The 115343-nt window shown below is 46.1% G+C and carries 100 protein-coding genes, 1 pseudogene and 1 riboswitch (1 of these 102 only partly in view); of the genes and pseudogenes, 17 read left to right on the top strand and 84 right to left on the bottom strand.

What is annotated here, in order from left to right:
• From CXK86_RS22895 to CXK86_RS22880, 4 genes are all read right to left on the bottom strand, one after another.
• Positions 1 to 613, bottom strand: the 5' portion of a protein-coding gene (locus tag CXK86_RS22895) for a PP2C family protein-serine/threonine phosphatase (protein ID WP_036606980.1). It extends 557 nt beyond the left edge of the window; the window shows 613 of its 1170 coding nt (coding positions 1–613); the start codon lies at positions 611 to 613; its stop codon lies off the left edge, out of view.
• Positions 614 to 954: 341 nt separating this feature from the next.
• The gene (locus CXK86_RS22890; RefSeq protein WP_076253593.1) at positions 955 to 1299 is read right to left on the bottom strand and encodes a YflT domain-containing protein; all 345 of its coding nucleotides are present in this window, start codon (positions 1297 to 1299) and stop codon (positions 955 to 957) included.
• Between the two features lie 94 nt (positions 1300 to 1393).
• Complete coding sequence (locus CXK86_RS22885) at positions 1394 to 1927, bottom strand: hypothetical protein (RefSeq protein WP_036606978.1); 534 nt, start codon at positions 1925 to 1927, stop codon at positions 1394 to 1396.
• Positions 1928 to 1995: 68 nt separating this feature from the next.
• Positions 1996 to 2505: a DUF948 domain-containing protein gene (locus tag CXK86_RS22880; protein WP_036606976.1), complete on the bottom strand. Its 510-nt coding sequence runs from the start codon at positions 2503 to 2505 to the stop codon at positions 1996 to 1998.
• A 220-nt stretch (positions 2506 to 2725) separates the two neighbouring features.
• Here CXK86_RS22880 and CXK86_RS22875 point away from each other — a divergent pair, with 220 nt between their 5' ends.
• Complete coding sequence (locus CXK86_RS22875) at positions 2726 to 2890, top strand: DUF1328 domain-containing protein (RefSeq protein WP_017692264.1); 165 nt, start codon at positions 2726 to 2728, stop codon at positions 2888 to 2890.
• Positions 2891 to 3263: 373 nt separating this feature from the next.
• Positions 3264 to 3731, top strand: a complete 468-nt coding sequence (locus CXK86_RS22870) for a hypothetical protein (RefSeq protein WP_083684929.1) — start codon at positions 3264 to 3266, stop codon at positions 3729 to 3731.
• A 91-nt stretch (positions 3732 to 3822) separates the two neighbouring features.
• Here CXK86_RS22870 and CXK86_RS22865 read toward each other — a convergent pair whose 3' ends face one another.
• A complete protein-coding gene (locus tag CXK86_RS22865) occupies positions 3823 to 4710 on the bottom strand; it encodes a cation diffusion facilitator family transporter (protein ID WP_036606974.1) in 888 nt (295 codons plus the stop codon).
• 290 nt (positions 4711 to 5000) lie between these two features.
• Between CXK86_RS22865 and CXK86_RS22860 the strand changes: the two genes are divergently transcribed.
• Positions 5001 to 5189, top strand: a complete 189-nt coding sequence (locus tag CXK86_RS22860; protein ID WP_017692261.1) for a hypothetical protein — start codon at positions 5001 to 5003, stop codon at positions 5187 to 5189.
• Positions 5190 to 5302: 113 nt separating this feature from the next.
• Here the strand turns inward: CXK86_RS22860 and CXK86_RS22855 are convergent, their stop codons facing one another.
• The 6 genes from CXK86_RS22855 to CXK86_RS22835 form a co-directional block, all read right to left on the bottom strand.
• A complete protein-coding gene (locus tag CXK86_RS22855) occupies positions 5303 to 6928 on the bottom strand; it encodes an ABC-F family ATP-binding cassette domain-containing protein (protein WP_076253592.1) in 1626 nt (541 codons plus the stop codon).
• A gap of 215 nt (positions 6929 to 7143) precedes the next feature.
• Positions 7144 to 8190: an MBL fold metallo-hydrolase gene (locus CXK86_RS22850; RefSeq protein ID WP_076253591.1), complete on the bottom strand. Its 1047-nt coding sequence runs from the start codon at positions 8188 to 8190 to the stop codon at positions 7144 to 7146.
• 71 nt (positions 8191 to 8261) lie between these two features.
• Complete coding sequence (cydS, locus tag CXK86_RS32270; RefSeq protein ID WP_155985027.1) at positions 8262 to 8417, bottom strand: cytochrome bd oxidase small subunit CydS family protein; 156 nt, start codon at positions 8415 to 8417, stop codon at positions 8262 to 8264.
• 8 nt (positions 8418 to 8425) lie between these two features.
• Positions 8426 to 9460 (bottom strand): cytochrome d ubiquinol oxidase subunit II, encoded by a 1035-nt coding sequence (locus CXK86_RS22845; RefSeq protein WP_036606967.1) that lies wholly within the window; start codon positions 9458 to 9460, stop codon positions 8426 to 8428.
• On the bottom strand, positions 9457 to 10803 hold the full coding sequence (locus tag CXK86_RS22840; protein WP_036606964.1) for a cytochrome ubiquinol oxidase subunit I: 1347 nt from the start codon (positions 10801 to 10803) through the stop codon (positions 9457 to 9459). Before CXK86_RS22840 ends, CXK86_RS22845 begins: the two co-directional genes overlap by 4 nt.
• A gap of 385 nt (positions 10804 to 11188) precedes the next feature.
• Positions 11189 to 14035 (bottom strand): ATP-binding protein, encoded by a 2847-nt coding sequence (locus CXK86_RS22835; protein ID WP_076253590.1) that lies wholly within the window; start codon positions 14033 to 14035, stop codon positions 11189 to 11191.
• A 344-nt stretch (positions 14036 to 14379) separates the two neighbouring features.
• On the opposite strand from CXK86_RS22835, the gene CXK86_RS22830 reads away from it, so the two are divergent.
• A complete protein-coding gene (locus CXK86_RS22830) occupies positions 14380 to 15078 on the top strand; it encodes a response regulator transcription factor (RefSeq protein WP_017692253.1) in 699 nt (232 codons plus the stop codon).
• 49 nt (positions 15079 to 15127) lie between these two features.
• Here the strand turns inward: CXK86_RS22830 and CXK86_RS22825 are convergent, their stop codons facing one another.
• Positions 15128 to 15547: a hypothetical protein gene (locus tag CXK86_RS22825; RefSeq protein WP_036606962.1), complete on the bottom strand. Its 420-nt coding sequence runs from the start codon at positions 15545 to 15547 to the stop codon at positions 15128 to 15130.
• 241 nt (positions 15548 to 15788) lie between these two features.
• On the opposite strand from CXK86_RS22825, the gene CXK86_RS22820 reads away from it, so the two are divergent.
• The 3 genes from CXK86_RS22820 (at position 15789) to CXK86_RS22810 (ending at position 19925) form a co-directional block, all read left to right on the top strand.
• The gene (locus CXK86_RS22820) at positions 15789 to 16931 is read left to right on the top strand and encodes a virulence factor (RefSeq protein WP_036606960.1); all 1143 of its coding nucleotides are present in this window, start codon (positions 15789 to 15791) and stop codon (positions 16929 to 16931) included.
• A gap of 145 nt (positions 16932 to 17076) precedes the next feature.
• A riboswitch (Lysine riboswitch) is annotated at positions 17077 to 17292 on the top strand.
• A gap of 119 nt (positions 17293 to 17411) precedes the next feature.
• Positions 17412 to 18893 (top strand): amino acid permease, encoded by a 1482-nt coding sequence (locus tag CXK86_RS22815; protein ID WP_036668017.1) that lies wholly within the window; start codon positions 17412 to 17414, stop codon positions 18891 to 18893.
• A gap of 390 nt (positions 18894 to 19283) precedes the next feature.
• On the top strand, positions 19284 to 19925 hold the full coding sequence (locus tag CXK86_RS22810; protein ID WP_076253589.1) for a class D sortase: 642 nt from the start codon (positions 19284 to 19286) through the stop codon (positions 19923 to 19925).
• Between the two features lie 125 nt (positions 19926 to 20050).
• On the opposite strand, the gene CXK86_RS22805 is transcribed toward CXK86_RS22810, so the two are convergent.
• The 12 genes and pseudogenes from CXK86_RS22805 to xylA form a co-directional block, all read right to left on the bottom strand.
• Positions 20051 to 24562 (bottom strand): collagen binding domain-containing protein, encoded by a 4512-nt coding sequence (locus CXK86_RS22805; RefSeq protein WP_180361850.1) that lies wholly within the window; start codon positions 24560 to 24562, stop codon positions 20051 to 20053.
• Between the two features lie 163 nt (positions 24563 to 24725).
• Positions 24726 to 25853, bottom strand: a complete 1128-nt coding sequence (locus CXK86_RS22800) for a transglutaminase domain-containing protein (RefSeq protein ID WP_076253587.1) — start codon at positions 25851 to 25853, stop codon at positions 24726 to 24728.
• Positions 25854 to 26054: 201 nt separating this feature from the next.
• The gene (locus tag CXK86_RS22795) at positions 26055 to 28448 is read right to left on the bottom strand and encodes an S-layer homology domain-containing protein (protein ID WP_076253586.1); all 2394 of its coding nucleotides are present in this window, start codon (positions 28446 to 28448) and stop codon (positions 26055 to 26057) included.
• 227 nt (positions 28449 to 28675) lie between these two features.
• Positions 28676 to 29602, bottom strand: coding sequence for an alpha/beta hydrolase (locus CXK86_RS22790; RefSeq protein WP_243391503.1), 927 nt, complete (start codon positions 29600 to 29602; stop codon positions 28676 to 28678).
• Between the two features lie 169 nt (positions 29603 to 29771).
• Positions 29772 to 30398, bottom strand: a complete 627-nt coding sequence (locus CXK86_RS22785) for a bifunctional 4-hydroxy-2-oxoglutarate aldolase/2-dehydro-3-deoxy-phosphogluconate aldolase (protein ID WP_076253584.1) — start codon at positions 30396 to 30398, stop codon at positions 29772 to 29774.
• Between the two features lie 151 nt (positions 30399 to 30549).
• Complete coding sequence (locus CXK86_RS22780) at positions 30550 to 31701, bottom strand: MFS transporter (RefSeq protein ID WP_036606945.1); 1152 nt, start codon at positions 31699 to 31701, stop codon at positions 30550 to 30552.
• A 117-nt stretch (positions 31702 to 31818) separates the two neighbouring features.
• Complete coding sequence (locus CXK86_RS22775) at positions 31819 to 32217, bottom strand: RrF2 family transcriptional regulator (protein ID WP_076253583.1); 399 nt, start codon at positions 32215 to 32217, stop codon at positions 31819 to 31821.
• 183 nt (positions 32218 to 32400) lie between these two features.
• On the bottom strand, positions 32401 to 33471 hold the full coding sequence (locus CXK86_RS33065; RefSeq protein ID WP_036607090.1) for a glycosyltransferase: 1071 nt from the start codon (positions 33469 to 33471) through the stop codon (positions 32401 to 32403).
• A 420-nt stretch (positions 33472 to 33891) separates the two neighbouring features.
• Positions 33892 to 34566 (bottom strand): annotated as a pseudogene (locus CXK86_RS33060) (glycosyltransferase); the annotation flags it as partial.
• On the bottom strand, positions 34554 to 35270 hold the full coding sequence (locus CXK86_RS22765) for a glycosyltransferase family 2 protein (protein ID WP_256720160.1): 717 nt from the start codon (positions 35268 to 35270) through the stop codon (positions 34554 to 34556). The pseudogene CXK86_RS33060 and the gene CXK86_RS22765, both read right to left, overlap by 13 nt.
• A 221-nt stretch (positions 35271 to 35491) precedes the next feature.
• On the bottom strand, positions 35492 to 36985 hold the full coding sequence (xylB, locus tag CXK86_RS22760; protein WP_076253582.1) for a xylulokinase: 1494 nt from the start codon (positions 36983 to 36985) through the stop codon (positions 35492 to 35494).
• A 569-nt stretch (positions 36986 to 37554) separates the two neighbouring features.
• A complete protein-coding gene (gene xylA, locus CXK86_RS22755) occupies positions 37555 to 38871 on the bottom strand; it encodes a xylose isomerase (RefSeq protein WP_036606941.1) in 1317 nt (438 codons plus the stop codon).
• Positions 38872 to 39069: 198 nt separating this feature from the next.
• On the opposite strand from xylA, the gene CXK86_RS22750 reads away from it, so the two are divergent.
• A complete protein-coding gene (locus CXK86_RS22750) occupies positions 39070 to 40236 on the top strand; it encodes an ROK family transcriptional regulator (RefSeq protein ID WP_076253581.1) in 1167 nt (388 codons plus the stop codon).
• 147 nt (positions 40237 to 40383) lie between these two features.
• Positions 40384 to 40581 (top strand): hypothetical protein, encoded by a 198-nt coding sequence (locus CXK86_RS22745; protein ID WP_017692236.1) that lies wholly within the window; start codon positions 40384 to 40386, stop codon positions 40579 to 40581.
• Positions 40582 to 40720: 139 nt separating this feature from the next.
• On the opposite strand, the gene CXK86_RS22740 is transcribed toward CXK86_RS22745, so the two are convergent.
• Both CXK86_RS22740 and trxB read right to left on the bottom strand, forming a co-directional pair.
• Positions 40721 to 40951, bottom strand: coding sequence for a glutaredoxin family protein (locus tag CXK86_RS22740; RefSeq protein ID WP_036668031.1), 231 nt, complete (start codon positions 40949 to 40951; stop codon positions 40721 to 40723).
• 61 nt (positions 40952 to 41012) lie between these two features.
• Positions 41013 to 41954 (bottom strand): thioredoxin-disulfide reductase, encoded by a 942-nt coding sequence (gene trxB, locus CXK86_RS22735; protein ID WP_047841589.1) that lies wholly within the window; start codon positions 41952 to 41954, stop codon positions 41013 to 41015.
• Positions 41955 to 42209: 255 nt separating this feature from the next.
• Here trxB and CXK86_RS22730 point away from each other — a divergent pair, with 255 nt between their 5' ends.
• Positions 42210 to 42941, top strand: coding sequence for a ZIP family metal transporter (locus CXK86_RS22730; RefSeq protein ID WP_036606933.1), 732 nt, complete (start codon positions 42210 to 42212; stop codon positions 42939 to 42941).
• A gap of 122 nt (positions 42942 to 43063) precedes the next feature.
• Here CXK86_RS22730 and CXK86_RS22725 read toward each other — a convergent pair whose 3' ends face one another.
• The 7 genes from CXK86_RS22725 to kduI all read right to left on the bottom strand — a co-directional run bounded on the left by CXK86_RS22725 (position 43064) and on the right by kduI (position 51520).
• On the bottom strand, positions 43064 to 43873 hold the full coding sequence (locus CXK86_RS22725; protein ID WP_076253580.1) for an alpha/beta fold hydrolase: 810 nt from the start codon (positions 43871 to 43873) through the stop codon (positions 43064 to 43066).
• A 132-nt stretch (positions 43874 to 44005) separates the two neighbouring features.
• Positions 44006 to 46018 (bottom strand): heavy metal translocating P-type ATPase, encoded by a 2013-nt coding sequence (locus tag CXK86_RS22720; RefSeq protein ID WP_076253579.1) that lies wholly within the window; start codon positions 46016 to 46018, stop codon positions 44006 to 44008.
• A 423-nt stretch (positions 46019 to 46441) separates the two neighbouring features.
• Positions 46442 to 47749, bottom strand: coding sequence for a homocysteine synthase (locus tag CXK86_RS22715; protein WP_036606925.1), 1308 nt, complete (start codon positions 47747 to 47749; stop codon positions 46442 to 46444).
• A gap of 238 nt (positions 47750 to 47987) precedes the next feature.
• Positions 47988 to 48833 (bottom strand): sugar phosphate isomerase/epimerase family protein, encoded by an 846-nt coding sequence (locus CXK86_RS22710; protein WP_076253578.1) that lies wholly within the window; start codon positions 48831 to 48833, stop codon positions 47988 to 47990.
• A 37-nt stretch (positions 48834 to 48870) separates the two neighbouring features.
• Entirely contained in the window at positions 48871 to 49623 is a 753-nt protein-coding gene (gene kduD / locus CXK86_RS22705; RefSeq protein WP_076253577.1) for a 2-dehydro-3-deoxy-D-gluconate 5-dehydrogenase KduD, read from the bottom strand.
• A 77-nt stretch (positions 49624 to 49700) separates the two neighbouring features.
• Complete coding sequence (locus CXK86_RS22700; protein WP_076253615.1) at positions 49701 to 50459, bottom strand: DeoR/GlpR family DNA-binding transcription regulator; 759 nt, start codon at positions 50457 to 50459, stop codon at positions 49701 to 49703.
• 221 nt (positions 50460 to 50680) lie between these two features.
• Positions 50681 to 51520: a 5-dehydro-4-deoxy-D-glucuronate isomerase gene (kduI, locus tag CXK86_RS22695; RefSeq protein ID WP_036606918.1), complete on the bottom strand. Its 840-nt coding sequence runs from the start codon at positions 51518 to 51520 to the stop codon at positions 50681 to 50683.
• Between the two features lie 196 nt (positions 51521 to 51716).
• Between kduI and CXK86_RS22690 the strand changes: the two genes are divergently transcribed.
• Entirely contained in the window at positions 51717 to 52610 is an 894-nt protein-coding gene (locus CXK86_RS22690; RefSeq protein WP_076253576.1) for a MaoC family dehydratase, read from the top strand.
• Here the strand turns inward: CXK86_RS22690 and CXK86_RS22685 are convergent.
• The 34 genes from CXK86_RS22685 to CXK86_RS22520 form a co-directional block, all read right to left on the bottom strand.
• On the bottom strand, positions 52607 to 53776 hold the full coding sequence (locus CXK86_RS22685) for an acyl-CoA dehydrogenase family protein (protein ID WP_076253575.1): 1170 nt from the start codon (positions 53774 to 53776) through the stop codon (positions 52607 to 52609). The two genes, CXK86_RS22690 and CXK86_RS22685, sit on opposite strands and share 4 nt — an antisense overlap.
• A gap of 54 nt (positions 53777 to 53830) precedes the next feature.
• Positions 53831 to 54967 carry a glycosyltransferase family 2 protein gene (locus CXK86_RS22680; RefSeq protein WP_076253574.1) on the bottom strand — a complete coding sequence of 379 codons (1137 nt, stop codon included), beginning with the start codon at positions 54965 to 54967 and terminating at the stop codon, positions 53831 to 53833.
• Positions 54957 to 56177: a sugar efflux transporter gene (locus CXK86_RS22675; RefSeq protein WP_245838376.1), complete on the bottom strand. Its 1221-nt coding sequence runs from the start codon at positions 56175 to 56177 to the stop codon at positions 54957 to 54959. Before CXK86_RS22675 ends, CXK86_RS22680 begins: the two co-directional genes overlap by 11 nt.
• A 30-nt stretch (positions 56178 to 56207) precedes the next feature.
• Positions 56208 to 57416, bottom strand: coding sequence for a glycosyltransferase (locus tag CXK86_RS22670; protein ID WP_076253572.1), 1209 nt, complete (start codon positions 57414 to 57416; stop codon positions 56208 to 56210).
• A gap of 40 nt (positions 57417 to 57456) precedes the next feature.
• Positions 57457 to 58314, bottom strand: coding sequence for an SDR family NAD(P)-dependent oxidoreductase (locus CXK86_RS22665; RefSeq protein WP_051449543.1), 858 nt, complete (start codon positions 58312 to 58314; stop codon positions 57457 to 57459).
• A gap of 13 nt (positions 58315 to 58327) precedes the next feature.
• Positions 58328 to 59497: a thiolase family protein gene (locus CXK86_RS22660; protein ID WP_076253614.1), complete on the bottom strand. Its 1170-nt coding sequence runs from the start codon at positions 59495 to 59497 to the stop codon at positions 58328 to 58330.
• Positions 59498 to 59502: 5 nt separating this feature from the next.
• Complete coding sequence (locus CXK86_RS22655) at positions 59503 to 61005, bottom strand: AMP-binding protein (protein WP_076253571.1); 1503 nt, start codon at positions 61003 to 61005, stop codon at positions 59503 to 59505.
• The gene (locus tag CXK86_RS22650) at positions 61005 to 62669 is read right to left on the bottom strand and encodes an adenine deaminase C-terminal domain-containing protein (RefSeq protein WP_179087937.1); all 1665 of its coding nucleotides are present in this window, start codon (positions 62667 to 62669) and stop codon (positions 61005 to 61007) included. The genes CXK86_RS22655 and CXK86_RS22650 overlap by 1 nt, the downstream gene beginning before the upstream one ends.
• 83 nt (positions 62670 to 62752) lie before the next feature.
• Positions 62753 to 63556 (bottom strand): energy-coupling factor transporter transmembrane component T family protein, encoded by an 804-nt coding sequence (locus CXK86_RS22645; protein WP_076253569.1) that lies wholly within the window; start codon positions 63554 to 63556, stop codon positions 62753 to 62755.
• 2 nt (positions 63557 to 63558) lie between these two features.
• A complete protein-coding gene (locus tag CXK86_RS22640; RefSeq protein WP_076253568.1) occupies positions 63559 to 64422 on the bottom strand; it encodes an energy-coupling factor transporter ATPase in 864 nt (287 codons plus the stop codon).
• Positions 64407 to 65216 (bottom strand): energy-coupling factor transporter ATPase, encoded by an 810-nt coding sequence (locus CXK86_RS22635; protein ID WP_076253567.1) that lies wholly within the window; start codon positions 65214 to 65216, stop codon positions 64407 to 64409. Before CXK86_RS22635 ends, CXK86_RS22640 begins: the two co-directional genes overlap by 16 nt.
• 77 nt (positions 65217 to 65293) lie before the next feature.
• Complete coding sequence (locus CXK86_RS22630) at positions 65294 to 65866, bottom strand: biotin transporter BioY (RefSeq protein ID WP_036668056.1); 573 nt, start codon at positions 65864 to 65866, stop codon at positions 65294 to 65296.
• 73 nt (positions 65867 to 65939) lie between these two features.
• Positions 65940 to 66923, bottom strand: a complete 984-nt coding sequence (locus CXK86_RS22625) for a zinc-dependent alcohol dehydrogenase family protein (RefSeq protein ID WP_076253566.1) — start codon at positions 66921 to 66923, stop codon at positions 65940 to 65942.
• A gap of 224 nt (positions 66924 to 67147) precedes the next feature.
• Positions 67148 to 67477 carry a cytochrome o ubiquinol oxidase subunit IV gene (gene cyoD / locus CXK86_RS22620; RefSeq protein WP_036606914.1) on the bottom strand — a complete coding sequence of 110 codons (330 nt, stop codon included), beginning with the start codon at positions 67475 to 67477 and terminating at the stop codon, positions 67148 to 67150.
• On the bottom strand, positions 67478 to 68098 hold the full coding sequence (cyoC, locus tag CXK86_RS22615; RefSeq protein ID WP_036606911.1) for a cytochrome o ubiquinol oxidase subunit III: 621 nt from the start codon (positions 68096 to 68098) through the stop codon (positions 67478 to 67480). It lies immediately after the preceding gene.
• The gene (locus tag CXK86_RS22610; protein WP_036606909.1) at positions 68099 to 70069 is read right to left on the bottom strand and encodes a cbb3-type cytochrome c oxidase subunit I; all 1971 of its coding nucleotides are present in this window, start codon (positions 70067 to 70069) and stop codon (positions 68099 to 68101) included.
• Between the two features lie 21 nt (positions 70070 to 70090).
• On the bottom strand, positions 70091 to 71065 hold the full coding sequence (gene cyoA / locus CXK86_RS22605; protein WP_076253565.1) for a ubiquinol oxidase subunit II: 975 nt from the start codon (positions 71063 to 71065) through the stop codon (positions 70091 to 70093).
• 318 nt (positions 71066 to 71383) lie between these two features.
• On the bottom strand, positions 71384 to 71647 hold the full coding sequence (locus CXK86_RS22600) for a hypothetical protein (protein ID WP_036606904.1): 264 nt from the start codon (positions 71645 to 71647) through the stop codon (positions 71384 to 71386).
• 360 nt (positions 71648 to 72007) lie between these two features.
• Positions 72008 to 73369 (bottom strand): GH1 family beta-glucosidase, encoded by a 1362-nt coding sequence (locus CXK86_RS22595; protein ID WP_036668061.1) that lies wholly within the window; start codon positions 73367 to 73369, stop codon positions 72008 to 72010.
• Positions 73370 to 73384: 15 nt separating this feature from the next.
• On the bottom strand, positions 73385 to 75766 hold the full coding sequence (locus CXK86_RS22590; protein ID WP_076253564.1) for a glycoside hydrolase family 95 protein: 2382 nt from the start codon (positions 75764 to 75766) through the stop codon (positions 73385 to 73387).
• 190 nt (positions 75767 to 75956) lie between these two features.
• Positions 75957 to 77654 carry an ABC transporter substrate-binding protein gene (locus CXK86_RS22585; RefSeq protein WP_370511447.1) on the bottom strand — a complete coding sequence of 566 codons (1698 nt, stop codon included), beginning with the start codon at positions 77652 to 77654 and terminating at the stop codon, positions 75957 to 75959.
• 321 nt (positions 77655 to 77975) lie between these two features.
• Positions 77976 to 79679 (bottom strand): ABC transporter substrate-binding protein, encoded by a 1704-nt coding sequence (locus tag CXK86_RS22580; RefSeq protein WP_036606898.1) that lies wholly within the window; start codon positions 79677 to 79679, stop codon positions 77976 to 77978.
• Between the two features lie 377 nt (positions 79680 to 80056).
• Positions 80057 to 81745: an ABC transporter substrate-binding protein gene (locus CXK86_RS22575; protein ID WP_076253563.1), complete on the bottom strand. Its 1689-nt coding sequence runs from the start codon at positions 81743 to 81745 to the stop codon at positions 80057 to 80059.
• A gap of 187 nt (positions 81746 to 81932) precedes the next feature.
• The gene (locus CXK86_RS22570) at positions 81933 to 82835 is read right to left on the bottom strand and encodes a carbohydrate ABC transporter permease (RefSeq protein ID WP_036606894.1); all 903 of its coding nucleotides are present in this window, start codon (positions 82833 to 82835) and stop codon (positions 81933 to 81935) included.
• Between the two features lie 15 nt (positions 82836 to 82850).
• Complete coding sequence (locus CXK86_RS22565) at positions 82851 to 83834, bottom strand: ABC transporter permease (RefSeq protein WP_036606891.1); 984 nt, start codon at positions 83832 to 83834, stop codon at positions 82851 to 82853.
• Positions 83835 to 84112: 278 nt separating this feature from the next.
• On the bottom strand, positions 84113 to 87022 hold the full coding sequence (locus tag CXK86_RS22560) for a glycoside hydrolase family 2 protein (RefSeq protein WP_076253562.1): 2910 nt from the start codon (positions 87020 to 87022) through the stop codon (positions 84113 to 84115).
• A gap of 174 nt (positions 87023 to 87196) precedes the next feature.
• Positions 87197 to 88795 carry a response regulator transcription factor gene (locus CXK86_RS22555; RefSeq protein ID WP_076253561.1) on the bottom strand — a complete coding sequence of 533 codons (1599 nt, stop codon included), beginning with the start codon at positions 88793 to 88795 and terminating at the stop codon, positions 87197 to 87199.
• Entirely contained in the window at positions 88788 to 90578 is a 1791-nt protein-coding gene (locus tag CXK86_RS22550) for a sensor histidine kinase (RefSeq protein ID WP_076253560.1), read from the bottom strand. Before CXK86_RS22550 ends, CXK86_RS22555 begins: the two co-directional genes overlap by 8 nt.
• Before the next feature lie 327 nt (positions 90579 to 90905).
• On the bottom strand, positions 90906 to 91328 hold the full coding sequence (locus CXK86_RS22545; RefSeq protein ID WP_036606882.1) for an OsmC family protein: 423 nt from the start codon (positions 91326 to 91328) through the stop codon (positions 90906 to 90908).
• Between the two features lie 33 nt (positions 91329 to 91361).
• Positions 91362 to 91550: a hypothetical protein gene (locus CXK86_RS22540; RefSeq protein ID WP_076253559.1), complete on the bottom strand. Its 189-nt coding sequence runs from the start codon at positions 91548 to 91550 to the stop codon at positions 91362 to 91364.
• A 54-nt stretch (positions 91551 to 91604) separates the two neighbouring features.
• Entirely contained in the window at positions 91605 to 92351 is a 747-nt protein-coding gene (locus tag CXK86_RS22535; RefSeq protein WP_047841601.1) for an amino acid ABC transporter ATP-binding protein, read from the bottom strand.
• 16 nt (positions 92352 to 92367) lie between these two features.
• Positions 92368 to 93012: an amino acid ABC transporter permease gene (locus tag CXK86_RS22530; RefSeq protein ID WP_017692207.1), complete on the bottom strand. Its 645-nt coding sequence runs from the start codon at positions 93010 to 93012 to the stop codon at positions 92368 to 92370.
• 32 nt (positions 93013 to 93044) lie between these two features.
• A complete protein-coding gene (locus tag CXK86_RS22525; protein ID WP_076253558.1) occupies positions 93045 to 93896 on the bottom strand; it encodes a substrate-binding periplasmic protein in 852 nt (283 codons plus the stop codon).
• A 114-nt stretch (positions 93897 to 94010) separates the two neighbouring features.
• Positions 94011 to 94643 carry a TetR/AcrR family transcriptional regulator gene (locus CXK86_RS22520; protein WP_076253557.1) on the bottom strand — a complete coding sequence of 211 codons (633 nt, stop codon included), beginning with the start codon at positions 94641 to 94643 and terminating at the stop codon, positions 94011 to 94013.
• 214 nt (positions 94644 to 94857) lie between these two features.
• Between CXK86_RS22520 and bacA the strand changes: the two genes are divergently transcribed.
• Positions 94858 to 95667, top strand: a complete 810-nt coding sequence (gene bacA / locus CXK86_RS22515) for an undecaprenyl-diphosphate phosphatase (protein ID WP_076253613.1) — start codon at positions 94858 to 94860, stop codon at positions 95665 to 95667.
• Between the two features lie 281 nt (positions 95668 to 95948).
• On the opposite strand, the gene CXK86_RS22510 is transcribed toward bacA, so the two are convergent.
• The 6 genes from CXK86_RS22510 to CXK86_RS22490 form a co-directional block, all read right to left on the bottom strand.
• A complete protein-coding gene (locus tag CXK86_RS22510) occupies positions 95949 to 96131 on the bottom strand; it encodes a hypothetical protein (protein ID WP_036606873.1) in 183 nt (60 codons plus the stop codon).
• Positions 96132 to 96355: 224 nt separating this feature from the next.
• Positions 96356 to 96682 carry a thioredoxin family protein gene (locus CXK86_RS22505; RefSeq protein ID WP_017692202.1) on the bottom strand — a complete coding sequence of 109 codons (327 nt, stop codon included), beginning with the start codon at positions 96680 to 96682 and terminating at the stop codon, positions 96356 to 96358.
• 85 nt (positions 96683 to 96767) lie between these two features.
• Positions 96768 to 97676, bottom strand: a complete 909-nt coding sequence (locus tag CXK86_RS22500) for an aldo/keto reductase (protein WP_076253556.1) — start codon at positions 97674 to 97676, stop codon at positions 96768 to 96770.
• 180 nt (positions 97677 to 97856) lie between these two features.
• On the bottom strand, positions 97857 to 98027 hold the full coding sequence (locus tag CXK86_RS32265) for a hypothetical protein (RefSeq protein ID WP_017692200.1): 171 nt from the start codon (positions 98025 to 98027) through the stop codon (positions 97857 to 97859).
• A gap of 216 nt (positions 98028 to 98243) precedes the next feature.
• Positions 98244 to 98987 (bottom strand): 2,3-diphosphoglycerate-dependent phosphoglycerate mutase, encoded by a 744-nt coding sequence (gpmA, locus tag CXK86_RS22495; RefSeq protein WP_076253555.1) that lies wholly within the window; start codon positions 98985 to 98987, stop codon positions 98244 to 98246.
• Between the two features lie 73 nt (positions 98988 to 99060).
• The gene (locus CXK86_RS22490; RefSeq protein WP_074096493.1) at positions 99061 to 99633 is read right to left on the bottom strand and encodes a DUF420 domain-containing protein; all 573 of its coding nucleotides are present in this window, start codon (positions 99631 to 99633) and stop codon (positions 99061 to 99063) included.
• Positions 99634 to 100008: 375 nt separating this feature from the next.
• Here CXK86_RS22490 and CXK86_RS22485 point away from each other — a divergent pair, with 375 nt between their 5' ends.
• On the top strand, positions 100009 to 101199 hold the full coding sequence (locus tag CXK86_RS22485; protein ID WP_076253554.1) for a cation:proton antiporter: 1191 nt from the start codon (positions 100009 to 100011) through the stop codon (positions 101197 to 101199).
• Between the two features lie 225 nt (positions 101200 to 101424).
• On the opposite strand, the gene CXK86_RS22480 is transcribed toward CXK86_RS22485, so the two are convergent.
• The 10 genes from CXK86_RS22480 to CXK86_RS22430 all read right to left on the bottom strand — a co-directional run bounded on the left by CXK86_RS22480 (position 101425) and on the right by CXK86_RS22430 (position 110475).
• Entirely contained in the window at positions 101425 to 101910 is a 486-nt protein-coding gene (locus CXK86_RS22480) for a DedA family protein (RefSeq protein ID WP_036606861.1), read from the bottom strand.
• 13 nt (positions 101911 to 101923) lie between these two features.
• Positions 101924 to 102469: a CDP-diacylglycerol--serine O-phosphatidyltransferase gene (gene pssA, locus CXK86_RS22475; RefSeq protein ID WP_036606859.1), complete on the bottom strand. Its 546-nt coding sequence runs from the start codon at positions 102467 to 102469 to the stop codon at positions 101924 to 101926.
• A gap of 21 nt (positions 102470 to 102490) precedes the next feature.
• The gene (locus CXK86_RS22470) at positions 102491 to 104239 is read right to left on the bottom strand and encodes a sensor histidine kinase (RefSeq protein ID WP_076253553.1); all 1749 of its coding nucleotides are present in this window, start codon (positions 104237 to 104239) and stop codon (positions 102491 to 102493) included.
• Positions 104236 to 104916, bottom strand: a complete 681-nt coding sequence (locus CXK86_RS22465; protein ID WP_036606855.1) for a response regulator transcription factor — start codon at positions 104914 to 104916, stop codon at positions 104236 to 104238. Before CXK86_RS22465 ends, CXK86_RS22470 begins: the two co-directional genes overlap by 4 nt.
• 249 nt (positions 104917 to 105165) lie before the next feature.
• A complete protein-coding gene (thiD, locus tag CXK86_RS22455) occupies positions 105166 to 105978 on the bottom strand; it encodes a bifunctional hydroxymethylpyrimidine kinase/phosphomethylpyrimidine kinase (protein ID WP_017692191.1) in 813 nt (270 codons plus the stop codon).
• 105 nt (positions 105979 to 106083) lie between these two features.
• The gene (locus CXK86_RS22450) at positions 106084 to 106782 is read right to left on the bottom strand and encodes an ABC transporter permease (protein ID WP_076319681.1); all 699 of its coding nucleotides are present in this window, start codon (positions 106780 to 106782) and stop codon (positions 106084 to 106086) included.
• The gene (locus CXK86_RS22445) at positions 106775 to 107698 is read right to left on the bottom strand and encodes an ABC transporter ATP-binding protein (RefSeq protein WP_101314584.1); all 924 of its coding nucleotides are present in this window, start codon (positions 107696 to 107698) and stop codon (positions 106775 to 106777) included. The genes CXK86_RS22450 and CXK86_RS22445 overlap by 8 nt, the downstream gene beginning before the upstream one ends.
• Positions 107699 to 107825: 127 nt before the next feature.
• Positions 107826 to 108758 (bottom strand): sensor histidine kinase, encoded by a 933-nt coding sequence (locus tag CXK86_RS22440; RefSeq protein ID WP_101314583.1) that lies wholly within the window; start codon positions 108756 to 108758, stop codon positions 107826 to 107828.
• Positions 108755 to 109471 (bottom strand): response regulator transcription factor, encoded by a 717-nt coding sequence (locus CXK86_RS22435; RefSeq protein ID WP_282320191.1) that lies wholly within the window; start codon positions 109469 to 109471, stop codon positions 108755 to 108757. Before CXK86_RS22435 ends, CXK86_RS22440 begins: the two co-directional genes overlap by 4 nt.
• A 152-nt stretch (positions 109472 to 109623) precedes the next feature.
• Entirely contained in the window at positions 109624 to 110475 is an 852-nt protein-coding gene (locus CXK86_RS22430) for a DegV family protein (protein ID WP_036606840.1), read from the bottom strand.
• 305 nt (positions 110476 to 110780) lie between these two features.
• On the opposite strand from CXK86_RS22430, the gene CXK86_RS22425 reads away from it, so the two are divergent.
• From CXK86_RS22425 to CXK86_RS22410, 4 genes are all read left to right on the top strand, one after another.
• Positions 110781 to 111557 (top strand): ABC transporter permease, encoded by a 777-nt coding sequence (locus CXK86_RS22425; protein WP_036606839.1) that lies wholly within the window; start codon positions 110781 to 110783, stop codon positions 111555 to 111557.
• Positions 111554 to 112354 carry an ABC transporter permease gene (locus tag CXK86_RS22420; protein WP_076253547.1) on the top strand — a complete coding sequence of 267 codons (801 nt, stop codon included), beginning with the start codon at positions 111554 to 111556 and terminating at the stop codon, positions 112352 to 112354. The genes CXK86_RS22425 and CXK86_RS22420 overlap by 4 nt, the downstream gene beginning before the upstream one ends.
• 22 nt (positions 112355 to 112376) lie before the next feature.
• Complete coding sequence (locus tag CXK86_RS22415) at positions 112377 to 113345, top strand: ABC transporter ATP-binding protein (protein WP_076253612.1); 969 nt, start codon at positions 112377 to 112379, stop codon at positions 113343 to 113345.
• A gap of 96 nt (positions 113346 to 113441) precedes the next feature.
• Positions 113442 to 114119, top strand: coding sequence for a succinylglutamate desuccinylase/aspartoacylase family protein (locus CXK86_RS22410; RefSeq protein WP_076253546.1), 678 nt, complete (start codon positions 113442 to 113444; stop codon positions 114117 to 114119).
• Between the two features lie 85 nt (positions 114120 to 114204).
• Here CXK86_RS22410 and CXK86_RS22405 read toward each other — a convergent pair whose 3' ends face one another.
• Positions 114205 to 115260, bottom strand: a complete 1056-nt coding sequence (locus CXK86_RS22405) for a serine hydrolase domain-containing protein (RefSeq protein WP_076253545.1) — start codon at positions 115258 to 115260, stop codon at positions 114205 to 114207.
• Positions 115261 to 115343 lie beyond the last annotated feature (83 nt).

Here is a 115343-nt window from a genome sequence, read left to right as displayed (position 1 = left end):
TCATGTCGAGCAGCAGTACTCCATAACGGCCTTCCCCAAGGGGGTACCAAGAATACAGATCACCCGCAAGCTCAAAGGATGGTTTATAGATGGCATGCACTTGGAACAACGGGTCCCTAATTGCCGGACTTAATACAGCATTTTGGACCATCGCTGCCAACTTGAGCTCATCCTGAATACGTTGATCACGCTCTTTATGCCAATCCTTCTCCTGTTTCAAACGAAGTGCGAGTCGAATTCTGGCCATCAGTTCGACTTTATTAATCGGTTTGGTCACATAGTCAGATGCACCTGCATCCAATGCTTCGGCAAGTTTCTTGGAGTCTCCGATGGCAGTCACCATAATAATCGGTATATCCTTCAGATTCTCAAATTTCTGCACAATACTGCAGGCTTCGATACCGTCCATCTCGGGCATCATCATATCTAGCAAAATCAGGTCAATATCCGACGGTCTTGGACGAAGTTCGTTGCTTTCCTCCCCAATTCCCAACACTTCAAACATTTCCATGGCGGAACTCGCCGTTACAATGTCACGATAGTTTTCTTTTTTCAGAATTTCTCGAATGATAATGACATTCGTCGGATTGTCGTCAACAATAAGTATTCTCATTGATATCTCCTTATCTGTGGCGTCCGGGTTTGTCGATTCTTATTAGGTTAAAACAAACGTTGATTATACAAATTTTGCATACAAAACGGCAGTAGACATAATAATTCCTAGTATAACTATAATCGTAAAAACAAAAAACTTCTATCAGTAAATGGCACCATCGTAGGGTAATATCCCCGCGACTCACCCTGTTTTTGCAGCGTCCTGATCCCGCTTCCAAACTTGCAAAAACATAGATAAGGAATGGGAAAAGCCCCATTCCTTATCTATGTTTTTGATTAAGCATTTTACATAAATGATTCAGAAGCTTGTCCATGTTCAGCAAACTTCAACTTATCGGGTTAATCTTTCTTTTTAGCAATAACGAGTACTTTACCTTTGTCGAGTTCACTCTCGTAGAAGTCCGCTTCGGTTTCGGTAAAGCCCATCGAAACAATTTTGGCCCGGAGTTCATCACCACGTGAGCGGAACAGATTCGCCAAGGAATCAAATACGCCCTCTTCCTTTATGCCAATTTCTTTGGCATCTGCTGTATCGGCAATTCGATCTGTACGATCCTTCTCATGGGCGAGAACAAAGATTTGATCAGCAAGGTATCCGGTAATCTGCAATTCTTTCACCGCTTCTACCGCCTGGACTCCGTTTTCTACCACTTTTGCATAAGCTTGCTCATTGGTTGAATTCATCGTTTCCACTCTCCTCTGATTTAATCTTCTGTATCGAGCTACTTAGTATATAACCATACTATATGGGTTTGAAACGATTTGGTAATAACCAATCCTAGGAAACTGTGTCATCAAAAAGATCAATGCCTTCAATCTGATGAGATCCTGACTTCATATATACCTTCAGAGCCTGGTCTCCACGGAGAAACACTTCTCCGTCCTCTGCCACATAATAAGGTTTCCCGAGAGCATGATGGATCGCTTCAATATTCATCTCAATTCTCTTTCCGTTTAACATGATGTGATTCTCAGATGCATCGATATGCACATATTGAATGACATCCGTATCTTCACACAAGCCAACCTTCACATCATGAAAGTGATATTCAGGACATCCCAGATAAGGATCTTCCTGCTTATGCCCCGGCTGGCCCTTATTGGCCAACAAATCATCCATGGTGTCATCCAGAGAAATGCCATTCAGAGTCCGAAAATGCTGGAAAGTCTCGGATCGATCAACAGCCAGAGTTACCTCTGACGCCTTCTCTTCCATTGCCGTCCATTGCATATCGTGAGCAGCGGGTACCGCTGCCGGTTGAACGGAAAAGGGAGAAATTACGCTAAACATCACAAGCAGTAGTTTCATCATGATTCTCACCCTTTCATCAGGTTCATCACCGCTCTGAAGGCTTCTTCATGGGTTACAAAGCGGTCATGTTACTTGCGCATCCGTTGCCATACGTTCGCTGCAACATCAACATACTTCATCCAGTTTTTCCCGCCCTTAGCTTCACCATTATATGTAGCTTCATAGGATTGCAGGGTACGATCCGTTGATGTAGCAGGCGGTGCAGTTACATGAACCGCTTCAGCATGCTTGGTCTGTTCAGCGTTGTTACGTTTGGTCTGAAATTTCGCCATCAGCGTTGTGGAAACTTGTTTGGCTGCTGCCGTCACTTCATTCAACACTTCTCCCAGATTCTCAACAGATTCCATAACAGGATCAATTTTTTTCATTTTGTGTTGTACATCCACCGTAATATCATTGGCATGTCTTACCGTCTGCTTCACTTCATAACTAAGTTCGTCAATGGTTTTCTGTACCTCCTGCAATGTCTGTGAGACATTGTCCAAAGAACCCTGAGCGGATTTCAAGGTACGAATTAAAAAGAATACCAGTACTGCAAATGCCACTGCAATCAGGGCCACGCTAATTTGATAGATCATAGAAGAACCTCTCTTTCCATATGTGCATCAGTTTGTTATTGCTATAGTTACCCGGCGATTTCCCGGACGAAACAATATTATATATCCCTTCATATATGCCTTCGCTTGGAAAAAAAACCAATGTTTCAAGCGGTTAGCACTCGGTTAAAGTTAGACTACACAAGGCGGTGAGGTGAACACAACTCACTCCACAATCAATTATACGAAAGGATGAATACTTATGTTGAAATGGTCTGTATTATTTCTAATTATTGCACTGGTAGCAGGTATTTTTGGATTCTTCGGTATTGTTGAAGCAGCTGCTTCAATCGCGAAAGTACTCTTCTTCATCTTTGTTGTACTGTTCGTAATCTCCCTGATTACGGGACGTAGCCGAATGCGATAACCTCAGGCTCTGATCTGACTGAGTGTTTACTAAACGATTACATACAAAAGCCGATCGTGCTCCCAAGCCGATTGGCTTTTGTGCGTTCAGGCATAGGTCAACTTTTCTATATTATGTATTGCACTCCCTTCTGCTTTATTCCAATCCGCTCTCGTATGAATCCCAAAAAAAACAGGACCTTTTTGAGATAGCCAACCCGGTTTTATCCCACTGAAGTATGATATTTACAGGCTTTCTATATACCCACATATGAGCCAGTTGACACTGGAGAATGCAAGAAAATATTGTTATAATTTGTGATTCATAAGGGTGCTTGCTTGGTTACTTGTAATCAGGACAACATTTTACATACCTACCGAGGAGGAAAAACAAAATGAAAAAAATCGTAAGTTTTGCCGCTGCTTTAACGTTGATGGGTTCGATGGCTGCCGCTGCGGGTGCGGAGGAAGCGGTTACTGGAACGGTAAATCCGGAAACAGGAACTGAGGCTACAACAACGACAACGACCACAACAACTCCAGCTGTTGAAGTCAACAAACCTGCTGTAGAAACAGTAGAGGGTACTGCTGAGACGGTAACTGGGGCAACCTACGGCACAGATGACAAAATGTTTGAAGAGCCACTCGTAAAACCAGGTGATGAAGTACTGGCACCAACGATGTTGCTGAACCTTCTGGAGCGCACTTGGTTCTATGATGCACCTAACGGTAAACCAATCGGTGCATTAGGTTCCCAAGTCATCGATACAACAGGTGAAGTGGTTGATGGATTCGATGGCGGCGAGTGGGTACAAGTATACACTTGGAAAGGCAAAGCGTGGATCCACGTTGCCATTCAATAACATCGTATAATCGTTCTAATGATAAGTAAAGAGGACAGCACGCACAATTGCGGCTGTCCTCTTTTCATTTTCCAAGATGTTCACTCCCTGTTCAAGGGTTCCTTGTGACTTCTTCCGTCTTTGGTTCCACATGTACATGTACATGCATGATGTTATGCGATCGCTTCAACCGCTCTTCAACACGGTCACAGATCTGATGGCCTTCAATCAAGCTTAGGCCTCCGTCCACTTCAATGACTACATCCACAAGTACATGACTGCCGTGCACACGTGCCTTCACGTCCTTGATCATCTCAACACCGGGAACGCGTGCTACGGAGGATCTGAGATCCGTCAGTTCCTTCTGGTCAAATCCGTCGGTAAGACGATGTGTAGAATCCCGAAAAATCTCCCAAGCCGTTTTGCAGATCAACAGACCTACAGCAATGGCAGCTACTTTATCCAGCCATGGAAGTCCAAACTGCGCACCTATAATTCCAATTGCAGCGCCTATGCTGACCCAGGCATCGGAACGATTATCTTTCGCCGCAGCCATCAGAGCCTGACTATTAATTTGTTTTGCCAGACGGTGATTGTAACGGTACACGCCTAACATCACCACAGCACAGACTACAGCCACCGCTGCCGCCCACAGGTTTGGAGCAACAAAGGCTCCTTCATACCAGGAGCGAACGGCTTCAACCAATACTTGCAGCCCAACCATAGCCATAATAAATGAAGCTACCAAAGCAGCAACCGTCTCCGCTCTAAAATGACCATAGGCATGATCCGAATCAGGTGGTTTCTGGGAGATCCGAAGCCCAATCAATACAGCAATGGATGCTACAATATCTGTAAGGTTATTAAAACCATCGGCCAGCAAGGCGCTGGAAGCAAATAAATATCCACAGATCAGCTTAAAAGCGGACAAGACGAGATAGGCTACGATACTAACCCAAGCCCCTCGCTCCCCTTTTCGAATTTCTTCATAAGCGTTCAAACCGGGCGACACCCCTTTAACGTTTCGTATTACGGTTTTTCCATGTTACCAAATGCGGAGCGTGTGGGTCTACAGAAACAGTGTTGCCAGGTTGCATTGCTGTAGGCAAGCCGAAACAAAGTTGCCAGACGGCAGGGCTGTAGTTATTGAGAAAAAATGTTGGCCTGGGTAAAACCAAAGGTTTTGAGCATTTTATCAGGTTGCCCTTGTGGGGCTTTTATAAAACGTATAAAATAGGTACATCCCGTCCAATCTGGACGGCTCACTGTAAGACCGGGAGGGAAATAACGATGAGCGAAAATAACGAACCGAAAAAGGTCAGTTTGCAGGATGCTATACGCCAAAAACTGGCGCAAAAGAAAGAACAAGCAAATTCTGGTAACCAATCCAGCGCCTACTTTGAAGGCGGACCTAAAGCGATGAAGAGTCAAAACAACAAAAAGCCTAACAACCAACGTCGCCGTACTGGTGGATCTTAGGTCTTAAACCCGCCGAGAAACCATTGAATTACAAAAAGAACCGCAAGCCCTCTTCACAGAGGCTTGCGGTTCTTTGGTGTTCCTATAATCATGTGCCGCAGATGATGCTTAGATTAAGCTTCTACCGGATACATTTTATTGCGCAGTTCTTTAATTTCATCACTTTCCAGATATTCGTCATAGCTCATTTGGCGATCGATGATGCCTGTTGGCGTAATTTCGATAATCCGGTTAGCAATCGTTTGGATGAACTGATGGTCATGGGATGTAAACAGCATTGTGCCGTCAAAGTCAATCATACCGTTATTCAGTGCTGTGATGGATTCAAGATCCAAGTGGTTCGTTGGCTCATCCAGAATCAGTGCGTTTGCACCTGTCTGCATCATTTTCGCCAGCATACAACGAACCTTCTCCCCCCCGGAGAGTACGCTAGCCTTCTTCTGGGACTCCTCACCGGAGAACAGCATACGGCCCAAGAATCCACGCAGATACGTTTCATCCTGATCTTTCGAATACTGACGGAGCCAATCCACGAGAGTGATGTCTACACCGTCAAAATACTGAGAGTTGTCTTTCGGGAAATAAGCCTGAGTCGTAGTTATACCCCAAGTATATTCGCCGCTATCTGCTTCGGTTTCACCCATGAGAATATCAAATAACAGTGATTTGGCATTTCCGTTCGGGCCAACAAATGCAATTTTGTCACCTTTGTTCACCACAAAGCTCACATCATTCAACATTTTCACACCATCGATGGATTTGTCAATACGATCTACCGTCAGCAATTGTTTACCTGCTTCACGTTCAGGCTTGAAGTTGATAAACGGGTATTTACGGTTGGATGGACGAAGGTCATCCAATGTGATTTTGTCGAGTGTTTTCTTCCGGGAAGTCGCCTGTTTGGACTTCGAAGCGTTCGCAGAGAAACGTTGAATAAAGGCTTGCAGCTCTTTAATCTTCTCTTCTTTTTTCTTGTTGGCATCCCGCTGCAGAGCAAGTGCCAATTGGCTGGACTCATACCAGAAGTCATAGTTACCTACGTACATCTGGATTTTACCGAAGTCAATATCTGCGATATGCGTACATACCTTGTTCAGGAAGTGACGGTCATGGGATACCACAATAACGGTACCTTCATAATCCATCAGGAAGTTCTCCAGCCATTGAATGGATTCGAGATCCAAGTGGTTGGTAGGCTCATCGAGCAACAGGTTGTTTGGACGGCCAAACAACGCTTGTGCCAGCAATACACGGACTTTTTCGTTTCCGCTCAGCTCTATCATTTTTTTGTCATGCATGTCACGAACAATGCCAAGACCGATCAGGAGCGCCGCTGCATCTGGTTCAGCATCCCAGCCGTTTTGCTCAGCGAATTCCCCTTCAAGCTCACCTGCACGCAAACCGTCTTCTTCTGTGAAGTCTGCCTTCGCATACAAAGCATCCTTCTCTTTCATGATGGAATACAGACGACTATGACCCATAATTACCGTTTCGAGAACCGGATACTCATCATATTCAAAGTGGTTTTGCTTCAAAACGGCCATACGTTCGCCCGGGGTGATGTGCACCTCTCCCGAGTTGGCTTCAATCTCACCAGACAAAATTTTCAAGAATGTTGATTTGCCGGCTCCGTTGGCGCCGATCAGGCCGTAACAGTTCCCTGGCGTGAATTTGATATTTACATCTTCAAAAAGTGCACGTTTTCCGTAGCGGAGCGTGATGCCGCTTGTACTGATCATTAAGCATACCATCCTTTATTGGTTAATCTGCATACTGCATGAATAGCAAGTTGCGTAAATCATGGATTCAATATCCCGATGCCTATTCTGGCACCATATTATAACACAAAAAAGCGGCAAATTCGAAAATTGGCCGCTTTTTACTTATTAAAGATTCGGTAAATGTACTGTTCATGCAGGCATATCCCTACATTAACATATTTGGCTCACTTTTGTTAGCCCTGTTTACCTTCCTCGTGGTGAATGCGGAGTGTTTCGCCATGACCAAGCACCCGAATCCGCTCTTTACCAATGCCTAAACGTTCACGTTCAACTTCCAGCCGATCCAGCGCTTCCTTGGGCGTATCATCCGCCAGCTTGAATGTGCCGTAATGCATTGGCACCATGAGCTGTGAGCCGGATTCAACGAACCCCTGCAGCGCTTCTTCGGGTGTCACATGCTGAGAAGTCATGAACCATTCCGGATCGTAGGCACCGATGGGCATCAGGGTAACCCCAATGTCAAAGCGTTCTCCAATCGTTTTGAAACCCTGGAAGTAACCTGTATCACCCACAAAATACAACACAGGCGGACCGCCTGATGGTTTGGATGTTTCGTTCTTCCCTGATTCCTTGGATGATTCATCCTGATTGCCCGTTGTTGCAGCACTTTCCGCTGCTGAAGTCGTTGCCGAATGATTCGATTCCAATACATAACCGCCCCAATGGGACGTATTGGTGTCAAACAACGTTCGGCGCGTCCAGTGCTGTGCAGGAACAAAAGTTATTTTGACTCCGCCAAGTGTCATATGATCCCACCATTTCATCTCCTGGCATCGATGAAATCCTTTGCGAATCATCTTGCGCTTCAGACCATCGGGTACGATGAGCAACGTCTTGGCTGTAATCAGCTTACGCAAGGAAGCCAGATGCAGATGATCATAGTGGGAATGGGATATCAGAATCACATCCAACGGTGGAATATCCTGAATCGGAATGCCGGGGGCACCGAGCCTTCGTTGAAATCCCATTTTTTCGGCCCACACCGGGTCAGTCACGATGTTCAATCCATAATATTGAATGAAAAACGTGGAGTGTCCAATCCAGGTAATACTTGTGTCATCCCGGTTGGCATGCAGATAATCCAGTTCAGGCGGGTGTTTGGGCACGGTGTAGGAGTAGTCCTTCACTTTGCTCCGCCGTTGCTCCCTCCATTGTTTGAATTCCTTCAGCGTTTTGTCCGTACTTACATTATCGATATTGTTATAACGGATTTTCGGCATGAAAGGGCCCTCCTCCCTTCCTCATTTCTTAACAAGAGATTACCCCAAACGGGAATGGACGTACCAACCAATCAATCCTTTGGGTTCTTATATACGGCCAGATATACAAACAGAAAGACAATAGCAGCCGCAATGATCAGTGGAGGGGCGTACATAATGGTGAATGTCTCAAAAAAGCTTAATCCGGTTATACCGGGTATCCCCGTGACTCCCTCAGTAGTGACCATGAACAGACTCATCCTTTCTTTTTACCAGAATTACCGCGCACATAATTGGCATCAAACAGGAACAGCTTCATAATCAGCACAAGCGAAGGAATGAGCACGAGTAACCCCAGACTAAACGCTGTAATGAGCGCAATCCCCATCGTGCGATTCGTAAAGCCGTCGTAAATATTGATGTAAGGATACAGAATGTACGGAAGGTGGGATCGCCCGTAACCATACCAGGCAAAGGCAAACTGAAGCATGACAGCAACAAAACACCAACCTAGATATTTACTTCTCCACACCAGCGACACAGCAATGACAAAACAAATAAACGAAGCGATGAACATCCATGAAATATTTACCATCTGCTCAAAGTGTTCGGGATTCTGTTTGTTAATCTGCAGAAAAGCCAGAAAGCTTGCAAAAATGGTAGGCAAACTCCAGAGCAGCGCGTACTCTCTAAGCACCTCATATGCTGGCTCATCCCCCGCCCGTTTTGCATAATAAGATAGAAACATCGCCGAGATGTACAGCACACTAACCAGTGCAAGCAAAACAACCGACCATGTATAGGGATTCGTCAAAAATTCACGCCAGCGAAAAAACACCTGATCGCCCACCTCTTCAATGATCCCGCCTTCGGATATTGCCAAAATGGTAGAGAACACGGCCGGAATCAGCAATCCCGTCGCCCCGTACAATGCCATATAGATCCGGCTGTTCTGCCCATGATTGCCATAGGTATTGTAGGCGTAATACACGCCCCGGATCGCAAGCAGTACAATGGCCAGGGAACCCGGAACCAGCAAAGCCGTCCCGTAATAAAAGGCGCTGTCCGGATAAAACCCGACCAGTCCGACCACAAAAAAGATCAAAAACACATTCGTCACTTCCCACACGGGAGACAGGTAGCGCTGAATGATGTTATGAATTTTGTTCTCATGCCCGGTCAAAATGCTATAAAAGCTGAAGAACCCGGCGCCAAAATCAATCGACGCAACGATCAAGTAACCGAACAAAAACGTCCACAATATTGCGATGCCTGCAATTTCGAAACTCAATGCACGATCCCTCCTTCAAGCCCCAGAGACTCTAGTTCCTTCTCTGCTTCCTTGTTGCGGAACAGCTTGCTGAGTACCCGAATGCACGAGAAACACAGGATCAGATACAGCAAGATGAACAACACTAACATCCATCCTACCGAAGTTGACGTCGTGGCCGCTTCCGCCACCTTCATATATCCGCGTAAGATCCAAGGCTGCCTGCCCACTTCAGCGAACATCCACCCCAACTCGATCGCAATCATGGCCAGAGGCCCCAGCAAGACGATGCCAAGCAACAGCCATTTGGGGTATGGCTTACGCCCTGGCAACCAGCGCCGCAATACATATAACACAGGAATCATCAGGATGATTACTCCCGTTGTGACCTTCAGGTCGAACATATAATGAATGGACAGTGGTGGCCTCAGATCCGCCGGAAATTCTTCGAGACCTTTCACTTCCGTATCGGGACGATTCCCCGCCAAAATGCTAAGTGCATAGGGAATCTCAATCGCGTATTTCACTTCATTGTTCTCATCCAAAATCCCCCCATAAACGAGCGGTGCCTCTTTCATCGTCTTGAAATGCCATTCTGCGGCAGCCAACTTCTCCGGCTGATATTTCGCAAGAAATTTACCGGAGGAATCGCCGATCATGACGGTACTAATGGCAAATACGAGCGCAGATACCGTCGTGAGTTTCAGTGCTTTTTTGTAATACACATGATCCCGTCCCCGAAGCAAACTGAAGGCGGCTATCCCCGCCAGGATACCTGCACTCAAGGTGTAGGATGAGGCGAGTACATGGGACACTTTGGTTGGCGTTGCCGGATTCAACATGGCAGCAATCGGATGAATGTCTTTCATGATGCCATTAATCAGGGTAAATCCCTGAGGCTGGTTCATGAAGGAGTTCACCGTTGTAATAAAAATCGCAGATGCAGATGAGCCGAGAGCTACCGGAATCAACAGCAGCATATGCGTATATTTCTTTTTGAAACGATCCCACGTATAGAGGTAAATTCCAAGAAAGATCGCCTCTATAAAAAAGGCAAACGTCTCCATGAACAGCGGCAGGGCGATTGCCTGCCCCGCTACCCGCATAAACATCGGCCACAGCAGACTGAGCTGTAATCCGATCGAGGTGCCTGTAACAACGCCCACGGCAACGGTGATGACAAAACCTCGTGCCCACCGGCGTGCCAGCAAGGTGTAATGCATATCATTGGTTCGGAGTCCTCGCCACTCGGCCAAGGCAATCATAAGTGGAACACCTACACCAATAGAGGCAAAAATAATGTGTACAAACAGGGTAAGGCCGGTTAGTATCCGGCTGAGCAAAACAGGGTCCAGGGATGACATGGTTACACTCCTCTTTCACATAATCGTTATGTACGACAGCAGTTACTCTGCTTGAACGTGTATCTCAATAACTCATGATTCGGATGATGCTCTTCACAACGGCATACAGCACAACCACAGCTGCAACCAGACAGACGATAATGAGTGTTTTCTCTTGTTTACGGAACATATACCTGCCGTCCTCCTTTTGCATGGGATGCAAATTATGGCTCTATAGACAGTTTGCAAAAGAAGTTGTTTTTTTATCCGGGGAAATTGAAAAACAAAAAAAGCCTTTCCCCTTATCACGCTCACGCGCTGAAGGGCAAAGGCTCTATTCGTAGGTCTCGTACATAAACTTGGTTCATAAAAAAAGTGAAATACATTTCTTCATCCAATCTTAAATTCACACCAATACGTCCTGCTTGGGCAGTCTGACCTTGAACGTACTTCCTTTGTCCGGTGCAGATATAAAAGTCAGCGTACCCTTGTGATCCTCTACAATTTTACGGGAAATGTACAACCCAATTCCTGTTCCACCAATCTGCCGATGATCCGAATTATCGACCCGATAGAATTTATTAAACAGCATGTCCTTCTCTTGCTCCGCAATACCTATTCCGTAATCACGCACATCAAGACATAACCATTCCTCTTCTTCCCATAACGTAATATCAATACGATCGGCTCCCGGAGAATACTTAACTGCATTGCCCACCAGATTATGCAGAACCTGAACCATCCTGTTCTGGTCCGCATAAGCAAAGAAGTCTCCATTAAACGTATGCACGTAGATACGTTGGGCAGACTTCATATTCCACTGTTCGGCAACCCCTTCTACCAACTCCACCAGCGGTACATACGTCATGTGATAAGTCATACCTTCGTTGTCGAGGCGCTGAATATCGAGTACATCATCGAGCAAACTGCTCAGCCGCTTGCCCTCCGAAGAGATGGTCTGCATGAATTCCCGCTGTTGAGCTGCCGGAAGGTCATACATCATCATAAGTTCCACATATCCCATAATGGTGGCTACAGGCGTTCGAAGCTCATGAGATACCACACTGATCAGCTCATTTTTCATCCGATCCAGCCGTTCTTCTCCTGTTCGGTCACGGAACACCAGCAGAAACCCATGGTTTTTACCGGGGACATCCATCTGCTTCATGTACAAGGAAAATACACTTTTATCCACATTATTGAATATAAATTCGGTCTCGATAAACGCCGTTTCTCCATTCAGGAATGCTCTCGTCTGTTCCATCAGATTGAAGTTGTCCGTTAATACCATCGTATCAATCGCCTGCGCCAAATCCTCAATGGATCTGCCCATAAAATCACCCAAACCAAACATCTCTTCTATCCTTCGATTGACGATGGTTATGGTACCTGATCGATCAGACATCACGAGCCCTTCTCGTACGGATTCAATAAATTGCTCACTGATATCTCGCTGTTCCTGGATGGCAATCTTCTCATTGAACAACTCCGAGTTCAGCTTCTCCAGCGCAAGGGCATGACGTACACGATCTTCTTCTGCTCTGGTCCGCTCCGTAATATCCTTAATAAACAGGTTATATAATGTCTCATTTTTGCCCAACTGGATCTCAACAATTTTGTACTCAATCGGAAATACGGAACCATCCCGTCGGATACCTGAAATTTCTTCAACGATGGTGTATCTTTTACCTTCAACATATTCAAATCGCTCAAGCAAATTCTTGATCTCCTTGCAGCTGGCCCCTTGAAAAAGAGATGGCGCTTCCTTGTGCAGGATCACTTCTTCCCGACGCAATCCAAACATTCTTTCAGCCTCCGGATTAAACTCAACGATCAGCCCATTGGAGTCCACAGCGATAATCGCATCAATAGAGGATTCAATAATGGCACGTTTGACCTCTTCACTATTCTTGAGTTCCTTGGTACGCTCGATAACCCTGTCCTCCAGCGTTAACTTGTCGTGACGAATCTGTTCGAATTGTTCCAGCAGCACATCGGCCATTTTGCGCAAATTACCAATCAGGATCTGTACTTCGGTTACATGGCTGGTTGGCCACTCCATCTTCCCATTTCGAAACAGCAGTCTCGGAAGAGAGCCTGTCATTCGGGTCAGTCTTAACAGCGGGCTAACAACCTTACTGCTGAGAGGAGCCGCTACGATCATGGAAGCCACGATGATGATGAACAGGGATTGCAGCGTGGTCAGATAAATGGATTCGATTCGGGGGTAATACTCGGACGAGTCAGTCACAATGAATACCCGATAAGGTGTTAACCTTGTCATTTCTGCTTCATAGATAAAAGAGGCTTGTTTCCAATGATTCAATACATCGCTGTAATGGATATTTGCGGAACTTAACAGAATGAGGTTATCCCTCGACTTCAGAAGACGGAATCTGTCCATGTCCAGATACTCGCCCACCTGTAGTGTATTCAAACCAGAAGCGACGACTGTATCATTGCGATTCAGCAGAATCACATTCACACCCAGTAGATGATGATAACGCGCCATATTCTGATCCATATTCTCAGAGGTAACGTACTCTTCATCAAGATCCTGAACAACCGCAGTTGCTGCATATTTCATATCACGTAATATGGCATCATTCATTTGCCCCAATTGTCTGCGGCTATCTGCGGATAACAGTACGAGAGAAACAAATACCACAAAGGCGACTACGTATTTAAACGCAATTCTTGTTAGTGGAATGGTTCCCATGCGTTTTGACTTGTGTTCACCCGTGGTGATCCAAAAATCAACTACAATTCCCGCAATCAGCGCATTCACCATACCAATCACAGCAATATACATATACTCATACTTCAAATCGTCTATATTTAGACCCAACATAAAATGCCCGCCATAGATAACAGGAAGTAACATCACTACCCAAAAGACAGCATTAGCCTTGATTAAGCTACCATTCTTCCAGCGGATCTGCCAACCGAGCATCCAAATTAATTCCATGAAGTGGGCAAGCATGACAGTTAAATTGTGCGGCACAAAGCCGACAAAGACGGTATTCAGGAGATGGATAACTGTAAGGGTGACAAATCCATAGATGGCCCCATGCAAACGAAGAGCAATGAGTGCTGCCGCGCTACCAATCATAAACTGTACACCATAGAATAAATTAAACGGAAAAATAGTGCTTAGTGAGCCCAGAATGATCAGAATGCTGGTCCCAATCCAGGGTATTCTCAGCTTCAACACGACCCAATCTAGCATAAGTCTTGCCTTTATACGATCCATAAGCAATTGCCCTCATGGATCATTTTTTCTTCTGTTTTCAACAACAACGTTGGTTCCCCCTATAAACTTAAGCGGATACAATATTACTTTTTTCCCCTTAACTCGTTCTGATCCATTATACTGTAATTAATACTTGGTGTAGCTTTGGGAAATTCTGATTGATCGGCAACCAAACTGCATTCATGCTAGAATATTGAAGTTCATTCAAAAAGCGTATTCTTTCTCTACATATACATCCTATATTTTGGGATAGAAACATTAAAAAATTTGCGGCATTTATTCGCAATTCACCTTGTTTTTTTAGCATTTTCTTAACATATTATTTTCACCAGGAGTGTGACCCTATGACTATCAAAGTACTTCTTATAGAAGATGAGAAAAATCTAGCCGACATGATTGCTTTCTTTCTTGAGGAGGAAGGATACATCACTGAACGGGTTCATCATGCCCGCGAGGCACTTCAACTGTTTCCACAATTCCAGCCGGATATTGTTGTAACGGATCTCATGCTTCCTGAAATGGATGGAAATGATCTCGTAGAAGCCTTTCGCCAGCACTCCACTGTGCCCATTCTGATGATCTCGGCAAGCACCATGCTGAATGATCGACTTCGTGCATTGCATAATGGTGCGGATGACTTTCTGTGCAAACCATTTAGTTTGAAAGAGTTGGATGCCCGGATTAAAGCACTGCTGCGAAGATCAATCATTTCCTATCAGGATAAACCGGTAAAAGAAGACAAGCAGGCAGAGGTTACTGGACATGTGAATGTGAATGAGTACAGAAGAACCCTGTTTGTGGATGGCGTTGAAATCGAGGTCACTCATATTGAGTTTGAGATTATGAAGGAATTGTACCGCAATCCGGGTAAAGTGTTCACCCGCAATGAACTGATGGATCGGATCAAAGGCTCCGAACGCGCCTATCTGGATCGTACCATTGATGTTCATATCTCAAGTCTACGTAAAAAAATTGAGCCTGACCCCAAGAACCCACGTTATATTAAAACGGTTTGGGGAACAGGCTATAAATATGTGATCTAATACGATCGTAACGATTAAAAAGTTAAACATCTTTGGCCATATCTCTCTTTTATCTCATGGATAAGATGGGTGGTATGGCTATTTTTGAGTTATGGATAGACGAAGAATGAAACCAATTTTCCATATCCTTGATTAGTTGATTCGGGTCTTGCTCGTTCCAGAGAATCATCTTCATCTCACCCGTACCTGTAATTTCTTGCAGGTGACGCTTCCGAATAAGGGATTGGAAATCCGTAATGACTAGTAACGGAAGTTGTGGCATAAAAGCCCGAATGGCATTTGCTGCTGACACCGCTTCTTCGGCAACCTGATAATCAACAATACAATAACGGGCATTTTCCCAACTTCCCCGATGTGTTTCTATCGCAGAACCAGATGTTGAGTCCTCAATCCAGTTCGTGAACAATTGAATAATATTCTCATATGCAATACGACGTTTTCCATCCGAGAGCACGGTAATGGGTTCCATAGGTATACCTCCAGTTGATTCTTATCTTTATTGTGCCAATTTTCGTTTAAAAATGTTTGTGCGTGAACATGAAAGAAGTGTTAACAAATTTCGCACTTCTTCACATTAAGTGTTAGACACGTCCACTTCACTTCTGGATGATTTCGCAGATTCCACACATTGATGTAAAATAGAGAAATACCCGTGTGATTTAATTTACGGGAAGTTAAAGATGAATCTGGTACTATAGGAGGTTACATTGATGAATATTGTTTCCATTGAACCAACACCGAGTCCAAATACGATGATGTTACATCTCGATGAACGTCTGGAGGACGGAATTCGCAAAACATATACACTGGACAACGAACGATCTGCTCCGGCGTTCATTCGCCAGATGCTTCATATTCCCGGTGTAAAGAGTGTGTTCCACACAACAGACTTTGTCGCACTTGATCGTAAAGGGAATGCCGACTGGTCCGTTATCTTGGGCGAAGTCCAAAATCGCCTTGGACAGCACGGCATCGATCTGGACTGGATTGAATCCGAAGATGGTTCAGGCGAGCACTTCGGAGAAGCACAGGTATTTGTACAATTCTTCCGAGGTGTACCGATGCAAATTAGGGTCAAGGCCGGGGTCAAGGAAGAACGAATCTCGTTGTCAGACCGTTTTGTCAAAGCCGTGACAGAAGTCGCCAGTGCAACAATGATCAAAGAACGTAAACTGAGTGATTACGGTGTTCGATATGGTGAGTTACCGGACATCGCACGTGAAGTCGAGCAGGAACTGGAAGCCGCTTACCCGCCGGAACGATTGGAGCAGGTCATCCAACAGGCCATTGAACATGGTACCAAATCCGAAGAGTTCGTCGAGCGCCGCCGTGAATTGGATGGAGCCGAACTTGAAGAGGCTCTGCGAAACGAAGACTGGAATGTTCGCTATGCGGCATTTGACAGCATGGAGCCTACGGCAGAAAGACTGCCTCTCGTAGCCCATGCCTTGCATGACAACAAAATGCAGATACGTCGCTTGGCTGTCGTATACCTGGGTGACATTCGTACATCGGAAGCGATGGAACTGCTGTATGAAGCACTTCAGGACAGTTCTCCTGCGGTACGCCGGACTGCCGGGGATACCTTGTCGGATATCGGTGATCCTGCCGCCACTCCAGCCATGACAGCTACGTTATCCGATAAAAGTAAACTTGTACGCTGGCGTGCAGCACGTTTTCTCTATGAGGTCGGAACTGAAGAAGCAGAGCAAGCGTTGCGCGTTGCAGCTGAAGATCCTGAATTTGAAGTCAGCCTGCAGGCCAAGATGGCTCTGGAGCGGATCGAATCAGGCGAACAGGCTGCTGGAACGGTATGGCAGCAGATGGCTGGCCGTAATAAAAAAGAGGAATAGTCGTCTCTCAGACCTCACATCCAACAATTGTTATTGCACTGGAAAACCATGCGCGTTATACTGATTGTCTGTTTACTAAACAGGACACACGGTGTTAAGTTGTTGTTCATAATTTCATAGACAATAGATACACCTCATCCATTGATGGTGAGGTAGAGGTCGCGGGTGCGATCAGTACGCTGATGGAGGCGCTAAGGAGCCGCTTATGAGATCAGCCGAAAGGTGTACCCGCCGAAGCTCGCTGGACGTTCCTTATACGGTCCGGTGAGCTGGGGCTGCTGTCGAAAGGCGCAGAACTGTCACGGAAGTACATTTCCTTTATATAAAGGTATGAATTCTTCTGTGTTGAGCTATCTTAATCATCTGGGACATGGTGCGGACATTGAAATATTAAAGACCGCAGGCTGATGCCTGTGGTCTTTTTGTTTTTATGAATTCAAGTATCGCAAACATCAGTATATCGAATGAAGGAGTGTTTCCATGCAAGACCGCAGTAACCCAACAACAACTGGACCTTCCCTGAAAAAAGGATTACGCGCACGCCATATGACGATGATCGCCCTCGGTGGCTCAATTGGTACCGGGCTGTTTCTCGCAAGTGGTACCGCCATCTCAACCGCAGGCCCTGGTGGAGCATTAATTGCCTATGTGGCCGTTGGCATCATGGTTTATTTCCTAATGACCAGCCTTGGTGAGCTTGCTACCTTTATGCCGGACTCCGGTTCATTTAATACGTATGCCGCACGTTTTGTCGATCCTGCTCTCGGGTTCGCCATGGGCTGGAACTTTTGGTACAACTGGGCGGTAACCATTGCAGCAGAGCTTGCTGCCGCTACTGTACTCATTAAATACTGGTTCCCCGACAGTTCATCCATGTTATGGAGCTTATTGTTCCTCGTGCTGATCTTTTCCTTGAACGTGTTGTCTGTTAAAGGCTATGGAGAGTCCGAGTACTGGTTCGCCATTATCAAAGTCGCTACTGTGATCATCTTCCTGGCCGTTGGTGTGCTCATGATCTTTGGTATTATGGGCGGAGAAGCCGTTGGTTTCAGCAACTTCACCATCGGTGATGCTCCCATCCATGGCGGATTCTTCGCTGTGCTTGGTGTGTTCATGGCTGCTGGATTCTCATTTCAAGGTACCGAGCTTATCGGAGTAGCTGCCGGTGAAAGTGAAAACCCGCGCGAAAATGTACCTCGTGCAATTCGTCAGGTATTTTGGCGCATTCTGATTTTTTACATTTTGGCGATTACCGTGATCAGTTTGATCATCCCGTATACTCATCCGAATCTGCTCAAAGGTGACCTGGAAAATATCGGTGTCAGCCCGTTCACACTGGTGTTTGAGAAAGCTGGCCTCGCCATTGCGGCTTCCGTGATGAATGCCGTTATTTTAACCTCTGTACTCTCTGCCGGTAACTCAGGCATGTACGCTTCGAGCCGTGTTCTCTATGCCCTTGCCCGTGACGGTAAAGCCCCTCGTTTCCTCGGCAAGCTGAATAAAAAAGGCATTCCAATGAATGCACTTTTACTTACAACAGCCGTTGGTATGTTGGCGTTCCTTGCCTCCCTGTTCGGTGATGGGATTGTGTACACCTGGTTGTTGAATGCATCCGGTATGTGTGGTTTTATCACTTGGCTGGGTATCGCTATCAGTCATTATCGCTTCCGTCGTGCATACGTTGCACAAGGCAGGGATCTGAGCGATCTGCCATACCGTGCACGCTGGTTCCCGTTTGGTCCGATCTTTGCCTTTGTCCTGTGTATCATCGTGATCATCGGACAGAACTATCAGGCATTCACAGGTGATCAGATCGACTGGAGTGGAGCCATCGTTGCCTACTTGAGCGTCCCCCTGTTCCTGGTGTTGTGGCTCGGTTACAAATGGATCAAAAAGACCAAAGTGGTGCCGCTGCAGGAATGTGATTTCACACCTACCGATTCACCAACTGGTAAGCACTAACAAAGCAATATTTACACTTGCCACTTCGATGACAGAATAACCTTCCGATCGCTGTTATCCCCAGATTTTTTGATTCACTTTTACAAAGGTGAAAATCTGGTGATAAAGGCGAACGCTTCGCTTCTTCACGTTATTTCTGTCCTCTACGTTCTCATGTAAATGGTTAGTTCAGCTTATACAGCTGATACGATTTAACTTCATATTAAAAAAACCTCCCCGTGGCGTTGCAGTTTTCCTACTGTGGCGAAACGGGGAGGTTTTGTTTTGGATCAGCTTCCCCCTCTGAACATTTCTGTACGTCCTTTCGTCCTTGTCCATATTTTGTATAGATCCGTAAGTAGAATAGAGAAAGGTATACTATTTTTCTTGGACAACGGGAGTTGATGTATAATGAAAAAATTCTCTATTCTGCTCGTTCTATTGGGCATCCTGATCATCAGCTTTCCTTTCCTGCGGGAAACGTATTATGACTGGCAGCAAACCCGTGTCATGAACGATCTGGAGCAATTACAAAACGGTTTGTCTAAGCTTAATCACTCCTTCGAACAAGGCATACAGGATGCAGCTTCCGCCGAGCCGACTACTGACAATACAGCTACAGTGCAAGAGCTCTCTTCGGATACGTTAGGGGTGCTATCGATTGACAAAATTGATGTCCGCTTACCGATTCTGGAGGGTGCAACGGAAGCCAATATGAAGGTAGCTGCAACCCATCTTGTCGAAACCACCCGTATCGGGAACAAAGGTAATGCTGCCATAGCCGCCCATCGCGCCCACAAAAAAGGACGGCTGTTCAATCGTCTGGGAGAACTACAGATTGGTGATTCTATGGAAGTCACCCTGGCAGATCGAACGATTATCCAATACAAGGTAGATCAGATATCCGTTGTGGAGCCAACTGACTTATCTGTGCTGGAGGATCCCGGGCTTGGACAGGTCCTTACCTTGATTACCTGTGATCCACTCGTCAATCCAACACATCGCCTAATTGTAAGAGCTAGTGCAGTGAAACCAAATGTTACGGGGACCTGATTCTCCCTAAATATCACCAAAAAATACCCTCTAGCATATTCACACGTCGACGCTAAGTCTTCGTAGTGATTGCTAAAGGGTATTTCTATCTTACACGATGAATTTTAGATACTGCGTGTTTCGATCTAGCGATGAAGCTGTTGTCTGCGGCGGAAGTACATGAATCCCGCGCTACCTAGCGCCATCAGCATCATGCCCACAGCAGTGTAAGCCATTGTGCTCTCTTCACCTGTTTGTGGCAGCATTCCCTGAGATCCAGAATTTCCGTTTGGCTGTGGTGCAGAATTTCCATTGCCCTGTGACCCATCTGTATCCGTTCCAGCAGGAGGTGCAAGTGCACCATCCCCATCAGGTGCATCTGTATCCCCAACTGGAGGTGCAGTATCGTCACCGTTGGAATCGCCTGGTGTCGGTGTCACTACCCCGGAATCTTCATCTGTCGGACTTTCGGTTCCTCCCCCAGACTCTGTAGGTTCAGTTACAACCGTGCCTGGAACCGACGGATTTGGCTTTCCTGGTTCCGGAGTTACTGGTTTCTCTGGATCTGGTGTTACACCCGTAGTAGGTGTTCCCGGATTATAAGGTCCACTAGACCCACCACCCGATACCGGGATAGCCTGATTCGTTTTTTCCACAACTACAGCTTCGGTTTGTATGTTCGTAATTTCAAATGGTACTGGTGTTGTTTCCAACATGTATCCGTTAGGCGCTTTTATTTCAACCAACTGATATTTATTGATATCCAAACCTTCAAGTACAATTTCACCTTGTTGATTAGTTGTCAATGTAGCTTCATCTAGACCTGTTACCTTGTGGAACTCCCAATTCCCATTTGCATCCATCAATGCAGTTTGAGCCCGTAATTCAAATACAGCTCCTTGAAGGTGCTGAGTTCGACCCGCATTGGTTTTAATCAATTTCACAAAACGATCATTTTTTTTATTTTCAATGGTTATTTGAGTTTCCGGTTTGATAATAGATACAAGGGTCTCCGGCTGTTCAATAACAAAGCCTTCTGCCTTGGTCTCTACCAATGTATATGAACCATAATCCAAACCATCGAATTCAATGACCCCATTTAGGTCGGTTACTTTTGTATCGATGACAATGTTGGAACGATCACGCAATTCGAATTCGATTCCGCTTAATACAGACTTATCCTTGGCATTTACTTTGGTAACGACAAGTTTACCACCTGCACCCATTGCATTAGACTTCGTCAATGTAATACTCTCCGTCTGATTCTCTACAATGGTAAACGGAATTGGTGTAGCATCCAATTGATAAAACTCAGGTGCCACGACTTCTACCAGCTCATAATCCCCTGGCGACAGTCCACCTTTGGCGATCTTCCCATCTTCCCCTGTCGTTAACTCATCGATTTTCTCTCGCGTTGCGCCGTCCTTGGAGTACAATTCGAAAGTTGCACCCTTAAGTGTCTTGGAGGAGTCCACCGCATCTACCTTGGTTAATTCAAACCCTTGGCGAATCTTTTTATTTTCAATTTCAAAAGCAATATCCGCATCCTTAAATTCAATCGTTTGACCTGAGGCAGAGCCATATTCAGGATCAACCAAATATCCTGCCGGTGCAGATAATTCTTTTAACTTATAAGGTACACCGTTGGTTAGATTGTTTAATCGATAGTTTCTGGAGCTTTCAACCACACCATTCTCGTCCGTTGGTTTCAATGTTTCCAGAAGCGTAGTTCCAGACGCATTATAGATTGCAAATATTGCACCCTCCAGCGGAACTCCTGTATCACTGACTTTGTGAATTCTGATTTTGCCCAGACCTGTAGAGGCTCCTCCACCAGCTCCAGCCAAGGAAACTTTGATTCCCGACTGATTACCTTCTCCGATTACCGAGGAAGATTGGCCTGCAAATTCAACCTTATTCTCAATTCGGGCGCCATGATCGGCATTAATATAAGACTGATATTCCAAAATGAATGCAGTATGGATATCTTTCTTGAAGGTGAAGGTAAATGTATTGCCCTCCACGTCCAATTCATAATCAGCCGGATCAACAAGTCCAGCTTTGGTGGATACATTGCCTGAATTGTTGGCAGGTAAATTGGTTGCATATAATTTCAATGAATCAGCCAATAAAATCTGGTTCTCTGACAAGGTATCTGTTAATTGGTTACCCACAGGAATGAAAGATTGACTTGGATTGATATTTACCGTCCATGATGCTTTATCCGTTGTACCTTCTTGCTTCCCTGTTTTGCGCACGTATACACCACCGTTGGCAGGTGTAACACTGGCTGATCTATTAAATCGTATTGCACCACCCTCACCATCCGTCAGAACAGCCTGGTTGGCATATGCGCCTGCGACAGAATATGGTCCATCCAGACTTGTTTGGTACTGAATGCGATAAGCCATTTTGCCCATGTTACCCAGATCCAACGCAAAACCTTTACCGTCCGGGTTCAACTGGAATTGACCAGGTGTGAGCAGAACCTCGCTACCCACAGCAGTAACATTATTGGCTCCCTGCAACTCTAACTCATGAACTTTCAATGAGCCGTCTACGAAAGATTGGTCTCCAGTGTAAGCATCCTTAAGGATTGCATCCTGAATATCAAACAAATTGTAGTTTACATCGATTGTCCAGGTGATCTTTTTATCTTTGGCGCTATATTCACCCTTTTTGTTACCATTTTGAATTGTGTAGTCTTGCGGTTTGACCGCAGCAGTTTTGGTAATCGCAGTCTGTTTTACATCAGATTCTTCCCAATCGATCTTGGCTGAGTTGCGATATTCATCATTCGTTGGCATACCCGCTGTGGGATCAAAGCTTGTCTTATAAGTAATAACATGCTCCGTACTGAGCGTTACGCCGTCCTTCAAGCGAAGTGAGAATCCTTTTTCATACGTTGGATCAGCTGGGTCTGGAGTCAGTTCAAAGTCCTCATTGTTAACACCACTCACTTGAAGACTACCCGGAATCAGTTTCATATATCTGCCTTCGTAATTGTCGGTGATGACGATATCCGTCATGTCCTGCAAATCACGGTTCAAAACAATCTGCCATTCGATTTCTTTTGTGTTGAAGTTTTCACTTTTTACACTCTTTGCAAAAATGACTTCCTGAATGTCTCTTCGGCCTGTTTTGGAAGTACCATCATACATGTTCACTGTGTTCGTAATGGTGTCGTTTGTATACACACGATGAATAGATTGAGTATCATATTCGATCTCATAGGCCTTTGTAATATCGTTCTTAAAATGTAATCTGAAGCCATTATCGAACCCTGTACCCATCGCTTCGAGTGTGTATTCATTCGGATTGATCAGTGTTCTGTTGGAAGCCGCTCCACTTGCATTAATGTCCACTTGATACACTTTGACGGAATTGTTGATCAGTTGCTGTTTTGCCGTATCAAAGCGGTCTTCAATCCATGCATTCGTTTGCATAATTTCTTGCTGATTGTAGTTATATTGCACTTTCCATGTGATCGTCTGGGTCACCGGATCATACGTACTCTCTTGCCCTGATTTGTTCAAAGGCTCATTAAAACTCACACGAACTCGGCCAATATCTGTTTCGTTGTGCTCACTCTGATCCGTTGTAAGCGCAACCTGGTTTTGATACTCCACGTTGGTGAACGGAGCAGTGGTTGGTGCTTTAACACTTGTCGTATAGGTTACACGATAGGCCTTATCTGTATCTCCCAATTGAATTGGAAAATGTGGTTCCGTTTGAACTACTGGGCCTTCTTTTACAGATCCATTCAATTGCACTTCCAATTCGCGAATTTCGATATTGCCCTTGAGCTCCAGCTCTGCTGGGAACGTGTCTGCAAGAACAGCATTTTTCATTGCCTTCTCGCCTTGGTTAAAATCTACAGTCCATTTAATTTCATCCGAGTTGAAGTTGTCTTTGTTTGCGCTTCCCGATTTCTTCAACTTATCTACGGCTGTGTTGGCAAAATGTACATCAATGATGCCCTGCCCTACGGAACTAAAGTCTATCTCCTGTTTCAAGCCATCTTCCATCTTGCTCTCATCGAACTTAATCCACACGTAGAAGTTGCCTTCCAGCTTCGCATGATCGATCAGTTCATTAAAGGTAAAGATGATTGTGCCATCTGGATTCACCACATACTCCCCAACACCGCCATCCAGATTACCCTTAAGCTGCGATCCGATGATGAATTTATCAGGCAAGTTAAAGGTGAACGTAGAGCCATCGCTGTAGTTGTGGTTTTCATCTGCAAGTCCCCATGTAAAGACTACAGCCACCTCATCCTGGATTCGTGGTCGAATATCCTCGATTTTATCTCCTTTGACTTCAATCGTGCCATTCCCGTTGTCTTCTGGTGCCTGATTGTACATCTGCACACTGGTAATCAATTGATCTGTAATTACCGGGCCTGCAGCTGCGATTGCTAAACTGCTCTGGTTGAGGTTTCCCTCCCCCTCTTCTTCCGGAGTGGCAGCAACGTCAACGTTGTTAACCTCTTCCGAACCTGCCAAACCTTCTTCTGATGCTGTATCGCTGATTGCACTGGCTGGCAAATTAGTTAATTCATCCTGAGCATGCATTGTTGGTGTAAATATCCAACCCTGCATCATTTGCGTGACCAGTAACAGAGCAATGATCACTATGCTCACTTTTTTCCTCATTGTTTGCATATCCTCCTCGTACGTAGTGTTGGCATACGCCGAAGATTAGAATAGCAAAGCTACATATACAAAAAATAGACAACACTAAAATCCTCGTTTTTGAACACAAAATTGAACACAAAAAAGGATACTCCTCAAGCGGAGCATCCTGTTCAAACGGTTGTTATAATGTCCAGTTAATTTTGACGCGCAGATCCGTAGTACCTTCCATTTTGGACACATAATAAGATATCGATTTCATGCCAAGTTGGTACAAATCCTGCAAATCTTCAATCAGTCCAGCCTCCGTACCCTTGTACCTGAACGTGAGTGAGGTTCCGCCTTCCTTCAGCTTACTCTGAACTTTGGTCTTCAGCGCAGCATGGCCTTTAACAGCATCCTGTTCATCATACAGGGAATAGTCCAGAGCGTGGTACAGCTTCTGATAAGCGGCTTTTTTGTTATCTCCGGCCTTCACCAGCTTTAATAAAGCTTCTCGATATGGGGCGGGCGCAGCGGGGTACTTGCTTTTGCCTGTCCAGATATGGTCACGTGCCATCTCATCATCACTCAGCAAATAGTAGCTGTGGCTAACCTTACCTTTGCGGTCAGGGGTAGGATCATCCCAGGTAGTGTCCATGTGATACCACTTGCCGTCCAGGTTCACGATATTCCAGGCATGAAGCTGCCCGCCCGCTGTACCTTCCACAATCCGGTTATCGATACCTACTCGCTCCAGCATCCGATATGCCAACAGTGAATATCCCTGACAGACGGTACTGCCTGTAACAAGCCCGTCGTAGGCCGTATATTTCTTCAACGAAGTATCGTAAGAAAGGTTAAGCACAATCCAGTCGTGGATGACCTTGACCTTCTCATGATCCGTCATGCCTGGTTTGATGATTTCTTTCAACACGTTTGTGACTTTACGATTCACATAATCGGTCTGCTCCTTGGTCTCCCGATAGGAGAGAGTCACATGCACCTCGGCCGACACATTGGAGCCTTTATAATTAAATGCATAACTTTTAACGGTATATTGGATATAGGGGTCACTCTTCATTGCCTCATCGATGGAGGTTTGTAATTGTTTTTTGAGGCCCTTCACATTGCCTTTGTATGTAAAAACAAGTTCCTCCGTTCGCTGTGACATTGCGGTAAGCAAGGTCTGGCGCAAATCTGTTGCCGTGGATATATCTGATGTCCCTGATGCAGCATACAATTGATCCAGATCAACCGTACGTGGTAACGCTACAGCAATCAGACAGCCTGCCAGCAGTATGGTGATAATTCGTTTCCCGTTCTTACCCATGAAAGGAACCCACCCTTCTTTGCAAAGTTCTCACGCCCTATTGTATCACAAAAGGCTCTGTCGTCATTCTTCTAGTTTTGTCAAAGCAAATCAAAAGAGACCTTCTATGGAAGGTCCCTTTGATCTTTAGTTCATTGAATCACGATTACCCGTTATCTTCATCCTATGTTTCGTTTGGTCACGATATGAGTGATTCCTCGTCTAATACAGGCGATTACCACTCATAAACGTATCTGTTTTACCTTGAAGCTTCGCCAGCCGTTCCAATACCTGTGACGCTTCAGCTACCGTCACTTTACGTGCAGGCATGAATCGTCCTTCAATCGAAGGAAGCAATCCCAGCTTCAGACTCAGGGAGACCGCTCCCTTACTCGTAATGGCACTGGCATCCGCAATGTTGGGAAGATCCGATGGCAACGTATAGAATCCGGCCAGCTTCTCATAGCGTAAAATACGTACAAGCAGCACTGCCAATTCTTCACGTGTCATCTCTTCCTGCGGATTCAAATTCTGTTCAGGGTCCGCTCCGGCAAGCCAGCGCTGATCGATTAATGCCCGAACTGCCTTATAATACGGGCTGTCAGGTGTCACATCAGCGTATAACTTGTCATCTCCGTCCCCACTGTAGTACAGATCCATATTTGGATTAATCGCTCTTGCCAGATAGTTAAACCAATCCCCTCGGGTGATCACACGATCCGGGAATACGCGTCCCTGTTCATCAGCAAGCAATACGCCATGCTGTGTCATATTGCGTAGAGCTGCTTCGGCCACATGACCCAAGATATCCGTAGGTTCAGCCTTGGTTGCAGAGCTTGTGTCCCCGTATAAAAGCTTCCACTCCCCTGTGTTCGCATCCAGCGCTTCATAGTTGCCATAGATCGAATTCTCATCACGTGTAGGCATATAAGCAAGGTTCACCCCCGCTGGGATGACTTGACCACCGTTCATACCATATCCGCCATAACGGGAATATGCGAGGATCAGCTTGAATTCCTCCAGATAGAGTGCCTTGGCCTCTTCATAACTGATGGCTGGCTTAACATCTGCTGGCAGTTGTTCAGGCGTTGCCGCAATACGTGTATAGAACTCGTTAATCGTCCCGTTGTTTAACACCTGTACTTGTGCCGTATCTTCCTTAACCGGAATTCCGTTCAGATAACGCTGGAACAAAAATGTGCGAGCATCATCCACCTCAATCACGTTAGCCAGTCGGAACTGCTCCGTTGCGTCTGGAACTAGCGCAATCACCGTGTCCATCGCCAGTTTCTCAGCCTGCTTCCGGGTTACCAATTTGCCTGCCTTCTCCTCAGCCGGCTTCTCCTGTTCCATCTCCGGTCCCATTCGTTGCATCATCGTATAACTGTAGATCTGCCCGGTAACTGCATCTACCTGTGCTGAGATATCCCGCATGAACATATAGGACATATTGGCACTTCGATCGCTCCAGCTCAGACTCCACACCTGATTGTTCGAACTTGAGTAATATCCCTTGCCCAACTGGTTATGCTCCAGCTTATATCCCTTGGGAATATCAAAGTTTGTTGCGACCCGATTGGCGGCCTGCTGCACATTTAACCTCGTACCATTGGCCGGGACAAAAGGCGTTACATCACCTTTTAACTTCGTATCCTGCTGCAAAGAATCTTCATCTACAGCTTTACCTGTTAATGTATTAATCCGTTCCAACGTATTGGCTTCAATCGGAATGATACTGATATTTTTTGGTGTATATGCAAGGTAATACTGCTGACCCTGTTTGGAAGATAGACGATCTTTGGCGATATAAGCCAGCTCCACATCGAACTGTTCTTCAAACTGCTGTCTGGCCTTCTCTTCTGAAGCTGCCGGTTTCGATGAGGGATACTTGGCTTCAATAGTACCCCGTGAGTAACCTGTCACCAAACCACTTTCATCCACATTAATGTAGACTGTCTCTGCGTCAGATAACAATCCATCATGTTTTAACTGGTACCCGTATCGATACTCTGTTCTGCCAAACAATGACTCTTGTTCGATGGAAGAATACAGATCTCCAAGCGGAGCATATTCATTGTCCTTAAGACCCGGAATCGCTTGGTACAACAGTGTCACGGCCTTTTCTTCAGCTTGAGCTTTGGTTAACTTCACATCTGATTCCGAGACATGTTTATCCAGGATATCCGACGGCAAATGTACACTTAACACTTCCCCTGTGCCTGCATGTACAGTTCCACTGAATCCCGACGTATGATTACCTTGTGTAATCTGGAACCCGATCTCCCACGCCTTGTAGTCTGGCGGTGGATAGGAATTAGGTGAATCGAATCGTGCAGATGAGATCGTTGCTTTTTTTAATAATGGAAATAATTTCAGTATATTTTCACTGGCTTGCCTGGATGAGATTTTCGCTCCCTCAGGCACGTCATTGCTCGTTGCGTCTAGTTGTTCATTTTCCCCCGTTGTCGCTGCGGTCAACTGCTCTGCTTGCGCGGCTGATGCACTGCCTGCAAAACCTGGTGTTTGCGAAGCAAGCAGCAGTGTTGCCATCGCTGCGGTTGTTGCTTTGGTTGCGAACATTTTCAAATGTAGATTAAACTTCCAATTCAAACTCAAATCTCGACCTCTCCCTTCAATTTCATACAAAGAAGCATAACAAATAACCTCGCATGAATATTGCCAGTCTATTCTATGATACCATAAGCTTCCTTTTTAATCGTCGTTTTCGGGGCAATTTTACAAATGTGAATTTCTGCATATTGCTAGTAACAGCAAAAAAAACGCCAATTACGTTGGCGTTTTCTCTGTTAGCCTGCACTCTTATGTAGGCTGAATCTACCTTGTCAACTACTCGCTTTAGACGAATCGTTCAACTTCGCCTGACCTTGAACATGGGTTTTCAAAAAGGGAATAACGGTGTCCCAGAAGGCGGGATCTTCCTCGGAACAACTGTGTCCTCCGCTGTTGACCCATAGATGTTCAACAGGCGGATCGGCTTTGGACATAAAATATTCAAGCTCACTCGGAGGAATGAAATTATCTCCCTTGGAGTGCACCATAAGCATCGGCAGTTGCATCCCCCTGCGCCGTTCATTCAGCATGATCACCGGATCACGCTGACGATAAGATTTCAGAGATTCACCCAGTCGCCAGAACCAGATTCTCGGAATTAACTGGGCCAGTGGAAACAAGGGCAGACGCCGGCGTCTCAGCTCTGAACTGACGATCACCTCAAATTGCGATGGCATCGAGTCCGTAATCACTGCTGATACAGGAATTCCCTCCGTCACTGCAAGAATCGTACCCAGTCCACCCAAAGAATGTCCAAGCACTCCGATGGCATCCGCATCAATCTCTGGTCGTGCAGTCGTATACTGCAACGCCGCGAGCAGATCATCCCGGAACAGGTAGGCAGATGCAGCACGAACCGGATCACTAGCCCCATGACTACGCACATCATACATAAATAAGGCATATCCTGCTTCCCAGATCGGACGTGCGTAACGAAGAACACGGGAGCGATTGGAGCCCCAGCCATGTGCAATAATAACGAGCGGCCATGGTTTCGGAATGTCGGCTCTGGCCGGGATGAACCAGCCATGCACCCGACCTCCCCCACTGTCAAAGGTCACATCCTCAAATGGCATTGGGGGTGTGAGTGTGATTGGAATCTTCTTGGGTGTCTGGCTCTTTACCGCTGCCTTCCATAAACCACCTGCCGTTACTGCGGCCACGGCGAGCATGCCGCCTATCATTGTTTTAGCTTTCACAGGGCATCTCTCCTCTCCGAATTCTGGCATACATCCATCATAAAACAATAGAATGAACGGCACGTTAAGCGACATGGGTTTTTATGATAAAGATTAATCCAACAACTAATTTAAAGGAACCATCATATATATACCCAAATATACATATTCCTCATCTGATGCTGGAATCCTAGGCTTCAGCTGCTTCCACAAATCTCCGTGCACATGCTGCAATCTGCTCATGATCTCCTGCCACAAGAGCTTCTCGTGGTAAAAGTGCACTTCCCAGACCCACTGCAGCAGCGCCTGCTGCGTAATAATCAGCAATATTCTCCAGTGTGGCACCACCTGTTGCCAACAGTGGAATATGATTCAGTGGAGCTTTGATCTCCCGCAGATACGGTATACCCAGACTCGCCATCGGAAACAACTTCACAACTCGCGCTCCCGCTTCATGGGCAGCGACAATCTCCGTAGGTGTCATGGCTCCAGGCCAGATCTCGACACCATGTTCTACAGCATATTCAATGACAGACAGATCGACATTGGGAGACACCAGAAATTGTGCACCTGCAGCGACGGCTTCCTTCGCCATCTGCACATTCAGTATCGTACCCGCTCCAACAAAAGCCTTTCCTTCATGCCGCTCACGCCAGTCTGCAATAATATCATGTGCTCCAGGTGTGTTCAGTGTGACTTCCATTAGTCGGATGCCGCCACCTGTCATACCTTGTCCAGCTGTTACTGCCGCTTCGCGGCTTATACCGCGCACAATCGCGACCAGCCTCGACTCCAATAGTACTTCCGTCAAATTCATATCCAGTTCCCCTTGCTTCATCAATTCGGCAGCCGAAGACAGGCAATCATGGTCACCGCTTTTCCGTTATTCATTATTGTAAGGCATATCCTCTCCTGGATGAAATCATTTGATCCAATATTCACTTCTTCCTTTTAAAAAGACATTGAATTCAACTTGGTTTTGTAGTCAACCTGAAGGAAACAAGGGCAATTGCCAACGCCAACAGCAGGACCATACCACCAATCCACCCCAAATTTTGAACGGAATTGTATTTCACAACTACACCTCCCAATCCGGCACCGAAAGTCATACCTATGTTCATTACTGCCGTATTGTAACTCAGGACTGTTTCAGAAGACTGTGGTCTCAATGTTATCAAATAGAACTGATTCGCGGGCGTTGTTATCCAGGCAGCTGTGCCCCAAATCATGATGGTCAGAAGAATACCTATTGTGGAACCTGCTGTGATTGGCAAAATAAAGAGGGCACCAGCATGAATAATCAAACTGATTGGAATCGTGCGAACAGGTCCCCATCGATCTACCGCATAGCCACCAAGACGGGAACCTATGAATGCAAATACACCCAATACAAGTAACGCCGTACTAATCATTTCTATTGAAAAATCGGCTACTGAACTTAAAAGTGGAGCGATATAAGCAAATACCATGGTGTAGCCCAAAATCCAGAAAACAGTCGTTAATAATCCGGTGATAACCTTTTTATCTTTGATAATCAATAATTGTTGCTTCAGGGAGAGAGACGGGTTACCCTCCATTCGAGGAATAAATCTGTACAACAGCATGAAATTAATAAATGCGATAATTGCAATCATGATATAAACATAGTGCCAATCCATGTAGGCAGCAATGAAGGTACCAATCGGCACTCCTAATACCAATGAAACGGTGAATCCTGTGATGACAGTTGCAATGGCACTACCCTGTTTGCCAGAAGGAGCTAGTCTTGCAGCATAGTTCGTGGCTAGGACAAAATACAGACCACCACTCATGGCCAATACGATGCGTGAGAACATAAGCATGCCAAAGTTCAAACTGAAGAATGCAATGATATTTCCCAAGATAAAAATAAGCATGGAATACAGAAGTACTTTTTTACGTTGTAACTTGGAAGTCAGCATGACCAGAGCCCAGGCTCCCAATGCATGAGATAGTGCATATACGGTGACCAATTGTCCCGCTAATGAGATCGAAACCTGTAAATCGCGGGCGATGATATCTAAAACACCAGATACGACAAATTCGGCTGTTCCCACAACAAAGGCTCCTAAAGCCAATAAATAGATAATAAATGAATTCATTTCAGTCTCCTTTATTCAAAAGAATAGTGTGTGAAATCTTCTGGATATATTCGTTTGTTGAAATTTATAATAGATATAAAAGACAAATTATATCTATTATAAATACAAAAAAAATACTTAATGCATCATTGATATTTTACCGGAAATCGAAGATAATTTTCGATTTTTAAACACTTCTTCCATCTGTCCTTCGGCAGTGATCATGGTTTCTTGAATTAAGCATCCCTGTTTATGATGACAACAATCAAACAGAGAGGTTGTACCCTCAATGGCCTGGATGATGTCCAAAAACGTAAGATCCTCCCACTTCTCCTGAAGTGTATACCCGCCATGGGCACCAGATGAAGAATGAATCATCCCCTCTTTCGTCAATTTGGTTAAAATCTTGGACAGATATGTGGGTGAAACATTCTGCCACTTTGAAAGTTGCTGCACACCCACAGGTTTATCTGAATTGGATGCCGCAAGAAAAAGCATCGTGTGCAGGGCGTAATTGGTAGCTTTGGAATACTTCATCATCTCATTCCTCCCTAATAAAAGACTTAATATATCTACAATAACTCCTTTAATACAATTACGTCAATAACCCCCTCTCATAAAAGTGGCACATTGCGTCCACTCTTTTATCAGAGGAGGCTCTTGTTACAAACAACTGTTCCAGCAATATCTATACCTACAGTTCCAATCTATATGCATGCTTTAGGCATTTTCCAATACGTTATCCTTCTCCAAATCTTTAAAGTATCGATCGTTATATAACATGCTTGGATGTGTTGGATGATAGGCGAGTGCGATATCATTATGTTCCCGGGCCTTGGCACGGTTACCCATCCGGTCATAACACACACATAGTTGCAGATGCGGCATCCAGGTCCAAGCTGCTTCATTCAGCACTACCATAGGGTCATCAGGACGTACAGCACGAGTCGCCTGTTCGTACCAGAACAGGGCCTTGCGATAATCTTCACGGTCGGCAAAATAACCACCCAATCGACAGCAAATCTCGGCTCTTGGCAAATCATAGGCAAATGATCGGAACAACGCCGTGACTTCCTGTTCCGGATGTTCAAGTGCAGCTTCACAATCCGCAATTTTCTGGCAAGCAGCGATCTGATCTTCCACCCAGCCCAATCCGGTATCCAGAAACTTCTCATAGTACTTCACCGCATCCTCATGCTGTCCATGGTCCTTCAGCTCATTACCGAAATAGTACAAGTCACGCGGCCCGAATTCCTCTCCGGCCTGTTCCCTTTTGCGATAGATCCGCAGATTACGATCGGTATACACCTTATCTTTCTTGTGGGTAACCGCTATATCACTATGCAGCAGATTGCCCGCTACAGCCAGATATTCATGGACCGCGCCAATCCAGCGAAATTGCCGATCCCGACGCACCAGACGATTCCGGCGCAGGCTGTAGGCTACCTTGCCATCTGCTGTGAATGACAGATTATAATCCATTGTAACACTATCAACATCCGGGTCCAGCGAACGTTTCAAGGCGATCAGTTTCGCCCGATCTTCCGGTTCGAACACATCGTCTGCATCCAGCCACAGAATATATTCACTCTTTGCCTGATCGAAGGCATAGTTGCGTGCTGCTGCAAAGTCATCCACCCATTCAAAATCAACGATACGATCCGTATATCTGGAAGCAATCTGACGGGTACGATCCGTTGATCCGGTATCCACGATTACAATCTCATCGGCGATACCGTTGACCGAGTCCAGACATCTCGCAAGGGAAGCTTCTTCATTTTTCACAATCATACACAGGGTAATACTGATCGTCTCCTCCCCTCGTCTCGCCCTGCGGTTAAAGGCGGAAACCCCCGGAAGTTCGGACAATCGATAGATGTGGTATGCGGGGAGATGAGTATCAACGAACAAACGAAAACCCAGTGCTTGAGCACGGATGCAGAAATGACGATCTTCGCCCCAGAAGGATACATTGGGAATCTGGTCATATGAAGCTCCTGCTGCCAGAACATTTTTGCGAATAAGAGTACATGCCCCTAGCCCTCCAACTTCATAACAACCCGGGATCCGTAGCTGATTTAGAAAAGCAGTCGTTTGCGTGCCCTCGTCCTCCGTCTCGGTTCCGTCTACTGTTTTGCCACCGCGGCGAAACAAAGCATACTCATCTTGCAGCCATACCTGCGGCATTTCCCTGGCATCCGGCTGCCAGCGGGTCCAAAAAATATTGGATACAATGTCTTTGCCACTCGATACAAGTTGCTCCAGCGTCCGTGGATGCAGCACCAAGTCAGAATCAATCAGGAACACCGCATCGTAGTGATTGTCGCGTGCATATTGCAATATGCGATTTTTCAAACGGGCTACACGCCAAATCTGCTCATCCTGCCAATAGTGTCCTCCCTCATCCTTGCTGTACACCCCTTTGTTGTCAGGACTACCGCTACCATGTTCATCTGCTTGAATAACCGTCCCTTCATGCTGAAGCACAAATTCATGCAATATATTCGATGCGGCTTCTTCCACGTTATCGTCAACAAACAGATAATCCGTCTTCACTGTTGTTCGTTCCAGTGCATGCAGAGAATCCAGAAATTCACGGAGCACCGGAGTTGTCTGGCGAACCGGGCTGGCGATCAGTATTCTTTCCTGGCCAGGCGCTTCAAGCGTTTCCGATTGGCGGGTTTCCAGCGATTTATCAGAAAGTCTGGGCGGTCGATGATTACTCTGGCTCTCTTTCTGGCTCTCTTTCTGGCTCTCATGTTGCTTCTCTTTTTGATTCTCTTTCTCATGTGTATTCAACTCTATTTGAGGTTGGGATTCTTCTTCCGATTTGCGTAAAGGGTCTTTCTTCAATGTGCTCACTCCCCCTCTCCTTATTCGAACCATGCCAACAGTCGTGGCTCCTGATCCAATATCGATTCGTACTGTTCCTTCCAACCGTATCTTGCTTCAGGGTCCAGTGCTTGATAGCGTTCATATTTGCGGATACGGTCTTCTTCCCGCGCCCAACCATAGTGCTTCACCCGGGGAGCATGACATCCATAGGACCAATGTTGGATCGTTAACGGAAAACGACCACAATGCTGGGGTGTCTCCTTCCATTCATAGTTCATCCCCGGGTGATAACGAATCAGAAATGGCCGATAATAGGCATGCGCCTGCCAGAACTCATCTTCCCGGTAATGCGTCTCACTCCACATATCAAACAATCTGAAATAGATCGCATCTTCATTGCCACTGAGCAACAGATCCCGTACCAACCCAAAGTCACTGGTTAGAATCTCATCCGCATCCAGATTCAAAATCCACTCCGGATTGGTCGCCACCGTCTCTTCCCATTGTTGTTTTCTCAGGCTTACCTCGTCTGCAAAACGTGAAGCAGCGTTCTCCACTAATACGAGTGGAATACCGTCCAGAAGTTCCCTGCACAGCCCGACCGTTCCATCCGTGCTTCCGTCATCAATGATTACTGCGCGATCAATCCAGGGACGATGTCTCTCCAGTGCCTGCCTGAGATAACGATTCTCTTCATTACGAACGATCATCGACAAGGTAATATGTGGTCTTCCATGTTCCTCATGTCCATCCAAAGCTTCACCCCCTTGCTCAAACTTCTACCTATTAAAATTTCGGGCACACGATGCCTGGACGAATCACAATCCTCTATTTCCAATCTATGCAGAGCCTGAATGCGGATATGCAGGCCGAGTAAACCTTTCATGGGGTTAATCTTGATGAACGACAAAAAAGCACCCGCCTTCGCGGATGCTTTTAAATGTAATCATAAGATTAATGTAGTGAAATAAATGAATTAACGGTATTCAGCCAAACGATCATTGAGACTACGCGTCTGTCCATAGACTTCCTGATACAGTGCGAACAGTCCATCATAGACGGCAACCGTTTCCGGGTTCGGCTCATAGGACTTCGCTGGACGAATAAACGCTGTTGCACATTCTTGCAAAGACGGGAACCAGCCACAGCCATAGGCAGCCAGCATCGCTGCACCCATCGCTGGACCCTGTTCGCTCTCCAGCTTCACAATCGTGGCGTTAAAGACATCAGCCTGCATTTGCAACCAAGCTTCGTTCTTGGCGCCGCCACCAATGGAGATGACTTCATTGACGGTTTTGCCTGCACCACGCAGAATATCAATGGACTCGCGTAGCGAGAAGGTAATACCCTCCATCACCGCACGTCCAAAGTGCTCCAGCTTGTGCCCTGCATCCATACCGATGAAACTGCCACGGATATTCGCATCCGGATGAGGTGTACGCTCCCCAACGATATATGGTGTGAACAACAATCCGTTGCTGCCCGCCGGAATCTGATCGATGCCCTGCAAGAGCACATCAAACGATTTATCCGCTGCAAACGTATCCTTGAACCAGGACAGGCTATATCCTGCGGCAAGCGTTACACCCATAATATAGAAGGCATCTTTCTCTCCGTGGTTAAAAAAGTGTACTTTGCCTTCGAAGTCGAGATCTTTACGCTCTTCGTAGGAAAGCACAACCCCGGACGTTCCGATGCTGCACATCGTCTGTCCTTCACTCAGAATGCCTGCGCCAATGGCACCACACGCATTATCCGCACCACCTGCGTATACTTTTGTTGCAGCCGCTAGACCCGTTTGATCCGCAATCTCAGGCAGCAACGTGCCCACTTCCTCAAATGATTCCACAAGACGTGGACAAAGAGAGATTGGCAGTTCGAAAGCTTCTGCAATCTCGTCGCTCCACTGTTTGCCTGCAACGTCCAGCAACAAAGTTCCCGCTGCATCAGAATAATCCATAGCGTAATCCCCGGTCAGGCGATAACGCACATAGTCTTTAGGCAACAGGAACAAGGATGCTTGCTGTAACAATTCAGGCTCGTTCTCCTGAACCCACAGAATTTTTGGCAAGGTAAACCCTTCCAGTGCACGGTTCCGGGCAATACTTAACAGCTTGCCATCCAGCACTTTTTCGATGCGACGGCACTGAGCCGTTGTGCGTGTATCGTTCCACAGGATTGCGTTACGCAGCGGTTTACCTTCAGCATCTACCAAGACCAGTCCATGCATCTGACCGGAGAAGCTCAATCCCTCGATTTCCGAAGGCTGCACGCCAGACACTTCAAGCAATTTACGCAAGGAAACAATGGTCTGCTCTACCCAATCTTCGGGATTTTGTTCACTGTATCCAGCCTTGGGCTGGTACAACGGGTATGCCTCGGATGCTTCAAATGCCACTTTTCCTTCACGATTGACCAACACGGTTTTGACCGCACTGGTTCCAAGATCGACGCCAATTACGTAACTCATAGGTTAACTCCTCTCGTTTATCACAGGTTATATCCACGAAAGATCCAAGTACGCATGAAAGTCACTCCGTGATCAGAAAACCCTTGGATCGCCGTTACCCCCAGATTTCCTTTATACCCTTTAGCAAGGGTGAAATCCGGGGATAAATGCGACCGCTTTGCTTCCTCGGGTCCTTTCTGCTCACTCCGTTTTGCATGCATGATATTGGACACACATGGATATGAAACGTGTAAAACATACTCGTTCTTATAACAGAAAGATTGATCCAATGACCTTGATTCGTCATTGGTTATAAATGAAATCCTTGATGCTCATGCGGTCACTTCGTGATCAGAAAACCATCTTAAACAACATTTATATCAAAAATTTTAAAAAATCGCGTTGTTTAACCAAAAAACCGCCCCCGTCTTCCCAAGGGAAAGTCGGGGACGGTCCGAATGTCATGCTTGTTCAGGCGTTCCATGGTACAAGCTAATCTTGTGCATAGGCTAGTTTGGACACTAATGTCCAACACATATGAGTTGAGTAACCATGGGTGGTCGACGTGCCCAACCCTGCCTAATCCGCTATTAGTCAGCCAGAATGTACTGGTTAAGTTGTGCTCTCAGCAATTCCTGACGTCCGGATTGGTTTTTGCGTGGGCTTTCGTTGTTGAGTGCATACTCAGCAAGGGAAGCCAGTGTTGCTTTACCTGCAACTACATCTGCACCGATACCTTCGCTGAAGCTGCTGTAACGTTTTTCGATGAAGTCATCGAATACGCGATCTTCAATCAACTTCGCTGCTACTTTCAGACCTTTTGCATACGTGTCCATACCTGCGATGTGTGCCAAGAACAGATCATCAGCTTCGAAGGAACCACGACGTACTTTCGCGTCAAAGTTCACACCACCACGGCCGATACCGCCGTTTTTCAATACTTCATACATTGTCAATGTAGCATCGTACATATCAACCGGGAACTCATCCGTATCCCAACCGATCAACATGTCGCCTTGGTTCGCATCGAGGGAACCGAGCATACCGTTTGTACGAGCAACGCGGATTTCGTGATCAAATGTATGACCAGCCAGTGTAGCATGGTTTGCTTCTAGGTTGAGTTTGAAGTGTTTGTCCAAACCGTATTTTTGCAAGAAAGCAATCGAAGTTGCTGCATCATAATCATATTGGTGTTTCGTTGGCTCTTTTGGTTTAGGCTCGATCAGGAATTGTGCATCAAAGCCAATTTCCTTCGCGTAGTCTACAGCCATGTGGAACATGCGAGCAATGTTGTCTTGCTCCAGTTGCATGTCTGTGTTCAGCAATGTGTCGTAACCTTCACGACCGCCCCAGAAGACATAGTTTTCAGCGCCCAGGCGTTTACCAACTTCCAGACCTTTTTTGATCTGTGCTGCAGCGTGAGCATACACGTCTGCGTTGCAAGTGGAAGCTGCACCAAACATGAAGCGTGGGTTCGAGAACATATTCGCCGTGTTCCAGAGCAGTTTTTTGCCGCTGGATTTCATATGATCTTCAATCAGATCAACGATTGTATCAATGTTGCTGTAGAACTCACGCAGGTTGTTGCCTTCTGGTGCAATGTCCACATCGTGGAAACAGAAGAACGGGAGATTCATTTTTTCCAAAAATTCAAATGCCGCTTCCACGCGTACTTTCGCGAGGTCCAGACCCGAGTATTTATCCCACGAACGAACAGCTGTCTCCGCACCGAACGGGTCACTGCCGCCTGCAGTTAATGTATGCCAGTAAGCCATGCCAAAACGGAAATGTTCTTCCATCGATTTGCCGGCTACCACTTCTTCCGGATTATAATGTTTAAAAGCAAAAGGATTCTTGGAATCTTTACCTTCAAATGCAATTTTATTAACGGATTCAAAATAGGCCATGTGTAAAATGCCTCCTCAATAGTTTTAAGAAATCGTTTACACCGTTATCCTATCACATCAAATTTACTTTGTCTATTGGTTAAACAAAGTAAAATAAAATTGTTTTTTACATGTTTGTTTACGCTATAATAGTCGAATAACTTGTTTCGGATGTGGGTCAGAACCCTTTTATCAGAAGAATAGGAGTGCCTTAACCATATGAAAATTACCGGAGACCAGATGCTGGTCAAAAAAATAAACAAGTCGATCGTTCTGGATACGATCCGGCGCCATGCCCCTCTTTCTCGCGCACGAGTGTCCGAGGTTACGGGGCTGAACAAAGCAACGGTATCCAACCTGGTTGCTGATCTGATCAGCGATGACCTGGTGCAGGAGATCGGCCCTGGGGAATCCAGCGGCGGACGTAAACCACTCATGCTGCTGTTCCGAGGGACATCAGGCTATGCAGTCGGTCTGGAACTCAGTGTGACCCATTTGAAAGGCGTGCTTACAGATCTGGAAGGACACATCATTACAGAGTACGCAGTGACCTTGGAACATCATGACGTGTCATCTGTACTGGAGCAATTGAAATTGGCAGCAAAGCAGCTCATTGAAGCAGCTCCTGCTTCCCCTCACGGTGTCATTGGTATTGGTATCGGCGTGCCCGGCATGGTGGATGAGGCAGGAACGGTCCTGTTTGCACCCAACCTGGGGTGGGAGAAGGTAACTCTGCGCTCGATGCTTGAAGAAGAATTTCAACTGCCTGTAACGATCGATAATGAAGCCAATGCTGGTGCCCATGGAGAGTTGAATTTTGGGGCAGGTATCGGTGTACGTCACATGATCTACATCAGTGCAGGCATGGGGATTGGTTCAGGCATCATGGTAGATGGTGAATTATACAAAGGTGCGTGGGGCTACGCAGGGGAAACAGGCCATATGTCCATTGAAGCGGAAGGTCTGCCCTGCTCTTGTGGTAATCGTGGTTGCTGGGAGTTATATGCATCGGAAAAAGCCTACGAACACCCGGATCATCAGCTAAAATTACCTGCTCATACCACACGCGAACTTATTCATTATGCGGAGCAAGGCCACGAGGCTGTTCAAGAATTATACAACACGATTGGGCGAAAACTGGGGATTGGCATTACCAATATCGTTAACAGTTTCAACCCGGAACGTATTATCATTGGCGGTCCGCTCTCTGAAGCAGGTCCATGGATTGAAACAGCGTTAAAACAAGTTGTCGAGGAACGTACATTACCTTATCACCGCCGCAGTTTGCAGATTGAATGGGCAGCTCTGGGCAGCCGTTCCACCCGCGTTGGTGCCGCTTACTCTGCGATATCCCAGTTTTTAGGTAAAATTAGGGTGTCTGTCTAATAACAGATGAAAATTGACATCATTTCGCCCCATTTCCTCCCTTTTTGTTAAAGAAATCCAGATGTATAATGGGGTTATGTGATTTTTGTCATGGCTGTGTGAATCAAGCTGTGTTAATTCCGATAACGAAACGGAGTGAAAAAAAGCGTGACCTACGTGGATACTTCAGATATCTCGGCGCAAATGTTTGTCACCGTCCTCCTGTTCCTGATTGTGCTTGCGCCCCTGTTCAGCCTTGGCATACTCCGATTGTTCCAGAGCAAAAAGAAGGCTGGTTTCATGTACATGCTGTCAGGATTGCTGGTGTATGTTGTATTTCAGACTTTCATGAGTATTTTTTTCTAGATCATATTCTGCGTTTGCACAAAAAACCGTACCCTTCCGGGTACGGTTCTTTCTATATCCTAACGGCTCGCGAAAACCGGAATTGCATATGAATCGAAAATTTCTTTCAACATATGATGATTCAGATAATCAGCCTGATTTAAGCGTCCAATGCTTTGGCAAATTGAGTTTTGTTCATACCCAGAATGCGGTGTTCACCAATGACAGTCAATGGCACGGCACGTACGCCCATGTCCCATACTTGTTGTGCAAATTCATCGCTAGTTTCGATGTTGCGCTCTTCATAAGAGATACCTTTGTCAGCCAGGAACGTTTTTACGGATTTGCAGTTCGGGCAGTTCGTTGATGTATATACAATTACGTTTTCCATGTTTAATTCACCTCATATGGTTTTATATTATCTATAGTTTGTTTGGAATCAGCTCATTCTATTACAGAACAACTGCGCTGTGCTCCAAGCTCTCAATGTATTTCTCTGTGTCCATGGCAGCCATACATCCGCTACCTGCAGCTGTAATTGCTTGTTTGTAACGTGTATCCTGAACGTCACCACATGCGAATACACCTGGGATGTTTGTCTCGGATGTACCTGGTGTAGTCAGGATATATCCATGTTCGTCCGTAGTGATCTGTCCGCCAAGGAAACCAGTGTTTGGTGTGTGACCGATCGCTACGAATACGCCACTTGCCGGAATCACTTCTTCTTCACCTGTTTCGTTGTTTAACACTTTCAGTCCGGTTACGCCGTTGTCGCCAGCAAGTACTTCGAGTGGTGTACGGTTCAAAGCCATTTCTACTTTTTCGTTGCTCCGTGCACGATCCTGCATGATTTTGGAGCCACGCAGTTCTTCACGACGGTGTACCAACGTTACTTTGGAACCGAAACGGGACAGGAAGCTTGCTTCCTCAAGAGCAGAGTCGCCACCGCCGATAACGATGATTTCTTTGTTACGGAAGAAGAATCCATCACATGTTGCACATGTGCTGACACCGCGGCCTACATTCGTTTCTTCGCCAGGGATACCCAGGTATTTAGCAGTTGCGCCTGTGGACAGGATCAATGTTTCCGATACGAGTTCACCCATACCTTCAACTTGAATCTTGAATGGACGCTCGCTCATGTCGATGTTGTTCACCCAGCCTGTGCGGAATTCAGCACCGAAGCGCTCGGCTTGTTTACGCATGTTATCCATCAGTTCAGGACCCATAATTCCATCAGGGAAACCTGGGAAGTTCTCCACTTCAGTCGTTGTTGTCAGTTGGCCACCAGGTTGTGGTCCTTCAATAACGAGTGGGTTCAAGTTGGCACGTGCCAAATAGATTGCTGCTGTCAGCCCTGCAGGGCCTGTTCCAATAATAATTGATTTATACATGTATAGTTCCTCCCCCGGGTTCTGCAAAAAGGTTAGACCCTCCGGCATCAAAAGCTTAGGCTTTTGCATACACTAGAACGAAAAGCCCACATCATGTCCACAAGACCTGCCTGTGATATGACAATGCCCTATGCAGAAACGGAATTCTAATTTATAATCATTCTAATCTGTTGTTCATTATGATCTCTTTTATGTACGGTGTCAATGCTCGGCAGCGATTATGAAGAAGTCTTCATCAGGAGGGAAAATGGAAGCATGAACGATGCACTCATTGGCAGTTTTATATCAGCCATGTCTACCGGCCTAGGGGCCGTACCGATTCTATTTATGCGCAAAATATCGCACCGTCTGCGTGATATCTTGCTGGCATACGCCGCAGGTATTATGACCTCGGCCTCGGTCTATAATCTCATTCCGGAAGCGCTTGGCCAATCGAATCTCTTTGTACTTGCATTTGGTATTATGCTTGGTAGCCTGGTTCTACTGGTGCTGGAGATGAAGATCCCACACGTCGATCTGGAGAATCCCGAGAAAATGCCTTTTAAAATTGAAACCAAAGCCTTCATGATTATTGCAGCTATCACCATGCATAATCTGCCGGAAGGGTTATCCGTTGGCGTTAGCTATGCAAGCTCGGATGAGAACCTGGGCAACCTCATTGCCTTTTCCATCGGATTGCAGAATGCACCGGAAGGATTCCTGGTGGCCCTTTTCCTAGTAAACCAGAACATTGGCCGCTTCAAAGCGCTGGGTATTGCTACCCTGACCGGAGCGGTAGAGATTATAACAGCTATGATTGGTTACACCTTGAGCAGTCTCGTAGCTGGTCTTGTGCCTTATGGTCTGGCCTTTGCAGCCGGTGCGATGATGTTCATTGTTTACAAGGAACTTATTCCCGAAAGTCACGGCGATGGCAATGCACGTGTGGCGACGATGTCCTTTTTGCTCGGACTCATCACGATGATTGGTCTGACCGAACTGTTTTAATTGAAGACTAAAGAACCCGGCGAACAGTCCAAGACTGTCGACCGGGTTCTTTGTTTAGCCACAAATGAAGATTCCATGAAATTAATGGGACCGTCTGTCAGAGGTATTGCGCCCTCTCCTGATCAGGATTGGATGAAACGAATCAGTTCCGAATTGAATTTTTCCAATTCATCATAGAATGCACCATGACCACTCTCTTCAAAAGCAATCAGCTGAGACGAAGCGATGCCTTGGTGCATCTGCTCGGCGAACTCAAACGGACAGATCTCATCTTTTTTCCCGTGCAAAATGGCTGTTGGCACTTGAATGGAACTCAGGTCACCTCGCAAGTCCTCATCCCGCAACGCAATTGCACTGCGAATGGTACCATAAGATGAAGCTTCCATGCCGAGGGCGTGGAACCAATCCATGAATGGCTGGCTGTGTTTCTTCGCGAAGAACATGCCGCCAAACGTCTCCAGCAACTTCGGACGATCTGCAAAGATCGGCTCAATGATCTGCTCGTTCAGCTGCTCTGGAGTCAATCCATACGGATATCCTTCACGCTGTGTGAACACAGGTGCTGCCGCAGATAACAAGGCCAGCTTGGAGATGCCATGTCCCTTATGGCGAGCCATGTAATGTACTGCGATCGCTCCACCCATGGAGAATCCTGCGAGTACCGCGTCTTTCAGCTCCAAATCATCAATAACGGCACGAACATCGTCTGCCATACGATCATAATCATATCCTGTGGAAGGCTTATCCGATAAGCCATATCCTCTAAAATCTATCGCAATGGCACGAATGCCATGGTTCGGCAGTACGTTCAATTGGTATTCAAACATTTTATAATTAACAGGCCAGCCGTGTAAAAAGACAACAGGGGTTCCTTCCCCTATATCTTCAACATATACTTTTACATTTGGTTCCACTTGTACATAACGTCCCATATTTCACAGCTCCCTTATTATCGAATCGTCTCTTCGAATCATTACCCGCTGACCCAAGGTTCAAACGTAAGCTGTTCAACCAGCCGCATACTACCAGCGAAACCAATTAACCATTTTCATCTCCAAATCTGATTACCGTAGCAGCCTAAGCCCATTCAGAATAACCAGAATTGTACTTCCTTCATGACCTACCACACCCAGAGGCAATGCAACGTCTTGGAGGAAGTTACCAGCAATCAAAGCCAGAATAACGGTAATGGCAAAAAACATATTCTGTTTCACCGTGCGCTGTGCTCGACGAGCCTGCCCAATCACCCAAGCGATCTCTTCAATGTTATCGTTCATCAGTACCGCATCAGCGACCTCCAGTGCAGTCCCGCTGCCGGACAATCCCATCCCCATACCCACAGTAGCTGCTGCAAGTGCTGGTGCATCATTTACACCATCCCCTACCATCAGCACGGGACCATACTGTTTGCGGAGTGCTTGTACCTGCTTCACCTTATCTCCAGGCAGCAAGTCTGCATAGACCATGCTTACTCCAGTTTCACGCGCAATTACAGAAGCTGATCTGGCTCGATCTCCTGTTAACATGGCAACTTTTACCCCCATCGCTTCAAGCTTTTTCACTGCAGCTGCTGCCTGTGGCCGTATCGTGTCCCGCATCGCGATCAGCCCGACTAATTCACCATCAGCCATAACAACGGATACGGTTTTCCCCTCCCCTTCAAGATGGGAGCATACATCGCCCCACTCAGAAGATACTTTCACAGGGTTAACATCATGTTCATCTGGATCAACGTTGCTGCCTGTCATCTTCTCTGACTGCATAGATCTCAGTACATCTGTTTTGCCAATGCTCCAGACGACACCATTTATAGTTCCTTCGATACCCCAGCCTGTTAGAGCCTGTACGTGCTCCGCTTCCTGAAGTGTAATATTCTCCATGTTCGCCTGATCTACGATGGCACGAGCCAAAGGATGCATGGAGAGGTTCTCAATCGCCGCTACCGCAGCTAATAGCTGGGTACGATCTACATGTTCAGCCGTAATAATATCGGTGACTTGTGGGGTGCCCATTGTCAATGTACCTGTTTTGTCAAAAGCCACGACCCGCGTGCGAGCTATATTTTCCATATGGGCACCACCTTTGAAGAGAATGCCCCGGCGGGCGCTGCTGGACATCGCGGACAGCATGACAGGCATGATGGAAGACACCAATGCACAAGGTGAAGCAACCACCAGAAATACCATCGCTTTATAAAATGCTTCATTCCATGTCCAGCCAAGCAGCAGCGGAGTTCCTGCAATGACAAGTAAGGTCACCATTACAACAATACGTGCGTAAATTCCTTCAAACCGCTCCATAAAACGCTGGGAATCCGGCACTTCTGCCTGCGCTTCTTCCACCATTTTAATGATTTTGCCAAACAGTGACCCTTCAGCCGATTTTGTAACCTCTACGTATAATGCACCCTCCCCGTTTACCGTACCTGCATAGACTTCATCCCCCGCAACTTTGTCCACAGGCAGGGATTCTCCGGTGATGGATGACTGATTGATAAAAGAACTCCCACGGTACACCAAGCCATCTGCTGGGATGAGTTCTCCCGGTTTGACCAACAGCAGATCACCCGGCTCCAGATCATCAATAGCCACGAGGTTCATCTGTCCATCCTCAATACGCAGTGCAGTCTCTGGCTTGAGCGCCAGTAAAGATGAGATATCCTTATGACTGCGCTCTGTCGCGTAACTTTCCAATGCACCACTGAGTGCAAAAATAAAGATCAGCATCGCACCTTCATTCCAGTAACCGATGGCTGCTGCCCCAAGGGATGCGGCAATCATCAGCAGGTTTACATCCAGATCACGTTCCTTCACCAGTGTCTCGATGCCTTCCTTCGCTTTGGTCCAACCGCCAACGGCATACGCCACAATGTAGAGCATGATGGATAAGGTACCAAAATAAGGTGCAGTTCCCCAGGCAATCAGCATCAACAGCCCGCTGCCCAATGCAGATTGCATCTCTTTATTCTGCACCATGGCTCGAAAATCAGGCTTACGTCCCCGGTTTGGGCCTGGTGTTTGGGATAAGCGCTGTTCCGCTTGTTTCTGTCTGTGTAGTGGTTGATGTATCGCTTGCATATGAATCACTTTCCTTTCGAATGGTAGGCTTGCGGATGAAGAGTCTGCTAAATTCCGCTCCCAAAAATGAAGTTGTATTGAGAATGAGAGCCATTGTTAATGCCCTAAAAATGACACATGCTGCTGCGGGAATCCCGCAGCAGCATGGTTTTGTGAATGATTTTGACATAATCTCGAATGAGAATGATAATCATTTTTTGCACTTATGCAATTGTGTTTACTCAATACAACTTTTAATCAGTATATGCCTGCGATCCACATTTGTAAATGGGCTTTTTTCGATGGATAGTCATACATGCGTGTTCAAAAAGACAAAAAGCCGCTGTCCCGGAGGACAACGGCTTTAACCATCTATTGATACTCATATGACCTGTTTATGGCATATCACTTAAGTGATTGTTTACACATCCACCCAAATGCCATTTACGCGCCTACACTTGCTCCCTGACTTGCTTTGATGGCTTGCTCCAGATCATAGATAATGTCTTGAATGTTCTCCGTACCCACAGACAGACGAATCAACTCCGGATTAACCCCTGCTGCGGTTTGTTCATCTTCGGTCAACTGCGCGTGAGTTGTACTTGCCGGGTGAATAATCAGTGACTTGGAATCGCCCACGTTTGCAAGGTGAGAGAACAGTTTGACACTTTCAATCAATTTGCGGCCTGCATCCGCACCACCTTTGATGCCAAAGGTCAGAATCGCACCCTGCCCTCTTGGCAGATATTTCTGTGCAAGCTCATAAGAACCGTGGCTCGGTAGACCTGCATAACTTACCCAAGACACATCCTCATGTTTCTCAAGAAATTCTGCAACCGCAAGGGCGTTGCTACTATGACGCTCTACGCGCAGATGTAATGTCTCGAGTCCTTGCAGCAACAACCAGGAGTTGAATGGAGAGATCGTTGCACCCAGGTCACGCAGAAGTTGTACACGAGCTTTGATAATATAAGCAATCGGTCCAACCGCTTCCGTATATACAACACCGTTATAACTGGAGTCCGGCTCCGTCAATCCAGGGAACTTGCCACTTGCTTTCCAGTCAAATTTCCCGCTGTCCACGATAACGCCACCAATGGATGTACCATGACCGCCAATAAATTTCGTTGCAGAGTGAACGACAATATCTGCTCCATGTTCGATTGGACGAAGCAGGTACGGACTTGGGAATGTGTTATCCACAATCAAAGGAATTCCATGTTCATGAGCGATGGCTGCCACCGCTTCAATATCCAGTACATTCCCCTTTGGATTACCAATCGTTTCGGCATACAATGCTTTCGTTTTCTCCGTAATCGCTGCCCGGAAATTCTCAGGATCACTGGAATCCACAAATTTTACGTCCAGACCCAGTTTCGGCAAAGTCGTCGAGAACAGATTGTATGTACCTCCATACAAACTCGCCGAAGATACGATCTCATCACCTGCACCAGCAATATTCAGAAGTGAAAACGTAATGGCTGCCTGACCAGAAGCTGTAGCCAGCGCTCCAGCTCCGCCTTCCAACGCCGCAATCCGTTGCTCAAACACGTCGGTTGTTGGATTCATCAGACGGGTATAAATGTTGCCAAACTCTTTCAAACCAAACAAGTTAGCTGCATGCTCGGTGTCCTTGAATCCATAGGATGTTGTCTGATACAAGGGCACAGCTCGTGCGTTGGTGGTTGGATCAATCTCCTGGCCTGCATGAATTGCCAATGTTTCAAATGAAAGCTCACGTTCGTTTGACATAAATCTGAATCCTCCCTCAATATATACGTTCTTTAAGTTCCTGATGTCTTCGCATGGTGGCGTATGTTTTCCATATTCTCTCACAAGATGTCGCATTTGAAAAGAATTATTTCCGATTTTTCCGATAAGAAATATTAAATATGTACATTATCGATTTCTGTACCAAAAAAACCTTTGCACTCGCAAAGGTTTTTCAGCTACTTTGGCTTCGGTATGCAATACCTCATCCTGGGTTTGGTTAGACCCGAACTGCACTCCATACTTCACGCAAATGTTTGGCCGCAGGTACAGCTTCCTCCGCAGTTACGCCTTCAAGTGAAATATCGATATGTGGCTTATACGTTTTTAACAATTCAAAAAATAACGGGTAATCCAGTATCCCTGCCCCAGGTACCGGATTGTACTTCTCTCCCTGTGCATCAAAGGCTACATCTTTGGCATGGATCACAATCATGCGCTGATACAGCGATTCCATCACCTCGCGCAAGAAAGCCCCTTGATCTGCTGCATGTGGTTGTTTAATCAGATTACACGGATCGAACAGCATCCCCAGATTCGATGAAGGAATCTCTTCAAACAAACGTGTCATATGTTCATGGGTATGAAGAGTATGTGTGGACACAGGCTCAATCGCCGCATGCACCCCCCATTTCTCCGCTTCCTCAGCCAACTCCTCAACCGTTTCTTTCAGCACACTCCACGCCTTCTCTTCATATCCATCCGGATGTGTATCCTGATAGGTGTCCAAGCCCCCGGTCTCCGTTGCTACCATGCTGCAACCAAAATCCCGGGCATAACGCAGATGCTCCTTGAATCGATCAATGTCCGCACGTCTTGTTACCGGATCAGGGTCAATCGGATTAATATAACAGCCCAGTACTGCAATCTTCACCCCGTGCTGTGCAAATTGATCTCCGATCTCATTCGCTAGCCCTGGGCTCAGCTTGCCATTCGATGAGTCCACATCTGATAATGCTTTGGCCAGCGCCAGCTGTACGGAATTAAATCCGTTATCCGCAATCGTCTGCGCAAGCTGTGCTGTAGGCTGTTTGCCAAATGTATGTGCCAGAATACCAAGTTTCATCTCACTGCCTCCCTATGCTAATCCGATTATCAAGTGATTAACGTGCCATCCAGCCGCCATCGACATTCAGCACATGACCATTCAGATAATCCGAAGCTGCAGATGCCAGAAAGACAACCGGGCCTTTCAGATCTTCAGGTGTTCCCCAGCGCCCCGCAGGAATACGGGCTGTAATATCCCGGTAACGATTCTCGTCCGCACGGATCTGGGTAGTATTATCGGTTTCCATATAACCAGGTGCGATACCATTAATCTGGATTCCTTTACCTGCCCATTCATTGGCGAGTGCTTTGGTTAAACCGGCAACGCCATGTTTACTGGCTGTATACCCTGGCACGTTGATCCCACCTTGATAGGACAACATGGATGCAATATTAATGATTTTGCCACTTCCGCGTTGAATCATATGTCTGCCTGCCAATTGGCTTAGGAAAAATACAGTGTTCAGGTTCAGACCAATTACATCATGCCAGTCCTGCACTGCATGATCAGCCGCAGGTGTGCGACGAATGATTCCGGCATTGTTGACGAGAATGTCAATTCTGCCCTGGAACGCAAGCGCCTGTTCGAACACAGCCGACAACTCATCTTCACGACTTAAATCCGCTTCAATCACATAAGCTTTGCGTCCGAGTGCTTCAATGGCACTTGCCGTTGCAGCAGGCTTGGAATAAGAGACCAGCACCACATCAGCACCTGCTTCTGCCAAGCCAATAGCCATCCCTTGTCCAAGTCCTCCCGAGGTACCTGTCACCAGTGCAACTTGTCCGCTTAAATCAAATGGGTTCATGAATGATTCCTCCGCATGGTTTTGATATGCAATCCTTAGATCCGTCCGTTCTTTAATCCCATGAATAATGAATGAGGTTAACTTTGATAATCCACTGTGACACCGCTCTGCTCGTATAAGGTAGCCGTCTCTTCACCCAAACGACTATCGCTGATAATATAGTCCAGTTGCGAACACTGGGCGAAAGTTCGCAGTGCAAATTGTCCGAATTTATAATGATCCACAACGCCGTATACTTGCTGCGAGGCAGATATCATTGCTTTTTTCAAAGGAACCAGATCCCCCGTGTATATGGATAATCCAAATTCCGGATGAAGGGCTGTCGTGGATATAAAGGCTTTATGAATGTTAAGACTGGATATAAACGCAGCCGTATCATCCCCAACCAACATATTCCGTACACGCGCCCCGCCAGGCACAACCAGTCGCACTTGCTCCTTTTTGGTCAACTCCGCAATAATGAACAGGTCATTGGTCACCACCGTCAGCGGTTGATTATCGAGACGTTTGGCCATCTCCAGCGTAGTGCTGCCACCATCGAGAGCAACGATATCTCCAGGTCGAATGTAAGCAAGGGCACGTTCAGCAATCTCCGTCTTCTCCGAATGATGCTTCTCGGTAACTCCGCGGCTATTCAAGATGCCATACTGGTCATTCTGAGCCAGCATAGCACCACCATGGACACGTACGAGCAGTCCCATACTCTCCAACTTGTCGAGATCCTCTCGCACAGTCTTCCCCGTCACCTGCAACAACTCACTCAGATCACTGACGGTTACTTCCTGGCGTTCCAGCAGAGCCTCCATAATTTTTTCATGTCTTTTCAATGGATTCATCATAATCAACTTCCTATACTACCTGAGTTAAACGGTAGTTTCGCACTTACACTTCGGGTACAGAAAACCTTCCGATCACTCTTATCCCCATATTTCCTTTGATCCCTTATTTAAAGGGAGAAATCTGGTGATAAAGGCGCATGCTTCGCTTCTTCTGGTCCTTTCTGTACCCTCCGTTCTAGTGTCTACCCTGTCAATTTAACTCAGACATCTGTAATTTATTATTTCAGGTCTTTCATGGCTACGCCGTCCATATCTTCGAACGTCTGGTTCTCACCAGCCATCGCCCAACAGAAGGTGTAATTGCTTGTACCCACACCACTGTGAATGGACCAGCTTGGGGAAATGATCGCCTGGCGATCACGTACAACCAGATGGCGTGTTTCGTTCGGCTCGCCCATCATGTGGAATACAACGCCGTCTTCAGGAAGATTCCAGTACAAGTATACTTCGGAACGGCGATTATGGGTATGTGCAGGCATCGTGTTCCACATGTTACCCTTGTCGAGTTCGGTAATGCCCATCACCAACTGACAACTCTGAATTCCACCTTCTCCTTGGTGAATGTAACGATAGATCGTACGCTCATTGGAAGTTTCGATGCTGCCCAGATGATTCGGCTGAGCTTGTTCTTGCGTTGCTTTTACTGTTGGATAGGTGTGATGAGCCGGTGTGGATACAAAATAGAATTGGGCAGGTTGAGCCTTGTCACTGCTTGTGAACACAACTTCTTTAACACCTCTACCGATGTAGAGACATTCCTTCGCTCCAATCTCATAACCTTGTCCGTCCGCTGTCACTGTTCCGTGACCACCGACATTAATGATACCGATTTCACGACGCTCCAGGAAAAAGTTCGTTCCGATATCTTTCAGGTTCACTTCAAGGGTAATGTCCTTGCTCTCAGGTACAGCCGTTCCCACAATATAACGATCCACATGAGAATACACCGTTACCAATTCATCAGTTGCAAACAGTTGCTCCATCAAAAATTCCTCACGCAGGCGAGATGTATCATACGTTTTCACTTCATTGGGATGTGCAGCATAACGATTTTCCATTATTAATCCATTCCTTTCGTCATTTAAATTAGTTGGGATTGAGTTTGATAATGTTCATATAAGTTCATTTTAGTTCATTATGTATCTTTTGTGTACCTTTATTTTCGAAAAAGTAATTTATGTGATAAAACATTTATGATTCTAACTGCCTTCGATATAATACAAGACATGGTCAGTCAAAGGAGAGATGCAAGTTATGGATTACCAATCGTGGATCGGAGTACCTACTCCTCCCAAGAAAATGGTTATTACCACAGATCAGATTGTCCCGTTCACACAAGGCTTTCCAGAAGAATTTCGTCCCGACGCAAGATCCATTCCTCTCACCTTTCCGATGATATGGTGGCAACAGACACACTTACCCTGGATGGAGCTTCCTGGGAAAATTATGATCCATGGCCAACAATCGTTTACATACGAACGTAAATTGAAGTATGATGCAGCTTTATTTTACAGGATTGAACTTGCAAACGTACGCGAAACAACTGGATCTTTGGGGAAGATCCAGCTCCTTGATTGTACAATGAAGGTTACGAACGTCATGAAACAACCCGTACTCGTTGCTAACACCACATTAATACTTCTAGACTCTCCAGCGTTGCAGCCTTCGTACTCCGAACTCGAGCCTGTGTATCCGCAATATCCCTCGGAGATTTATTATCAATGGGATGGGAAACACCGTCTCTCATCTGGTGAACTCCTGTTCGACGCTTGTCTTGGAACCATAACCAGTGCTATGCTCATCGCCTATGCAGCCGCATCGAACGATAACAACCCAATTCATCTGGATGTTCTCAAAGCACATGAAGCAGGTGCACCTCGCCGAATTGCACAAGGTATGCTTATCGGTGGCATGATTGGAAACCGACTACAAATGCTGGGGTTGGATAACTGGATTCTATGCGATATAAAATACCGATTTCGCTCACCCGTGATGGAAGGGGACGTCGTCCGTGTCCTCGTGAGTGTCATCAACACGGATAACCTCTCCCATCTGGCATGCAGTATCACAGTCTATATTGAACATCGAGCGGGTGTTCCTTCTAACTTGCTAGCCTATGAAGGATCCGTTCGTTACACGGCCCGTTAATCCCACTCTCCAATTCGGACATGACCCTTAAGCAGATTGCGGGAAATAATCATGCGTTGAATCTCGTCTGTGCCCTCGAAGATTCTCCATACTCGCATTTCCCGATACCAACGCTCGATCGGCAAGTCCTTCGAATATCCGATTCCACCAAAAATCTGAAGGACCCGATCCACAATATCGTTTGCTCTACCTGCACCGTACAACTTGGACATCGTTGCATGATGTCTTGCATCCAGCCCCTGATCCACCCTCCAAGCAGTATATAATACCAGCCATTTCAGAGCCTCCAGCTCAACCGCAGAGTCGGCAATCATCCATTGGATGCTCTGCCGACTTGCCAACTGCTCTCCAAATGTCGATCGTTCTTTAACGTAGTCAATGGCCATATGGATCAGCCTGCCAGACGCACCTACAGCAATAGCAGGAATCACCCAGCGCCCTCGACTGATCCACTGCATCGCTGTTGTTAACCCCTGCCCCTCTTCACCGAGCACATTCCCGTTTGGCACGAACACTTGGTTAAACGTAAGTACAGAAGGACTTTTATCCCCACCCATCGTAGGAATCGGCTCTGACGTCCATCCCATGTCCCGGTCCACCAGAAAGCAAGTGATCCCTTTGCCCGGCTCTGCCTGGACATCAGTCACTGCAAAAACAATTGCAAAATCCGCCTCGTTTCCGTTTGTGATAAATACTTTCTCTCCATTGAGTACCCAACGATCCGCTACACGCTCAGCACTCATCTGAATTCGACTTGCATCGGAACCTGCCGAACGCTCCGTTATTGCAAAACAGGACTGTCTCTCGCCCGCAATAACGGGAAGCAAATACTTGTTCTGTTGTGCCTTGTTGCAAAGGTACAGAATATTGTCCGCTTCCCCCCCGAAGACAAACGGAATACACGTGCGTCCTAGCTCCATTTTCAGGAGTGCACTAGTGACCGTCCCAAGATTTGCTCCCCCATACTCTTCTGGTGTCTCAATACCCCATAGGCCCTGTGTTTTCGCCTTTTGTTGAAGCTCTCTAATCTGTCTAAGTTCGATCCCGGGTCTTCCCTCACGCTCGTTACGCAATAATTCAGGTTCCAACGGAATCAGTAGCTCATCCACAAAATGGCGTGCGGCGGATTGAATCTGCTTCTGTTGCTCTGTCAATTCAAAATTCATGTCAACCTCCCGTATAAAATGTCATCATTTGGGGCCAGAACAGCTGATCCATGATCACTTGAAAATTTCATGTTTCACAATTCCCCTGACTGCATACTGATGGTACAAGTCAATTAACTGATCTTCCGAAGGATGCTTGTAATACAAAACATCAAATTTCTCGTTAATACATTGGCACAAGATATCCAGGTCCGATGATGGTGTCTTATCTATAACCAACACTTCTCTATGGGCAGCTTCTGCCGAAATGGTCTGGATCAGTTCTGGGCCCTCGGCATAGACAACAATGATGCTGACAGGTAATCGATCCCCCTCGTAACCCTGATGTACTCTTACAACCTTCTCAAAGCGAATATAACAATCCCACCATGATTTTCTAATCTCTGGGTCAAAAAATTCCTTTAAGATGTTTTGCGCCTGTACTTCAAACATCGGATGACATTCGAGGAAATAATCCAGATTTGTTTTCCAACCATCATAACGATTCTCATCAAACTCGGAAGGGTGAAAGATATGGAAGGTTAACGCTTTTTTGTTCAATACGAACGTTCCTCCAGCCTGTTGCAGACGATAGCCAAGCTCACTGTCTTCCAACCCCCATCCCTTGAACCCTTCGTCAAACATACCCGATTTTATCAGTACTTCTCTGTTTACCGAGAAATTGCAGCTGAAAGACAGATGCCACGCTGTGCGGAATGCGCTTCCATTTTCCGAAAAACGTTCCATGAGCTGAAATCGTTCATCTGCTTCTGATGATGTAATAGCAGCATGCACCCATCCCGGATTTAACGACGTTATATCGATGCTCTCTTCACCCAAATATCTTCGAAACCCTATGACAAGTTTCCCCTCGGCTAGCTTGTGCACTCTCAAATGCTCATAGATAAAGTCCGGTCCGGCGAGTTGATCTCCGTCAAGGAACACGATCACATCTCCATTCGAGATAGTAATCCCCTTGTTTCGTGCCGCTGCCCGACTTGATTGCTCCGTAGAAGGAATGTAATTATATCGTATAGGAAAATCATACGTAAGCCTGCCGATCATCTCGCCCGTGCCGTCTATAGACCCGTTATCGATAACCACAACTTCGTATTGATCTCCTTCACACAAACGCTGTCGAGATAAGGAAGACAAACAGGCCTGAATCACTTCTTTCTGATTATGCGATAGAATAATTATACTAGCTTTCATACGTATCTCCTCCCACATGCCGGACTACCTCTTTATTTGCGTTTGGCACCAATAATAGTACAAATCCCAGGAAGGCAAGTGCTGCCGAACAGGCAATCACTATTTTAAAACCAAAATAATTTCCGACTGCTCCGGCTAGTAATCCACCACCCATGGAACCAATGATGTTTGCATTGTTGTACAACGTTGTGGCCGTACCTGTCATTTTAGGAACCAAATCCTGAAAAAAAGTCATTCCAACTCCAAGTACAATCGCGATAAAAATGGCACTGAATATCTGGATAGCAATGATCTGCCATCCCGATTGGGTAAACCAAAATAGTGAAAAATAGGCGACTCCAAACAATCCCGCGCATTTCATAACTGTGATACTACCAAACCTTTTGGCCAATATTCCCAAAATGATCATGGTGGGAACCTGCAAGGCTGCGTTAACTCCCGAGATCATGCCAACGTCCAACTTCCCGCCTTGCAACTCTTGCGTAACATATAAGGGAGTTACAATGCCCCCCATCGTATTAGCCAACTCAAATGCCATGAAAGCAAGTAATGAAAATACAATCTGCGGTGCCATCAGCAGGCGCTTGAAGCTACGTACTGAGTCAGATGATAATTCCGTTCCGCCCCCCGGTTCCCGACTCTCGTCTGCTCGAATCATCAGTACAAATACGGCAACGAGCATGTACATCAACGAAACAACCAGAAACAGGCCTGTGTACGAGAACTGGTAGATTATAAAAGACGCCATTACAGGACCAAGAATCCAGGCCAGAGACACCAGAGCTCGCAATACAGCCATAACAACGGTGACATCTTCACTCGCCTCCCTCTCGACTACTTCTCTCGCAAGAGCAAATAATTGCGGAAAGGCCGAGAATGACAAGGCCATGAAAGTACAGGAAACCAGCATTAACACAATGTAACTGTCCGTATTTGCATAGAATACATAGCCTACAGAAGCAGATACACATGATCCAACAATGATCCACTTGCGCACAGGCTTTTTATCGGACAATCGACTAAACAGCGTACTAATGATAATGCCGCTTAACGATCCACACGCCATAAAGATCCCTAATGATAAGGGGCTCATTCCAGCCCGTTCTACTCCGAATAATGGCATGAATGGTAGCGTTAATCCGTATCCCAAACCAATAAAAAAAATACATACGGATAATAAAAGTAAGGCCGGACTTCTCAGGACAACCAAAAGACTTTTCAATAGAACCTTGCCCCCTCTTTACAACAACCGACGAATGAGTTCAGCTGCACGCTCGGCTCCTCCGTACTGCGAAGTACAGACGTTTTCCTTCAGCGCCATAGCATTATCCATGTCTCCATTAGTCATCATCGCGTTAACGGTCTCAGCTAGAGCGGATCCCGTAACCTCATCTGGGGACATTACTCTGCCACCGCCAACGTCCTGTAACTGCTTGGCGTTAAACTCACGTTCTGCCCAGGTCGGAATGACCAACGACGGCGTGCCTGTTAAGATCGTCGTCATGCAACTTCCATGTCCGCCATGGTGAATCATCACATCGCTATGCTCGGCTGCCATAACTCCCGATACATATGAGGTGAAGTGTACATTAGGGGGAACTTCCACGCTGTCCCCTTCCAATGGATTAAAACCAGTAGCAATCAAAAGCTCCGTCGAAGTGTTACCGAGTGCTCTAACGGCTTCCCTGAAAATATGACCACCACTCTCCACACCCCATTCCACGAGACGACTTGTGTACACAAATACACGTGGCCTCCTGTCGTTGTCTGATTTCTTCAACCAGTTCGCAGGCATTCCTGTCTCATTTGTATCTCTCCATACCACGGGACCGATATATTCAATTGGAACGGGCAGCTTCCCGATCTGTACCGGATCAAAATCCGGTATGCTCGGAAGAAGGGCAAGATTACCCGCCAGAAATGTGAGAAGGTTGTCCGTTTCAGGCAGACCATACTCAACCAACGCTCCGTTCAATACATTCGTGACATCTGGTATGTCTCCATATAATCCATAATTCGTTGTAAAAGGAAGACCACCTGGAAGTGTGCTGGACTGATTCATAGAAACGAGAGGAATGTCCAGCTTACAGGCAATGAACGCTGCGGGGACACTCGAATCGGAAATAACAAGGTCCGGTTTAAAACCGATGGTTACCCGCAGACGAGCTTCAAGCTCATTTCGCATGTAAACAGGGTCCGAGTACCCCATCATGGACAAAAAGTGATTCATATCCTTGAAGTTTGGGTGGAAAACCTGTCCCTTGGGAGCAGGAATAACTGGAATCGGAATATAGGTAAAACCCATCTGTTCCATCGCGACCCCGGCATTTCCCCAGATTGTGAACGCCACCTCATGTCCCATCTCTCGTAACTTTAGTGCTATGGGAAGACAACGATTCACTCTCCCCATCCCGGCCATCATCCCAATAAAAATGCGTTTTTTCTTCAACAAAATTTCCTCCATCAATTCGTATATTTCGGAAATAGTTCTACACTTTCACGTAGGCTGACAACACTTGCTCAAAGAGTTCGCCTGCTTCCCAACCGTTCTCCCTACTGGATTGGGTGGCAACTATACGGTGCTCTGGAGGGGACCACACACCGATCTTTCCACCATTAACAGAGAAGATCTGACCGGTAACCTTACGGCAACGCGGCAGACATAAGGAAAGCATCAATTCGGCCACATCTTCCGTTGAACCTACTTTCCAGTACTCGGGAAACGACTCACCTTTCATTTCAGCGGTCTGCTTCGCCCGTTCGATATAGGGCATTGTCATGTCAGTACGCGCTGCGGGAGAAACTGCATTCACATTAATACCATAAGATTCAAGTTCCAGCGAAAGTGTCCACGTCATGCCTATCAATCCGGCTTTGGCAGCACTATAATTTAATTGTCCGATCATTCCGGTCAAGCCCGCCACGGAGATCATATTAATAATGCTGCCTTCCCTTCGTTCCCTCATGCCCGGCAGAGCGGACCGGATACAAGCAAAGGCTCCCTTAAGATGCGAATTCAATACAAGATCCCACTCGGTTTCACTCATTTTATGGGCCATCTTATCGTGAACAACTCCGGCGTTGTTCACCAGGATATCAACTTTGCCGAATTCGCGAAGACCCTCCGATATGATGCGTTCACCACCGGCCATGCTTGCGACGGATTCAACGACCCCAATAGCGGTCCCTCCCTGATTCCGAATCAACTGAACAACGTCCCATACCCCACCTTCTTGTACACCGTTGACAACTATCTTGGCTCCTTCTTGTGCCATACGTATTGCGGTTGCACGCCCAATTCCGCGGCTGGAACCCGTAATGACTGCTACCTGTCCCTCTAACAACAAAGGCTGTTTCCTCCTATTCGCACTTCTCCCACAATGATGCAAGCCCGATCCCGCCACCAATACCCAGTGTTGTGATTCCCCGAGCCCCCTTTATGTGCCTCATCTCGTTGAATAGGCGTGTAACCAGGATGGCTCCCGATGCACCGAACGGGTGTCCAAGCGCCAGTGCCCCGCCCCCCATATTAACAATGTGAGTTGGAATATGCAGTTCTCTTAAAGAGGCCAGAACTTGTGAAGCGAACGCTTCATTGAATTCCACAAGATCAATGTCTTCCATTGCCAAGCGATTTCGGCTGAGCAACTTGGTAACGGCAGGAACCGGACCGATACCCAAGTAGTTCGGGTCAACGCCCACTGCCACACTGTCGATAAATTTCATTAGTGGTGTAAGTCCTAACGATAATGCTTTTCCCATTGACATGATTAAAACGATAGCGGCTCCATCATTCAATGGACATGCATTACCAGCCGTCACTGTACCATCCTGTTCGAAAACAGATGGCAATGCTGCAAGCTTCGTAAGTGTTGTATTCGCCCGAGGACATTCGTCTGTATGAATGATTCTAAGTTGCTTACCCTCCGGGATAGACAATGGAACGATTTCGTTGTCGAAACGCCCGCTTTGTATTGAAGCAATCGCTTTCCTATGACTGGAAAGCGCATATTCGTCCTGGTCCATTCGAGTCACACCGTACTTCTTAGCAACGTTGTTAGCCGCCTTCCCCATATCCGGATCTCCGATCCATTCCGGAGAGAATCGTGTGCGAGTGATTACTTGAGGTACTACACTCCCGTACAGAGACAAGGGTTTCTCCAATCTCCAGGGTGCACGACTTGTGCTTTCGACACCACCAGCCAGATACACTTCCCCGGCACCTGATTGAATCAGCCTCGCTGCTAAATGAATGGCTTCAAGACCAGATCCGCATTGACGATCAATCGTCACGCCAGGGACCTCTACTGGGAGTTTGGCTTGTAACGCGGATAACCTGGCGATGTTACCTCCCCCGCCTACTGCATTCCCCAATAGAACATCATCAATGTCACCGGGAGGGATGGGAATTTCGCTTAAAATGGCCTGAATGACTTCTGCAGCCAGTATCTCCGGCGGTGTCTCCTTAAACATCCCCCCGTATTTACCGATTGCAGTTCGCTTCGCGGAAAGAATAACAGGAATCAACATATTGTTCATATCTTTATTTTCAGTAACTCGTTCAGTTTTGTTCGCGAAATCTTTCCACTCGTTGTATAGGGGAAGGCATCCACCCGCATAATTTCCTTTGGACACTTGTAGGTAGCAAGCTCACGACGGCACAATGATACAATCTCATCATCACTAACCTCGCTACCCATTCTGAGCTTGATAAGTGCGCTCACCTTTTGGCCCCAGTATACATCGGGTACACCTACAACGATGACCTCCTCAATGCCTTCCAATGTTAACAACAGCTTCTCGATTTCCTCCGGATATATATTAAGCCCTCCGCTAATAATCATGTTTTTCTTTCGACCAACCAGATATAAATAACCTTCGGAATCTCGTGTTGCAAGGTCTCCCACAGTTGCCCATTCACCATGTACAACTTGGCTGGTTTCTTCCTCGGAACCATAATATCCGGTAAAGATCATCGGGCTCTTCACAAACAATTGTCCTACTGCGCCTTCGGTTACTTCCGTACTATCCGCTTCACGAATGGATACCTGCACACCGGCAAACGGTTTACCGATTGAATCAGGTTTATACCGATTTCCTTCCGGATCAAGTACTGTGACAAAGCTTAGCTCGGAGGCACCATAAAATTCATACAAACCTGCATTTTCAAATACCTCTTTCACCTTCCGTTTGGATTCTGGCGACCATTTATCACCTGACGTAATGAGAGATCTGACAGATGGCAGCGCAATAACTGAATCAGAAGCCATGAACGCTTTGTAGAGTGCTTCAAACATCGTAGGTACAAGATAAAGATGTGTAACCGCATGTGTTGCTAACGTCTCCAATACGTATTCCGCTCGGAATTTGCTTGTTAGATGGAATGTCCCGCCAATATACAACGTTTGAATGCACGCATATAACGTAAGTGAATAGACCAAAGAACCCGGCGCCAATACATGGTCTCCTGCATCATGCACGAATGTTTCACGCGCATATGCAAAGCTCTCGATCCATGAACGCTGAGAACGGAGATAGCCTTTCGGTCGTCCGGTCGTCCCGGAGGTATATCCCATGTAGAACAGGCTATCTTCAGTTGAGGATCGCTGTGGTTCGGCTTCTTCCCTTCTGAGAGAACGAGGTTCACCTGTATCCACAGTAATCACCCTTGTTGACGATGGAATATGAGGTATTCTGGCTTTGAACTCCACATCTATGACAAGCACACGAGGTTCACATTCATTAATAACCTCCGTCAGATTTGCATCGCTCCACTTGGGATCAAATACAGCAGCACACATTCCAATTTTGGTGGCTGCAAGAAAGTATTCGATCATCACGGCACTATTGTTCATCAGCAGGCCGACAAGAGGAAGTTCATCGGCTTCGAAATCTTCCTCAGTAGCCAGAATTGTATTTGCTGCCAGCTTTATTCCATGGTATAGCTCGGCGTACGAAATCTGCCGGGCATCATCAAAGATGGCAGTTTTCTCAGGATTCTGGGAAGCATGCATGCGTATCGCATCAGCCAGTAACATCATTTCACCTTCCTTACTGTATTAACTAAGGGGGTAGCCGGGAGCACTATCTCACCTGTTTTAACCAGATACAACCCTTTGTCCGATACACGAATATGCGGCAAATGTGAAGCTGTCAGAAATAAAAGAGAATACAGAGGATCACCAAATCGGTAACCGTGGACACGCATTTTCTCATTGAAATGATCCACACTAGCGCCGATTGATGCCACGCTCTCCAAGCTCATAGCTCCACTGAGAGGAAGAGGAATGTACAGTTGCTCCCCATCCACGAAATATACTAATATTCCTTCCCCGCGAACTTCCAACTCCTGAGATGCTTCGCGCATGACAGACAGAGATCGCCCAAGTAAAAGTGTATCGTTCGAAGCGTTGTAAGTACTTGCTAATGCCTTGATCCCACACGCTAAACCTTTGATTCGGGTGTTAATCACCCAACTTCCGTTAACATCCAGTAATGTCATCCAGTTCTCATCCGTTTCCAATTCCGCTCGGGGATCAAAATGGTACGATTGGGTGATGACATCGTTCACCAATTCAATACCGATGTCGGTTCGAGTTTCCATCTGGTCCAGCCTCAGGTTACCGATCGTTCGACGAGACCGAAAAGTGGAGCGCAACCAAGTGTGTATCTCTGCTTCATCTGGCTCTACTACTCGCCTTTGATTTTGGACCACCCAATCACCTCGTTGCAGGACATGCAGTGGATCAGGTTCATTTATGGAGGTTAAGACGTTCAAACAAGCCAGTCTGCCTGGTGCAATCCCGCCTAAGTCTTCATCCAGACCGTAATATACTGCCGGATTTAAGGTAGCAAGACGATAGGCATCCGCTACAGATATTCCCGTCTCCATACAGATCTTGATCATGCTGGCACAGCTCGTCCTCTTCACATAGTTTGGTGACGGGCCATCGCTGGTAAGCATCATTCGGTTCATATTGAACCGGGAATCACCTTTCATCCCTTTAAGGAGGTGTGGCAAATCAGGACGAATAGATGAGTATCGAAGAGAGGCGTGTAGCCCCGCTTTTAATCGTCTAAGTACATCTTCGGCATGGAGAGCTTCGTGGTCAGCTGTGATGCCCGCTGCAGCCATAGTACTTATTTTTTCATAAGATACGCCAGGCAAATGTCCTTCCGCCCTCATCCCATGATGAGCCTTCGTTAGATAAAGTTGCTCTACCAATACTTCGTCGTTCGCCAGCAGTTTGGGCCATTCGGTCAGTTCCCCGCTCTGTATCACAAGGTTATGTTGTAGCCACTTGTCCATAGTCATTGGATCAGCTCGATCAGGACGGTCAATGTTACACCACCATAGGAACATATGGTGACTTGTCTCCTCCAGCTTCTCAATGAATGACAAAGCTTCAGTTCCTAGAAACGTTAACAAAGACAGATTATCATTAATGGACAAGACCGTACCCTTCTGTAACAGAGCTTCTCCCCATGTATAAGGATTGTACATTTGGCATGGGTGTGCATGAGGTTCAATATATCCTGGAACAACAACATGACCTTTCTCCAATTCAACGACCTGGGTCTGGTCTGAAGTGGGTAGTTCCTTGGCTCCAACGTAGGCAATACGACTTCCGGACAGATAGATATTCGCTTGTTCAACTTCCCCTGTGTATACGTTCAAGTAAGATGCCTGTCTAATCCACATTGTCGCAGGCTGATCACCTTTAGATACTGAAATGAGTCTGTGATATTGCTGTAGATTTGTCGGGTAAATCCTCATAGCTTACCTCACTTTCGTAATGCCAACAAAAGTGCGAAACAAAAAATGGATATGATCAGCACTTTATAGTCGAGCTTTTTGAAAGCTAACGTTCTCAGTTGCGTTCGATTCATGCCAGGGCTATATCCGCGTGCCTCAACGGCCAGTGAAGCGCTTTCGGCTTTCTGGAACGCTAACAGAAGGATAGGGACTACAATTGGGATAAAACTTTGCAGACGACGAACGATATTACCGGAATTAAAACGAACACCTCTTGCCCGCTGTGCCTTCATCACGTTGTCGGTTTCATTCAACAGGATTGGAATAAAGCGGATCGTCCACGAGATCATCAACGCAAATTCCTGTGTAGGAACACCCAACCGCTTGGCAGGCTTCAACAGATCTTCAATAGCCTGTGCGAGATCACCCAGCTTTGTCGTAAGTGTCAACAATGAAGCGATGACGAGAAGAAGAATGATGCGAATGGCTATATTACCTGCTTTAATGACACCCTCCTCGTAGATCGAAAACACTCCCGCTTCAAGCCATAGCTCCCCCCCTTGTGTCAGAAAAATGTGAAACACAGATGTGACAATGACTATTAGCCAAACAGGTTTCAATCCTCTAACAATATAGGAGGGTGGTATTTGCGATATAGTGACTACACACACCACAAACACCGCAGACAATACGTATGAAAGCCATGAGTTCAACAGCATGACAGACAACATGAACAAGAACGCGATGACGAGTTTAGCTCTTGGATCAAGCCGGTGAATGATGGAGTTTCTGTGGACATACTGACCAATGATAAATGATTGAGATAAGGACATAACTACAATTCCTTCCTCTGAAAAAAATCAGCAATATATGACAAAATCCATTCTTTCTTTACCGACTCCAGCTGCAATTCAACGTTCAATTTTACATTTATGGCTTCCACGAGCTGGAGCGCTTTAGGCAGCTTTAATCCCATATCTTTCAACTCAACTTGATATTCAGTGAACAATTGGAGCGGAGTCGTATGTCTTTGCACTTGACCACGTTCAAATATAATCACTTCTTCGGCGTACTCGGCAACAGTCTCCATATCGTGCGTCACCATAATGATCGTACTCCCCTGTTCCTGCTGCCAGGAACAAAAGAGTTCCATCAGCTGCTCTTTTCCTTCCGAATCCAACCCTACCGTTGGCTCGTCGAGAATAAGTACCTCCGGGTTCATCGCTAACACACTTGCAATTGCCACTCTCCGCTTCTCTCCGCCACTTAATTCAAACGGTGATCTATTGCAGAAAGATTCGTCCAGACCTACCATGTGTAATGCATCCAAGCATGTACTACGTACTTTTTCGGCCGACCAGCCCAAGTTCTTGGGACCAAAAGAAATGTCTTTTATTACCGTATCCTCGAATAATTGATGCTCCGGGAATTGAAATACAATACCTACTTTATCGTAGAGAACGTGCGTTTTTTTTCGATCGGTTGTCATTCGAAAATCCCCTATATCAACTGTTCCATTTATAGGTTGCAAAAGCCCATTGAGCAGCTGTACAAAAGTTGACTTGCCTGATCCCGTTTTCCCCACAACAGCAATAATACGATTATCGCCCATGGTGAGTGTAATGTTGCTCAATACGTTGTTCTCCAGTGGTGTTCCAACATGATACGAGAAGTCTACTTCTTTTAGTGTAATTTGCATAAATCATCCACCAAATCTTCCAGAGTGAGTGCCGAAGAAGAGTGCAGCCCCTTCCGGTTCAATGTCTCTCTTGCCTCGACAACAAAAGGAGCCGTTATCCCGGGAAAACGCCAGTATTCCCCCTGAAACAAGGCCTCGGGCGATCCATCATAACAAATGTCACCCTGATCAAGTACAATAACCCTCGAAGATGCTGCAATCTCCTCTAAGTCATGCGTAATTGTTACAATCGTAATTCCTTGTTTATGCAACTCTCCCATCAGCAATGCAATCTGATCTTTGCCTTCCGGGTCGAGCATTGAGGTAGATTCATCAAAAACAATAACTTCTGGTCCCATAGCGAGAACTCCCGCAATAGCGATACGCTGTTTTTGCCCTCCTGATAACGAATATACATCAGAATTATAATAATCCAGCATCCCCACTTGCCTCAATGCCTCTGTTACATGACGCTCGATATCTTCAGTAGGGACACAGACGTTTTGCAGGCCGAAGGCGATATCTTCAAACACTGTAGATGCTACAATTTGATTCTCTGGATTTTGAAAGATCATTCCAATTCTCTGACGAATGATACTTAAATCATTTTCATTGGATGTCACATAATCATTAAAAGTTACTTGGCCTGTGGTTGGAAGGAGTAACCCGTTCATTAACCTAGCTATGGTGGATTTCCCTGCTCCATTCCTTCCAGCAAACGCCACATATTCACCAGAACCAATATGAAGGTTAATATCGTTTAACATTGTTGCTCGGTTTGCATAACCAAACGTTACATTGGAAAAATGAATCACTGTAGTACCTCCATCACTTGGCGCGATTTACTTGTACAGAAGTGTTTAAGAATGTGCAGTCTCTGAATATCATAATGTTACACCCCCGGAGTCTGCCTTTTCGTATCCTGGATCATTGTAGGACTTACCTTGAGGATTCTAACAGCAATAAGTGAAGCAAGCACTGCTTTGAGCAAGTCGCCTGGAATGAAAACAAGGTTGCCTATGATAGCCTGTGTAATTGGTACATCCGTTATAAAGGACAGGAATGGAATACCCACTGCATACACAACAAGGATTCCGCCCACGATGTTGCTCAGTAGAAAGTTCCAAAATTTAATGCCTGCAACGGATGTACGTTGAACTAACAACCCAATCACAAAAGCAGCAATCGGATAACTAAGAACATACCCGCCTGTAGGTCCAACCAGAACACCCAAGCCCCCTCTGCCACCGGATAACAATGGAGCTCCTAAACCGATCAGAACAACAAAGAGCAAGAGACTTACCCCTCCCAATCGAGCACCAAGGATACTGCCTGCCAGCATCACGCCCAGCGTTTGGACTGTAATTGGCACAGGTATAAATGGTAGTGGAATCGGAGGTAACAGTCCAAGTACTGCAATAACAGCTGCCATAATCGCAGTAAACATCATATCTTTAATCTTCACAACAAGGCCCCCAATATGATTTAGTTGTTAATTACGCATTACTTTATGTTGAGTTTTTTCCAAGTCTTATGTACTACTGTATTAAGAGAATCTTCCCCTCGATACCCGATTCAGCCGCTGCAATAGCCTGTTGTACATTCGTTAGTTCATACGTCGCCCCAATGTTTGTCATGACAAGCCTCCCTGCTCTGACCAGCTCCATCACCTCATGAAATACCTGTTCCCAGCGTTCTTGTGAACAGCGTTCAACCCAATGCTTTAACCAGAAAAGTTTCACATGAACTTGTGTCCCCCGGGTTACTTCATGCCATAATGGTGTGATCCCCGAAAGCAATCCTACGCTGATGACCGTCCCATTTGGCTTAAGGCAACTCACCAACTGTTCCCCATCTGTCCCTCCAATACAATCCACGGCTGCATCTGCACCGTAGCCCTCTGTTAATTCCGTGATTCTAGCCTGTAGCAACTCTTTCGTTGTACTGATAACAGAAGCTGCTCCAAGACGATACAGTTCAGCAGTATGACGATCATCTCTCGTAAGCGCAATCAATTTAAATCCATAGATTTTTGAGATCTGTGCAAAGATTCGCCCGATTGCAGATCCCCCTGCATTCACAATCAGGGTATCACCATACGTAAGCTTAAGCACCTCTGTACAGATCAACCAAGCCGTAACCGGATTAATATAGAGCTGACTTGCTGAGTGATCATCGATATCATTCGGCACAATGATTGTATGTCGCTCCAAAGTCTTCACGACGTCCTGCCAAGTATTCTCGCCTTTTAGTGGCAAGACACGACGCCCCAACATTTGATTGGATACTCCCGATCCTACTGCTTCTACTATCCCCATACCCTCAAACCCGGGAACAGCTGGTAATCGGGTACGATGCGGGTAAGCTCCTCGAACAGGAATAATATCGGAGGGATTAATAGGCCGAGCATACATCCTCACTGCTAATTCACCGGGGCCAGGGGGTATCACATCTTTTTCTTCCATACATAACACTTCACTTGGTTCGCCAAAACGATAATAACGGATTACCCTTGCTTTCATTAGTACATCTCCTAAAATAATTTTGCTAAAATTGCTCTAACTAAAATATTGAATATATTTCCAGAGTGTATAACAATAGTATCACTGGTAAATTATTTCATCAACGACTTATTATGATATAATCCAACTTTTTTTTCATTAAAATATGCGATAACTTCTGCTTAGAAAAAAAAGAGCCCCACAACCTTGAATTCCAAGGTCGTGAAGCTCTTTCATCATATCAATTAATGTGCAACAGCATTGTTAAGCATAATCCAGATCGAACCAATTACGATGGTCATCATAATCAGCAAACCGAAGATAAGAGCCATCACATTCCAGCGTGGTTTCTCTGTTTCACGGATATGCATGAAGAAGAAGAGTTGAACCACAAACTGAAGTGCTGCCGTGCCAAGAACAACAATGAGTGTTCCTGTTCTTTCCATCATATCATTGAGAACCACCACAAGTGGAATGATTGTCAGAACGACGGACAGAATGAAGCCGATGACATAAGACTTCAGTGAACCATGTTGCTCATGACCGTGGGAATCATGTGAGTTGTGCTCTGACATCTACATCACCCCCATGAGATAGACGATCGACAGGAGGAAAATCCATACGACGTCCAAGAAGTGCCAGTACAAGCTGATGACGTTAATTTTACCGCGAGTAACATCGGTAATACCACGTTTTTTCAGTTGTAACATAAGTCCAATCATCCAGATCAGACCGAGCGATACGTGAAGTCCGTGAGTTCCCACAAGGGTGAAGAATGCGCCAGAAGCAGCACTCGTTGTAAAGCTGAACCCTTCGTGAATCAACTCAATAAACTCATATACTTCCAGTGCGATAAAGCTTGCACCCAGAACGGCTGTAACTGCCAGCCAACTGATTAATTGTTTTACTTTGCCTTGATTCATCGCCAGTACGGCTAGTCCGCTCGTAAATGAACTTGTGAGCAAGATAAACGTTTCGGCAATAACACCAGGCATTTTGATCAATTCAGACAAAATCGGTCCGCCCGCCGTATTGTCACGCAACACAATGAAGGTTGCGAACAATACGGAGAACAGGATAACGTCGGAAATCAGGAAGAACCAGAAACCGAGAATTTTCATTTCCTGTGGATCATGATGTCCATGGTCGTGACCATGTGCATGATTCTCACCGTGCTTAGCGGCTGCTTGAGCCATCTATACCGACCCCCTTAACGACGCTTCGGTACGTTTAATTTCGTCAACCGGAATGTAATAATCCGTATCATATGAGAATGAACGGGCGATCATACAGATCCCTACGCCAGCGAGTCCGAGAATTGCCATCCACAACCATCCGAAGACAAAGCCGAAACCGGCGATGAACCAGAAGACAGACATGATGAACGGAATTCCAGAGTTCTTCGGCATATGAATCGGCTCAAGCGGTTGCTCTGGCGGATAGATGCCTTTGGCACGACGTTCTTTCTCTTCCCACCACTCATCAATATCATCTCCGCGCGGTGTAACGGCGAAGTTGTATTCAGGAGCTGGTGAAGGAATTGACCACTCCAGCGTACGGCCATCCCATGGATCGGCGGAAGCTTTGAGTGATTTGTATTTGCGAATACCGTCTGCGATTTGTGCAACTTGGAACAGGAATCCGACACCCATCAGGAATGCCCCGATTGTGGATACGAAGTTCAGTTCCCACCAGCCAGTATCCCAGCCGTATGTGCTCAGACGACGTGTCATACCCATTAGACCGACAGCGTACTGCGGCATGAAGCAGACATAGAAACCAATATTCCAAGTCCAGAATGCCCATTTGCCCAGTTTCTCTTCGAGTTGGAAACCGAACATTTTAGGCCACCAGTAGTACAGACCTGCGAAGTATCCGAAGACAACGCCACCGATCAATACTTGGTGGAAGTGGGCAATCAGGAAGTAACTGTTGTGGAACTGGAAGTCAGCAGGAGCAACGGATAACAGAACGCCTGTCATACCCCCGACAATAAAGCACGGGATAAAGGCAAGTGTCCACATCATCGGAGTCGCCATGCGAATCCTTCCTCGATACATGGTAAACAGCCAGTTGAATATCTTAACCCCTGTTGGAATAGCAATCAACATCGTAGTTACGGCGAAGAATGCATTCACGTCTGCTCCGGAACCCATCGTGAAGAAGTGATGCGCCCATGTGAAGAAGGACAGGAAGCTGATGATCAACATCGCGAATACCATCGATTTGTAGCCAAACAGTTTTTTCCGAGAGAAGGTACTTACAATCTCGGAGAAAACACCGAATGCCGGCAAGACGACAATGTATACCTCAGGGTGACCCCACATCCAGATCAAGTTGATATACATCATTGGGTTACCGCCCAGATCAAGTGTGAAGAAATGCGCCCCGGCAAACCTGTCGAGGAATAACAATGCAAGTGTCACGGTCAAGATCGGGAAAGCAAACAAGATAATGATACAAGTGGAGAATACCGACCATGTGAACATCGGCATTTTCATCCATCTCATGCCTGGCGCACGCATTTTAATGATGGTAACCAGGAAGTTGATACCGGTAGCCAAGGAACCGATACCCGATATCTGTATACCCCATATATAGAAGTTCTGTCCTACCCCCGGACTGTGTGACAGCTCCGATAGAGGCGGATAACTCAGCCATCCTGCATCCGGTGAACCACCGATAACGAATGACAGGTTAAACAGCATTGCTCCCAGGAAGAATAACCAGAAGCTCAGTGCATTCAGGAACGGGAACGCAACGTCCCTTGCTCCGATCTGTAATGGCACGATAACGTTAAATAGACCAAACATAAATGGCATCGCCATGAACAAGATCATGATCGTACCGTGAGTTGTAAAGACCTGATTATAATGCTCAGGATTCAGAAATTCATTGTTAGGCATAGCTAGCTGAAGGCGCATCATTAGCGCATCCACACCACCACGGAACAACATGATAATGGAAGCAATGATATACATGATACCGATCTTTTTGTGATCGACAGTCGTTAACCAGTTACGCCAGAGCCAGCCCCATTTTTTGAAATAAGTTAGCACCGCTACAATAGTAATCATGGTAATTCCGATAGCTACCATCGCACCATAAATGAGCGGATCACCGGTTACGAAAAACTCCGATGCAAACTCTTTAAGTCCCTCTAACATTGGGGGCCTCCTTTCGAATCTTTAGTTAGCACTCTCGTCCTCGTCTTGATTGGACGTATCAGTTGCATTTTGAATGGCTCCAGAAGCTTCTTTTGAAGTTCCATGCTTACTGTGAGCACTTTGACCATCTACTACATACTTGGTCACAATATTTTGGAACAATCCTTCTGGGAAGGCAGAATAATAAGCAACGTTGCTTGTGCCTGGCTCAGCCAGTGCTTTGTAACCTTCTGTAGTCAACGCCTGAGAACTCTGTTTCACTTCAGCTACCCAATTGTCAAAATCTTCGTCCGATGTAGCATTCACATCAAAACGCATTTCTCCAAAATGCTCACCTGTGAAGTTAGCGCCTGAACCCCAGTACTTGCCTTCATGATCTGCCTGCAGATACAAGGTCATCGCCATACCCGACATCGTATAAATCTGTCCTCCAAGTTGCGGAATCCAGAATGAGTTCATCGGTGAATCCGCAGTGAGTTCAAATTTCACGGGCCGGTCTGCCGGAATATTCAACGTATTAACCGTTGCAATTCCTTGTTCTGGATACATAAACAGCCATTTCCAGTCCAGTGAAGACACTTGGATGGTAATTGGTGCTTTCTCGTGAGCCAACGGCTTCGAAGGTTCCAGAACATACGTGTAACGAATCGTTACAATTGCAAGTATTCCAATAATAATAATTGGAATGGTCCACCATACAACCTCCGCTTTGGTGCTATGAGCCCAGTTAGGTTCATATGCTGCTTTGTTGTCCGGTTTCTCACGGTAACGCCATACGATTACGGCAGCCAAAATGAGTACTGGCACAATAATGACAGCACACAAAATTGTCGAGATGACAATCAAATCTCTCTGCGAAGCGCCAATTGGCCCCTTCGGATCCAGAACAACGTACTGTCCGCCTGCCAGCATTGGCCAGACAATCAATGCAATTGTAACCAACGTCAGGACAACCGGAATGATAATCCGGATTAGCGACCTAGGTTTCTTGTTCATTTTGATCCCCTCTCCTTAAATTCGCTCATACTGAAAAATCAGTATACTACTCTCTTCCTACTAAAGATATCAGAAATGAACAACTTTTTTGTTCTTGTTAACAAATTTGTCGATTTTACACCTTAAATGTGTGAATTTTTTCTCACAAATCGCTTGCATGCTTGATATTTGTACTTCGTAATCTTTACACATCAAGTCACAAAATAAAACCCTTTGCAGTCCCGTTGAACAGTGTCAACGAATCCGCAAAGGGCTTTATTGACTGGATTCCGGGAACTCATCCAGTCTTATTATGAACGAATTAACGCAGGATTATAATCAATCGGCGCCTTCGTCTTCCCGGCGTGTATGAACAAGGCCAATCGCTTTGGCAATAACGTAAATAAACACACTACCTACAAGGAATCCAATACCAACCATCAAGCCAAGATTACGATCATTAAATTCGTTCAGATTGATCAGACACATGATCACTCCCGTAATGAGTGCGACCCATGCCAGAACTGTCATCGTCAAGACGGCGCGCCGCATATTTTTGTCTTTGCGCTCCAATTGGCTAACCATTGCTGTCTTCGATGCCATAGTAAACACTTCCTTTTCCCTTTTTGTAAGTGCTTTCCTTATACCAATATACCACATCAGCATGATTTTTAGTCAACAAATGTTCAAATTTTCTTCGCAATTTGGACACTTTATTTCAAATTTATCCGTTGACAAAACATTATTCATTTCTTTCTTACTTCTTATAACCCAAAAAACGTCTCTTCATAACAGGAACCGCACTTGACCTTATGAAACCTTTATGAACTACTCCTTTCCAACGGTAAAAATACAAAAAAAAGACGGCACATTGGAATACTCCAATGTTACCGTCATTCTCAGCTTTAATAAGGGAACCATATATAATGAGGACCTGCTCTACCCTTAAAACCTGCCAACCAACTATTGAGGATTATGTTCGTTCCGTGTCTCCAACCAATTATTCTTGATGACGTTCTGATACCAGTAATAACTCTCCTTCGGTGTTCTCACGAGTGAACGATAGTCCATATGAACAAGACCAAAACGCATACGGTAGCCTTCTGCCCACTCAAAATTATCCATCAGTGACCATGCCATGTACCCTTTCAGGTTAATGCCGTCATTAATGATGCGGTGAATTTGAGCCAAATGCTGCTCATAATATGAAATCCGGCGATCATCGTTAATTTTTCCGTTCTCCAGATCATCATTGATGCAGGCACCATTCTCTGTGATATATACATCCACATTGCCGTACTTTTGCAAGTAATGCATAAATTCATACAAACCACGTGATTCCACAGGCCAGCCAATATCAGTTTTGGTGAGGCCCATATCAACTTCTTCCGATTGCAGAGCACCTGCCTCCGGATTGAAGCGATTGATCCCCATCGTGTAATAGTTAATGCCGAGCAGATCGATTGGTTGCGAGATGATCTCCATATCACCTTCCTGAATTGGTACGGTAGCACCCGCTTCTGCAAACCAATCCACCATAAACTGCGGATATGAACCTTTGTAGATTGGATCAAGGAACCAATCGGTATTAAGCGCAATTGATCGGTCACACGCAGCTTGGTCCTCAGGAGATTTGCTGTACGGCTCAGCCCAGCACACGTTCGGAGCAATACCAATCTGACCGGTTGTTCCCAAGCGACGGAAGGATTGAACGGCTTTACCATGAGCAACCAGTAATCCATGTGCCACATTAATAGAAGTTTGCAGGTCTTTGTTTCCTGGCGCATGAATCCCCAGAAGGTTCGACAGGAACGCGATACACCATGGTTCGTTGAATGTCAGCCAGAAGTTGATTTTGCCAGAGAATTCTTTGAAGATCACTTCGGCATATTTCACAAAAGCATCCACAGTTCTGCGGTTGCCCCAGCCTCCGTCATCCTCCAGCGTTTGCGGAAGATCCCAGTGATACAGTGTGAGGAACGGTTCAATTCCAGCCTCGATCAATGCATCCACGAAGCGGTGGTAGAAGTCCAGACCTTCCCGATTGATCTCACCATCTCCGTCAGGAATAATACGCGGCCAGGCAATGGAGAACCGGTATGTGTTAATCCCGAGTTTCTTCATCAGTTCGATGTCTTCCTCGTAACGGTGGTAGCTGTCACACGCGACATCCCCATTGTCTCCGTTATATACTTTGCCAGGTGTGCGCGCAAACGTATCCCAGATGGATGCCCCGCGTCCACCTTCCTGTGCCGCTCCTTCTATTTGATAGGAAGCTGTTGCTGTACCCCAGCGAAAATCTTGCGGAAATTTAAAAATCGTCATGGTTATTCCTCCGTCTCATGATGACACGCGGATCGTCTGTCCTGCGGTCATGGTTAAAATAATTACATAATCGCCCTGAGGCGTAAGCTCTGCCTTGGCTTCTACATTTCCTTCTACACGCAGCGGATAAGCACTGCGAAGGGTCAGCGAGTCACTTCGGTCTGCCTTAATAACCGCTGTCACAAGCTTGTTGTCCGTCCACGTTATTGCTACCGTATAACCACCTCTTGCACGAAGCCCTTCAACTTGACCTTGAGTCCAGAGTTCAGGCAGTGCCGGCAGTAAATGTAACTCGTTCAAGTGACTCTGTAACAACATCTCGGCCATGCCAGCCGTGCCTCCAAAGTTACCATCGATCTGGAACGGCGGATGATCGTCAAACAGATTCGGATGTGTGGATCGGGCCAGCAACGTGCGCACAAACTGATGTGCCTGGCTGCCATCCAGCAGTCGTGCATACAGATTGATCAACCATGCACAGCTCCATCCTGTATGCCCGCCACGTTGTGAGATACGACGTTCAAGCGATACCCTTGCAGCTTCCACAAGTTCTGGTGTGTGCACTCGATTGATCTGCTCTCCCGGATACAGTCCATACAGATGGGAGACGTGACGATGCCCTGGCTCGGATTCGGCAAAATCCTTAAACCACTCCAGCAATTGTCCTTCGCTTCCAATTCGGAATGGATAGAGTTTCTCCAGAGCCTCGCTCCACTCGCTTGCCAACGACTCATCTATATTTAGTTGCTTCGAGGCCTCAATACAGCGGCTGAACAGTTCACGAATTAACGTCATATCCATCGTTGAAGCCATGGATATACTGCGTGCCTCCCCAGCATCTGTGAGAAACTTATTCTCTGGTGAAGTGGATGGAATCGTAACCAGATAACCATCGGGCCCTTCCACCAGCCAATCGAGACAGAACAGCGCCGCCTCTTTCATGATGGGATACGCACGTTCCTCAAGAAAACGCTGATCTCCGGTAAATTGGTAATGCTCCCATAGATGCGAGGTCAGCCACACGCCACCCATCGGCCAAAAAGCCCAGCTTGCATCTCCACCTGTCGGTGTAGAGGTTCTCCAGATATCCACGTTATGATGGGCAGTCCATCCACGGGCTCCATACAGAATCCGCGCCGTTCTTCGTCCTGTATCACTGAGATCGGTCAGCATATCAAACAGTGGCTCATGGCATTCACTGAGATTGCAGACTTCCGCTGGCCAGTAATTCATCTCCGTGTTGATGTTGATCGTGTAATCACTGTGCCATGGCGGCTCTACCTGATGATTCCAGATTCCCTGCAGATTGGCAGGCTGGCTGCCCGGACGCGAACTAGCCATTAACAGATATCTTCCATATTGAAAATAAAGTGCCTCCAGTCCAGGGTCTTGTTGCCCTGTCTGATAAGCCTGCAGCCGCTCATCTGTAGGTAATTCGGCGTTAGCCGATACCCCTAAATTAATAGAGACTCTGTTAAACAACGCGCTATGATCCTGAATATGTCGGTCACGAAGCGCTTCCGCGCCATGTGTGGTCGCTTTGGAGATCATCTCCTTGCATTCCTCTTCCAATACAAGATGATCCTTCACAGGTAACACATCGTAACTCTCAAAGGAGGTAGCCGCTGCCAGATAAAACACAACTTGATCAGCACCCTGAATATGTAACTTGCCTTCCGGATTGGAGACCTTCACCTGATCACCAGATGCCGTAAATGCTACACGGACAGCATAAGCCGTCCCCCGATCCTCTTCATAGAGAACGGATTCCGGGTGATCTCCGAAGTAATTGGACTCCACATGACTTGGGGTCCGACTGAACATGGTTAGAGCATCTCCCGAAGTCTCAACGCGATAAGGATGGGGACTGTCTAACGTAGCACTTACACTCACAGCGCCCTTCTGATCAGCAGTTAATGTACAGACCATCAGATCATCCGAAGCACTTGAATACACTTCACGTACGTATTGAGTTCCTTCCAATGAGTAGGTTGTGGTTGCAATACCCGATTCCAGATCAAGCTCCCGTTCAAATGCATCATATGAAAGATCATCCAGACCCTCATGGTGCAATAGAAAATGACCCATCGGTTGGTAGGCCTCTACATCACGACCAAGCATTTCACGGTTCAACAAATCCTCAGCTTCACCATACTGCCCAGACATGATCAACTCTCGCGTCTGCTTCAAATACCGCTGACTGCTGTATTGAATCGTATCCCGTGGAAACCCTGACCATAATGTATCTTCATTGAGCTGAATTCGTTCATCTGCTGCGCCACCGTACACCATGCCTCCAAGACGGCCGTTTCCGATGGGCAATGCTTCTTCCCAGCGTTTTGCCGGTTGTTGATACCATAGACGATTGATTTTAGGTTGGTTATTGTGTTGGGACATGATTAGCTCCTGTTCCTGAATAAGCAGTATATTTCTTATGTCATAAAACGTTTTCGGTAAGTGCTTACAATAATAAAATTATATGTGATTTCAAAATTTGCGTCAATGCAAATCATCACATCATTCCACAAAAAAAAGGCCCCATATAGGGCCCTTTCCTTGTGTAACCATGGATCGCAGACAATCCATATTATTTTACGTCTTTTCCTGTCCACAGAGAGACACGTTCCTTAACCCAAACCGTAAATTGTTTCTCCATTTCAACTGCACCCGCTTTGTCCAAATCAGCCAGTAAAGCATCATAGGTTGCATCAAAGTTTGCTGGTGTAGTCAGAACAGCTTCCGGAATCCGTTTACGGATGATATCCTGCGTTTTCTGGAACGTTACCTCATAGTCTGTACCGGAAGGTACGGACATGTTATACGCTGCGCCCCAATCCTTAACTGGCAGATCTTCTTCAGCCGGATAGAACTCTTTCCAAGTCGTGATACCGTAAGCTTTCAGCGTTTCTTTCTCTGCAGCCGTGTAACCAGCTACAATCTGCTCAGGGAAGTTTGTTGTGTAGTAGTTATCCGTAGAATCTTTTACACCATCACCGTATCTTGCGCTAAATATGTTATACATCCCAATTCCTGTTTCCTTGCTGAAATTGGAGTTGTCATTCGTTTTGCGGTCTTGAACGTCTTCTGGAATCACGCGTTTACCATCTTCTACGTTGTAATGTTCACCTTCGATACCCCAGTTTCTCAGAACTTGTCCTTCATCGGAAGCAAGCCAATCCATGAATTTGATGATACGCACTGGATCTTTGGCCGAAGTTGTAATCCCGATGCCATAACCGTCAAATCCGGCTGGTTGGAACGTATGATCCACAATCTCATCGTTAAGTGATACAGAGAAGTGAGCGTATGTGGCATCATCCTTACCTGATGATTTAAGCGCGTTCTCCGCTTCTTGATAGTTCCACTCTTGGTCAATCAGACCGAGGACACGGCCACTGGCAATTTTGGACTTGTATTGGTCATCCTTTTGAACAAAGGCATCTTTGTCCAGTAGGCCTTCATTGTACATTTTATTCAACCAGCGGAAATATTCTCTTTCCTCTGGACGTTTGTAGTGCAATTTGGCTTCATACGTTTCAGGGTCAATGTAATATTCACCATCATCCGGTGCACCTGTTGCCTGGAAAGCCGGGTTCGTTACCGTGATCATGATTTTCCAATCATCTGCATTCAATGTTAATGGAATGGTTGGTTGACCATCAATGGTTGGATGTTTTTCATAATAGGCTCTGAGTACATTCTCGTAATCCTCAAGTGTCTTCACTTCAGGGTATCCGAGCTCTTTCAATACTCTTTGCTGAATTTCAAATCCACCTGTAGCGTCAAACGTAACATTATCAACACCCATATTGGTTGGAATGGTATATATCGCTTGATCTTCCAAACTGTATTTCAAACGATTCATCTGTTCTCCGTAGATTTTTTTCAGATTGGGAGCATGCTCCTCAATCAGATCCGTGAGATCCAGCATCGCGCCTGCATCCACAAGCTTAGATAAGTTACCTTTAGGGTAGATCATATCAGGAAAGTCACCACTGGCAGCCATTAGCGCAATCTTCTGGTTACCACCATCGTTTACATCATACTCTGCTTCAATGGTAACGCCTGTTTGCTCCGTAATCTTTTTACCAACAGCATCTTGCATCTTGTTCCAGGTTGGACTAGCATCCGCCCCGAAGAATGTAACTGTGATCGGTTCGGTTCCGCTGGACTCCGAAGTCTCTTTGGTTCCCGAATTCCCACAACCAGCTGTAACCAACATTGCACTTGCGAGCATCAACATTGCAAACGTCTTGGGTGTATTGCCTTTCATTTTGCCTCTCATTGTCTAGTTCCCCCTATTATTTATGAAGGTTTTATCTGTATAACAGGCTTTATGCCTGAGGATACCACTTTTTTTGAATGCGCTTTCGATATCGTTCATTCCGACGTGTTTACTGAAGCTGACGTTTCGATTCTGCCAAAAGAAAGATTCTTCTTCTAACAAACGTAAAACGTTTTCGTAAATGGAATAAACCGCTTACTGAAAGTGCTTACATGATAGATTATAGGCTATCCATCACCTCACGTCAACAACAAAAAAAGCCCTTTCTCAAGGGCTTTTTTTGCTATGAAAATCAATAGCTTTCATGCTTGGTTTTCAAGCTTATTTCACATCTTTTCCAGTCCAGAGAGCTACACGTTCTTTGATCCAAACCGTGTATTGTTTCTCCATCTCCACTGCACCCGCTTTATCGAGTTCAGCCAGAAGACTATCATATACGCTGTCGAAGTTCTCAGGTTTGGCAAGGATCGCCTCTGGAATACGTTTACGTACGATATCCTGTGTTTTCTGGAACGTTACGTTGTAATCCGTGTCAGATGGTACAGGCATGTTGTATGCTGCGCCCCAATCTTTCAGCTTCAGATCATCGTCGGAAGGATAGAAATCTTTCCATGTTGTAATACCATAGGCTTTCAACGTTTCCTTCTCAGCGGCAGTGTAACCAGCTTGAATCTGTTCAGGGAAGTTCGTTGTATAGTAGTTATCCGTGGCATCTTTCACACCATCACCATATCTGGCGCTAAATATGTTATACATACCTACGCCTGATTCTTTGGTAAAAGCAGAGTTATCATTGGTTTTGCGATCTTGTACGTCAGCCGGAATGATGCGTTTCCCATTCTCGACTTGGTAATGTTGGCCTTCAACGCCCCAGTTTCTCAGGACCTGACCTTCATCGGAAGCAAGCCAATCCATGAATTTGATAATACGTACCGGATCTTTGGCCGAAGTTGTGATTCCGATACCATAACCGTCAAATCCCGTCGGTTGGAACGTATGATCCACAATATCCTTGTTCAAGGATACGGAGAAGTGGGCATATGTTTTGTCTCCACCGTTAGATGATTTCAAAGCATTCTCCGCCTCACCATAGTTCCACTCTTGGTCAATTAGACCAAGTACACGGCCACTGGCAATTTTGGATTTGTATTGGTCATCCTTTTGAACAAATGTATCTTTATCAAGCAGACCCTCATTGTACATTTTGTTCAACCAACGGAAATATTCCTTTTCTTCAGGGCGTTTGTAGTGTAGAACGGCTTCATAGGTCTCAGGATTGATATAATACTCACCATCATCCGGTCCACCCGTAGCTTGGAATGCAGGGTTCGTTACCGTAATCATAATTTTCCAGTCATCTGCATTCAATGTTAACGGAATAGTCGGTTGACCATCAATCGTTGGATGTTTTTCATAATACGTTCTCAGTACGTTCTCGTAGTCCTCAAGCGTTTTTACTTCAGGGTAGCCAAGCTCTTTCAATACTCTTTGTTGAATTTCGAATCCGCCCCTAGCGTCAAACTCAACGTTATCTACACCCATATTCGTCGGGATCGTGTAAATGGCTTGATCTTCCAGACTGTATTTCAGACGGTTCATCTGATCACCATAGATTTTTTTCAAGTTGGGAGCATGCTCCTCAATTAGATCGGTCAGGTCCAGCATCGCGCCTGCATCCACAAGCTTAGACAAATTGCCTTTAGGATAGATAATATCAGGGTAATCACCACTGGCAGCCATCAAAGGAATCTTTTGGTCACCACCATTATTCACATCATACTCAGCTTCAATTGTAACTCCCGTTGCCTTAGTAATTTCTTGACCGACAGCATCCTTCATGTTATTCCAGTTCGGACTCGCGTCTGCACCAAAGAATGTAAAGGTCACTGGACTGGTTGTATCTCCGGAATCAACCGGTTTCTCTGAAGCGTTAGTTCCTCCTCCACTGCCGCTGCATCCTGCTGTAATTGCAAGAGCACTGGCTAACAGAAGCATTGCGAATGTTTTTGGTGTTTTGCCCTTCATGTGTAATCCCCCTTATGGATATTAATGAAGCTGTATATTTGTATAACAGGCTGACCTGCAAATACCGTAACCAGATGAAACAAATGTAATTTTCTTGTTTTTATAACATTAGAAGCGTTTTCTTAAAAATAAACAAATGATCTTCTCTTGCTTTACTTCCTCTTCATTCTGCAAATGTTTACTTTGAGATTCAGGTGTATGGCACGTGTTGTACAAGCGAATGTAAGTGCTTTCATACTTGAATAATAATCTCTCCTATATCCCTTGTCAATAGTGAATTTATAAAATTGAAAACGTTTTTTAGAAAACGTTTTAGATAAAAAAAGAACCCAAATATTCTGGGTTCTTTTTCGTTTTAGATCTGAATTGCTAATCGTTTATTTAGCTTCTTCACCGCTCCACAATTGAACACGGTTTTGAACGAGTTCTGTATATTGTTTCTCCATATCCTCTGCGCCTGCTTGGTTCACTTCTGTAATCATGCCGTCATAGATCGCATCGAACTGTTCAGGAGTACTCAGAATGGCTTCCGGGATACGCTTCCGGATGATATCCTGTGTTTTCTTGAAGATGACGTTGTAGTTGGAGTCACCTGGTGTTGGCAGATTGTATGCTGCTCCCCATGGTTTGATTGGGAACTCATCTTCACTCGGGAACAGATCTTTCCACGTCGTAGCACCGTAAGCTTTGAGTGTTTCTTTCTCTGCATCGGAATATGCTGCAACGATCTGTTCAGGGAAATTCGTAGTGTAGTAGTTATCCGTTGAATCCTTCACACCGTCTCCATAGTGACCGGACATATTGGTGTACAGTCCGATACCCGTTTCTTTCTGGAATACAGCTGCATTATTGGTTTTCTGATCCAGAATGTCGGCAGGAATGACACGTTTGCCGTCCTTCACTTCATACTGATTGCCCTCAATTCCCCAGTTCATCAGCACTTGCCCTTCTTCAGAAGCCAGGTAATCGAAGAATTTGATCGTACGAACCGGGTCAGGATTCGATGTTGTAATCCCTACACCCCAACCGGATACAAAACCAGGGTCTTGGTAGGCATGATCCTTGATATCCTCGGACAGGGTTACTGGAAAGTGTGAATACGTTGCTTCAGTCTTACCAGCGGATTTCAATGCATTTTCTGCATCGGAATAACCCCAATCCTGGTCAATGACACCCAGAACACGTCCACTTGCAATTTTGGATTTGTATTGGTCTGTTTTCTGGATAAAGCTGTCCTGATCCAGCAATCCAGTGTTGTACATATGGTTCAACCAGCGGAAGTACTCTTTTTCCTCTGGACGTTTGTAATGCAGACTTGCTTCATACGTCTCTGGATCGATGTAGTATTCACCATCATCCGGAGCTCCTGTTGCCTGGAAGGCAGGGTTCGTTACAGTAATCATGATTCTCCAATCATCCGCGTCCAGTGTTAACGGGATGGTTGGCTGACCATCAATCGTTGGGTGTTTTTCTTTGTACTCCTTCAATACATTCTCGTAATCCTCAAGTGTACGCACTTCCGGGTATCCGAGTTCTTTCAGTACACGGTGCTGAATGCCAAATCCACCACCTGCATCAAAATACTTTTGGTCTACCGCATAATACGTTGGCAGCACATAAATAGCCTGATCTTCATTACTGTATTTCAACCGGTCCATGTAATTACCATACAGCTTCTTCAGATTGGGAGCATATTGGTCGATCAGATCTGTCAGATCGAGAATTGCTCCGGCATCCACCAGTTTGCTGAGTTCTCCTTTGGGGGAGACAATATCCGGATAGTCTCCGCTCGCCGCCATTAAGGATATTTTATCTTGACCACCACTAACGGCAAATTCACCGTTAAGGGTTATCCCTGTTTTTTCCGTAAGGACTTTACCTACTTCATCCTTCATGCCATTCCAGTTCGGACTGGGGTCAACGCTGAAGAAATCAAAAGTAAGTGGAGTTGTCTCTGCGCTTGTATCCTTGAACGACGTATCACTGCCGCTTCCTCCACCGCAACCTGCGAGTAAAGACATTGCAAGCACTGGTGCCAGTGCAATCTTCATTTTGGAACTTGCCATAATGGTAATCCTCCCTGTTTCATATGTCTGTCTTATCCGGGACTTTTTTGTCCCTGTCTATAGCTTCATGAATACCACACCGCAGCCCTATACGGTGAAGCGCAGACCAAATGGCTGCGCTTCGGATATCCTGATGCTTCATTTGTAGATGTACGGCCGCTCTATGTGGCAGCCTGTACCCAATTGTTTAACCTTTTACTGCGCCCAGTGTCATACCACCAACAAAGTACTTCTGAAGGAATGGATATACAATGAGGATTGGAACCGTTACAACGATCGTAATCGCCATTTTGATCGATTCCGGTGAAATCTGTGTCATTTGCTGCGCCATATCATTGGCATTTCGTCCAGCACCTGAGCCCTGCTGTGTACTTTGCAATACTTTCATCAGCTCATATTGGAGCGTGGTCAGATGTGCCTTTGAACCATTATACAGGTACGTATCGAACCACGCATTCCATTGACCTACAGCCAGGAACAATGCGATGGTAGCAAGCACTGGTTTACACAGTGGCAAGATGATTCTGTAATAGATTGTAAAGTCATTCGCTCCATCCAGCTTCGCCGATTCCTGCAATGAGTATGGCAGGCCATCAATGAATGAACGGATGATAAACACGTTAAATGCACTGATCATGCCAGGCAATACATATACCCAGAATGTACCGATCAGGTTCAAGTCACGCATCAGAATGTACACCGGAATCAGACCACCGGAGAAATACATCGTGAGCGCGAGTGTTGTGGAAACAAATTTTCTAAGTCCAAAATCAGGTCTGCTCAGTGTAAAGGCGATCATGGATGAACTGATCAATCCGAGCACGGTACCTACAAGTGTACGCAGAATGGAGATTTGCAAACCTTGTAACAATCCATCATATTGGAAAATCGTTTTGTAGTTCTGTAATGTGAATTCGCGAGGCCACAAGTAAATTCCGCCACGTACTGTATCTGTCGAGTTATTGAGTGAGATGGCTAGTACGTTAAGGAATGGATAAAGTGTTACAACCAGCACCATGGTCATCGCGAGGATGTTGAATATATCGAACAGTTTATCGCCCCGAGTAGCATTGAATGCTTTGTTCGCCATAATGTCGTCCCCTCCCTACATGATGCTTTCTTTTGTGAATTTTTTGAACAAGCCGTTCGCAGTAAACAGAAGGATGATACTGACAACGGAGTTGAATATACCTATGGCTGTACCATATGAGAATCGTCCCATATTCAAACCATAATTGAGCGCATATAGATCAAGTACTTCCGAGTAGTCTGTGACCAGACTGTTGCCAAGCAAGAACTGCTTCTCGAAACCGATACTGATCAGATGTCCAATTGACATGATGAAAAGTACAGAAATCGTGGTCCGTATGCCAGGCAGCGTAATATGCCACATCTGTCTCCAGCGGTTGGCTCCATCTACACGGGAAGCTTCATACAACTCATTGTCGATACCTGTAATCGCCGCCAGATAGATGATGGCATTCCAACCGGTTTCCTTCCACATATCTGAAGCGGTTACAATGTACCAGAACAAGTTCCCCTTGGCCATGAATTGGATCGGCTGATCGATAATGTTCAGTCCTACCAATAGATCATTGATAATCCCTCCATCGGTGGAGAGCATCTTCGTAATGATCCCGGCTACAACAACCCAGGATACAAAGTGAGGCAGATATGATACCGTTTGCACGGCACGTTTGAAGAACATGCCTCTCATTTCATTCAGGAGAATAGCGAAGAATATCGGTACGATAAAACCGACAACCAGTCCCATCAAACTCATTGCAAGTGTATTTCGAAGTACCAGATAGAAACGATCATCACTGAACAGCTCTACAAAGTGTTTAAAACCAACCCACTCTTGATCACCAAACGATCTGGCAGGTTTATAATTTTGGAAAGCCATCGTCCATCCCCATAGTGGCAGATAGTTAAATACGAAAACCCAAGCTACGAATGGCAATGACATGAGATAGAGATATTTCTGCTGTTTCATTCTGTCCCAAATTCCGTTCCGCCGATTCTTTAAAGGCGGTTTGGGGTCACTGCTTCTGTTCGCGGAAGCGGATTTTTTTGTTAGCGTTTCCATCTCCGTTCCCCCTCCTCTGTTTTATAAAATAATCATACTCGATAGAGCGTTTTCAAAATACCATCTGGATTTTAGAGAAAATCATATAAAAATTAGATATAGACATATATAATCAGACATTAATTCGTTAAAATCAGTGATAAATTCTACTTTCAAATGATATAAAAGTAATATTAAGGTAAAATACTATCGAAAGTGGTAAATATCGAAAACGTTTTATAGTAATCGTTTACTTCAATTACATGGCATACAAAAAGGACCCTTTCGGGTCCCTCTGGTTACAATGTAAACTGAATGGTTTGCAGTTTAACGATGCCGAGTAGTTGCGCTACGGATATGGAGGTTGCTGGACGGAATTGATCTCCATTCAGATACGCAAGCATCTCCTGAAATAAGTAGGCGGCTTCCGGACGCTTCATTACAGCCAGATTGGCAAACGGAAGTGAGGATATCAAAATCTTGCCCTTCCCTACTTTTGCCTCAAAGGCATAAGCGAGTCGTTTGGCCCGATGGAAATGGTCCACCACTTCGATCAGCGGCTCCACCCCGGGCAACGTATCCAAACATATCGCTGGTGTACCGTTCACCAAGTGATACCAATGCCAGTCCGAAGCCCCATCATGCGGGAAGGAGCCTAGTAGTGCTAGCTGATCTCTCAAATACATGCCCATCGTTGCACCAGGCTGAGTAGCAAACATCAGGTAATTCCAGAATACAGGCAGATACTTGGTCTCCACTGAATCATATAACCCTTCTACGGTTGCCTGTAGCCAAACACTTCCCCCGTTGACCACATAATCAACGACATTGGGTGTTAACGACTGAACGATAACCAAGTCAATCTCCCGATTTTTCAACAACTGAAATCCATCGATGCGATCTACGCAATCATCATGCGCTTCACCCAGGAATGGCTTCAACTCTGCCATGGTATTCCAGAACCGATTCGAACCCGGATGAGACTCGTAAAAAGGAAACGACCAGCCATGCCATACATTCGCTACAGTTCTCTCCGAATCGCCTGATATCAGCTCCGCCTCGATCCGAAAAGCTGCTGCCCCTTCATGAGGAGCGGTAGCGACGAGGCTTCCCAGTGACATGACGGACCCACATTGGATATCTCCGGTCTTCCATGCCCCTTCAGTAAGTATCAGATCATCGCTTATTAATCTCCACTGAATGACCGCGTCCTCAAGCGGCTCCTTACCGTAGTGAGAGAGACGTACATCGACATGAATGGGTTCTCCGGCGTAAAATGTACGCTCGTTGCAGCTTAACAACAGCACCACATCAGCGTTGAAACACATGAATTCTTCTGGTGTTGTAATGCCTTTGTCGTCCCAAAATACATCCAGAATGCCCGTCGTAGCATGTCCCTGTCCTGGAAAATCGCGAATGTCCAGAAGTTGTACGCCCGCAGCGTCCGGTGTTCGCCGAATCCGCTCCATGGCTTCTTTTAAGGAACGTACCAGATGGGTACCACTGACCTGTTGAAAATGCTCCAAGTCCTCGATCATGCCTTTGTTTGTTAACGATTCTTCGATCGGTCGTAACCAGCTAGGACGCAATACGCCAGTATACTTCGCTCGCTCTTGGGGCCGCACATACATGGTGTACTGTGCATGTTCGTGCCCAATGACGGGATGCTCCGCGAGCCGAGTGACTGCATGATAGTCCAGCGTGGTATCCGGCACAGCAGAATATGCAGATTCCAACGGGGGATGCCAGTTCAACGACTGAATATAATAATCACCTTCCCGCCCTTGCGCCGGAAGCTGTCCAAAACCTGTATTGTCCGTATATAACCGGGTCGGGTCCATATCCCTTGCCCTTGAGACCAATGCATTGAGTTCTGGGTGGCCATTCGGACCAATGAGTTCATTCCCCATGGAGAACATAACGAATGAGGGATGTCTATGCAGCGACTGAAGCAACCCGTCCAGTTCTTGTGTCAGATAGGTCAATACTTCAGCTGGCGCAGACTGATCCGATTGTTCAAAGAAACGAGACCAATGGGGAAGTTCTGCCTGCACCAGCATGCCTGCTTCATCAGCAGCATCCCAGAAAGGCTCCGGCGCGCTCCACCCATGCAGTCGGACATGATTGAAGCCATACGATCTGGCGATTCGAAATTGCTGAAGATAATGCTCCTTGTCCCAGACGGGATAACCCGTCAGTGGAAAGATACAGCAATCGACGTATCCACGCAAATATACTGGTGTCCCATTCAACTCAAGCTGCTTCCCGTTTGTTGCAAAGGAGCGTACACCAAATGATTGCTCCAGCCGATCCAGTTCCTGTTCACCGTCATAGAGACGGATCACAGCCTTGTATAATTCAGGAGATTCATCCGACCATCTTGCGATAGACTTCTCTGTTCCAAGTTCCAATCGCCACTGATCTATTACAGCGTTACTTTCAGTTAACCCTGCTGAGCTTATATCCACATGTGATGGATCACTCAGACTCACATTACAACTATATCGATCAAGCCATGTGCCGTCCGGTTGCTGGATATCCACATGTAATTGCATCGATCTAGCGGAAGCATCTGCGGGAGCGCTTACAGTACAATCAACCAGAATGGTTCCGTTCTCAGCATCTGGTTGAATACGTAACGTCTGTAATCGGCATGGGGGCAGACTGTCCAGATAAACACCACCCGTGATTCCACCCCAGGCTGTGGCCGTATGCAATGAATGAATATGGCTACCCGCCAGCGGAAGTTTCATCGTATTATCCACGCGCATCTCCACACGATTCACTTCTCCCTGCTTCACCAGAGAGGTAACATCCCACTTCTGTTGATTCACCAGACTATCCTGCTGCCCGGCATACTGTCCATTGATCCAGAGATGCGTTGTCCATCGGACACCTTCCAATCTGAATACATAGTGGCATCCGGGATCGTCTGATGGAACATGAACATCCTGAGCATAACAGGCTGAGCCTTCAAATTCGCGTACCTTGGTCCAAGTATCGAGCCTTTCGTATTCAGGCTCATCTCCGTATCCTTGCTCTTCCCATGAACCGGGAATCTGAATGGTCTCCCATGATGTATTTTTACACTGTGATGGCGGTAATATCTCTTGTTCAACGAGTATATCGGACTCCAGATCCAAACAAAACTGCCATGTTCCATTTAAGTTCAATGTATGACGTACAGCGCCTATATCAGACAAATTCATATCGTATAGCCATCCCTTCATCTGGATTCTTGTAAATCCAGTCTAAAATGTGAAGCATTCGGTGACCATTGCTTATCATGGGAAGTGCATGGACAATATGATGAATCTGAAATTTCTCAGGAATATCGAAAAAGTTTTACACAATAGGTAGGGGCAAAGCCCAGCACTCCGTACTTATTCCTCGTTTATATCCGTAGCGGTTCCTTTAATTGATGATTGGGTTCTGGCCTGTTTGTAAGCGGATGGGGATTCCCCTACATATTTCTTGAACTTACCGTGGAAGTAGTCCACATTAGCATATCCCACTCTCGCCGCGACCTGATGGACCTTCAGTCCTTCGTCCAGCAATTCCTTGGCCTTTTCCATACGAACCTTGTCCAGAAATGCATTGAAATATTCTCCAGTATGATTCTTGAACAACTTACCCAAGTAACTGCTGTTATAGTTAAACACTTCTGCCAGCACTTCGAGTTTGAGATTTTCGCCAGGGTTACGCTGGATAAATTCAATCATCTGTTTCAATACAGTATCCTTGCTTCCCCCACCCATACGTTGAATAAGTCGATTCAAATGTTCCGATGCCATGACTTTGAGATCAGACATCGTAAATTGATGATAGACTTCATTAATCAGAACCGAATGTTCCTGCATAATGGAGTGCATATGTTGATTTGTCGCTGCAAGTTTGTTGAACGCCAGGGAAAACACCTGTGAGAACGCCGTCTTAATCGCTTGCTCTGTTCGGTGATATGGAACCAGGCGCTCTTCCATCTCACCCAGCACCCGCATAACGGACTCACTACTGCGGATGTCTAACGCATAATACAGCTTGTCCGCGAGTTCGTCCTCAACTGGCTCATGTGCTGCGTCCATAGCTTCAACTTCTGGTTTAACAACGCTTTCGCCTTCGCTGCCTTCAGTCCACAGAATGATGCGTTGCTCCGTGAACAAGAAGCGTTCCCCGAGTAAACGATTTGCCTGCGTGTATGACTGCGCAATTTCAGAAGTGGAATGTACGGGTTCTCCTGCAGCACCATACATGTGAACCTCCCATTCTCCCAGCAGTCCTTCCAGCTCATCATACAGATTTCTTGCAGATGACTCGGATGTGATTATTTCCTTACTTAACAGTCCCAGACCAGAATGGAACGAGAATACAATGCCTCGGTCTTTATGGTCAAATGCTTCAATCAGTTTGCGTTTCATAACACTTCCCCGTTGCAGGTCGGGGGTTACATGCATCTCAAGCAGCACAATCTGATAGTGAGGCCAATGCAGCCCCAGACTATCTTCTTCCATGCTGCCCGCACCCTCCAGACTGTCAAAGAGCAAAGCCTCGATCTGATGCTCCCTAAAGACGGTATCTTCACCAGCATGACGTGCCATTGTCTCCCGTTCACGGGTCAGGATTGTAGCAATACGCTCCAGTTCACCAATAATCTCTTCTTCATCCACCGGTTTGAGCAGATAACCATCCACACCAAAACTGATGGCTTTTTTGGCATAATCAAAATCCGCGTAACCACTCAATATCAAAAAGTGCGAATCCGGATGATTCCGGCGCACTTCTTCAATCACATCCAACCCGGTCATACCGGGCATGCGAATATCAATAATCGTCAGATCAGGCTCCAATTCCTCAAACCGGGAGATGGCCTCACGCCCGCTAGCAGCTGTAGCAATGACCTGGAATCCGTATTTTTCCCACTCGATAATGGTTGTCAGTCCCTCACGTATGCTCGGTTCGTCATCCACCAAAAACACTTTATACATGTTGGTCCCCTCCTGCTGGCAAAGTGAAAGAAACCTCTGTTCCTTCCCCATATACACTCTTAATCTGTAATCCATATGGCTCGCCGTACGTCAATGTTAAGCGTTGATGTACATTACGCATGCCGATCCGACTCTTCTCCTGCTCCTCCGGTCCACAGATAAACTGCATCACCTCAGCCAGTCGTTCTGGCGTTATGCCTGCACCATTGTCATCCACACGGATCTGCACAATGTTCTCTACTAAACGAATACTTATATGAACACGGACTGTGCCCTCTTTGTTCTCCAGACCATGGACAATCGCATTCTCAACCAGAGGTTGAATAATCAAAGGCGGAATGTACATCTTCTCCACCTCGGGATCGATATGGATCTGGAATGCAAGGCGGTCGCCGTAACGAAATTTTTGAATTTCCAAATATGAACGTACCATTTCAAGTTCAGCCCGGAAAGTTGTTTTTCCACTGCCAATCTCCAGACTCTTGCGCATTAGCTTGCCCAACAGCCTGACGATGTTGGCAATCTCTGCTTCTCCCTTGATATGCGCCTTCATCCGAATGGACTCCAGTGCATTAAACAAGAAATGGGGATTGATCTGGCTCGCCATCATTTTCAATTTAATCTCTTTTTGGGCGATTTCCAATTGATTGTTCTGTTCGGTCGCTTCTACCACCTGCGTCATGAGTTCATTGATACTTTTCACCATATAGTTGAACTGTCGTGACAGTTGTCCAATCTCATCGTTTCCATCAATCCGTGAAGTCACGTTCAGGTCTCCTAATGCAAGCTTGTTGAGGTGTTTACTCAGCCGGAGCAATCGATTCGAAGTGAGGAACGAGATGGTATATACGAATAATAGGGCGATAACCAGCACAAGGATAATGAAAATCATGCCGATCAAGCTGACGGTGTTAGCGTCTTTGACGATATTTTTGGTGGCAAAAACCGAAATCACCTTCAGGCTGTTCATACTCGATCCAGGGCCCAGCTCATCAATAACAATATTAGATGGTTCCCCTCGGAAATCCCCCTCTATGGTGCCTTTCGCCTGATTCTGCAGATCAACGCCAAAATCAAGCTCATCCAGCGTTTTACCCACCAGCTCGGTATTCTTGGCCGCAACCACATACCCCTGCTCGTCCGTAATCATCGTCTCAAACTGTTCCTGACGCAACAATCCATTCAGCTCATCCTGATTGATCACAATCATCAACACGCCCTCGGTCCGATACTCGGCAAAAGGTACTTTGCGCACCAGGCTGAGCTTGTGTACAGGATTATCTTCCTTGTCCGGAATGTAGAACCACCCGATGCTGGTTGTTTTCAGTGCCTGTTGGTACCAGTAGCTCTCTTCCGTCTGCTTGTCTACCGGGATGAATTCGAGGTTGTTGATCAATGTTGGGTTAGTCGAGTAAAAACGAATGCCGGCTATCTCACGGTACAAACGCCTGTACTCCTGAAAGTCTTTGTATGCAAGATACGCTGAGGTTAACTCCACAACGCTCTTGTACCGTTTATTTACGATCTCCTTAAGATCCGCATTAAACATTAAAAGATTGGATATATCGGTTGGTACACGAAGCATGGTTGCCGTCTGGCTCTTGATCTTGTCCACATTGATGATCGTCTGTCCTATCGCATTGTCCAGGGCTTGCTGGCGAAAATAACTGGTCACAGCAAGACCAACAATCAGGACCGGAATCATGACAACCAGTACATAGGAAATGAGCAATTTATGCTTTAATTTGAGATTATTAGTGGTTCGTATCAACCTTTTCAACATGTCTGCACCTTCCGTCATCTGTATAAGCGCTTACATATAAACAGCAGGATCAGGATGTTCTGTCCTCAGAATTAATCATACCACATAACCGTCAGAATTCGGATTGTCATTGCAATGGGTACTATATTGCCAGGCTGCAAGCCAACCTACCTCTAGTAGAAGAGGCCGCCATTAACATGGCGACCGGGCTTACCGAATTATTTCTGTTGACAGAAGTTTAGTGACTCCTAGATGGGCGAAATCCCTGTTGAAGTGTTGGAAAAGCCAAAAAAGGCACTCCCACGATTGGAAGTGCCTTCTCAGTATCAGAGATTTACTCATATGTTATTAAGGACGAGGTGTACTTACCCCATTGAGGATCAGTTTAGGATGAATATCGGCGCTCAGCGAAGCGGAAACTGCACAATATTTTTCCTCAGCCATCTGGATGGCTTTCCAGATGCGATAATCCGGGATATCGCCATCGACTTTGAAGATCAGATCAATGGATGTGAACCCTTTAGGCATCTCTTCACTGCGTGTACCTTGCGCTTCAATCTCAATTGACTCAATTTTGTCCAGGAAAGCGTCCAGAATCATCGTAATATCGATTCCCATACAGCCGCCGAGACCCGCCAGTAACAATTCCATCGGGGTCGCACCCTTGCTGTCACCACCATAAGCAGCAGTGGCATCCATGCCAACCGCGTAGCCAGAGGGTCCTTCGGAAGTAAACGCACGTTTGCCTTTCCATACGGTTGTTACATTCATGATGTTATCCTTCTTTCTTACAATAGTTTAAGTTCAAGCGAAAAAGGTTTGCACTTGCCACTCCGATGACAGAATAACCTTCCGATCGCTGTTATCCCCAGATTTTTTTTTTCCTTCTTCAAGGGTAAAATCAGGGGATAAAGGCGCACGCTCCGCTTCTTCAGGTTTCTTCTGTCCTCTCCGTTCTTGTGCAAAAAGTGTAGTTGAACTGATATCGTTCATGACCTTAAATACCCGCTCCGAGTACGTTCGTTCTTCCGATCGCTGTTATCTTCATCAAAATTCAGTAATTTGTTGCAAGAAACGACGGGTGCGCTCTTGCTTCGGCTGTTCAAAGAACGCCTGTGGGCTTGCTTCTTCCACAATCGATCCATCCGCCATAAAGACGATTTTGTTCGCCACATTACGGGCAAACTTCAATTCATGTGTCACAACCAGCATCGTCATGCCTTCCTCTGCCAGTTCCTTCATGACGGAAAGTACCTCTCCGACCAGTTCAGGGTCAAGAGCAGAAGTTGGCTCATCAAACAGCATCACTTCCGGCTCCATTGCAAGTGCACGTGCAATGGCGACCCGCTGCTGTTGTCCACCCGATAATCGGGATGGATACGCATCCTGCTTGTCTGACAAGCCAACCCGATCCAGAAGAATTCGGCCGCGTTCAGCCGCTTCGTCACGCTTGATTTTTTTCACCGTAACAAGACCTTCCATCACATTACCCAGCACCGTCTTGTGCGGATACAGATTGAACTGCTGGAATACCATGCCGGTCTGGCGACGAATCTCCAGTACCCGGGCACGCTGGACTCGCAGCGGATCTGCGCTGTTAACCACAATGCCGTTCACTTCAATCTGTCCTCCGGACAGCTCTTCCAGCCCATTCAGACAGCGCAGCAAGGTACTTTTGCCTGAACCACTCGGTCCGAGCAATACAACAATATCTTTGGCATCGACATGAAGATCGATGTTCGTAAGTACTTCATTTTTCTGAAAACGTTTGGTAAGTCCAGTTGTTGTAATCATCGGTTCTCTCCTCCCATCAGTAAGCCCGGGCCAACCGGCGCTCCACTTGTTCCAGAATGGCCGAGAAGCCGATACTCATAATCCAGTAGATCACACCGATAGCCAGATAAAAAGGCATGTTCAATGCATATTGTGATACCAACAGTTGTGCTGAACGCAACAACTCGGTAACACCAATCGCCGCCACAAGTGAAGTTTCCTTCAACATGCCAATAAAGGTGTTCCCCATCGGCGGAATCGCAATGCGCACAGCCTGCGGGAAGATAATCCGTCTCATCGCTTGAGCCGGGGTCATTCCCGTTGCATATGCAGCTTCAGTCTGTCCTTTAGGCACAGCCTGAATGGCTCCACGGAACGTCTCCGATAGAAACGCACCTGCATTCAGACTCAGTCCCAGACACGCTGCGGTGAGCGATCCCAAGGTCACTCCATAATCGACCAATCCGTAATAAATAACGAATAATTGCACCAGCAGCGGGGTTCCCCGCATGATGGATACATAAAACCTTGCGATCAACCTAAGCCACATCGGTCCCTTCAGACGAGCAATCGCAACAAGGACTCCGATGATGAACGCAAAAAACATGGAGATCACTGTTACATACAGCGTATAATAAGCCCCCTTCAGAAAGAAGGGGATATTCTCAAATACCAGTTCCATGGGTCAAATCTTCCCTTCGCCTTGCAGGTTCATTATTGCGCAGGCTCTTCACCAAACCATTTTTTGAAAATGGTATTGTACGTGCCATCATCTTTCATGCCTTTGAGAGCATCATTTAATGCTGCTACAAGTTCCGGATTGTCTTTGCGAACAGCAATACCTGCCTGGTCACTCTTAATAGCTTCACCTACAGCTTTGATATTCAATCCGTTGGCATCCACAATCGGTTTCAGAGCGTACATATTGTTGATTGTTGCATCAATCCGCCCAGCATTCAGATCTTTGAGTGAAGAGATGACATCGTCATAGGTTTTGATCGTGAAGTCTCCCACTTTGGGCAACACTTCATTACGCAGATATGATTCATCATTTGTACCCAGACCTACGCCAATCGTTTTACCTTTGAAGTCTTCCAGTTTGGTAATATCGTTATTGTCTTCTTTTACAATAATTTTAACTTGGTTCGTAATATACGGATCACTGAAATCCAATACTTTCTTACGATCATCGGTAATCGTCATTTGGCTGATAATGGCATCAAGCTTCTTCGCTTGCAGACTTGGTGTCAAACCGGAGAACTCTTGGGATACAAATTCAACCTCAACCCCAAGACGTTTCGCAACTTCACGTGCGATATCGGCATCGTAGCCGTCCATTTCTTTCTTATCGTTCAGGAAGTTGTACGGTGCGTATGTGCCCATCATGCCCACTTTGATAACGCCAGCCGACTTGATCTGTTCCAGTTCATTACTTGCCTGTGCACCATTTGTGCTTCCACCATCTGTTGCCTTACTTCCACAAGCACTAAGTACCAGCACGGTCATCAGCAGAATTGCTGTCAAAGACCAGCCTTTACGAGTTTTCGATCCATATGTGTTGTTCATTACGTTAACTTCCTCTCAGTCGTGTATTAATCTGGATGTACATTGGGTTACTTTATTGTGACTAAACCGCAGTTGTACCCATTATTCCCTGCTATTTGTTTAATCATGTGAATCTTATGTGCCCAATAGTCCGTAAAACTCAAAGCTTGCTGCTTCAGTTGCCAGCGATGAAGCTGTCATGGCTGAAAATTTGCTGTGTAACTCATCGGAACCGAACAACCAGCGTGATATCATGCCTTCAATCATGCTTACCAATAGCGCTGCTCGAAGTGGAACATCCATGCCCTTAGGCAACATGCCGAGTTCGATGGCACGTTCCATATTGTGACGAAAAGCAGTTTCCACGGCATTACGTGTCTCCTCGACCAGGCGTTGTACGGACTCTTCCGTCACGATGCCTTTGAGCAACAGTTCCATAAAATAGCGATTCTGCGCGGCAAACAAAAACAAGTCAGTGAACAGCCTTTCCGATGCTTTCACCATATCTTCTACCGATCCGGCATCCTTGCGGTACCCTTGTCCAATCGACTCAAGTAACTCCTCCTTGCCCGTTAAGACAATCTCTGAAGCAATGGCTTCTTTACTCTTGAAGTGCCAGTAGAATGTTCCTTGCGCCACACCAGCCTCGCGAACGATATCGGAAATTTTCGTCTGATGGTAGCCTTGGGTTGCAAAACGCTCCATCGCTATGCGTATTATTTGGTCCCGGCGTTCTTCACCAGGTTCCAAACCGTTAATTTTGGTCATTCATGTAACCCTCCCGATTGATCAGTCAGTCAGTTAATTTATATCCTATGGGATAACTAGGTTTTTGTCAATATAGTTTTAAACAAATGGTTACAAGCATAAGTTGAAGTTGAGTGCATTTGTGATCATAATAGGTGATAGCCTTGTTCAAATGAACAGGCATGGTCAAGCAGGACAGCCTGTGCTGTCACCTGCATTTCAAGGAGGAAGAGAATTGGACATTATATCATCCATTATTATGGGCATCATCGAAGGTTTGACTGAGTTTTTGCCCGTGTCCTCTACTGGACACATGATTCTGACTGCCCACTTGCTGGGTTTATCGGAGGACAACGAGGCAGTCAAAACGTTTGAGGTGGTTGTTCAACTCGGAGCTGTACTTGCTGTTGTTGTACTGTACTGGAACAAATTCATTGATATGTTCCGCTTCACCGGAGGGAGCAGACCTTACTCCCGCCGCCTCAATCTGGGACATATTTTCCTGGCGATGGTTCCTGCCGTAGTCATCGGACTTGTATTCCGCGACTGGATCAAGGCACATTTGTTTGGTCCGGAAACAGTGCTGTACAGCCTCGTTATAGGTGGTATATTGATGATCGTAGCCGAACGCTGGAGCCGGAAGAGTGGGCGGATTACTACCCATGATGTCGATGATATTTCCTACAAACAGGCATTCGCGGTGGGTATATTTCAGATCTTGGCGTTGTGGCCAGGCTTCTCCCGTTCCGGGTCAACGATCTCAGGCGGTCTCTTTGCAGGGGTAAGCCGTGTAGCCGCTGCGGAGTTCACATTCCTCGTGTCTGTGCCAATTATGATTGGCGCTACGGGATATGACCTGTACAAAAGTATCGATCACCTGAACGGCAGTGATTTCCCAATCTTTGCGATTGGATTCATCGCTGCTTTCATCGTCGCCATGCTTGCGATCAAGACGTTCCTGTCCATTTTGAAAAAATTGAGCCTGACCGTCTTTGCTGTGTATCGCTTTGTCTTGGCAGCCGTGTTCTTTATTATTTTGATGTAAGCATTACAATTCAAGTAATTAGACAGGCAAAATCAATGGCGGCCTCACGTTCCCTTGGGAAGCGAGGCCGCCATATTTTATATTGCTATACTTCCTTTACTTCATCTTTCTGTTGCTTCACGATTCTGTTACTGCTCCAGAGACAGGAACATCCGTAATTAGAAGAAGTCTGATTCTTCATTACTTCCTTCTTTAGTGGGTTGGATCATTGGTGATGCCGACTAGGTTTACTATGTATCATGGACAACCATATTTATGTTCACTTCTGAAAAGCAGTCTGGCTAGTACCACTCTTTTACTTGAAAGTTCCGGTGTTTCTTTCGACTCTTCAATCTCTCACGCAGATTATATCTATTCTCCTTTTGTTCCTGCAGCAATTGCTTCACCCCGATCATCAACAATCGGTATCTTCGGTCATCATTGTGACTTAATTGGTGCATTTCTTCAAAAATTTCATTCTTCATACGGATCTTGTTCACTCCAAATATTCAGTTTGTTCTCACAGTATACATGGGAGCACTGAACAAATTCTAAACAAGCGTTGTTTCTCAACTTCAGTTATTCAAATGCACATTTGAATGCACATCATGCGTGCTGGGATGAAGCAGAAAAACCCCTTCCTGTCGCAGGACAAGAAGAGGTCTCCTTAGCTAAATTAATTAGTCAAACTGCTGATGCCTTTGTACACTTAAACTTTGGATTCAAGCGTCTCCAGATACTCGGAGATTTGAGCAGGTGTTTTAGCCCATTTGCTATGCAGATGTGCGATTTTCTTGCCGTTCTGGAAGACGAGCAGGCTTGGAATGCCGCGTACACCATTCTCTTCAGCAAACGGCTGGAACTTTTCTGCATCCAGCGCATAGAAGGTTTTGTCCGTATGTTGGTCGATAACATCCCCGATAAAACGATCCAGGTTTTTGCAATCCGGACACCAGGTTGTATCAAATTTAATGACGGTAAAACCATCAGAGTTAATTGTATCCAAATATTGCTGTTCACTTTGAATTCTTTCCATATGTCTTCTCTCCCTTATATGTTCCTTTTTTGGCTGATCTTCATTGTACCTCGTATAGTTACAATTGAAAATAGGCTTAATGGAGTTAACGATGCTGCTTGTACAGATTAGCGGGACTGAGTTCTCGTATTTCCTGAGTTTCCGCAGCGGTGAGTTCAGGCGAATTCGAAGCAGCAATATTATGCAACAACTGTTCTCTTGAACTGGCACCAGGGACAACTGTTGCTACGGCAGGATGGGATAAAGCGTAGCGAATAGCTGTCTGAGCCATACTGCGTTGGTCCGTAACAAGACGACTTAGCCCTTGCCGAATGGTATATAGTTGCTCTGGCGTATAGTCCAGATAACCTTTGTCTGCCTTGGCAGATCCGGAATCGGCAAGCACACCGCTAGCTACTGGTCCACGGGCAATTACGCTGATCCCCTTTTGTTCCAATAAAGGCAGTACTTCTTCTTCCGCTCTGCGGTCAGCAATGCTGTACTGGTTCATCACACTGACGATGGCTGCCCTCTTTACATACTCCCGAATCACATTGGGACGAATGGAGGAAATTCCGTAATATCGGATAAGTCCTTCCTTCTTCAGTTCCTCAAACGCTTCGATCGTCTCTTCGATAGGGTCGTCCAAGGTCCCGCCATGCAGCTGATACAGATCGATGTAATCGATCTGCAGACGCTTCAGACTTTCATGTACAGCCTGCTTAATGTAGGCTTTGGACGGGTCCCATGACCAGCCCTCTTTGCCAGGCAGACGACGATTACCTACTTTGGTCGCCACAATGACTTGGTCCCGACGCCCTTTAATAGCTTGTCCTACAATCTCTTCATTACGCCCTTCGTCATACAGATCGGCTGTATCCAACAGATTGACCCCATGATCCAGAGCCTCATGAATCAGACCCATAGCGTGCTCCATTTCAGTTCCAAGTGACATACATCCCAGCCCAATCTCAGACACCATCAGTTCGGATGTACCCAGACGATTTTTGTTCATATGTGCATCTCCCTCCATACGTTCTGCAAGTATCCATTGTATCATTCTTGCTGGCAAAAATCGCATTACACACAAAAACAAGGGACTGCTTTTGATTGCACAAAAAAACCTGGAACGACTTCATCTCCAGGTTTCTCATGATCATCATTTAAATTCAATCGATAAACGAACTATCGCAATCTATTTCACTTCCACACGTGGTCTGGTTTTACTTGTTCCATTGGACGAATTGGAGTTTTTCATCATACCCGAGACAGTGCTAAACAGCTTATCTCTTGCTTGTTTGTTCCTCATCAGATAAGTCACACCTGCGCCGATAGCCGTCATGATAATTCCTCTTCTTTTAGACATGTGCTTCTCCTCCTTCAGGATAAATGTACATCGTGTCTTGTTTGACAATTACCCTGTGGGAGCAAAACGAAACGAAGTGCAGGCTTGATCGCAGAAAAAAAGATGACCTCCGAATTAAAATTCAGCGGTCATCTTCCAATCGTCCTGTTGAAACATCAACCGAACGAGATAAATCATACAAGCTTTCGTACAATCAAGACAGACGTCCATGTCCAATTAATCAGATGGCGTTGCCACATGGGTCATTTCTTCATGTTTGTAGGTAGAACCATCGGCGGTCAGATAAAAGTGTCCGATGGGATGCAGATCTTCATCCAATTCGTAGACAAGCGGAATGCCTGTCGGGATATTGAGCGCCATCACGTCTGCTTCGGACAATTGGTCCAGATGCATGACGAGTGAACGGAGCGTGTTCCCATGCGCAGAGATCAGCACTCTTTTGCCAGCAGACACCATCGGTTTAATCTCCGCATTCCAGTACTCCAGTACACGCTTCGATGTATCCATCAAGTTCTCCGTAAAAGGGATGGTGCATCCGAGCCGCTTGTACTTGTCCAGATCCTGCACATATCGGTCATCGGTTTCGTCCAGTGCCGGGGGAGATACGTTCGCGGATCGTCTCCATTCCTTTACTTGTTCTTCCCCATACTTCAGAGCAGTCTGCTGTTTATTCAGTCCTTGCAGCGCACCATAATGGCGTTCATTCAGCTTCCAAGTCTTCGTAATGGGAATCCACATGAGGTCCATTTCATCCAGCGCAATATCGAGTGTTCGGATAGAACGTTTCAGCACGGATGCATAGGCGTAATCAAAATCAAATCCCTGTTCCTTCATGATCTTCCCTGCTTTACGTGCTTCTGCGTAACCATCCGTTGTCAGATCCACATCAGTCCATCCGGTAAAACGATTCTCTACATTCCACATGCTCTGTCCATGGCGAATCAAAACAACTCTGTACATAAACGTGAACCCTCCTTCCATGGAAACATTACCAGCAAGTCAAACTAATTAGCACAGTGAAACGTTCATCACATTAATAATATGGTGCCATCATCAAGTATACTACGACACCTGTAGAACTGACGTACAGCCAGATTGGCATCGTCCAACGTGCAATTTTGCGGTGTTTCTTCAATTGATTCGTCCAACCCCACACAAGTGTGAACAACGCCAATGGAACAATCAGGGCTGCCAGTATACTATGGGTAATCAGAATGAAGAAATAGATCGAACGAATGATGCCCTCGCCGCCGTATTTGGACGTCTCTGGTGAGAGGTAATGAAACGTCAGATAGGTCACGAGGAATAACAGTGTCGTTGAGAATGCAGCAAGTATAAATCGTTTGTGCAGCTTCACATTCCGCTTGATAATAGCAATAAGCGCTGCGAGCAGGAAGATGAAGGTAAAGCTGTTAAACACGGCATTAAACCGCGGCAACACCGTAATATCAAAGGTTACATCACCTTTGTAACCAATCGATGGTGCGAAGAACAATAATAAAATAATGACATTAGCGAGAATGGAAATCGTGATAATGATGCCTGCGAAATTTTTATTACTCGTCGGGGACTGAATGTTCGGCTCCCCTTTGTTATTTTTGCCCAATGCAAAATCCTCCTCATATCCTAACTTCTATGTTCTATATCATTATATCTCGCCAATTCCGGGCTGTTAAGTGACAACACTCTGAACAAAAACCGCTTCACTCCCCTATAAAATGCCCCTTTGCGGCTATTTTCACTCAAATCCAATCCGGCTCCCATTTACCGAATCCTTCATTTGTGGTATAATTAACGCAATTAATCACATACGCGTTGAAACTGGAGGAGCCTGTCACCAAGGGCCCCTCTTTGTCTTTTTCAGGCACAGAACGGCACTCTGCTAATGCCGTTCTGTGCCTTTTTGTCTGTTTGAAGCGGAGGATGGATCGCCCTTGGGTTGGTTAACCTATATACGCTACTACTGGAGGGAAGAACACCTATGGAATTTATTTTGGTTCTTGCACTTATTTTAATCTTTACCAAACTCGCTGGTGATCTATCCGTAAGATTGGGTCAGCCATCCGTTTTGGGGAAACTGATTGTCGGTGTCATCCTCGGACCTGCAATTCTCGGTTGGGTTCAGCAAAGTGATTTCGTGCATTATATGGCTGAGATCGGGGTATTGCTGTTAATGTTCATTGCCGGACTGGAAACCGATCTGGAGCAGTTAAAGAAAAACTGGAAGGCGGCCTTTGCCGTAGCAGTCGGCGGTATTATTTTGCCTTTTATCGGAGGATACGGTTCGGCCGTAGCCTTTGGTATGTCACAGACACATGCGCTGTTCTTTGGACTTTTATTCTGTGCCACTTCCGTCAGCATATCGGTTCAGACACTGAAAGATATGGATCAACTCAGCTCGCGTGAGGGTACAACAATCCTTGGGGCAGCTGTCGTAGATGATGTCCTGGTCGTTGTCATTCTTGCCGTTATGATGAGCTTGCTGGGTACTGGTGGAGGAGACACTTCGATCTCTTTGCTTATTGGTAAAAAGCTGTTGTTCTTTGTGATCATCATCGCTGCCAGCTGGTTCCTTGTTCCACGCATCATGAAGTGGATGGCACCACTGAAAGTTACCGAGACCGTCATTACTGCGGGATTGATTATTTGTTTTGGCTTCTCGTACTTTGCAGAGTGGATGGGTGTTGCTGGAATCATAGGTGCATTTGCCGCTGGTATCGCCATCTCCCAAACTAACTTCAAACATGAAGTCGAAACCAAACTGGAACCGATCGCCTACGGAATTTTTGTTCCAGTTTTCTTTGTCAGTATCGGCTTAAATGTCACCTTTGACGGTGTCGGTTCACAAATCTGGTTTATTGTCGTTATCAGTCTTATCGCCATTGTTACCAAACTTATCGGTGGTGGAGCTGGTGCACGACTGACCGGATTTAATATGTCATCTTCATTAGCCATTGGCTCAGGAATGATTTCAAGAGGTGAGGTTGCACTCATTATCGCTTCAACCGGACTTGCCTCCGGATTACTTGATCCAGAATACTTTACCAGCGTTGTAATCATGGTTATTGTTACTACACTGGTTACTCCGCCACTCCTCAAAATCACCTTTGCACGCAAAAAAGGGGAAAAGCAAGTCGAAAGAGGAATTGAAGATTCTCATTTAAGTGGGTAAGGTATTGAAATCATTCTGTATTTAAAGCACGCCGCTTTGTTCCATTCTCTCCTTCTATCTCGAAGGTTGGAAATGGTCAGAGCGGCTTTTTATATATTCACAAAGTTATCCGTCCGTAGCCGTTACTCATTCAAGTTCGCTAAACTCATAGAAAAACAAAAAAAGACCACCTTACACTCAAGAGGTCTTCGATCTTTTCCTGTTGTTACAACAGGCTGTCCCATTTTAAGTTAACACGCCAACATAAAAACCAATCGAGATAAAGACAACACACCAGACGAATGCACCAATGCCCGATACAACTACGTACCTGCCAATTGCCATCTTGCTAATTCCGGAGAAACAACACATCAGATGACGAATGCCTGGAATGAAGTAACCCAGGATGATGGACCAATACCCATATTTGAGGAACCACGACTCCACCCTGCTGAATCGTTTGGCATTAACGCCAACCCACTTGCCGTATTTTTCAACCAGCGGCCTGCCCGCTTTTTTGCCAATCATGTAGCTAAGCAGCCCTCCGGTAAATGCGCCACCAAAACTGACGGCGATGGATACGGAGTAATTCAATACCGAGATGGAGGCGAGATAACCGACAAAAGTCATCATCACCTCATCCGGAATCGGCATGCCAATAACGCCGAGAGCCAGTAGTCCGTATATTGCGAAATAACCATATTGACCAATAAATTCTTTTGCAAATTCCATACTGACTCGCTCCTTATTTCGGTTCCACAATATCCTTCTCATGTGAGGCTAACACTTGTTTTAGAGACGGGAATCGGATTTGGCTCACCATGAGACCGGATAATACAATAATGACAAGATAGGCTACACCATGTGTGAAATAAGGACTCCAGAGTGCGAAAAAGGACATCAGACCTCCCGCAAATGTAATCGGCATTCCGACAAAACCACTGCTTGCTGTCTTCTGACAGTTATAACGGGCCAGACGCAAAGCACCGCAAATCGGAAACAATGCAGTCAGTGCCATCCCCAGCACACTCACTTCAATCATGGAATTCAGGTACAGAATCAGCACGGGTGCTGTTCCGAATGAAACTACATCCGCAAGCGAGTCCAAGGACTTGCCGAACTCACCCTCACAATGCAATTTACGAGCCGCATACCCGTCAAACAGATCAAAGAACATCGCTACCCATATCATCATCACAGCCAGGGCAAATTCACCATGAATAGCCATAATGACTGCCAGCATGCCTGAACTCAGATTCCCCAAGGTTAAAATCGATGGTAAAGACTTCATAATATTTGACTCCCTTTCGTACTAGGCTTTAGGAAAAATAATATAAAAACGGACTCCATCCGGTGTATTCTCCACTCCATAACTGCACCCATGCAGATCAAGAATCTGCTTCGCAATGGCCAGACCAAGCCCGGTCCCCCCCATTTTACGATTACGTGAGCGCTCTACCCGATAGAACCTCTCCCATATATACTGCCGCTCAGCTTCAGCAATGTGCTCACCCTTGTTTTCAATGGAAATATGGACAAAACCTTCACGCCTGCTAATCTCAATAGTTATATCGGTATGTGGTATCGCATGACGTATAGCATTCATCATGATATTGAAAATAACTTGCTCCAGCTTGCTTCGGTCACCCTCAACCGTCTGTTCTGTTGTGGATACAAGCACCACATCCAATCCTTTGTCCTTTAGTTGCGGACCCAGACGGCCAGCGATATCTTCAATCATGTCAGCCAGTGCAACAGCATCCGTATTCAATTGAACCGCTGAGGATTCCAGTCGCACCAGATCCAGCATCTCTTCAACCATCGTTTCCATTTTGATCGTCTCATCGGCAATGATCTCAATGTAACGCTCACGTTTGCTCTCACTGACGCCATCCTTCAACCCTTCAGAATATCCCTTAATAATGCTGATTGGTGTCTTAAGTTCATGTGATGCATCGGCAAAAAACTTGCGCTGACGCTGTTCAATCTCCTGCTTCATTTCCATATCTGTACGCATCTGCGTGTTGGCCTGCCTCAGCTCTTCCAGTGTCTGACCCAAGGTTCCCGATAAGGCATTGAGGCTGTTAGACAGACTCCCGATCTCATCATTACGCCGGATGGGTGATTTCACCGTGAAATCCAGCGTAGACATTTTCTTGGCGACATGGTTCAAGGCCAAAAGCGGCTTCGTTATAATTCGGGACAGGAGCAACGCCAGCAACAGAATCAATATAAATGCCCCTATGCCAAAATACGCATAGAACAAACGTGTTGCCTCATTCGCTTCCCTCATCTCCTGTAGAGAGGTGAGCGAAAAGATCAGTTGTTGCTCGGGTCCGGAACGATGCACTGGAGCAATGGTGATGACATTGCGAACACCGCTCCAGCTATCCATCCATTCTTCATTGAGCATTTTGCCATTCGCCAAGGCAAGTTGGTCTTCGGTGGATAATGGGAACCGGCTATCCAGTGCTTGCACCAGCAGTCCCTGCCTTTGACTCCACGTTGCCAGATTGGGAAGAACGACCTCGGTTAATACGCCTGACCATTCCTTTACCGGTTCAATTGATTCCTGAAAGCTTTCTGTTCCCCATGCGGCGGAAGTGGCATCCTGGATTTTGAAAGGATAGACCATGGATTCGCTGGCCGGACCTTTCACCGTCAGTTCTTGCCCATATTTTAGATGGGATGTAATCCAGCCAGCATTCTCACTATTGATAAACAAGGACAAGGACACTTTCACGTGACTTCCATCCTCTTGAAGCAACGTAATGTGGAACGGGTCATTAACCAATCTTCCGGTATTCGTCAAAATGACCAGATGTGATTGATTCTGACGCATGAATTTCCCGGTCTCCTTGGCTAGCTGTAAATCACTCCAATGTCCATTGGAATATTGCTGTTCGAACTTGGACAGCTTTTTCTTCATACTGCTAACCTTTTGATGCTGATAGAAGTCAGGGAACCAGAACAACTGGGCAAAAACCGTCGTCCCATATAAAAGAACCAGACATCCTGCCATGACTAGGAAAAGCTTCATCGTTACGCCATTTCTTCTCATGCTTCTGCCTCGAAACGATATCCAGTGCCAATCACCGTCCGGATACACTTGGCTTCATCACCCAGTTTGCTGCGCAACTTCTTGATGTGGGTATCTACAACACGTGAGTCCCCTTCAAAATCAAATCCCCAGATCCGATTCAAAATGGCATCCCGGGACAACACAATGCCTGCATTACGTACCAAATAAAGCAACAGATCATATTCCTTTGGTGCAAGTTCCACTTCAATTCCGTCCTTCTCCAGACGTCTGGCCCATGGATCAAGGGTTACCTGTCCGAAGCGAATCACACCCTGCTCTCGTCCAAATGCACCTTCAACACGCTTCATTAATGTCTCTGCACGTGCAACCAGCACACGTGGACTAAACGGCTTGGTAACGTAATCGTCTACGCCCAGCTGAAATCCATGAATTTTATCGTCATCCTCGGACCGTGCAGTCAGCATGATAATAGGTACGGTGGATTGGGATCGAATATGCCCACATAACGTCCATCCATCCATTTCAGGCATCAAAACATCCAGAATAACCAGATCTACCTCATGCAGAGCCAACAGTTCCAGTGCCTGTACTCCATGTTCAGCTTCTATGACGTTCCATTGTTCTTTTATGAAATAATCGGCCACAATCTCACGAATGCGGCTTTCATCTTCCACCAGAAGCACTGTTCTGATCATGGCCGACTCTCCTTTTAGATTTCTGATGATAACATACCTATTCCATGTGTCGTTCATGTGTCCACACATGTTTTGGAATGCTCCCATGATATATACGATTAATATAAGCCAAAAGTTACTAATTTTTATAAAAATTCGCATAAAAAAGAAGCCATCAACGAGCAAGCTCCTGCTCATTGACAGCTACTTGAATGAAATCGAAGTGTGTTATCCAGAATTGATGCGCTACTGCGCGCTCCCTGGCAACACTTAACGTTGTTGCTCCAGACGGTGTGCCACATGCAGTGTCGGGCCAACAAAACGGTTCAGCGGGAATCCGCCGGCAATCGCTTTGGTCACGAAGGCTTTACCTTCACGAACAGCCTCTTTCACTGAAAGACCACGAGCCAATCCTGCGGTAATCGCCGCAGACGTTGTGCAGCCCGCACCATGAGTATATCCGGAGCCGACAACATCGGCTTCAAACCATTCGTAGTTGGTTCCATCATAGAGTAGATCCATTGCTTTACCCGGGCTAATGACACCTCTGTCCTTGATCAGAACATGTTTCGAGCCATGGGCATGAATTGCTGCTGCCGCTGCTTCCATTTGTTCCTTGGAGCGAATAGGTCCGCTCTTCGCCAGTTGGGATGCTTCGAACAGATTAGGTGTAACCAGATCAGCACCTGGCAACAGGAATTCGATCATCGCTTCCGTATTTTCCGGTTGCAGTACTTCGTCTGTACCTTTGCAGACCATTACCGGATCGATAACGATCTGTGGCAGACCGCTGCGGCGAATATGTTTTGCTACCAGTTCAATAATATCTACAGAACCGAGCATACCTGTCTTCATTGCATCGAAACCGATGCCGTCCAGAACCGTGCGAAGCTGCGCTTCAACCACATTTAATTCAACAGGAAAGACCTGGTGATCCCATGTTTCGGGCTCCATTGCCACAACCGTAGTCAGTACGGTCATGCCATACACACCCAGCTCCTGAAAAGTTTTCAAATCAGCTTGAATACCTGCACCGCCGCTCGTGTCCGAACCAGCTATTGTTAATGTTTTTGGAATCGTCATGGTAGTTGCATTCTCCTTCGTGTCTCAGTTGACATTATCCTATCCCTTGTACGAGCGGATGTCAATGGCATCTGAAGCCATACAGAGCATGGTTTTCCGAATGATTCAGTTCACATCTTTTGTCTCCAGACGAACCATGGACATCGAAGCAATCCATATCCCTATTGCTCCAAGGGTCAGAGGAATAATAATAAGAGAATGAATGGAAACTTCCGACCCGTTGAATCCGGAGCAGACAATCGAAACCAGCAAAATGGACGAGACCATTGTAGTTGTAACAGAATGCTTACGCATACCGAAGAATAGGGGAATGAGTGCCATACACGCAGCCGATAAAGAACTTATACTGTACTTCACCAGAAGTCCCAATATATCCCGATTCGTCAGTGATTCAGGAATGAAGGAGTAGAATTGATTAACAATCAACAATAGTGAGCCCATGAACAGATCGTTAACCATAATCATCACAAATGTAAAACCAAACACGATAATCAATTTGGCAGCGATGATTTTATGACGCTGGATGGGATAGGTGAACATGACGTTCATCGTTTTATTTCTATACTCACTGATCACCAGCTTGGATAATAAAGCTCCTGCAAATATGATAAAGGTCGCTCTCACAAACGTATCAATAATCATAAAGGCGGTCTGGTAATCGGCATAGGCATAATCTTCTGCTCCCACATCCACGAATCCAATCATGATCAGGAAAAGAAGAATGGCTATGCTGGCAATACCTGCACCTGCAAAATTACGTGCAAAACGGTGCTTCCGCATCTCAAGTCTGATTAGTTTAAGCAACGTCTTCATCCCCTTTCACAAGCTTCATGAAGTGTTCTTCCAGGGAATGAGCCCGTTTGGATATCGATTCGATCTCAATGCCATGCTGAATCAGCTTGGTGTTCAGTTCCGATGGAATGATTCCCGGATCATAGATGCGTAACGTTTGGTTATCAACCAGTTTATAATTACTCAAACCAAGCTGGTGTTCAATGACATAGGTCGCTTTGCGGATATCCACCGCCTGTAACTCGATATACTCATTTTGACTTCCACGAATGCTCTCCATCGATACTTCCTCCACCAAGCGACCGCCGCGAATGACACCAACTGTGTCCGCAATCTGCTCTATCTCGCCAAGGATGTGACTGGAAACCAGCAGGGTAATGCGATACTCATTGCTAAGGCGCTTGAACAAATCTCGCATCTCCCGGATCCCTACAGGATCCAATCCGTTGATCGGTTCATCCAGAATGAGCAGTTCAGGCGTGGTTATAAGTGCACGAGCCAGTCCCAGCCTCTGCTTCATGCCCAAGGAGAAGTCCTTGACCGGTTTCTTGCCTATATCCTTCAGCCCTACCATTTCCATCGTGTTGTCGATGATCTTTTTGTTGTAGAATCCCATGTATTCACAGTGAAGTTCCAGATTCTCGCGAGCAGACAGCCTATCGTAGAAAAAAGGATATTCAATAATGCTGCCCATTCGCTTCAGCACTTCATAAGAGGTCGGCGTAAGCTTCTCCCCAAACAGTTCTATCTCCCCTGTGGTTGGTTTGACGAGATTGGTGAGCATCTTCATGATGGTTGTTTTACCAGCACCATTTGGACCGAGGAATCCATAGATCTCACCTTGCTTAATATTCATATTGACGTTGGATACAACCTCCACCCCTTCATATACTTTGGTCACATCTATTGTTCGTGCGATATAATTCATCGTCCTTGTTCTCCTTTACGTCCCCTGTCCGGGTTCCTATATCTATATTGTAAAGAGAAAAGTCTTCTTTTTTATTAATCAAATCTTACAAAAACCTTAAGTCTGACCGGACACGCCAACGCAGGGTCTACCAAGCCTTTAAGGTAACCGAGAATACAGTCCGTTGATGTGGCACACTATGCAAGTGAATACTTCCACCCATCCGCTCAACTAGCCGTTTCGTAATGGTCAGACCCAGGCCACTGCCTTGATAGAGTCGATTGCGGGAATCCTCCAGTGTATACATGCGTTCAAACACACGGCTATGCTCGCTCTCAGGAATCCCTTTTCCCTGGTCCCAGATCTGTAGCGTCACAGGTGCACCTATCGCATGATCAAGTGAAAGCCCCAGTACCTTACCCTCTGCTCCATATTTCATTCCATTGGTAATGAGATTATCCAGCACACGGTCCAATGCTTCTTCATTCGCTTGCACGAAGATATCACCCGCAGGTATCTCCAGCTCCACATGCAATCCCAGATTCGTCAACATTTCATAAAAGGAAAGCATCTTCAACCGGCATAATTCACTTATATTCACTCGACTAAGCACTAGCTCCGTGTCTCCAGATTCCAGCTTCGCCAGATCAAAAAAGGAATGGATCAAACGCAGCACTTCCTGCGCCTTATCTTGTATTTTCTCCGTCATAATATTCCGTTCCTGATCGGTCAATGATGGGCTGTGCAGCAAGGTCTCGCTATAACCCAGCACAACGGTGAGTGGCGTTTTCAGATCATGCGAAATGTTGGAGAGCATATTACGCATCTCCTTCTCCTGGTTTGCATACCCTGCTTTGGCGCGGTGCGCATGATCCAGCAGCTGGTTCATGTCTTTCAGAAGCTGACTGACTTGGTCATCACTATTGAATACAAGCAAACGCTCAAAGGTGCCTTGATCCAAAATAGCGGATATTTTCTGATGAATATAGGACAGGTGTTGGGTGCGTTTCCGGAATTTCAACCACAATACAATGAAGGCAATGGCCAGAATACCCGTCGTGATGGCAAAAATCAGTGTCATCCCTGCTCCGCCTCCAGCTTATACCCGATGCCCCAGAGTGTCTTGATATACTGGGGAGCCGAAGGATCTGCCTCCAGCTTCTCACGCAGACGACGCATATGTACGTTAATGATATTTTCGTCTCCATAATAATGATCGTTCCAGACGGAAGCGTAGATCTGGGCCTTGGTGAACACTTTGCCAGGATGGGTAACCAACAGCTTCAGAATTCCAAATTCCTTGGATGTCAGTTTGACGGGTGTCCCTTCACGCTCCACCTCGTACGTCTCCATGTCAACTACAAGTCCTCCAATGTGAATACGCTGATCCTTAGCCACTTCAGCCACAGGCGGAGTGGTATAATTGGCGCGGCGAATCGCAGCTTTGATGCGGGCAGTCAGTTCTATTAACGAGAAAGGTTTGCTCAAGTAATCATCTGCACCGAACCCCAGACCTAATGCTTTGTCCACCTCCCCATCCTTCGCAGACAGAATGAGCACAGGTACCAGACTGACTGCCCGAATGGTTTGCAGCACATCCATCCCACTTTTGCGGGGCAGCATCAGATCCAGAATAACCAGATCATACCCGGGTTGTGACTGGCTGAACTGACGTTCTGCCTCTAAGCCGTCATATGCATAAGTGACGTCGTAGCCCTCTTTTTCCAAGTACGGCCCGACCATCTCACTAATTGAACGATCATCTTCAACAAGCAACAAGCGGTGACTTAACACATGTTTCCCTCCAACATGAACAGTTTTCTTTATTACCTCACAGTTTGTTTGAATTGGCAATGACATACGAAAAAACCTGACAGGAGCACCACTTTGGTATAAGTGTGTTTCCTGCCAGGTCTATGAGTGTCTGTAGATCAATGCTGGTGCTTCTAGTCTCTATATCCGTTCTCGCTGTGTATCCAGCACAGTCCAATGGTTCCTGCACCTGCATGAATACTCACCACAGGGATAAACGGCATGATTTCGGTCTTTAATTTAGGGAGCAGATTGGCAATCTGCTTCTTGATCGTGACGGCTTCTTCCTGATTGTTCGCATGCATAATGCACACATGCTTTACTTTCTCCACATCCAGCTTGAGCATATCCAGCATGCGCTCTTTTGTCCGCTTGAACGTGCGAATCTTCTCATTCACAACCACTTTGCCCTCTTCAAATCGAAGCAACAGATGGATCTTGAGCAGTTGACTGATGATCAGCTGTGTGCCCGACACTCGTCCACTGCGGTGAAGATGTTGAAGACTGGCCGGTATGAGGTAAAAAGACATGTTATCAATCATCTGTTCAATGTTTACTTTGATCTCGGCAGCTGAACATCCCTGCTTCTGCCATTCCAGTCCTTGCATAATCATCTCACGGTGAGGATAGGCACCTGCCTTCGAATCAATTGCGGTCACCGTCACTCCTGCAATCTCTGCAGCCTGCATGGACGTATGCAGCGTTCCGCTAAGCTCTGTAGAGCAATGAATCGTAATAATCTCATCGTACTTGTCTTTGAGCGACTCATACAGTTCAATGAATTCGCCAATGGGTGGCTGCGAACTGCTCGCACGTGAAGCCTCCGCAAGTTTCTCATAGAACATTTCAGATGTAATGTCATCGGTTTCCCGGTAACATTCCTCTCCAAATACGATGCGCAGCGGTACGATGTAGATATGATTTTGCTCCGCAAAAACGGGATCCAGTGTACTGGTACTATCGGTGACCCATGCAATTTTCTTCATGACATCCTTCTCTCTTGCCGGATTGTTCGTTCTGTATCCTCAATCGTCAAGCACAAGCCCGGCGGTTTATTTAAAATTTGAATATTTCACATTGTAAACGTTTGCGATACTACCTCTCAATTATAAATGAACGGACAGACTGTTGTCTTGTGGCGCAATCATGAACACCCCTGTTAATACCATTATTAGCTAAAAAAATGTCTTGCCTGTGAAGGAATAAATTGGTATGCTGTTGTCCTTCTCTCTTTTTCGCCTTGACTGAAGTGAACGGAAACGCCGTTCAATCCACTTATCGGAGGTGTCACATGCTTTATTTCACTCTGGCTTCCAAAGCCTACTCCCGGAATCTGCAATACCGCGGGGCACACATGGTACATAACTTGGCAAGCGCCATGTTTGGTTACATGTATGCCTGCCTCTGGATCGGCATCGGGGCCGACCATACTCTCGGAGAATATGGGACACAGGGAATGATCAGTTACATTGCGTTCACGCAATCCTCTCTCTGGATCTCGGGTTTTCTCACGAACGGATTGGGTATTCCCTTATCCGTCAGGACAGGGCAGATCGCACTGGATCTGATGAGGCCTGTTCATCTGTTCACCCACCTGATGGCACGCGAATGGGGGCAGATTGCCTACCAGTTCGTGTACAAAAGTATTCCGATCTACCTGCTCTTCTCCATTGTCTTTTCCCTGCATTGGCCCTCAGACGTTTCAACACTATTCTATGCCGCACTTGGTCTTGCCGGCGCCGCATACTTATCCATCTGTATGAACTACATCATTGGTGCTACGTCGATGTGGACCACGGAGTCCTCTTGGCTTCACTGGGGCAATCACGCGATGATGAATCTGCTGGCTGGTTTTTTCATTCCGCTGGAATGGCTACCGAACTGGCTTGAACAACTTGCCTGGATATCACCCTACCCTTTCCTGCTCTATGTACCTACCCGAATCTATCTTGGTTTCGAAGATGGCTCCTTGTTATGGGGAACCTTGCTTTGGTGTGTCTTTATGACGTTGATCTGTCTTGCGATTACCCAAGTGTTACGTCGTAAAGTGGAGGTACAAGGCGGATGAAGCGAACTTCCTGGTTCAATTTATATAAAATGCTCATTCGAACAAGCATCCGCAGTCGGATGCAATACAAGTTCAATTTCATCATGGCGTCCGTACTGGCCGCTTTAATTCAGATCTCCGAGTTTCTGATGGTTGCTCTCGTGCTGCACAAATTCGGAGCAATTAAAGGCTGGTCCCTCCATGAGATCGGTTATCTCTTTGCCATCATGACGTTATCCAAAACACTGTATCGCACATTTGGCAATGAGGTTCACCATCTGGAAAAATACCTGGTTAATGGTGAGCTTGATCAACTGTTAACTCGTCCCATACCCGTATTGCTGGCACTGCTGCCGCAAAACTTCCGCATCATGGCTGGGGAAGTCCTGCAAGGCGGGTTCATTCTCTGCTGGTCATTGGCAGGCATGATGCATAGCGGACAGATTGGCTGGATAGCCATTCCCTTCTCCCTGTTCATTATCCTGACCGGTGCAGTCATTCTCTTTTCCATCGGACTTGCTACCGCCACATTGGGATTCTGGACCACACGTATTGAGGAATTACAGACGATCACTGAAGATGCCGCACGAACGGCTGCCCAATATCCGCTAACGTTATATCCCAAATGGATGTCTGGCATTCTGCTAACGGTGATTCCCGTGGGATTCGTCAACTACATTCCGTCACTTTACCTGCTACGGGGTGAAGGAGGAGCGTGGATTCTTGTTGCTGTTGCAGCGGTTGCCGTACTAAGTTTGGCTGCAAGTCTGCGTTTCTGGCAATTTGGCATGACCAAATATCAAAGTACAGGTAGCTAAGGAGGCGAAACGAATCATGAACATGATCACAGCAAGGCATCTGCAAAAGGAATTCAAAACTCCTGTTATTCGCGAAGGACGTTTCTCCGGTCTACGTACGTTATTTTCACGTGAATATGTGTCCAAGGACGCGGTACGCGATATCAGTTTTGATATCGGCCCAGGGGAATTTGTGGGTTACATCGGTCCGAACGGGGCTGGCAAGTCTACCACGATCAAAATGCTGACAGGTATCCTGCACCCAACCTCGGGTGAGGTAAGCCTTGACGGTATGAACCCGCATCAGGACAGGCGCAGGACCGTTGGTCGACTGGGCGTTGTGTTTGGACAGCGCAGTCAGCTCTGGTGGGATCTGCCCGTGAAAGATTCATATGATATTCTAGCCGAGATGTACGGTGTCAGTGCCGAGGACAAAAAGAGACGGCTGTCCCAGTTCGCCGAGCTGCTGGACCTTGAATCGTTCTGGGCCACGCCTGTCCGCAAGCTCTCGCTTGGGCAACGCATGCGTGCCGATCTCGCAGCTTCCATGCTGCATGATCCCGAACTGCTTTTTCTCGATGAACCAACGATTGGACTGGATGTGAACGCAAAGCGGAACATTCGTCAATTTCTACGAACATTAAATGAAACGTTTGGCAAAACGATTTTGCTGACCACACATGACATGGACGACATTGAGCAGTTATGCAGCCGGGTCATGGTGATTAACCATGGTCAACTGACATATGACGGCACGATCTCGTCACTTCGCGAAACCATTGGACTACCTACGCTGATTCGGGTAACGTTCCGGGGAGCGTTTCACATTCCGGATGTTGTGTCGTCCGCGATACATATTACTGGAGTGGAAGGACAGATTGTCACCGTCGAAGTGAACCGGAAGGAATGGAGCACAATGGACATTCTGAAACAGTTGGAGCACTGGGGTGAGATCGAAGATGTAGAGATGAAAGAACCCGATTTTGAAGATATCATTCATCGGGTGTATTAGTCGGCCCATTTTGTGAGGAAATAGGATGAAGACCTGTTCTTACGCCGTTACATGAAAGAGGGACATGGCGTACTTTAATAACGGAGGTGAAGCGTCATGCTTGTAACCAAACATGTCCTTCTAGCATCCACCATACACGCTACTCCCTACTTCATTGTACGTGGCATGATGCCGGGACCCGTGATGTTCATTACATCCGGGGTTCACGGGAATGAAACAGCGAGTATGGCCGCTGCGCAAAAACTCGCAGATGATATTGCGACAGGTCGTCACGCCATTCAGCGAGGGCTGTTAATTATCGTGCCACGCGTGAACCAGCAAGCCTACGCAAAGAAAATCAGAGGCAAGCCAGATCTGAATCGTACGTTTCCACGCCGTATGTCAGGCAAGGCAAAGCATCCGCTCGCTGCGGCAGTTTTTCAGCTGGCGCGTGAACATCGGGCCGACTGGTGGCTCGATCTGCATGAAGCCAACGGCCTGTCACAGCTTAGTTCAAGGGTGCTTAGACAGACGTTGATCACTAATCCCGGCAGTCGGACGATTCCAGCTTGCAGAAGAGTTATCGAACAGATGAATCGGTCGATTGAAATTCGTGATCGTCATTTTAACCTCAAGCAGCATGAATTGCCGGGATCTGCCCGTACAGCGGCTTCAAGAGTATTACAAGCCCGTTCCGTCACGGTGGAGACCTGTTGGAGTCTGAAACGCTCGACTCGTATCAAGTATCAGACGAAGATTGTGCACCATTTTCTGCGTGAAGCGGGTATGTCATGATCAAGACTATTAAGATAGAACGAAAAAAACCTCCAACAGAGAGCGCCGATGTACATCTTTAGGTGCTCACTATTGGAGGTTTTTTTTATCTCTGCATCATGGCTTCCAGTATTTTATTACCCACAGGGTCCAGCGGCATAAGTGGATAAAGGTCTTTTTTAGTTATAAACTTGAATATCGCATCCAGATACTCATCCACAATTGAGGCTGATCCAAAACAATAATTGGACAATAATACGATGCCTATACCCTGTTCCTTGTTTAAGGCTAAATAACTGGAGAAACCAAATGTGCCACCGTTATGCCAGAGTATATTCTGATCTGAGATGTTATCACTGAACCAAGCGTAATGATGGGTTGAATCTCCAATCATCACAGGCATGTGACTTTTTTGTATTGCAGAGGCTATCGGATGATCATCATTAAGGTTGGCTTGAACAAATAAACTCATATCGTGAACAGATGACTTGATCGCCCCCGCGCCTTCATGTACACCCGTATCCCAGTGAGGCATCTTTTTCCCCGTTGACGTATGTCCGTCCACAAATCTGCCATTCTGTTCTGCATTCAGCATAGCTGCTGTCTCCGTCATGTTTAATGGACCTGTGATATATTTTTTCAGCAAATCATCATATGTACTGCCTGATACTTTACATAGGATATAACCTAGTAAGCCCACACCGGTATTGGAGTACTCAAATGAACCCATCTGATCCGTATAGTCAGCTTCCGATAAAAAAGCAAGTAAATCATCCTCCGTATAATTTGAATACGGATTGTATCGATTTTTCTTCGAGGACAGGTTTGTGGCAACTCCGGGTAATCCAGAGGTATGCGTAGCAAGACTTTTTAAGGTAACCTTATTCAAATAATCGTTTTTAGCGTTGTATATGTACTTGCCAACCGTGTCATCCGTAGAAAGCTGCTGTTCACGTTCCAATTCTAACAGAAGGATCGATGTAAAAACTTTGGTTACAGAGCCGATTTCGAACAACCTGTGTTCAGGAGAAGCCACGCTCTTCTTTTTGGGATTGCCCAATGAATGATATTCGATATCTCCCTTTGTAATAACGCCAATCTCAAGATGCAGATGTTTCTTTCCTTTGATGTAATCGGATACAAAACCTTGCAAATCCCTCATAGAAAATGTTACTCCTTTTGTGGTGTGAGTTTCATTATTGAAATTATTGAAATCACGTTAAACACCATTATGTATTGGCAAAC

This window comes from Paenibacillus sp. BGI2013, from assembly GCF_002843485.1.
GTDB classification, from domain to species: domain Bacteria; phylum Bacillota; class Bacilli; order Paenibacillales; family Paenibacillaceae; genus Paenibacillus; species Paenibacillus amylolyticus.
Note: the sequence above shows the minus strand (reverse complement) of the source record. Positions and strands in the feature narration are given on the sequence as shown.

Excerpts from the sequence above, each read along its gene's own strand:
- CXK86_RS22890 (WP_076253593.1), bottom strand. The coding sequence starts at position 1,299 with ATGAATTCAACCAATGAGCAAGCTTATGCAAAAGTGGTAGAAAACGGA.
- CXK86_RS22885 (WP_036606978.1), bottom strand. The coding sequence starts at position 1,927 with ATGATGAAACTACTGCTTGTGATGTTTAGCGTAATTTCTCCCTTTTCC.
- CXK86_RS22880 (WP_036606976.1), bottom strand. The coding sequence starts at position 2,505 with ATGATCTATCAAATTAGCGTGGCCCTGATTGCAGTGGCATTTGCAGTA.
- CXK86_RS22875 (WP_017692264.1), top strand. The coding sequence starts at position 2,726 with ATGTTGAAATGGTCTGTATTATTTCTAATTATTGCACTGGTAGCAGGT.
- CXK86_RS22870 (WP_083684929.1), top strand. The coding sequence starts at position 3,264 with ATGAAAAAAATCGTAAGTTTTGCCGCTGCTTTAACGTTGATGGGTTCG.
- CXK86_RS22860 (WP_017692261.1), top strand. The coding sequence starts at position 5,001 with ATGAGCGAAAATAACGAACCGAAAAAGGTCAGTTTGCAGGATGCTATA.
- CXK86_RS22855 (WP_076253592.1), bottom strand. The coding sequence starts at position 6,928 with ATGATCAGTACAAGCGGCATCACGCTCCGCTACGGAAAACGTGCACTT.
- CXK86_RS22850 (WP_076253591.1), bottom strand. The coding sequence starts at position 8,190 with ATGCCGAAAATCCGTTATAACAATATCGATAATGTAAGTACGGACAAA.
- cydS (WP_155985027.1), bottom strand. The coding sequence starts at position 8,417 with ATGGTCACTACTGAGGGAGTCACGGGGATACCCGGTATAACCGGATTA.
- CXK86_RS22840 (WP_036606964.1), bottom strand. The coding sequence starts at position 10,803 with ATGTCATCCCTGGACCCTGTTTTGCTCAGCCGGATACTAACCGGCCTT.
- CXK86_RS22835 (WP_076253590.1), bottom strand. The coding sequence starts at position 14,035 with ATGGATCGTATAAAGGCAAGACTTATGCTAGATTGGGTCGTGTTGAAG.
- CXK86_RS22830 (WP_017692253.1), top strand. The coding sequence starts at position 14,380 with ATGACTATCAAAGTACTTCTTATAGAAGATGAGAAAAATCTAGCCGAC.
- CXK86_RS22825 (WP_036606962.1), bottom strand. The coding sequence starts at position 15,547 with ATGGAACCCATTACCGTGCTCTCGGATGGAAAACGTCGTATTGCATAT.
- CXK86_RS22820 (WP_036606960.1), top strand. The coding sequence starts at position 15,789 with ATGAATATTGTTTCCATTGAACCAACACCGAGTCCAAATACGATGATG.
- CXK86_RS22815 (WP_036668017.1), top strand. The coding sequence starts at position 17,412 with ATGCAAGACCGCAGTAACCCAACAACAACTGGACCTTCCCTGAAAAAA.
- CXK86_RS22810 (WP_076253589.1), top strand. The coding sequence starts at position 19,284 with ATGAAAAAATTCTCTATTCTGCTCGTTCTATTGGGCATCCTGATCATC.
- CXK86_RS22805 (WP_180361850.1), bottom strand. The coding sequence starts at position 24,562 with ATGAGGAAAAAAGTGAGCATAGTGATCATTGCTCTGTTACTGGTCACG.
- CXK86_RS22800 (WP_076253587.1), bottom strand. The coding sequence starts at position 25,853 with ATGGGTAAGAACGGGAAACGAATTATCACCATACTGCTGGCAGGCTGT.
- CXK86_RS22785 (WP_076253584.1), bottom strand. The coding sequence starts at position 30,398 with ATGAATTTGACGGAAGTACTATTGGAGTCGAGGCTGGTCGCGATTGTG.
- CXK86_RS22780 (WP_036606945.1), bottom strand. The coding sequence starts at position 31,701 with ATGAATTCATTTATTATCTATTTATTGGCTTTAGGAGCCTTTGTTGTG.
- CXK86_RS22775 (WP_076253583.1), bottom strand. The coding sequence starts at position 32,217 with ATGAAGTATTCCAAAGCTACCAATTACGCCCTGCACACGATGCTTTTT.
- CXK86_RS33065 (WP_036607090.1), bottom strand. The coding sequence starts at position 33,471 with ATGATTGTGAAAAATGAAGAAGCTTCCCTTGCGAGATGTCTGGACTCG.
- xylB (WP_076253582.1), bottom strand. The coding sequence starts at position 36,985 with ATGAGTTACGTAATTGGCGTCGATCTTGGAACCAGTGCGGTCAAAACC.
- xylA (WP_036606941.1), bottom strand. The coding sequence starts at position 38,871 with ATGGCCTATTTTGAATCCGTTAATAAAATTGCATTTGAAGGTAAAGAT.
- CXK86_RS22750 (WP_076253581.1), top strand. The coding sequence starts at position 39,070 with ATGAAAATTACCGGAGACCAGATGCTGGTCAAAAAAATAAACAAGTCG.
- CXK86_RS22740 (WP_036668031.1), bottom strand. The coding sequence starts at position 40,951 with ATGGAAAACGTAATTGTATATACATCAACGAACTGCCCGAACTGCAAA.
- trxB (WP_047841589.1), bottom strand. The coding sequence starts at position 41,954 with ATGTATAAATCAATTATTATTGGAACAGGCCCTGCAGGGCTGACAGCA.
- CXK86_RS22730 (WP_036606933.1), top strand. The coding sequence starts at position 42,210 with ATGAACGATGCACTCATTGGCAGTTTTATATCAGCCATGTCTACCGGC.
- CXK86_RS22725 (WP_076253580.1), bottom strand. The coding sequence starts at position 43,873 with ATGGGACGTTATGTACAAGTGGAACCAAATGTAAAAGTATATGTTGAA.
- CXK86_RS22720 (WP_076253579.1), bottom strand. The coding sequence starts at position 46,018 with ATGCAAGCGATACATCAACCACTACACAGACAGAAACAAGCGGAACAG.
- CXK86_RS22715 (WP_036606925.1), bottom strand. The coding sequence starts at position 47,749 with ATGTCAAACGAACGTGAGCTTTCATTTGAAACATTGGCAATTCATGCA.
- CXK86_RS22710 (WP_076253578.1), bottom strand. The coding sequence starts at position 48,833 with ATGAAACTTGGTATTCTGGCACATACATTTGGCAAACAGCCTACAGCA.
- kduD (WP_076253577.1), bottom strand. The coding sequence starts at position 49,623 with ATGAACCCATTTGATTTAAGCGGACAAGTTGCACTGGTGACAGGTACC.
- CXK86_RS22700 (WP_076253615.1), bottom strand. The coding sequence starts at position 50,459 with ATGAATCCATTGAAAAGACATGAAAAAATTATGGAGGCTCTGCTGGAA.
- kduI (WP_036606918.1), bottom strand. The coding sequence starts at position 51,520 with ATGGAAAATCGTTATGCTGCACATCCCAATGAAGTGAAAACGTATGAT.
- CXK86_RS22690 (WP_076253576.1), top strand. The coding sequence starts at position 51,717 with ATGGATTACCAATCGTGGATCGGAGTACCTACTCCTCCCAAGAAAATG.
- CXK86_RS22685 (WP_076253575.1), bottom strand. The coding sequence starts at position 53,776 with ATGAATTTTGAATTGACAGAGCAACAGAAGCAGATTCAATCCGCCGCA.
- CXK86_RS22680 (WP_076253574.1), bottom strand. The coding sequence starts at position 54,967 with ATGAAAGCTAGTATAATTATTCTATCGCATAATCAGAAAGAAGTGATT.
- CXK86_RS22660 (WP_076253614.1), bottom strand. The coding sequence starts at position 59,497 with ATGTTGATTCCTGTTATTCTTTCCGCGAAGCGAACTGCAATCGGTAAA.
- CXK86_RS22655 (WP_076253571.1), bottom strand. The coding sequence starts at position 61,005 with ATGTTACTGGCTGATGCGATACGCATGCATGCTTCCCAGAATCCTGAG.
- CXK86_RS22650 (WP_179087937.1), bottom strand. The coding sequence starts at position 62,669 with ATGTGGATTAGACAGGCATCTTACTTGAACGTATACACAGGGGAAGTT.
- CXK86_RS22645 (WP_076253569.1), bottom strand. The coding sequence starts at position 63,556 with ATGTCCTTATCTCAATCATTTATCATTGGTCAGTATGTCCACAGAAAC.
- CXK86_RS22640 (WP_076253568.1), bottom strand. The coding sequence starts at position 64,422 with ATGCAAATTACACTAAAAGAAGTAGACTTCTCGTATCATGTTGGAACA.
- CXK86_RS22625 (WP_076253566.1), bottom strand. The coding sequence starts at position 66,923 with ATGAAAGCAAGGGTAATCCGTTATTATCGTTTTGGCGAACCAAGTGAA.
- cyoD (WP_036606914.1), bottom strand. The coding sequence starts at position 67,477 with ATGTCAGAGCACAACTCACATGATTCCCACGGTCATGAGCAACATGGT.
- cyoC (WP_036606911.1), bottom strand. The coding sequence starts at position 68,098 with ATGGCTCAAGCAGCCGCTAAGCACGGTGAGAATCATGCACATGGTCAC.
- CXK86_RS22610 (WP_036606909.1), bottom strand. The coding sequence starts at position 70,069 with ATGTTAGAGGGACTTAAAGAGTTTGCATCGGAGTTTTTCGTAACCGGT.
- cyoA (WP_076253565.1), bottom strand. The coding sequence starts at position 71,065 with ATGAACAAGAAACCTAGGTCGCTAATCCGGATTATCATTCCGGTTGTC.
- CXK86_RS22600 (WP_036606904.1), bottom strand. The coding sequence starts at position 71,647 with ATGGCATCGAAGACAGCAATGGTTAGCCAATTGGAGCGCAAAGACAAA.
- CXK86_RS22595 (WP_036668061.1), bottom strand. The coding sequence starts at position 73,369 with ATGACGATTTTTAAATTTCCGCAAGATTTTCGCTGGGGTACAGCAACA.
- CXK86_RS22590 (WP_076253564.1), bottom strand. The coding sequence starts at position 75,766 with ATGTCCCAACACAATAACCAACCTAAAATCAATCGTCTATGGTATCAA.
- CXK86_RS22585 (WP_370511447.1), bottom strand. The coding sequence starts at position 77,654 with ATGAGAGGCAAAATGAAAGGCAATACACCCAAGACGTTTGCAATGTTG.
- CXK86_RS22580 (WP_036606898.1), bottom strand. The coding sequence starts at position 79,679 with ATGAAGGGCAAAACACCAAAAACATTCGCAATGCTTCTGTTAGCCAGT.
- CXK86_RS22575 (WP_076253563.1), bottom strand. The coding sequence starts at position 81,745 with ATGGCAAGTTCCAAAATGAAGATTGCACTGGCACCAGTGCTTGCAATG.
- CXK86_RS22570 (WP_036606894.1), bottom strand. The coding sequence starts at position 82,835 with ATGGCGAACAAAGCATTCAATGCTACTCGGGGCGATAAACTGTTCGAT.
- CXK86_RS22565 (WP_036606891.1), bottom strand. The coding sequence starts at position 83,834 with ATGGAAACGCTAACAAAAAAATCCGCTTCCGCGAACAGAAGCAGTGAC.
- CXK86_RS22560 (WP_076253562.1), bottom strand. The coding sequence starts at position 87,022 with ATGAATTTGTCTGATATAGGCGCTGTACGTCATACATTGAACTTAAAT.
- CXK86_RS22555 (WP_076253561.1), bottom strand. The coding sequence starts at position 88,795 with ATGTATAAAGTGTTTTTGGTGGATGACGAACCGAGCATACGTGAGGGA.
- CXK86_RS22550 (WP_076253560.1), bottom strand. The coding sequence starts at position 90,578 with ATGTTGAAAAGGTTGATACGAACCACTAATAATCTCAAATTAAAGCAT.
- CXK86_RS22545 (WP_036606882.1), bottom strand. The coding sequence starts at position 91,328 with ATGAATGTAACAACCGTATGGAAAGGCAAACGTGCGTTTACTTCCGAA.
- CXK86_RS22540 (WP_076253559.1), bottom strand. The coding sequence starts at position 91,550 with ATGAACGATATCAGTTCAACTACACTTTTTGCACAAGAACGGAGAGGA.
- CXK86_RS22535 (WP_047841601.1), bottom strand. The coding sequence starts at position 92,351 with ATGATTACAACAACTGGACTTACCAAACGTTTTCAGAAAAATGAAGTA.
- CXK86_RS22530 (WP_017692207.1), bottom strand. The coding sequence starts at position 93,012 with ATGGAACTGGTATTTGAGAATATCCCCTTCTTTCTGAAGGGGGCTTAT.
- CXK86_RS22525 (WP_076253558.1), bottom strand. The coding sequence starts at position 93,896 with ATGAACAACACATATGGATCGAAAACTCGTAAAGGCTGGTCTTTGACA.
- CXK86_RS22520 (WP_076253557.1), bottom strand. The coding sequence starts at position 94,643 with ATGACCAAAATTAACGGTTTGGAACCTGGTGAAGAACGCCGGGACCAA.
- CXK86_RS22510 (WP_036606873.1), bottom strand. The coding sequence starts at position 96,131 with ATGAAGAATGAAATTTTTGAAGAAATGCACCAATTAAGTCACAATGAT.
- CXK86_RS22505 (WP_017692202.1), bottom strand. The coding sequence starts at position 96,682 with ATGGAAAGAATTCAAAGTGAACAGCAATATTTGGATACAATTAACTCT.
- CXK86_RS22500 (WP_076253556.1), bottom strand. The coding sequence starts at position 97,676 with ATGAACAAAAATCGTCTGGGTACATCCGAACTGATGGTGTCTGAGATT.
- CXK86_RS32265 (WP_017692200.1), bottom strand. The coding sequence starts at position 98,027 with ATGTCTAAAAGAAGAGGAATTATCATGACGGCTATCGGCGCAGGTGTG.
- gpmA (WP_076253555.1), bottom strand. The coding sequence starts at position 98,987 with ATGTACAGAGTTGTTTTGATTCGCCATGGACAGAGCATGTGGAATGTA.
- CXK86_RS22485 (WP_076253554.1), top strand. The coding sequence starts at position 100,009 with ATGGAATTTATTTTGGTTCTTGCACTTATTTTAATCTTTACCAAACTC.
- CXK86_RS22480 (WP_036606861.1), bottom strand. The coding sequence starts at position 101,910 with ATGGAATTTGCAAAAGAATTTATTGGTCAATATGGTTATTTCGCAATA.
- pssA (WP_036606859.1), bottom strand. The coding sequence starts at position 102,469 with ATGAAGTCTTTACCATCGATTTTAACCTTGGGGAATCTGAGTTCAGGC.
- CXK86_RS22470 (WP_076253553.1), bottom strand. The coding sequence starts at position 104,239 with ATGAGAAGAAATGGCGTAACGATGAAGCTTTTCCTAGTCATGGCAGGA.
- CXK86_RS22465 (WP_036606855.1), bottom strand. The coding sequence starts at position 104,916 with ATGATCAGAACAGTGCTTCTGGTGGAAGATGAAAGCCGCATTCGTGAG.
- thiD (WP_017692191.1), bottom strand. The coding sequence starts at position 105,978 with ATGACGATTCCAAAAACATTAACAATAGCTGGTTCGGACACGAGCGGC.
- CXK86_RS22445 (WP_101314584.1), bottom strand. The coding sequence starts at position 107,698 with ATGAATTATATCGCACGAACAATAGATGTGACCAAAGTATATGAAGGG.
- CXK86_RS22440 (WP_101314583.1), bottom strand. The coding sequence starts at position 108,758 with ATGACACTGATTTTTGCCATCACGACGGGTATTCTGGCCATTGCCTTC.
- CXK86_RS22430 (WP_036606840.1), bottom strand. The coding sequence starts at position 110,475 with ATGAAGAAAATTGCATGGGTCACCGATAGTACCAGTACACTGGATCCC.
- CXK86_RS22425 (WP_036606839.1), top strand. The coding sequence starts at position 110,781 with ATGCTTTATTTCACTCTGGCTTCCAAAGCCTACTCCCGGAATCTGCAA.
- CXK86_RS22420 (WP_076253547.1), top strand. The coding sequence starts at position 111,554 with ATGAAGCGAACTTCCTGGTTCAATTTATATAAAATGCTCATTCGAACA.
- CXK86_RS22415 (WP_076253612.1), top strand. The coding sequence starts at position 112,377 with ATGATCACAGCAAGGCATCTGCAAAAGGAATTCAAAACTCCTGTTATT.
- CXK86_RS22410 (WP_076253546.1), top strand. The coding sequence starts at position 113,442 with ATGCTTGTAACCAAACATGTCCTTCTAGCATCCACCATACACGCTACT.
- CXK86_RS22405 (WP_076253545.1), bottom strand. The coding sequence starts at position 115,260 with ATGAGGGATTTGCAAGGTTTTGTATCCGATTACATCAAAGGAAAGAAA.